The sequence below is a fragment of the Sulfitobacter dubius genome, from assembly GCF_027214245.1.
Classification (GTDB): domain Bacteria; phylum Pseudomonadota; class Alphaproteobacteria; order Rhodobacterales; family Rhodobacteraceae; genus Sulfitobacter; species Sulfitobacter dubius_A.
Window position 1 is genome coordinate 111728 of the sequence record NZ_JAPWHM010000003.1, and the last position, 112814, is coordinate 224541.

Below are 112814 nucleotides of genomic sequence, written 5' to 3' on the forward strand. Positions count from 1 at the left end.
AAGCAGGCTGGCGGCGGTGCCCATCAGTTTCACGGTCTTCATGATATTCTCCCTAGGTCTGTTATGGTCGCTTCTTATAACTGAACGTCCCGTCCACATGTTTCGCGACCATCGGCCCCTGTCAGACATCAGGAAGGGCAAGCCCCGGGCAATGTGAAAAAACCCCTCGTGTTTTCACGATACGGGTGAAATTGAACTTTTCAACAAAATTCTCGCGCCGCAACGCAACATAATTTTCATGTTAAGAAGTCTGCGTAGAATTTAGCCGGGGGCACTTTTGCCCCTCGCAACGATAGGCGAGAGCTACGCGGTATTCCTAAACAGAAATTTAATGGTTTTGGCCGATAGTCAGACTCAACCTAATTGGAGAGGGAGTCCTAACGCGCCGAAATGCCGCCCCCTTTGGGGCCATGGTGATCTTGACCCGCGCGGGGCGGGTCAAGTCTGTTGTGACGCTCTGAGAGCGCGCGTTTACCAAGAGGTGATAACGGTGCCCTGATAGCTTTCATCGATGAAGGCTTTGATTTCATCGGAATGATAGGCCTTGAGCAGTGTCTCAACCCATACGGCTTCTTCGTCGCCTTTGCGCACGGCGATGACGTTCACATATGGGTTCTCGGCGCTTTCCATCGCAATAGAATCTTCTTTGGGGCTCAGACCCGAGGCAATCGCGTAGTTGGTATTGATCAAGGCCGCATCCAGATCGGCCAGCGACCGCGGCAGTTGGGCGGCATCAAGCTCTTTGAAGGACAGGTCCTTGGGGTTCTCGGTGATGTCGAGCACGGTCGGCACCAGACCTGCAGCCTCATCCACCTTGATCAGACCCAGTTCTTGCAGGACCAGCAGCGCGCGGCCACCGTTTGTGGGATCGTTCGGGATGCCGAATGTGGCTCCTTCTTCCAGATCGGCAAGCGCGGTGATCTTGTCCGAATAGACACCCATGGGGGTCGTGATGGTGTTGCCAACGACGCTCAACTCAAAGCCGCGGTCTTTCATCTGCGCTTCAAGATAGGGCACGTGCTGGAACGAGTTGGCCTGAATGTCGCCATCGGCCAGCGCTTGGTTCGGGACCACGTAGTCAGAGAATTCGACCACATCGATGTCCAAGCCCATCGGCTCAGCGATACGGGCGACCTCCTCCATGATCTCGGCGTGTTCGCCGGGGGAAACGCCGACTTTAATTTCCTCGGCGGCAAGACCGGTGGCCATCAGCGCCAGAACAGAGGTAAGTGTCGTAAGACGAAGCATAGTAGTCTCCTTAGATTGAGAGAGCGGGTGTAAGGCGCGGCCTATTGGCCGCCGCTTTTGGTGGCCCGTTTGTCCACGGCGCTGGCGATACGCTCGCCGATGGACTGCACAAGCTGCACCAAGACGATAAGGATGATCACGACGATTGCCATAACGTCAGGCATAAACCGTTGATATCCATATCGAATACCAAGGTCTCCCAGCCCTTCGCCCCCTACGGCCCCGACCATGGCGGAATAGCCGATCAGGCTGACAATCGCCAAGGTCAGGCCCAGCGTGATGCCGGGGAGCGCTTCGGGCAGCAGCACTTTGCGGATGATCTGCAGCGGCGTCGCACCCATCGCGCGGGCGGCCTCGATCAACCCGGAATCGACTTCACGGATAGCGTTTTCCACCAGACGCGCGATGAAGGGGACCGTCGCAATGGTGAGCGGCACGATGGCCGCCGTAGTGCCAATAGAGGTGCCGGCCACCATCCGGGTAAAGGGAATGATCGCCACGACGAGAATGATAAACGGCACAGAGCGCGTGGCGTTTACCACCAGCCCGAGCACCTTGTTTACCCAAGGCGCGGACAACAGTTCCCCGCGTTGCGAGGTGGCTAGAAACAGCCCCAGAGGCAGGCCAAATACCGTGCCAAGGATCGCGGATACCGCCACCATATAGAGCGTTTGCCCCGTCGCTTCGATCAAAAGGTTAATCAGATTAGCCGACATAGCCCAGCACCTCCGTCAGAAGCCCGTGTTGTTCCAAAAAGACGCGCGCTTGGGCGGCCTGCGCCACCGGCAGAGACACCAGCAGGTTGCCGAAGGGCCGTGTTCCGACCTCTTCGACAGCGCCCGCAAGGATATTGACCGGAATGCCCATATCCTGCGTCAACCGTGCCAACATCGGATCGGTGGCATGGGCGCCTGCAAAGGTGACGCGGATCACCTCTTCGCCGCCCGTTGCAGGGGCGGTTTGGGTCAGCCGTTCTTTGACAAAGGCAGGCAGGGTGACGCCGGTCACGCCCGAAAGGAAGGACCGCGTCGTCGCGTGTTGCGGCGCGGTGAAGATGTCATAGGTGGCCCCATGTTCGACGATCCGGCCCGCGTCGATCACCGCCACATGGCTCGCGATGTCGCGCACTACGGCCATCTCATGGGTGATCAGCAGGATCGTCAGCCCCAGATCGCGGTTGATGTCCTTCAAAAGCGATAGAACCGTTTGGGTGGTCTCAGGGTCCAGAGCCGAGGTCGCCTCGTCCGAGAGCAACACTTTCGGCCCGGTGGCCAAGGCGCGCGCGATGCCGATCCGCTGTTTCTGTCCGCCCGAAAGCTCTGCCGGATAGCGCCCCGCCTGCGCGCTTAGCCCGACCCGGTCGATAAGGTCCGCCACACGCGGTTTGATCTGCGCGCTCGGCATCCCAGCCACTTCGAGCGGCAGCGCGATATTGCCCGCCACGGTACGTGAAGAGAGCAGGTTAAAATGTTGAAAAATCATGCCAACGTCACGTCGGATCGCGCGTAGTTTGCCGCCTTTGGCGGTGCTGACATCCTTACCGCCGACCAGCACATTGCCGGTGGTCGGACGCTCCAACCCGTTGACCATGCGCAGCAAGGTCGATTTGCCTGCCCCCGAACGCCCGATAATCCCGGTGATCGAGCCCGGTGCCACGTCGAGGGATATCCCCTCAAGCGCGTTCACGGTCGCCCCGCCTGCTTTGGTAAAGGCCTTGCCGACCTTGTCAAAGGCAATTGAGGCACCTTCTGTTGTGATATCAGTCATTTTCCGTCCGGGTCGGGGTAGGTTTCGAGTGGTGTCCCCTAGATAGAACCCCTGCCCCCGATGCAAGCCACGATCATGCATAGCTGCCTTGTTTTCCAAGCTTATCTCATGCCGGGGCATTCGCCCCTTGTGCCGTCATCGGATGAGGATAATTATATTCACGAATCGGAATAAATGCAGGGGGGGGCATAAGATGAAGGTCAACAGACGGACGGTGCTGGCAGGGATGGGCGCGGCAGCCCTTGCCCATGGCCCGCTGCGTGCCTTTGCCCTGACCTCTGCCCAGATCGGTGGGTATGAGCTTGTCAGTGTGAGCGACGGCAATCTGGTGCTCCCGCGCAGTTTCTTCTTTGAAGGTTTGCCGCAGGAGGAACTGGCGCAGGTTTTGGCCCCCTTTGATCTTCCCAAGGACCAGTTGGCGCCGCCCTGCAACTTGGCGCTTTTGCGCAATGGCGAACGTGTGATCCTTTTCGACGCGGGCGCTGGCCCAGGCTTTATGCCGTCGGCCGGGTCGCTTTCAGAGAGTTTGGACGCGGCGGGCGTCACCCCGGAGGCAGTGACCGACGTTGTTTTCACGCATGGCCACCCGGATCACCTTTGGGGCGTGCTGGACGATTTCGACGATCTGGTCTTTCCCAATGCGCGCTACCACATGGGTCAGGTCGAATGGGACTATTGGCGCGATCCGGCAACCGTGGACACAATCGGCGCAGCCCGCGCCGCCTTTGCCGTCGGAGCCGCGCGGCGGTTGGCGGCGATCGAGGACCGGGTGACCTATTTCTCCGACGGCGATGAAGTGCTGCCCGGCATCATGGCACAGGCGAGTTTCGGGCATACGCCCGGGCATATGTCGTTTCTGCTGGGCGGCGGCAGTGACGCGCTGATGATCGGCGGCGATGCCATCGGCAATCACCATCTTGCCTTTGCCCGGCCCGGTTGGGCCAGCGGATCGGACCAAGACCCCGAGCGCGGCGCCGAAACCCGCCAGCGGTTACTGGACCGGCTGGCAGACGAACAGATGTGGCTGATGGGCTTTCACCTGCCGCAGGGCGGTCTGGGCCGGGTTGAACGCCTTGGCGCGGGCTTTCGTTTCGTCGGGGCCGCGCGATGAAGCGGTTCGTTTGCATCACCGTTCTGCTGCTCGCCTAAAACTCCACGACGGACGAGGTTATCGCGGACAGATACCCCGCCTCGCCGCTCTAGATTAAACCCTTTAAGGTTGTCTTCGGCGCGCGCTCTGTCGTCTGCGCGACCGCCCCTTAGACCTATGAAAATGCGAGCCATAACAACAGTCAGGCTTCATCGCGACCGTTGAAGGGGTTGTTTCGGCATATTCGCTAGACCCAGATTTGACCTTCATGGTTTGATTGTTATTGGCATGGCGCTCGCGAATAGCAGTTCCGAAGCCGGATCACGCCCACGCATAGGGTGGCATCAGAAAAAGGCAGCCGCTTCCAACTCCACAGTGATTACCCCGATGATCGCTCCGTTGGATGGTTCTGTAATGGGCATCGAAACGCGGCTTTGATGCGCTTTGGAGCTTTCATCTATGGCCACTTGATCGATTACAAACACCCCCGAAGGTGGCGTAAAACGATTGCTGTTCTTGGGCTTGCCGCCTTTGAAATAGACCGATGCGGTGCCGCTGGTGACCACGGTCAACCCATAGGCATCGAGCAGCGCCACCTCGGCGATCTGACCTTTGGCGCGGGCAATCTGCGCCGCTAAAAAGGCTGCTGCCACAGGAGCCCTTGCTTGGCTCGTCGGGGTGACCTGCGCAGTCGCTGCGGCAGACGCGGCGGCCAAGACATTCATCTCACGGTGTCGCTGGTTCTGCTGCGCAATCGCGTCAACGATGCGGGCATCATTGACCCAAGACAGCAGATCCCGGTCGATATAATCGTTCAGCGCCCAAGGCACTTCGGACGCGGTAACCTTGAGCCCGGAACACAGGATGAAGATGAGCGATACAAGTGGCAGGTGTCGAAGCATCGGGGAGCCCTCATGAGGTTAGCGGCGCGAAGACCGCGGGAGAGCTACACCCTAGCGTTCGATTGGTTTACGCCTCATGAACGGCGATGACCGCTTAAACCTCTTCGCCCTTAAACCCCGTTGCCACAACGAATTTCTCTGATGAATCCGGTCGGCTTGCGGGCGGTTTGATATTGGCAACCTTGGTGAAACGGCGCTTGAGCAGCTTTTGCAACTCGCCCTCCGCGCCCCCCGCCAACACCTTGGCCACGAATGTGCCGCCCTCTTCCAAAACGTCGAAAGCGAAATAGGCCGCCGCCTCGCAGAGTGAAATGATGCGCAGGTGGTCAGTCTGCTTGTGCCCCGAAGAGGCCGCCGCCATGTCGGACATGACCACATCCGCCTTGCCGCCCAGCCATTCCTTTACCTTGAGGTCAGCGTCGTCTTCCATAAAGTCGAGCTGGTGCAGCTCACACCCCGCGATCGGCTCCATCTCTTGCAGGTCGACGCCCAGAATGGTGCCCTGCGTCTTGCCCTTCTTCTCGCCCAGCACATTGCAGCGTTTGACCGCGACCTGACACCAACCGCCCGGCGCGGCGCCAAGGTCCACCACCCGTGCACCGGGGACAAGGAAACGATATTTATCGTCCAGTTCCATAATCTTATAAGCCGCCCGCCCGCGATAGCCTTCGGCCTGCGCGCGTTTGACATATGGATCGTTTAACTGCCGCTGCAACCAGCGGGTGGAACTGAGCTTGCGCCCGCGTGCGGATTTAACCTTGACCTTGAGGTCACGCTGACCGCGCCCCGAGGTGTTTTTTCCGTCCGGTGTCTTGGCCATCAAAAGACCCCTTCTTCTAATACGCCATCGGCGCTCATCTGTGCATATAGCAGGCCTTCGCGCAGACCGCGATCCGCAACTGAAAGCCTGTCGGTCGGCCAGCAGCGCATCAAGGCCTGTAAGATCGCGGCGCCCGACATGATCAGCGCGGCGCGGTCTTGCCCGATCCGGGGATCCGCGCGTCGTCCGCCCGGACCCATGGCAATATAGGAGTGGATCACCTTGTCGATCTGCGCGCTGGTCATGCTGAGGCCATCGACCTTGGTCCGGTCATAGCGTTTCAGGTTCAAGTGGCTTGCCGCCACAGTGGTAACGGTGCCCGAGGTGCCGACGATCTGAAACCGCTTTTGCGACTGGATCGTCTGATAGGGTGTGAAATCGGTGAGGTTCTCTTCGAAAAACCAGCTCATCAAGGCAAACCGCGCGGCGTCGTCTTCAACATCAGAGAATTGGTCGCGCAGCGTCGCCACGCCTAGCGGCACGCTGATCCAATCCACCACCCGCGCGGCGGGCACATCCGATTTCGCCTGATAGAAGCCGCCCTGAAGCCGCATGATCGACCGGGCGCGATCCGCCCGAGGGACCTTGGAGATGTCGATCCAGACAAGCTCGGTAGAGCCGCCGCCGATGTCGACCACCAGCAGGTTCTCCGTTTTGCGGCTGACCAGAGGCGCGCAAGAGATCACGGCAAGTTGGGCTTCTTCCTCGGGGCGGATGATATCGAGCTTGAGACCCGTCTCGCGCTGGATACGACGCATGAACTCTGCGCCATTCTGTGCGCGGCGACAGGCTTCGGTCGCCACAAGCCGCATGTTTTGCACCTTGTTGCGGCGCAATTTCTGCTGACAGATCCGCAATGCTTGGATGGTGCGCGCCATCGATCCGCGCGACAAACGCCCGGTTTTTTCCAAACCGGCACCCAATTGGACCGATTTTGAGAAACTGTCCACCACATGGAAACCGCTGCCACGAGGCTGGGCGATCAACATGCGGCAGCTATTTGTACCCAGATCTAGGGCCGCATATAGCTCATTAGATCTGGGCGGAACTGGCGCGGGGCTCAGAGCCGGGATGTCTTTGTCGAGCGCACCCGCACCTTTGGGACGCTGTGGCGCCATGGTTACGCGCCTTTCATATCGAGTTGCCCCCAAGGTATTCCCTGCGCCGGGCCGGTGCAAGTGGTCGCGGTGCCTTGGGCCAATTTCCGCGGCGTCCTGCGCCATGCCCCCCTACCTTTCGGCATCTCAGGACCACCTCACAATCATCTTGAGAATAATGGGGGCACAGGGCCCTCGTGATGGCCCGCCCGATGCGCTATCACCAGCGCCAAGTCGCGGATGGGTCGTGTTTCGTCGAAAAACGGCCCTGTCCTGACCGCGACGCTCGTTAGACAGGTTTAAACCGGAGGAATCGTCCCATGCCCGCAGTCACCATCGTTTACTGGCGCGATATCCCCGCTCAGGTGATCGTCGGCAAAGGCCGCCGTGGTTCGAAACGCCCCCTGCCCGAACGCTTTGAGCAGGCGATTGACCGCGCGGCTATGAAGATTGGCGCCGAGGATACCGACGCCTATCTGGCGGAATGGCGCAAGGCGGAACCCTTTGAGGTTGAGGGCGACCCCGATGCCATCGCCGACGCCGAAGCCGCCCGGATCGACGCGGAATACGACCGCGACCGGATTAAGCAACTGATTGACAACGACGGCTGGGCATAGCCTGCCAGCCCTATGATCAAGGACACGCTCATGGCACTTTTGAACTTCCGCAAAAAGGAAACACCGGCCCCGCAGGCGCCGGTGGCCGAAGTCGAGGCGCTGTTGAAAGATTATTCGATCGAGGTGATGCCCCGCACCGCCGAGAAGGTCGAAGATTTTCGCGCTCTGCTGCCAGAGCACACCCGTGTCTATATCGCCCATATCGACGGCACCCCGATTGAAGATATGGTCGCCACCGCCGCGCGGCTAAACGCCGATGGCTTCAAGGTCATGCCGCATTTCCCGGCCCGCATCATCAAGGACCGCGCCACGCTGGCCGACTGGATCGCCCGCTATCAGGGCGAAGCCGATGTGCGCCAAGCGTTGCTGCTCGCGGGCGGTGTCACCACCCCGGCGGGGGATTTCAGCGACTCGATGCAGCTGATGGAAACGGGGCTGTTCGACAAGGCTGGCTTTACCCGTCTGCATGTCGCCGGCCACCCCGAGGGCAACCGCGACATCGACGCCGATGGAGGCCGACTGAACGTCGATGCCGCGCTGAAATGGAAGAACGATTTCCAGACCCGCACCGATGCAGAAATGGCCATCGCCACGCAATTCGCCTTTGAAGCGGAGCCAATCATCGAATGGGCCGACAGCCTCAAGGCCGCAGGCATCACCCTGCCCATTCACATCGGCATCGCTGGCCCTGCCAAACTGCAAACCCTTATTAAATTCGCCATTGCCTGCGGTGTCGGCCCCTCGCTCAAGGTGCTGCAAAAGCGGGCGATGGATGTAACCAAGCTGCTGTTGCCCTATGAGCCTGCAGATGTGATCAGTGAATTGGCCGCCTACAAGGCAGCACACCCGGATTTCAACATCACCCATGTGCATCTTTTCCCGCTGGGCGGGATCAAAACGAGCGCCACATGGGTCCAAGAGAATGGCGGCGCCTCTGGGGTGCCCGCCGACGCAGCCTAAAGGAAGTTACATGACCAGAACCGTCATCGAATCCAAGACCAAGACCGCCGTCATCGGCTTTGACGAGCCGTTTTGCGTGATCGGAGAGCGGATCAACCCCACGGGCCGCAAGATTCTCAGCCAAGAGCTTGAGCAAGGCGATTTTTCGCGGGTCGAGGCCGATGCCATCGCACAGGTCGCCGCCGGTGCCACGGTGCTGGATGTGAACTCGGGGGCGGTTTTTTCCAACAAGATGGCCGAAGACCCGCGCTATGCTGACAACAACTTTGTCGAGCCGATGCTGATGCCGGAACTGATCAAAGTGGTGCAAAATGCCGTCGACGCGCCGATCTGTATCGACAGTTCGGTCCCCGGCGCGCTCGAGGCAGGCTTGCAGGCCTGCGAAGGCCGCCCGCTGTTGAACTCGGTGACCGGCGAAGAAGAGCGGCTGGAACTGGTCCTGCCCTTGGTCAAGAAATACAACGTGCCGGTGGTGGCGATCTCCAACGACGACACCGGCATTTCCGAAGACCCGGATGTGCGTTTCGCCGTGGCGAAAAAGATCGTCGAACGTGCGGCCGATTTCGGCATCCCCGCCCATGACATCGTGGTCGACCCTCTGGTTATGCCGATTGGCGCCATGGCAACGGCGGGCCATCAGGTCTTTACCCTTGTGCGCCGCCTGCGTGAGGAATTGGGCGTGAACACCACCTGCGGTGCGTCGAACATTTCTTTTGGTCTGCCCAACCGCCACGGGATCAACAACGCCTTCCTGCCAATGGCGATGGGTGCTGGCATGACCAGCGCGATCATGAACCCGGTGGCCGTGCCGCTCAACGCCACCAAGATCGCCGAAAAGCGCGCCGAGATGGCCGCCGCGGGGATCATCCTGCCCGAAGGGATGGATGACGAGACCTTCGTGACGCTCTTTAATCTGGGATCAACCAAGCCCCGTCCGGGCAAGGAGATGGAGGCCATCCGCGCCGCCAACTTCCTCTTTGACCGTGACCCCCATGGCAGCGCATGGATCGAGTTCAACAAAGTCGCCCCCAAGGCCGGCCAAGAAGGCCGAGGCCGCGCGGGCCGCACCGGCGGTCGCCGCCGCCGCTGAGCCCGCTCGGAACGATGAAAGGCCCCGCCAGCATCGCTGTGCGGGGCCTTTTGTTGTCGGCATTCATGGAGAGCCGTTATTTCAGATAGGTAAACGGCGGAAATCGGGCGCCATCCCGACGGCGACGGCCCCTTCAAGAGCTAGTCCGCCCGGTTCTGGCTCACGAGCTCTTGGATCGCGGCCATAACCGCAGCGACATGGTCGGCGTCCGCTGCGGCACTATGCGGTTCATTAAAGCCGCCTATATCATTGTCGAAATACTTTCCCGAGGCCTTTGAGAAATCTTCCGAAAGCGCGGCACGGCAAAGGATGTCGGCGCCGATACTCAGGTCATTTCCAGCAACGCCAAAACCTTCCTTCACCATTTTGGAGGCCAACAGCGACCCGGGATTCACCGCGATGAAGAGCGGGCCATCCTGATGCGCCCGGGCCATTTCCTGCGTCCAGATTGTGATCGCCAATTTGCTCTGCGCATAGGCTGCCATATCGTCCAAGGTGCCGTTGCCCCGAAGGGCGGCCACATCCACCGGTGCCTGCGCGGCAGAGGAAAGGTTCACCACCCGGCCCGCTTTGGGCAGTACCGGCAGCAAGAGTTGCACCAGCAGATAGGGCGCTAATGTGTTAACCACAAAGCGCGCGTCTAGCCCCGCTTCGGTGCGCGGATCGGGCAGTTTCAGGACACCTGCGTTGTTGATCACCACGTCGATCTGGCTGTGATCGATGCGCAGCGCCTCTGCCAATGCCGCGACCTCATCCAACTGCGACAGATCTGCGCGGTAGGTCTGGGGGGTGCCGCCCACCTCTGCCGCCGATGCGCTTAATTTTTCGGCGCTGCGCCCGTGCAGCAGCACGGTGTGCCCCTGCCCGCTAAGTTTCTTTGCCGTCAACAGACCGATGCCGTCGGTCGCGCCGGTGATGAGGATGGTCTTTGTCATGGCTTTCTCCTTATCGGGGTCTCTGCGCGTCTCTGCGATGGCGCGGGATGCGTTGGTCGGGCGATCACCAACCGCCCAAAACCTGCTTGCCGATCACCCGCCCGCTTTCTTGCCGCAGATGGGCGGCGCGAAGGTTCTCTACATTTATCACGCCCGCATGTTCGGTCACGGTAGATTGCAACCTGCCCGCGTCGATCATCTGCGCCACCCGATTCAACAGGTCACGCTGCGCGGTCATGTCTTCGGTCTGGAACATCGACCTTGTGAACATAAACTCCCAATGCACGCTCAAAGCTTTGGGTTTCGCTGCTTTCATGTCCAGCGTCTCGGGGTCGTCGATCAATGCGATCTGGCCGCGCGGGGCAATGGCTTCGATGATGGCTGGCCAATGCATGTCCGTGGCCGTCAGCGCGGCAACATAGCTGGGGGTGAGGTTGAGATCGGCAAGCTGCGCTACCAGATCACCCCGGTGATCCACCACATGATCCGCCCCCATCTTGCGCACCCAGTCTTGGGTTTCCGGACGCGACGCGGTGGCGATCACGGTTAATCCAGTCAGCGCCTTGGCCAATTGGATAAGGATCGACCCCACGCCCCCGGCTCCGCCAATCACCAAAAGCGCCTGCCCCTCACCGGCCCCTTCCGTCAGCCGGAAAGCATCGAACAGCATTTCCCATGCGGTGATCGCGGTCAGCGGCAGACTGGCGGCCTCGGCGAAATCAAGCGTTTCCGGCTTTCGCCCCACGATCCGGGCATCAACCGCATGAAAAGCGGCGTTTGTGCCTGCACGGATCACATCCCCGGCATAGAACACCGCATCCCCGATGGCGAAATCCGTAACCTCTGAGCCCAAGTCGACGACCACCCCCGCCGCGTCGAACCCCAAGACCTTTGGGCCGCCATCCGGAGTGGAAAGCGCGCGCAGCTTCACATCCACCGGATTGACAGAGATGCCCCTTACCTCGACCAAAAGATCGCCCGGCCCCGGCGTGGGTCGGTCGATTTCAAACGCCTCCAAAACCTCTGCCGCGCCGGTGGTGTTATAGCCGATGGCTTTCATTTCGATTGTCCTTCTGTCCGAATTTCGTCGTTGAACGAAAGGTATCAGTTCGCCGGACTGTATAAACCGGGGCGAAACCGGATTGAGTTTATCGAAATGCTGGATAATGGGGACCAAAAGCGCCTGCGCGGTGCGCACTCGCAGAGGGTCCCAAAGTCAAAAGCAGTCGACTGCAGGACGGTCAAACCGCATCAACTCATATCGCCGAAAGCCTGACCTTCGCCCCCCTCTGCACGAAAACATGCGTCACCGCAGAACGCTGCACTTATCCAAGCGGATCAAACCTTCCAAGCGACCCTCAGTATCAGAACCTTAGCGACAGGCACGACATGCCGCCGTCCAGTTTGGCGCATTCCGCATTACTGATCTCGACCACTTCAAAGCCTGCCTTCGTCAACATTTCTGCGGTGCGGAGGAAGCCCGCAGGACAGAGCACATATTGGTTAAACCGGATGCTATTGGCGGCGGCCTCTTCGCCCTCGGCGGTGTGCAGCACGCGGTAACCTTCGAAACAGCCCGAAGCGTCAAGCCGTTTGGTGCTGAGGATGGTGTCCCCGTCGAGCAGCGAGCAATCGGTCTTGAAATGCAGCACGCCGGGCGGTGTAAAGACCTCGCGGAGGCTATAGCCCCAGTCCGAGACGATCCGCGTGAGCTCGGCCACGCCTTCGGCATCGGTGCGGTCTGATCTGCCCACCAAGATCTCGCGCCCGGTGACCAGAATGTCGCCTCCTTCGATATGGCCGGGGCCTTCGATTTGGCGCAGATCACTGTAGAGGGTGCTCAGGGTCGGCGCCATTTCGGCCACCTCTCCCATGCGGCTCGGTGCGCCGGGGCGCATCAGAACGGCACCCTTTGGCAAACAAAGCGCGGTATCCTCAACAAAGACGGAATCGGGAAAGGCGTCCAGCGCGGGCAGTTCGATCACCTCAGCGCCGGTTTCTTTCAATGTGGCAACGTAATGCGCATGGGCCTTTTCCATCTGTGCAAGATCGGGGGTGCCGATGTCCTGGGCGCGCAGACCATCGACGATGCTGGCGGCGGGGCGGCGGGTGAAGGCACGGGTGAATTCATAGGTGGGGTCTGTCATGTTGTGCTCTCTTGTTTGCGGGCGCGGGGGGATGGCTGGGCCTGAATTTCAATGAGCGTCGGCCCACCAGTCGCGGTGGCCGCGCGCAGCGCATCTGCAACGGCGCCGGCTTGCGTATCGCAGCGCCAAAAGGGCAAGCCGCAGGATTGAGCGACGGCGGCAAAGTCCGGCGGGGCCGGGTCACATCCGACGACGCTCACCCCCGCGTCCTGCATGGAGGTGGCGATTTCCTGATAGCCGTGGTTGTTCCAGATGATGAAGCAAATCGGCAGGTTTTCTTGCACCGCGCACATCAATTCCGGCAGGCTGAACTGCGCGCCGCCATCGCCTGCGATGCAGATCACCGGCGTGTCGGGTGCGGCCAGCGCCGCCCCGATTGCCGCGGGGATGCCATAGCCAAGCGCGCCAAAGCCGGTGGCGGCGTTGAACCAGCCGCCGGGGCGGTCGTGATCGTAGTAAAGGTTGCCCGCATAGATCGGCTGGGCGGAATCGCCGACGATGATCGCCCCCGGAACCGCCCCGCGCACTTCTGCGAGGGTGTCGTAAGCCGCACGCATCTCCGGGCCGATCTCTTCAAACGCCTTGCGGCGGGCCTTGGCCGCCCGCGCTGCCCCGTCTAGCGCGTTACCGCCGTCGATTGCGGCATTCAGCGCGTCAATTGCGAGAGCCGCATCGCCGTGTATCGACAGTTCGGCGGCATGGCGGGAAAGCTGTTCAGCGCAAATATCGACGCGGATGAGCCTTTGGATCTCGGGCATGGTGCCGGAGGCGTACATATCATAATCGGTCGGGCCCAATTCGGTGCCCAAGGCCAGTACCACGTCCGACTGCGCGATCAGTGCCCGCACGGTTTGCAGGCTGGGGCTGGCCGGAACGCCCAAAGGATGTTCGAACATTACGCCGCGGGCATTCACCGTTTGCACCACCGGCGCGCCTAGCTTTTCGGCGAGGGCCTGCAGCGCAGTCCCGGCTTTTCGCACGCCGCCACCGGCAAGGATCAGGGGCGCCTTGCACTCCGCCAATATCGCGGCTGCTTCTAAGATTTGTTGGGCAGACGGGGGTGTCACAGCGGTGGCAGAAATAGAGGGCGCTTCGGCGGTATAGGGCGCGCCAGCCACGTCCAGCGGTATCTCAAGATGTGTGGGCCCCGGTCGGCCTAACTGGAACGGCTTAAAGACCCGGTCGAGCATGGGGGCAAGTTCATCGGCGGTCTCAACCCGCTCGGAGATCAGCGCGACGGTCCGTGCCATCGCCCGTTGATCCGGCAGCTCGTGCAGATGGCCCCTGCCCTTGCCAAGGCTGGGCAGCGTGTTGACGCCAGAGATCACCAGCATCGGCACGGAATCCGCGCGGGCTTGGCCCATCGCGGTTAGCGTGTTGGTCAGTCCCGGCCCCGTGATGACAAAGGCAACACCGGGTTTGCCGGAGACCCGTGCATAGCCATCCGCCATGAAGCCCGCGCCCTGTTCGTGCCGGGGCGTCACATGGCGGATGCCCGAAGCCGCCAAGCCCCGGTAAAGCTCGATCGTGTGCACGCCGGGGATACCAAAAACACAGTCGACGCCGCGCTGTGAAAGCTGGGCGACCAGCGCTTCGCCGACACTGGTCATGCCGTTTCCAGTTGCAATTGCGCGGCGTGCCGTATGATCCGATCACAGGCCGCATCAAAGGCCGCGTCGCCGGTCGTTAGCGCCACACGCACCCAAGCAGCGAGCGTTTCCCCAAAGGACGCACCGGGCATGACCGCCACGCCAGCCTGCTCAAGCAGGTGCATGGCATAGTCGGTGCCGCTCATTCCGGTGGCCGACACGTCGATCATTGCAAACATGCCCGCATCCGGCTGGTGCACCTTCAACGGGCTCTCTTGCGACAGCCGGCGGTGCAAACGCTCGGCGCGGGCGGCAAAGCGTTGCTTCATTCCATCAGCCACGGGCGACCCCTCGCGCACCGCTTTTTCGGTCATGTCAGCGATAAAGGGCTGGTTGCCGAAAAGCATGGTCTCCGATAGCGGCAAGAGAGCCTTGGTAAAGGCTTCGGGGCCTATGCACCAACCGCTGCGAAAGCCCGGTGCGGCGTGGGATTTTGAGATCGATGAGACGACGATGGTGCGGTCAGCCAGTTGCGGACGCCACAGAGGCGAGCAGAATTCAGAGGTGTCAAAGATCAGTTCTTCGTACACTTCATCAGAGATAATCCACAGGTCATGGGCAATGGCCAGTTCTCCAAGCGCGTCTATCTCTGCCCGGGTCAGGACCGCGCCGGTGGGATTATGCGGCGTGGTCAGCAAGATTGCCGTGGTCTGCGGGGTGATCCTTGCGGCGATGTCATCCGCATGAAGGCGAAAGCCGTTTTCCGGGCGCAGCGGGACGGGCACCATCTCGGCACCGCTGGAGCGGATCACCCCTTCATAAGTGGCATACATCGGATCGCCGACCAGAACCTGCTGCCCCGCCTCGGCCACGCCCAACAGCACGGCATAAAGCGCCGTCTGCGTGCCGGGAAAACACATGGCTTGGTCCGGCGTGATGCGGCGGCCCGCGCGGCGCGAATAACGCTGGGCCAATGCGGCGCGCAGACCTGTCTCACCCCGACCGTCAGAATAGCCAGTGCGGCCCCGGCGCATTGCATCGGCCGCGACCTCCATAAGCGCGTCGGGTGTCGGCACGTCCGGCTCGCCGATGGTCAGCTCGATTATATCACGGCCCTGTCCGGCGAGTTCGCGGGCCTTTAGATGCACTTCCCATTTTGCGCCGCCAAGACCTGCCAGCCGTCGGGTGATATCTGTCGTTCTCATGTCTGTTGCCCTGCTTTGGTGAGGTCTATCCCGAGGAGCGCTCCGACGGAGCGAATTCCGATTTCTGAAAGCTCATCCGGCGCAAAAGCGCTCGGTAGAACACCGCCTTCCATCCACAATCCGTCGATCACGGCGTTGCAGGCGATGGCCAAATGGCGCAGTTCTTGTGCTGTGGTGGGCTGACCCGCGTCCTTCAATACGGCTGCGATCAGCGCCTCAAGGCGGTTCCGGAAATTGTAATAGGTCCGCTTGTGACTTTCGCGCATCTGCGCGTCGTCATGGACCTTGGTCAGAAACCCCGCCCAAAGGCTGACCGACCCCGCGTCAACAACCGGCGGTGTCAGGCTGCCGACGACAAAAGCCGCCAACCGTGCCACCGGCGCGCTACAATCGCCTTCCGCGAAGGCCGATGTCAGGTCAGTGAGCCGGTCCATGTGATGCTCATAGGCCGCGGTAATGAGGTCTTCTTTCGACGAAAAGTGGTGCCTGATCATACCCTGTGACACGTCAGCACGGGCCGCGATTGCTCGGACCGTCGCGGCCTGAACACCCTTTTCGGCGATCAGCGACAGAGTGGCCTTTATCAGGGCCTCCCGGCGGTGCTCCGCCGGCTCACGTTTGAATTTAGGCGTGCTGTCCGACACAAGCGAATTCCGAACTTCCTAATTATACACTTGCATGATTACGAATTACGGGCCTTACTACAAGACAGAAATTTGGGACACATCAAATGAGGGGCGCGGACGCTTTGCAAAGAAAGCCGGTCAGAGCCACACAAGCAGCTGAAAACGCCAATGCCGATAGCGCAGAGGAGAATGAGGCCATAAGAGTTACGGACCTGCACAAATCCTTCGGCGCATTGGAGGTTCTCAAAGGTGTCTCACTGACCGCGAAAAAGGGCGATGTTGTCGCCATCATCGGCGGCAGCGGGTCGGGCAAATCCACCTGCCTGCGCTGCATCAATTTCCTCGAAACCCCAAGTGCGGGTCAGATCATCGTCAACGGTGAAGAGATCAAGATGCGCCAAGACGGCTCCCCCGTTGACCGCCGCCAGATCGAGCGCATCCGAACCCGCCTTGGCATGGTGTTTCAGGCATTCAACCTCTGGACCCACCGCACCCTGCTGGAAAACGTCATCGAGGTGCCGGTCCATGTCCTCAAAGTGCCGCGGGACGAGGCCATCAAACGCGCACGGGCGCTGCTAGAGCGGGTCGGACTGGGCGATAAGGCTGATACCTTCCCTGCGTTTTTGTCGGGCGGTCAGCAGCAACGCGCGGCAATTGCCCGCGCCCTTGCGGTGGAACCCAGCGTGATGCTGTTTGACGAACCCACCAGCGCGCTCGACCCCGAATTGGTGGGTGAGGTGCTCACGGTGATCCGCGATTTGGCTGCCGAAGGGCGCACTATGCTGCTGGTCACCCACGAGATGAAATTCGCGCGCGAGGTGGCGACACATGTCGTCTACCTTTTTGAGGGGCGCATCGAAGAACAAGGCCCGCCGGAAGAGCTTTTCGGCAACCCTCAATCCGCACGGCTGCGGCAGTTTTTGCAGACAGTCAGCTAAACTATCAAGAAAAAAACAGGGAGACTATCAATGACATTTAAGAAACTCATGACGACTGCGATCGCGACAACAGTGCTGAGCGCCGGTGCCGTGGCCGCCGAAGAGGTCAAGATCGGAATCGCAGCCGAACCCTACCCGCCCTTCGCCTCTCTCAATGCCTCCGGCGAATGGGAAGGCTGGGAAGTTGAGATCATCGACGCGGTCTGCAAGGCCGCCGAGTTGGACTGTGTGATCACCCCCGTGGCTTGGGACGGCATCATTCCCTCGCTGACGGGCCAGCAGGTCGATGCGATCATGGCCTCCATGTCGATCACCGAAGAGCGTCAGAAAACGATCGATTTCTCTGATCCCTACTACAACACGCCCGCGGTGATCGTGGCGGATAAGTCAATGGACATCGAACCTACGGCCGAGTCGCTGGCTGGCAAGATCATCGGCATTCAAGCCTCAACCATCCACCAAGCCTATGCCAATGAATATTTCGGCGATGCGGCAGAGATCCGGGTCTATCAGACGCAGGACGAAGCCAATCAGGATCTGGTCTCGGGTCGGATTGATGCCACGCAGGCCGACAGCATCGCCATGGCGGATTTCGTCAACTCCGACATCGGCACCTGCTGCGAGATCAAGGGATCGGTGCAGAACGACGAGGCCATTTTGGGCCAAGGGGTCGGCGCTGGCGTGCGCAAGGGCGATGAAGCGCTGCGGGAAAGCCTGAACAAAGGCATCGCGCAGATCCTAGAAGATGGCACCCACGAAGAGATCACCGGGCGCTATTTCGATACCAGCATCTACGCAGAGTAAGCGCCCATCGTGGAGATGATCTTCGAAACGCTCGGGCTTGCCGAGAGTGCGCAACTACTGTCCCTCAGCCCGCCGGGCTGGGGCGGCAACCTGTTGCGCGGGCTTGCGAACTCTCTGCAGATCGCATTTGGCGCCTTCGGGTTTGGTCTGGTGATCGGGCTCTTTGGGGCCTACGGCAAGCTCTATGGCGGGGTGGTCCTGCGCGACCTCCTCGCCGTTTATACGACTGTGATCCGGGCCGTGCCGGAACTGGTGCTGATCTTGATCCTCTATTACGTCGGCACCGATCTCATTAACAAAGTCTCGGGCGCCATCGGCTATGGCCGGGTTGAGATTAGCGGTGTCGTCGCCGGGATCTGGGTGCTCGGCGTGGTGCAGGGTGCCTATGCCACCGAAGTGCTGCGCGGCGCGATCCAAGCCGTGCCTGCGGGCCAGATTGAGGCCGCGCGCGCTTACGGGATGCCCCCGCTGATGCTGCTGCGCCGCGTGACGATCCCCGCGATGATGTCCTTTGCCACGCCGGGTCTGGCGAACCTGTGGTTGATTGCAACCAAAGACACCGCGCTTCTGGCCATCGTCGGCTTCAGCGAATTGACGCTGGAGACCCGACAGGCCGCCGCCAGCACGCGCGCCTATTTCACCTTCTTCCTCGCCGCGGGCGCGCTCTATTTGATCGTGACGCTATGTTCTGGCGCGGTCTTTGCCCGGATCGAAAAATGGGCGCGGCGCGGTCAGCCGTCGCTAAAAGGAGCGAGCCGATGATCCCCTTTCGCGCTCTGATGCAGCCCCACCGCCTTGTCATGCTGGCGCTTTTGCTGGCTGTGGTCATCTGGTGCGCCGTGGCGCTGCGGTGGGATTGGATACCGGAATATGCCCCGCTGGCGTTGGAAGGGCTCTGGCGCACGATCTGGATACTGGTCGTCACATGCGTGCTGGGCTTTCTTCTGGCGATCCCGCTGGGCCTCGCGCAGGCCATCGGGCCTTGGTACCTGTCTGCCCCCGCCCGGATATTCTGCACCGTCATCCGTGGCACGCCCCTGCTCTTGCAGATCTGGCTGCTCTACTACGGCCTCGGCTCGCTTTTCCCGCAGATCCCTTGGATCCGCGGCAGTGAACTCTGGCCCTACCTGCGCCAAGCTTGGCCCTATGCGGTGCTGGCGCTGACGCTGTCTTATGCGGGCTACGAAGGTGAAGTCATGCGCGGCGCGTTTTCAAGTGTGAACAAAGGGCAGCTTGAGGCTGCAAACGCATTCGGCATGCCGCGTTTCACCATGTTCCGCCGCATCTGGCTGCCGCAGGCGATCCGCAACGTGCTGCCAACGCTTGGTGGCGAAACCATCCTGCAACTCAAGGCCACACCTCTGGTCGCGACAATCACGGTGGTCGAGCTTTATGCCGTGTCCTCGCGTGTGCGCTCGGACACGTTTATCGTCTACGAACCGCTGATCCTGCTGGCTGTGTTTTACATGATCATCGCCGGGGTCATCGCCTTGTTGTTCCGACGGTTCGAGAACCAAGTGCCGGGATAGCGGCGGCAGCAGTTGGATGGGATCCAACTTCTCTGACGAGATCGAGAACGCGATCAGTCCGCCCTTAAATCCATGGGCGTCGTGCCAAACTGGGCCTTGAAGGCGCGTGTCATGGCACTTGCGTTCTCGTAACCGCAGCGCGTCGCAATCTCAGAGATCGACAGGTTGGTGCCTTCGGCCAAGCTTTTCGCAGCGATCAGGCGTCGGTGCCGATAGACTTGGCCCGGCGTCGCATTCAAACTGCGCGCGAACCGTCTTTGCAGGCTTTTAAGCGAACACCCCAAGTGACGCGCAATGGTCGGAATTGACACCGGTGCTTCGATCGTCTCATCCATAAGGACAAGCGCGCGGGACACCAGTTTGGACCGTCCCGACATGTTGTCGGCCTTTCCAAACGGCTGATCGCTTTGATGCAAGAAAAGCGACGCGATATCGAGCCGTGAGATCTCGCCGCAGTGCGCCCCGATCAACGTCAAGACCAGATCAAAGGACGCCATGGCACCGCCGCAGGTGATCCGATTGCCATCAATGACAAACCGCTCTTGCCGGGCATCTACCTGCGGAAATGTCTCTGAAAAGCTTTCGAAAAGATGCCCATGGATGGTCGCGGGCCTGTCGTCCAACAGCCCTGCCGCCGCCAACAACCAGGCCCCCATATCGAGCCCCACCAGACATTTCGCATTTGCGCAAAGCCCCCGCAGCGCGGACAGAACCCGACTGCTGCTCAACGCAAGATGGCCATAGCTGGCGGTCACCATGAGGTAATCACAGGGGGGCTTTGTCGCCATGGCCAATTCGGTCTGTACCAACATCCCGCTAGAAGACCGCACTAGCCCCCCCTCAAGCGAAAGCAGGCGCCAGTCATACCGCGCCTGCCCGGTGATGCTGTTCGCGGCGCGAAACGGCTCCAAAGTGTTGGCCAGACAATGGTTCGAGAACCCATTGAACAGCAGAATGTCGATCTTAACCGTCTCGCCTGATGATTTTGTCTTTTCCTGCATGTTTCTGTCTAGCACTGCACATATCCGCCGATCAATCCGGGTAGTCTGCAGACAAGCCAAAAGGAGACCAAGATGCCCCTGCAGATGACCCGTGAGGTCTTTATCACCTGCGCCGTGACCGGATCCGGCAGCAGCCAAGATCGGTCACCCCATGTTCCCCGCAGCCCTGAACAGATCGCCAATTCAGCCATCGCCGCCGCCAAAGCGGGTGCGGCGATTGTGCATTGCCACGTGCGCGACCCCGAGAGCGGCGTGCCTTCACGCGATCCGAAACTCTACCGCGAAGTGACCGACCGCATCCGCGATGCCGAGGTCGACGTGGTGCTGAACCTCACCGCAGGCATGGGCGGCGACATCGTCTTTGGCCCGCCCTCCGCGCCACTGCCGCTGAACGATGCCACCGATATGGTCAGCGCCGAAGAACGGCTGGCCCATATCGAAGACTGCCTGCCCGAGATATGCACCCTTGATTGCGGCACGATGAATTTTGCCGAAGCCGACTATGTGATGACCAACACGCCCGTCATGCTGACAACGATGGGCGCGCGGATGGAAGCGCTTGGCGTGAAGCCAGAGATCGAAGCCTTTGATACAGGCCACCTTTGGTATGCAAAACAACTGGTTAAAGACGGCGTGTTATCTTCGCCCGCGCTGGTGCAGCTTTGCATGGGCATCCCATGGGGCGCGCCCAATGACCTGAACACCTTTATGGCGATGGTTAACAATGTGCCTGACGACTGGAACTGGTCCGCCTTTTCAATTGGCCGTGACGAGATGCCTTATGTGGCCGCATCTGTTTTGGCAGGGGGCCATGTGCGCGTCGGGCTTGAGGATAATCTGTGGCTCGGCAAAGGCGAGCTTGCCACCAATGAAGCGCTTGTTTCGCGGGCCGTGTCGATCATTGAAAATATGGGGGCAACCCTCATGGGCCCTGATGCCGTGCGCCAAAAGCTGGGCCTGACCAAGCAGGCACCGCGATGACCAAAACAGCAGCTATCATCGGGGGTGGTGTCATTGGCGGCGGCTGGGCCGCGCGCTTTGCCTTGTCGGGATGGAACGTCGCGATTTTTGACCCCGATCCCGAAGCCAAACGCAAAATCAGCGAAGTCATGGCAAACGCGCGCCGGTCCCTGCCCGCCTTGTCCGAGGTGGCACTGCCGCCCGAAGGTCAGGTACAAATCGTCCCGACTTTGGCCGACGCCGTCGCAGAGGCCGACTGGATTCAGGAAAGCGCGCCGGAACGGCTTGAGATGAAGCACAAGATCTTCGCCGAGATCCAGATCCACTGCCGCAAAGACGCGCTGATCGGCTCTTCGACCTCGGGCTTCAAACCGTCCGAACTGCAGCAAGGGGCGCTTCGGCCCAACCAAATTTTTGTCGCGCACCCGTTCAACCCTGTCTATCTGCTGCCGCTTATCGAACTGGTCGGTGACGATGCCACGACCACGCGCGCGCAAGCGGTGCTTACTGAAATCGGCATGAAGCCCCTAAAGCTACGCAAGGAAATCGACGCGCATGTGGCAGATCGCTTTCTCGAAGCGGTCTGGCGCGAAGCGCTTTGGCTGATCAAGGACGGCATCGCCACGACCGAGGAAATCGATGACGCGATCCGGTTTGGCTTTGGTCTGCGTTGGGGGCAGATGGGCCTGTTTGAAACCTACCGTGTGGCGGGCGGCGAGGCCGGGATGGCCCATTTCATCGAACAGTTCGGGCCCTGCCTGCAATGGCCTTGGACCAAGTTGATGGACGTGCCCGAACTGACCGATGATTTGGTACAGAAGGTCGCCAGCCAATCGGACGCGCAATCCGGTGCCCATACGATCCGAGAGCTTGAACGCATTCGCGACGACAATCTGGTGTCCATGATGCGGTCCCTGAAGGGCCGTGATTGGGGTGCAGGGGCGTTGTTGAACGCGCATGACGCCCGCCTTGAGGGCAAAGCCGACCCCGACTTTACTAAACCCATTATCACTGTCGCCCGCGCCATTCCAATCGATTGGACGGATTACAACGGGCACATGAACGAAAGCCGCTATGGGCAGCTGTGGTCTGACGCGGCCGACGCGCTCATGCGCATGATCGGGGCCGATGACGCCTATATCAAATCCGGCTTCAGCTACTTTACCGCCGATACTCACACCAAGTTCCGCAATGAATGCCACGCTGGCGACAACGTCACCGTTGTCACGACCATTCTTGAGGGTGCGGGTAAAAAGCTGCGGCTGTTCCACGAATTGAAGACTGCCGAAGGCGAGGTGATCGCAACCTGCAACCAGTTCCTGCTGCACGTCAGTCTGGAAACCCGCAAATCCTGCGACCCTGCGGCGCATGTCAGCGACAAGCTCGCCTCCATCATCGCGGCCCAAGCCGCCCTGCCCAAGCCGGAGCCTAGCTGATGCATTTTGGATTGACCGAAGAGCAAGAGATGATCGTTTCCACCGTGCGATCCTTTGTCGAAAAGGAAATCTACCCCCACGAGGCCGAGGTAGAGCGCACTGGCGAAGTCCCCCATGACATCGCGCAGGCAATCAAGCAAAAGACGCTGGATCTGGGGTTTTACGCCTGCAACTTCCCCGAAAGCGTTGGCGGGGCTGGCCTCTCGCATCTTGAATTTGCGCTGGTAGAACGCGAATTGGGCCGCGGCTCTATGGCACTGAACCACTTCTTTGGGCGGCCGCAGAATATCCTGATGGCCTGCAGGGACGATCAGGTTGACCGCTACCTCACCCCCGCCGTTCGCGGCGAAAAGATGGATGCGCTGGCAATGACCGAACCCGATGCCGGGTCCGATGTGCGGGGCATGAAATGTACGGCCAAACGCGATGGCGGTGACTGGCTTCTGAACGGAACCAAGCATTTCATCTCTGGCGCGGATCATGCAGATTTCGTGATCGTCTTTGTGGCAACCGGCGAAGACGACACGCCGCGCGGCCCCAAAAAACGCATCACGACCTTTCTGGTCGACCGCGGCACGCCCGGCTTCACCATCCGTGATGGCTACAAATCCGTCTCGCACCGTGGCTACAAAAACATGATCCTCGAATTTGACAACTGCCGCCTGCCCGATGCTCAGGTTCTGGGCGAGGTGGATGGCGGCTTTGCGGTGATGAATGAATGGCTCTACGCCACCCGGATCACGGTCGCGACAATGTCTGTGGGTCGTGCACGACGTTGCTTTGACATGGCGTTGAATTACGCGGCTGAGCGCACACAGTTTGGTCAGCAGATCGGCAAGTATCAGGGCATCAGCTTTCAGCTTGCCGACATGATCACCGAAATCGATGCCGCCGAGTACCTGACATTGGCGGCGGCGTGGCGGTTGGATCAGGGCCTGACTGCGAACCGCGAAATCGCCAGTGCGAAGCTTTACGCCTCCGAAATGCTGGCGCGGGTGACAGATGCCACCCTGCAAATCTTTGGCGGCATGGGCTTGATGGATGACTTCCCCATTGAACGGTTCTGGCGGGACGCGCGGGTCGAACGGATCTGGGATGGCACATCTGAAATCCAGCGCCACATCATCAGCCGCGATCTCTTGCGCCCCCTTGGCGCCTAAGGGTCACGGGTATGGGTGATCTTGAGCGCCTCCTTCGCCCCCGCTCCATCGCCGTTGTCGGCGGCGGGGCGTGGTGCGACTCCGTGATCGAGCAAAACCAGAAGATCGGTTTCAATGGTGATATCTGGCCCGTGCATCCAAAAAAGGACAGTGTTGGCGGCTTGCCGGCCTTTAAGACGCTTGCCGATTTACCAAATGCGCCGGATGCGACGTTCATCGGAGTGAACCGCCGCGCAACCATCGATCTGGTCGGCGAGCTGAACCAGATGGGTGCCGGGGGCGCCGTGTGTTTTGCAAGCGGCTTCAAAGAAACCGCTGACGGCGGGGTTCTGAATGACCAATTGCTGGCCGCAGCAGGGGGAATGCCCATCCTCGGGCCGAATTGCTACGGGGTTCTGAATGCCGTGGATCAGGTGGCGCTTTGGCCGGATCAACATGGGCTGGTGCCCGTCGAAAGCGGCGTGGCGATCTTGGCGCAATCGTCCAACATCGCGATCAACCTCACGATGCAGCAACGTGGGTTGCCCATCGCCTATACCATCACCGCGGGCAATCAAGCGCAGCAAGGGATTGCCAGCATTGCTCAAACTGTCATCCGCGATGACCGCGTGACGGCACTTGGCTTTTACATCGAAAGCTTTGGCGACATCGCGGATTTTGAAGAACTGGCGCGGCTGTCGCAGGCGCTCGGCAAGCCGATTGTGGCGCTGAAGGTGGGCCGTTCGCAGGAATCACAACTGGCGACCATTTCGCATACCGCCTCGCTCGCGGGCAGCAGCGCGGGATCGGATGCGGTATTGGCGCGGCTTGGCATTGCGCGGGTCAGCTCCCCCGCTGCGCTGCTTGAGACGTTAAAGCTGTTTCACTGCCATGGCCGCCTGTCCGGGGGGCGCATTGCGTCGCTAAGCTGCTCGGGCGGCGAGGCGAGCGTCATGGCGGATACCGCCGCGCATTATGGTCTGACCTTCCCGCCCCTGACATCTGCTCAAACAGATACGCTTTCCCAGCACCTCAGTTCGCTGGTCAATCTGACGAACCCTTTGGATTATCACACACAAATCTGGCGCGATAAGGCGGCTATGACAGCCGTGTTTGCCGCCATGACGGGCGAGGATATCGACCTGACGCTTGTGGTGCTTGATTTCCCGCGCCTAGACAGCTGTGCCGCCGATGATTGGATGATTGCAATCGAGGCGATCGAGGAGGCAGCCCGTCAAACGGGCCGTCCCTTTGGCGTGGTTGGGTCCATCGTGGAAAACCTGCCCGAAGCAATTGCAAAACGCCTGCTTGGTGCGGGGATCGTGCCGCTGTGCGACTTTGGCACGGCCTGCGAAGCGATCAGCGCGGCGCGCATGCCATCGCGCCAAAATCACCAACCCCTGCTACCTGCCCCCAGCTTCGCAAAGACGATCACGGTCACCGAAGGCGATGCCAAACGAGCCCTTGCGGCATACGGCTTGGATATCCCCACAAGCCGTGCAGGCATCGCCCCTGCGGATGTGGTCAATTGCGCCGAAAAGATCGGTTTTCCCGTGGTCCTGAAGGGCGAAGGTGTCGCCCATAAAACCGAAACCGGCGCGGTAAAGCTGAACCTCACTGACGCGGAACAAGTCAGCGCGGCGGCGCAGACGATGCAGGCCGAAACCTTCCTAGTCGAAGAAATGATCACCGGCACTGTCGCGGAGCTTTTGCTAGGCATCGTCGCGGACCCCGCCCATGGGTTTGTCCTGACATTGGCCGCGGGCGGCACCCTGACGGAGATTCTGGAGGACGGTCAATCCTTGCTGCTCCCCACCACGGACACAGATATTCGCCACGCCCTGGGCCGATTAAGAATACACCCCCTGTTGAGCGGCTATCGCGGTGGTGAGCCAGCCAACATAGACGCCATTGTTGACGCGGCCCTAAAGCTGCAAAACTTTGTCACCGACCACGCTGACGAAATTGCCGAAATCGAAATCAATCCCCTCATCTGTACAAAAGACCGCGCGATCATCGCCGATACGCTTTTGGTGAAAGGAACATTATGACAAGCCCCGTTAAAACGCGCCGAGAGGGTGCCGTGCTCGAAATCACTCTGGACCGCCCAAAGGCCAATGCCATCGATCTGCAAACCAGCCGTATCTTGGGCGATACCTTTGCCGCCTTTCGTGACGACCCTGATTTGCGGGTTGCGATTATCACAGGTGCCGGGCCGAAATTCTTTTGCCCCGGTTGGGATTTGAAAGCTGCTGCGGATGGCGACGAGGTGGATGGTGATTATGGCGTAGGCGGCTTTGGCGGCCTGCAAGAATTGCGCGACATGAACAAACCGGTGATCGCTGCGGTAAACGGGATTTGCTGTGGCGGCGGGCTTGAACTGGCGCTGTCTGCAGACGTTATCCTAGCAGCAGATCATGCCAGTTTCGCGCTACCCGAAATCACCTCCGGCACGGTGGCTGATGCCGCCTCCATCAAATTGCCAAAGCGCATCCCCTATCACATCGCAATGGAGATGCTGCTCACGGGCCGCTGGCTGGACGCCGAAGAAGCCAACCGCTGGGGGTTTGTGAACCACGTCCATGCGGCAGATGAACTGATGGCGCAGGCTTGGGATATGGCCCGTCTATTGGCCTCGGGCCCGCCGCTGGTCTATGCCGCGATCAAGGAAATCGTGCGGGATGCCGAGGATAGCAACTTTCAGGACAGCATGAACCGGGTCACCAAACGCCAGCTAAAGACTGTCGATGTGCTTTATGGGTCGGAGGATAACGCCGAAGGTGCGCGGGCCTTTGCTGAAAAGCGAGATCCGGTCTGGAAAGGGCGCTAAGAGCGTCGCATCCGGGCTTTCATCGGACCGCGGGGATATTAGTCCCGCGCCACCTCAACGGCCCACTCAATGAACGGTTGAGCCGCGGCTTTTCTGCTCCCGGATCTGGACGACGGGATAAAATAGCCGTTCCCAAACTTTCTAGCGTTTTCCATGAGATTTCACGCTGCTGGCGAGAAAAACATCCCAATCCACGGAGGCGCAGTCGGAATTGTTAGCGCAAACCGTCACCCGTACCAGAAACGCAGATCAGTCGGATCGATCAAGTGATTGATTTAATGGCGGACCCTAGAGGATTCGAACCTCTGGCCTCTGCCTTCGGAGGGCAGCGCTCTATCCAGCTGAGCTAAGGGTCCACTGAGGGGCGGTATAGCCAGAGCGGGCCGCCCCTGCAATGGGAAATCCGGGGGCCAGGGCGGCGAAATTGAGCTTAGGCGAAAAGATCATGCGCCAATTCAAGTGCGTCAACCAATGTGTCGACCTCGGCGCGGGTGTTATACATGCCAAAGGACGCGCGGCAGGTGGCAGAAACCCCCAGATGGGTCATCAAAGGTGCCGCGCAATGGTGCCCGGCCCGCACCGCCACGCCCTTTTTGTCGAGCACGGTTGAAATGTCATGGGCATGGGCCGCGCCATCCAAGGTGAAACTAAAGATAGCCGCCTTATCCGGTGTCGTGCCCTGAAGGTTAAGCCAGTTCAGCCCACTGAGACGGGACACGGCGTAATCGCGCAGATCATCTTCATGGGCGGCGATATTTTCCATCCCCAGGTCCATCATGAAATCCAGCGCCACGCCCAAGCCGATGGTGGCCACGATGCCGGGGGTGCCCGCCTCGAACATCATCGGCGGATCGTTGTAGCTCACCGCGTCTTTGCTGACTTCGCGGATCATGTCGCCGCCCCCGATGAAGGGGCGCATTTCGGCCATCCGCTCGGATTTGATATAGATCGCGCCTGAGCCCGAGGGGCCATAGAGTTTGTGCCCCGTGACGGCGTAGAAATCACAGCCGATGTCTTGGACATCCACCGGCATATGCACCGCCCCCTGCGAGCCATCGACCAGCACCGGAACGCCTTTTTCATGCGCCGCTGCGGTGATGGATTTCACATCGACTTTGGTCCCCAAAACATTGGAAAGATGGGAGATTGCAACCAGCTTTGTCTTTGGCCCGATGGCATCGATCACCGCCTGCGGGTCCAGCGCGCCGGTGACGTCTACGTCGACCCATTTCAGCACTACGCCCTGCCGCTCGCGCAGGAAATGCCAGGGCACGATATTGGCGTGATGCTCCATCACCGACAGGACGATCTCATCACCGGCCTGCATCCGCGGCATGGCCCAGCCATAGGCCACGGTGTTGATCCCCATAGTAGCACCGGTGTTCAGCACGATTTCATCTTCTGATCCGGCATTGAGAAACCGTGCAACAGTCCCGCGCACGCTTTCATATTTGTCGGTCGCTAGATTAGAAAGGTAGTGCAAGCCACGGTGAACATTAGAGTATTCATTCGCGTAAGCTTGGGTGATCGCATCGATCACCACCTGCGGCTTCTGCGCTGATGCACCATTGTCGAGATAGACCAGCGGCTTGCCGTTCACCTCGCGGCCGAGGATCGGAAACTGCGCCCGGACAGCATCAACGTTGAACATGTTTCAAACTCCTTGGGCGGTCAGCCCGATCAAAGACAGCAGGAGGCCAAGACCCAGCAAGACCCCAAGCGCGGCCCCTGCCAGCACAGCGGCGGCATGGAAGAGCCCCGGCAGATGCAGCAGTTCGGCCACGAAATTCAGCAGGATCCAAAGACCCCAAAAAGTAACGACGAAAGAAGCCAGCAGCGCCACCGGCGGCAGGGCCAATGTCAACAGCAGGATCCCCAATTGCGCGCAGAGCCGGAGCGCCTGCAACCAGACCACGGCCGCGAGAAGCGGGGCCGCCGCGCCCTGCCCGCCCAAGGCCCGACCGACCCAAGACAGCGCATGAACATAGAGCACCATCAAACCGGCCAGCAGCGCAAAAAGCACCAGTGGCGATTGGAAATAACTCGGCAATGCCATGGCGGGCGGCGCGATCACGAACATCGCCGAGATCAACAGCGCGTTAAGCGCCGCGACCAAAGCGAGCGATGTCCAAATCACCTCGCGGCCCAAAGGCAGGGCCGCGATCATCCGCGCTGCGGCGCGGGGGCTGCGCAATGTGGTTTGCGCGAGTTGGATTAGGGCGGCGCTGTCCATCTCAGCCCCGCTGTGCCGCAAGCAGGCCTGCGATCCAGAACCAGAAGAACACGGCCAACCAGAGCACGCCGACGATCTGCGCCTGCACGCCCGGCCCGATAAAGCCAAGCGCGAGGCCCAGCAACAACAGGATCGGCGCGGAAGCGAGCAGTGACCAAACCAAGGTCAAGCGTACCGCGTAGCCAGTGAGCCGCTGCCCCGCGACGCGGCTGATCGCCCAGATCATCGCCGCCAGACCATAGAGCAGCATCGGCATCACGAAGATCCAGAAAAACGCGCTCCAATACTGCCGCACGGCCAGCGGTCCTTCGGGGTCAAGATGCGCCGCGCGGGCTTGATAAGGGGACAGGGCCACGAAAATCAGCAGCCCCGCCATGAGCGCGAACATCAGAACGCGCACCTCGTTACGGCCCTGCGCCAACAGCCCCGACATCACTTTGCCGGGGCCGCGATAGGTCGCAACGATATCGCTGGTGACAGCCATCAGGCGCTACGACGCTCCAACCACGCGCTGAGACGCCCGTTGATCTCTTCGCGCAGGTCCTCGGCTTCGATCTCTTCCACCGCTTCGGCAAGAAAGGCCAGTGTCAGAAGGTCGGTCGCCTCGGCATGAGACACGCCCCGGGCGCGGAGGTAGAACAGCGCCTCTTCGTCGATCGCACCAGAGGTCGAGCCATGCGAACAGGCCACGTCATCAGCGTAGATCTCAAGCTCGGGCTTGGCGAGGAACTGGCTGTCGCCGTCCAGCAAAAGCGATTGGCTGATCTGGTAGCCATCGGTCTTCTGCGCGCCTTCCTTGACGAGGATCTTGCCTTGGAACACGCCTGTCGCACCGTTGCGCAGCACCTTCTTAAAGACCTGACGACTTTCGCAATTCACCGCATCATGGGTGATGAAAACCGTGTCGTCATGATGGAAGTCACCATCGCCGACGCAGGCACCGGCCACATAGGCCGAGGCATCATCGCCGGTAAGCTCGATCACGCATTCGTTGCGCGTCAGCGCGCCGTTCACGGTGACGGTGAAGCTCTTGAACAGCGACTCGCTGCCAAGACGGGTGAAGACATGTGTTGCGGCCCGGCGCTCATGATCGCGGCCCTGTGCACGAACATGGTGGAAGCGCGCGTTGTCGGCCACTTCAACCTCCATCACGGTATTGAAGCGCGCAGCGGCAGGGCCGTTCTCCAAAAGCGTCACTTCGGCGTCTTTTTCGAGCTTCACGACGTGGTGCAACATCGCATCCGAAGTCTCTGATTTATGGGTATAAACCAGATTGATCGGCTTGCTCACTTGGCCGGTGACATGGATCAGCACCCCATCACTCGCGAAGGCTGTATTCAGCGCGGCCAGTGGCCGTTGAACCGGCGTCTGGCCGTTCTTTTCCAGCGCACCATAGAGGTCACGCGCCCAATGCAGATCACTGTCCGCCGCCGCGAGCCGCTCGATGCTGACGCCTTCAAGCGACAGATCGTCGGAGGCTTCGGCGTCGAATTCACCGTCGACGAAGACGATACGCAGACGGTTGGTATCGTCGAAAAGCGGCGCCTCGCCGTGATCGAAAATCGCGGCAGGCTGCGCCTCGGGTTGCGTCAACGTGTCGGGGCGGGTGAACTTCCAGTATTCATCCCGGCGTTGCGGCAGGCCCATGGCCCGAAGCCGCGCCAGCGCGTCCTCGCGCGCCGCCTGAGCCCAGCCACCCTGCGGCATGCTGAGCCGTGCGATCATCGCCTCGGTCGGGGTTTCTTGCAGTTTCGCTTCGGCCATTATGCCACCTCAGCGAGAATGTCTGCGTAGCCGTTGTTCTCGACCTCAAGGGCAAGCTCGGGGCCACCGGTCTTGATGATGCGACCGTCGTGCATGATGTGCACAACATCGGGTTTGATGTGGTCCAGAAGACGCTGGTAGTGGGTGATGACAAGGAAACCACGGCCTTCGGTACGCAGGGCGTTCACACCTTCGGCGACCAGTTTCATGGCATCGACGTCAAGCCCCGAGTCGGTCTCGTCAAGGATGCACATCTTTGGCTCAAGCATGGCCATCTGCAGGATTTCGTTACGTTTTTTCTCACCACCCGAGAAGCCCATGTTCACAGGCCGCTTCAGCATGTCAGCGTCAATCTTCAGATCCTTCGCCTTAGCGCGGATTTCCTTGAGGAAGTCTGCCGCCGACATTTCCTCTTCGCCGCGCGCCTTGCGCTGTGCGTTCACCGCGGTGCGCAGGAAGGTCATGTTGCCGACGCCGGGAATTTCAACGGGGTATTGGAAAGCAAGGAAAAGGCCCGCCGCGGCGCGCTCTTCGGGCTCCAAGTCCAGCAGGTCTTCGCCTTCGAGCGTGGCAGAGCCTTCGGTGACCTCGTAGCCATCCTTGCCCGAGAGCACGTAGCTCAACGTCGACTTACCCGAGCCGTTAGGCCCCATGATGGCGTGTACTTTGCCAGCTTCGACTTCCAGATCGACGCCTTTGAGGATCTGCTTGTCCTCTTCTTCCAGTTTCACCTGCAGGTTCTTGATGCTCAGCATTTCGGTCTCCTTCTGGCGCGCTTTGCGCCGCAATTCATGCTATTTCAGTGTTATCTCAGGGGCTTGCCCCTGCGTGTTAAAGTTCATGCCGCCCCCTCATGGGCACAGAGCGCGGCGGGAAAGTGTTCGATCAGCGCCGCGCGGCAGGCAGCAATGCCGTCGTGATAGACCAACGGCGCATCGGGTTTGCGGGCCGCCGAAATATCGGCCAAGGCGATCGGCACGCGCATGTCACGGCCCACCGAGGCGGCGTAGTCGTGGAACTTGAGCCGTCCCTGTCCTTCGGGTGCGACCCAAGTGTTCGCCACGCCGTAGGCATCCGCCGTGATCAGCCCGTGGAGGGATGAGGCAAAGACATGGGCGCAGGATGCGATCGCGGCACAGACATGCTCTACCGGATCGCGCGGATCGATCAGCACATAGGCGCTGTCGGAGGCCACGAGATCCAGCAGTTCGGGAGCATCGGCGAGCGTATGATGCGGCACGATGCCGATCTTGTCGCCGCGCGGTGCATCGCTTGGAAGAACCTCGTTCACTAAAAGCCCGGGGTCGCCGAAAGCGTCAGTCTCTACCCCCAAAAGCGCCGCGGTTACCGGACCGCGCAGCAATGCGATCTCGATGTTTTTCAAGAACGCACGGCCCCCCGCGGGACGCAGCAGACCGCTGCCCCAGATTACCGGCTTGGCCCCGTCGCGCGGCGTGTCGAAATTGCGCCGCACGATTTGCAAAAGCGAGCCAAGACCAAAGACATCCGCCTCGTCCACCGACGCATGGGCCACCCGCCGCCCTGAGACATGGCTCAGGATCAGCGGGCTCAGCGCATCGCCGAAATTCGGCTGCGCCTTCCACCAATGCAGGCGGAGGGGGGTTTGCGCCGCAGCAAGGCTCATCAGCCGACGGAGCCTTCCAGCGAAATAGCCACCAGCGCTTGCGCTTCCATGGCGAACTCCATCGGCAGGGCTTGCAGCACGTCCTTGCAGAACCCGTTCACAACCAGCGCCACGGCCTCTTCCTCGTCCATCCCGCGCGAGCGGCAGTAGAACATTTGATCGTCGTCCACCTTAGAGGTGGTCGCTTCATGCTCGACCCGGCTGCTGTTATTCTTGACCTCGATGTAAGGCACAGTATGCGCCCCGCATTCCGAGCCGATCAGCAAGCTGTCACACTGGGTGTAGTTGCGCGATTCCTTGGCCTTGGGGTGCATCGAAACGAGGCCACGGTAGGTGTTCTGCGCCTTGCCCGCCGAGATGCCCTTGGACACGATGCGCGACTTGGTGCGCTTGCCGAGATGAATCATCTTGGTGCCGGTGTCGGCCTGCTGCATGTTGTTGGCGATGGCGATGGAGTAGAACTCGCCTTGGCTGTCGTCGCCGCGCAGGATGCAGGAGGGGTATTTCCACGTCACGGCAGAGCCGGTCTCGACCTGTGTCCACATCACCTTGGCACGGTCGCCGCGGCAGTCGGCGCGTTTGGTCACGAAGTTGTAGATGCCGCCCTTGCCGTCCTCGTCACCGGGGTACCAGTTTTGAACGGTGGAGTATTTCACCTCGGCATCTTCTTCGATGATGATCTCAACGACTGCCGCGTGAAGCTGCGACTCGTCACGTTGAGGCGCGGTGCAGCCTTCGAGGTAGGACACATAAGACCCCTTGTCGGCGATGATCAGCGTCCGCTCGAACTGGCCGGTGTTTTCCGCGTTGATGCGGAAGTAGGTCGACAGTTCCATCGGGCAGCGCACGCCCGGCGGCACGTAGACAAAGGAACCATCAGAAAAGACAGCAGAGTTCAGCGTGGCGTAGAAGTTGTCCGAGACGGGCACAACCGAGCCGAGGTATTTCTTGACCAATTCGGGATGCTCGCGGATCGCTTCGGAGATCGAACAAAAGATCACGCCAGCCTTTTTCAGCTCCTCTTGGAAAGTGGTCCCGACGGAAACGGAGTCAAAGACCGCGTCGACAGCCACTTTGCGGCCCTCGGCGGGGGCCTCTTCGGCTCCTTCCACACCGGCAAGGATCATCTGCTCTTTCAGCGGGATGCCCAGTTTCTTGTAGGTTTCCAGCAGCTTGGGGTCCACGTCATCAAGCGACTTGGGCTTTTCGGCCATGCTTTTCGGACGGGCGTAGTAATACTGGTCCTGAAAATCGATCTCGGGGTAGTCGACCATCGCCCAGTCGGGCTCTTTCTTGGTCAACCAACGATCATAAGCCGCGAGGCGCCATTCAAGCATCCATTCCGGCTCTTCGTTCTTTTCCGAGATCAGCCGCACGATGTCCGGCGTCAACCCCTTGGGGGCGTATTCCATCTCGATGTCCGTGGACCAGCCGTATTTGTATTTGCCGCCGACTTCGCGCACGGCATCCACGGTTTCCTGGTCGACGCCTTCCTTGACGCCATCATTCTCTTTCAGGGTCATATTTTCCAAGGTTTCAGTTCCTTTCCGTGGCGGCGCTCAGGCGGCCCGCGTTTCGTGCTTTTTCAGTTTGGCGGTCCAGCTTGTGGCGAACCGCAGGATATCTTCCCGGGTGGTGTTCAGGCCCAGCGACACCCGGATCGCGCTGGCGGCCTGTGTTTCATCAAAGCCCATGGCGCGCAACACGGCACTGGCGCGGACCTTGCCGCTGGAACAGGCCGATCCCGCCGAAATGGCAAAACCAGCGAGGTCCATCTGCATCACCTGGGTCTCGCCCTTCCAGCCGGGCGTAATGATGCATGAAGTGTTGGGCAGGCGCGCGGCGCCTTTCCCTACAAAAATAGTCAGACTTGTGGCATCCGCAAGGGTCGCTTCCAACAAATCACGCTGTTCGGCCACCTCTTCCCACCGCCCCGCAGAGACATCTGCCGCCGCCGCTTCTGCCGCTGCGCCAAAACCTGCGATGGCGGGGATATTTTCAGTCCCTGAGCGGCGCCCCATTTCTTGCCCGCCGCCGCGCAAAAGCGCGTGTTCGGCCAGATCGATGCCGCGCTTTACGATCAGCGCGCCGATGCCCTTAGGCCCGCCCAGCTTATGCGCCGAGATGAGGATGAAGTCCGCCCCCGACGTGGCCATTTTGAACCGCGTTTTGCCAAGGGCCTGCACCGCATCGACCAACACATAGGGGCTGCTCTTCACCGCCCAACATTGCTGCGCCAAGGGCATGGTCTGTTGTAGCACGCCGGTTTCGCTGTTGGCGGCCTGAAGGGCGACCACATCAGCGCCCATCGCAACGGTCAGATCACCGTCCCAAACGCCATGCGCATCGACGCCCAAACGATCGGCCTGCCCCCATGAGAGCACCGCGTCATGCTCCACGGCGGATGTCACCATCCGCGCGCCCATTGCCGCCGCAAGCGCCGCCGCCTCTGTTGCACCGGAGGTGAAAATCACATCGACCGGATCGCACCCCACAAGCCCCGCCACCTGCACCCGCGCGCGTTCAACCACAGCCTTGGCCGCACGACCCTCGGCATGGACCGAGGACGGGTTGCCGGGCAGTTCCATCGCCGCGATCATCGCCGCGCGCGCCTCCGCCCGCAGCGGCGTGGTTGCGTTATGGTCGAGGTAGACCCGCATCCTTCATCCTTTTCCAAATACCGCGGGGGTCCGGGGGCAGCGCCCCCGAAATCCCACATCGCCACAAGCGCGGGCTTCAGCGGCCCGAGCGCGCCCGCTACCCAAAACCACCCTCACGTCTCATCCACCACGGCAAAGAGGGTAGGCACCGCCGGACAGGGGGCCAGTCCGTTATCCACCACATCCGACAGGCGGGTCTGGTGTAAGAAGACATAGACATGCGCGCTCAGCCCCTGCCAAAGCCGGTTGGTCAGCGATTGCGCTCGGCTGCCCGAAAGCCCGCCCGAGGCGCCTGCCCCCTTGTGCATCGCGTCCACCGTCTCATCCACCGCGGCAAGCACATCGACCACGCGAATATCCGTAGCCGGACGCGCCAAACGGTAGCCCCCGCCCGGCCCCCGGACAGAGGTTACCAGCTCGGCCCGCCGCAGTTTGACGAACAACTGTTCGAGATAGGGCAAAGACACCGACTGTCGCTCGGCAATGTCACCCAGTGACACCAGCGTCCCCGCAGGCTGCAGGGCAATATCGGCCAAAGCGACCATCGCGTAGCGCCCTTTGGTGGATAGCTTCATCGTCTTACCCTCACTCGCCGTGCCATTTGATTGACGTGGGCGGCTTAAATGCCTAAGTCCAAACTGATCCACGCGACACTGCGCGGAACCAGATTAGAACCGTTCTAAGGTGGCCTAGCGAATTCGTCAACTATTCGCGGCGATCTTTGAACCCCCAGACAGGGACACCCATGCCCGAGGTTATTTTTCCCGGACCCGAAGGCCGCCTTGAAGGCCGCTACCACCCCCAAAAAGAACGTGACGCCCCGATTGCCATCGTGCTGCATCCGCATCCGCAGTTCGGCGGCACGATGAATCACAAGGTCGTCTATAACCTGCACTATGCGTTCTACAACATGGGTTTCACCGTGTTGCGCTTTAACTTCCGCGGCGTGGGCCGCAGCCAGGGTGAATATGACCAAGGCATCGGCGAATTGTCCGACGCGGCCTCGGCGCTTGATTACCTTCAATCAATGAACAACAACTCCAAACATTGCTGGGTTGCGGGTTTCTCGTTTGGTGCGTGGATCGGCATGCAACTGCTGATGCGCCGGCCAGAGATCACCGGCTTTATCTCGGTCTCGCCGCCCGCGAATATGTATGACTTTTCGTTTCTCGCGCCCTGCCCGGCCTCTGGTCTGGTCATCAACGGCACCGCCGACCGCGTGGCGCCGCCGGCTGACACAACCAATCTGGTCAGCAAGCTGCATGAGCAAAAAGGCATCACGATCACCCATCAGGAAGTCGAAGGCGCCGGGCACTTCTTTGAAGAGCCGCATATGGACACGTTGATCACCTCGACCAGTGACTATGTGAAACGCCGTCTGACGGAATCCACGCGCTGATGGCGGATGCGGTCGTTATCGAACTGGCCAACAAGCTTGCCGAGGAATGTCTCGCTGTGCAGGCCGAGACCGGTGAGGAGCGGCTGTTTATGGAAGTTGGCGAGGTGCTTGGCGCCTCGTCGCAAACGCTCGAAGAAGCCTTTTTGACGGCGATCCGAACGCGGATGGCCAACGACAAGGCGCGCGGCTTTCTCGCCCGCAAACTCCGCGAGCATCGTGGCAAGGCAGGGGCATGACCGAACGGCTCGACCAGCAGATCGCCTTTCTCAACGAGGCCGATAAGCTCAAGACCATCCTGCGCGGCACCACCCTGTGCGATGCTAGCCGGGCGGAGAATTCTGCCGAACATTCATGGCATTTGACGCTCTACGCGCTGGTTCTGGCCGATCAGGCAGGTCCAGAGGTGGACATTAATCGCGTCATCAAGATGCTGATTCTGCACGATCTTGTTGAGATCGACGCGGGCGACAATCCGATCTTCGGCGACTATGACGCCGCTGAAATGGAAGCGCAGGAACAAATCGCTGCCGACCGCATCTTTGGCCTGCTGCCCGCCGATCTGCGCGATGACCTGCGCGGGATTTGGGAAGAGTTCGAAGCCGCCGAAAGCCCCTCGGCCCGCTTTGCCAAATCGCTCGATCGATTCCAGCCCCCGATGCAAAACCTCGCCTCGGGCGGGGGCAGCTGGACCGACTACAACGTCTCAGAGGCGCAGATCGAAGAGAAGGTTGGCCGCAAGATCGCCATCGGCGCCCCTGCGCTTTGGTCCTACGCCCGAGCCCGTATCAGCAGCTTTTTCGCCGGGGTCGGCGCCTGACCGCGGGCTTCGGCATACCATGGTATACGATCTTTCTCTTTGGCCCCCGATAGGCTAAAGCACGGATAAACACATCCTCAACCAAAGGAATTCGTCATGTCGAAGATTAAGGTAGAAAACCCCATCGTCGAACTCGACGGCGATGAGATGACCCGGATCATCTGGGATTTCATTAAGAAAAAGCTGATTACCCCCTATCTTGACGTTGACCTAAAGTATTACGACCTCGGCATGGAAGTGCGGGACGAGACCGACGACCAGATCACCGTCGACGCGGCCCATGCGATCCGCGAGCATGGCGTCGGCGTGAAATGCGCCACCATCACCCCCGATGAGGCGCGGGTCGAAGAGTTTGGCCTCAAGCGCATGTACCGCAGCCCCAACGGCACCATCCGCAACATTCTGGGCGGCGTCATCTTTCGCGAGCCGATCATCTGCCGCAACGTGCCGCGCCTTGTGCCGGGCTGGACCCAGCCGATTGTCGTGGGGCGCCATGCCTTTGGCGACCAATACCGCGCCACCGATTTCCGTTTCCCCGGCAAGGGCAAGCTGACGATCAAATTCGTTGGCGACGATGGGGAGACCATTGAGAAGGAAGTCTTCGACGCGCCCTCCGCCGGTGTCACCATGGCGATGTACAACCTTGACGATTCGATCCGAGATTTCGCGCGCGCGTCATTTAACTACGGTCTGAACCGCGGCTGGCCGGTGTATCTGTCGACCAAGAACACGATCCTGAAAGCCTATGACGGACGTTTCAAGGATCTGTTCCAAGAGATCTTTGACGCAGAATTCGCCGAGGATTTTAAACAGAAAAACATCTGGTACGAACACCGTTTGATCGACGACATGGTCGCCTCGGCGATGAAATGGTCGGGCGGCTATGTCTGGGCCTGCAAGAACTACGACGGCGATGTGCAATCCGACACCGTGGCGCAGGGCTTTGGCTCGCTCGGGCTGATGACCTCGCAGTTGATGACCCCGGATGGCAAAATCGTGGAGGCCGAAGCCGCGCATGGCACCGTGACGCGCCACTACCGTCAGCACCAGAAGGGCGAAGAGACTTCGACCAACTCCATCGCCTCGATCTACGCTTGGACGGGCGGGTTGAAGCACCGCGGCAAGCTGGACGATAACACCGCGCTGATCAATTTCGCCGAGACACTTGAGAAGGTTGTCGTCGATACAGTGGAATCGGGTTTCATGACCAAAGACCTCGCGCTGTTGGTGGGGCCGGATCAGGGCTGGCTGACGACTATGGGCTTCTTGGAGAAGGTAGACGAGAACCTGAACAAGGCGTTGGCCGGCTGAGTTAACCGGATTTGCGCTAAATGCGACGGGCCGCAGTGATGCGGCCCTTTTCTATTTTTTCCTTCGCGCTGGCCACCCGGCCCGGAGTCAAGCCGAAGGCGCAGGGCCATCGTCTGCCCGCTCGTCACGCCAGAGGCCTGCCCCTATATATGGGCGCTTTGATGCGACCGAGTAGGCGATTTGGTAAGGCTGGGTGCGACCTCGCAGAAGCACATCACGGCTGAGCCATAAAGTGGCACGAGGCACCATTTGATCGCCGACCCGCGGGCAGACGCTGGCTCTCAGCCCCCTACTGCCCCCGGTTGTGCGTCCGGGCATAAAGCTTCGCGATAATCCCGCTCGCCGTCTTCTCGAACAGGCAGGGGATCAGTGCATGTACCAGCGCCGCCCCCGCCGCCACGGACAGCAGGCCCGAGAACCTCAGCGCGAAGGCCATATGCTCAAAAAACGTCTCCTCCACTTTTGCGGGATGGTCGAGAAAGATCCGTGCGATCATGGGAAACTCCTGTCTTTACCTTTGCAGCACCCTAACCCAACCCTTTTGTGACGTTTTCTCAAATCCCACCCCGCAACCGCTTGCCGCTGAGAGGATTTCCCACCAAACTCCCAAAATGACGACACTTGATGACATTGACCGCCGCATATTGGTCGAACTGCAACGCGACGCCAGCCAATCTCTCGAAGCGCTTGGGTCCGCTGTCCACCTTTCGCGCAACGCCTGCTGGCGCCGCATCCGCACGCTTGAGAAGGCAGGCGTGATCAAAAACCGCGTCACGCTCTTGGACGCCGCGAAACTTGACCTCGGCCTCAGTGTCTTCATTCAGGTGCGCACCAACGCCCATGCGCCCGATTGGTTGGACAAGTTCTCCAAGGCCACACAGGCCATGCCCGAAATTCTCGGCGTCTACCGGATGACCGGTGATCTGGACTATTTGATCCGGGCGCGGGTTCGGGATATGGCGGGATATGATCGCCTTTATCAGGACCTGATCCGCCGGGTGCCGCTGTCGGATGTTTCAGCCAGTTTCGTGATGGAGGAGATCAAAGAAACCACCGAACTCCCCCTTTGAAGAAGGCGCGCCCCCATGCATTATCTGTGGCTCATCATCGCCGTGGTGGCAGAAACCCTTGGCACGACCGCCGTGCAGGCCTCGCATCAATTCACGCGGCTTTGGCCTTCGGTGGCAGTGGTGGTTTTCTACATGATCTCATTCTACTGCATGTCGCTGACGCTGAAGGTCATGCCGGTCGGAATCGTCTATGCCTTTTGGGCGGGCCTCGGAATCGTGCTGATCGCGCTGATCGGCTTCGTGCTATTCGGCCAACGGCTAGACCTGCCTGCTGTCCTAGGCCTTTTGCTGATCATTAGCGGCATTCTGGTCATCCACCTCTTCTCGAACAGCGCCACCCATTAAGGCCGTGGCGGCGGCACAGGTTCGCGCAGTAAGGGGTGCGTCACGGCATTAGGGCTAGCAATTGTAGCCGGAGCGCGGTATGGGCGGCGCAATTATACGCGCGGCTTCAGGTTGGCGCGTCCCTCCCCTATCCAAAGGCTAACTTAATGGACCTGCGCAACATCGCAATCATCGCTCACGTCGACCACGGCAAAACGACGCTGGTGGACGAGCTTCTGAAACAATCCGGCACCTACCGCGAAAACCAGGCGACCACCGAACGCGCCATGGACAGCAACGATCTTGAGCGCGAGCGCGGCATCACCATTTTCGCCAAGCCGACCTCGGTGGTCTGGAACAACACCCGCATCAACATCGTCGACACCCCCGGCCACGCCGACTTTGGTGGCGAAGTTGAGCGTATCCTGTCGATGGTTGATGGTGTGGTCCTGCTGGTGGATGCCGCCGAAGGCCCAATGCCGCAGACCAAATTCGTGACCTCCAAAGCGCTGAAACTGGGCCTGCGTCCGATCGTTGTGCTCAACAAAGTCGACAAGCCAGATGCCGAGCCTGACCGCGCGCTCGACGAATGCTTTGACCTTTTCGCCAGCCTCGACGCCACAGACGAGCAGCTTGAATTCCCGCATATGTATGCCTCGGGCCGTTCCGGTTGGGCGGATGCCGAACTCGACGGGCCGCGCAAAGACCTGAACGCGCTGTTTGATCTGATCCTGACGCACGTCCCTGCCCCCAAGCAGATTGAGAACGCTGACAAGCCCTTCACCATGCTGGCCACCACCCTTGGCGGTGATCCGTTCCTGGGCCGCCTGCTGACCGGCCGTGTTGAGACCGGCACGCTGAAAGCTGGCCAGACAATCAAAGCCATGTCCCGTGACGGCAAGCTGATCGAGAACTTCCGCTGCACCAAAATCCTTGCCTTCCGCGGGCTGGAGCAGACCGCCATCGAACTGGCCGAAGCCGGTGACATCGTCTCCATCGCCGGGATGACCAAGGCGACCGTGGCCGACACGCTGGCCGATGTATCGGTCAATGAAGCGATCCCAGCTCAGCCGATCGATCCGCCGACCATCACAGTGACCTTTGGCATCAACGACAGCCCACTGGCAGGCCGTGACGGCAAAAAAGTGCAGTCCCGCGTGATCCGTGAGCGCCTGATGAAAGAAGCCGAATCCAACGTCGCGATCAAGATCTCCGACACACCGGGCGGCGACGCGTTCGAAGTGGCCGGTCGTGGCGAATTGCAGATGGGCGTTCTGATTGAGAACATGCGCCGCGAGGGTTTTGAGCTTTCGATCTCTCGCCCGCAGGTTCTCTTCCAAGAGATCGACGGCGTGCGTCATGAGCCCATTGAAGAAGCCACCATCGATGTGGATGACGAATACTCCGGCGCGGTCATCGAAAAGATCACCGGCACCCGCAAGGGTGAACTGGTCGAGATGAAACCAGCCGGCGCAGGCAAGACCCGCATCATCGCCCATGTCCCTTCGCGCGGGCTGATCGGCTACCACGGCGAATTCCTGACCGACACGCGCGGCACAGGCGTCATCAACCGGGTTTTCCACTCTTGGGCACCGCACAAGGGCCCGATTCCGGGCCGTCGCGCTGGCGTTCTGATCTCCATGGAAAACGGCACCTCGGTGGCGTTTGCTCTGTGGAATCTCGAAGAGCGTGGCAAGATGATGATCGGCGCGCAGGCTGACGTTTACACCGGCATGATCATCGGTGAGCACAGCCGCGAAAACGATCTTGAAGTGAACCCACTGAAGGGCAAAAAGCTGACCAACGTGCGCGCCTCGGGCACCGACGAAGCGGTGCGCTTGACCACGCCGATGACGCTGAGCCTTGAAGAAGCCATCGCCTATATCGACGACGATGAGCTTGTAGAAGTGACACCGAACGCGGTCCGCCTGCGCAAGCGTTACCTCGACCCGCATGAGCGCAAGCGCATGGCGAAAGCCAGCTAAGCCACGAATTTCGGTAAACAAAAACGGCAGCGTATCCCAAGATGCGCTGCCGTTTTCACATCTGACACCGGAAAAGCCGGAGAATTTATCTATCACTTTCCTCTTTGTCGATATGCCCGCGTTTCGCCAGACTAAGCGCGGCCAACAGGCAAAGGATGGCCCAAGCACCACCCCCAAGCCAGCCGGCCGCCACATCCGTCGGCCAATGCACCCCCATATAGACGCGGCTGACCCCAACGAGCAGCGTGAGCAAGACGGCCACCGCCAGCGTATAGACCTTGAGCGCCCGGCGCGTCTGCGCCCGCGCCACCATCGCCCCTAGCGTGAGGTAAGCGACAGCCGCCATCATCGAATGCCCCGAAGGAAAGCTCGCCGTGTGGACCAATGACCCATGCGGCACAAGGTCCGGGCGGGGCCGGTCGAAGAACTCCTTGGCGATACTGCTCAAGACGATCCCCCCGCCAACAGTCGCAAGGATGTAGAGCGCGGTAGACCACCGTCGTTGCAGCAGGAAAAAGAGCGAGACCACAACGGTCGTTAGCACCAAAACTGCAACACCGCCCAAAGCTGTCAAATCACGGCCGATCTCTTCCACCCACCACGGGCCGATGGGATCCGACAGATCGCCCGGCGTGCGCAGGAGCAACAGGATGTCACGGTCAAGACTGCTGGTGCTGCCTGCCACGACCTCTTCGGTGAGTTCGGCCAAGGTCCAAACGGCGATGACGGAAAGGCCCATGAGGGCCAAAGTCGTCACCTCCACGTGGCGGCGGCACCATTGGGCGAAAGCGGATAGTCGGTTGAGGTTCATATGGGTCAACCGCCGGTCGGAGCGAAGGTTCCCCCATCAAAGCAAGACGCCCCACCTGCTATTCAGGCGGGGCGCTTTCCAATCATTCCTCGGTTTCGACGATCATCAATTCGCGTTCGGACGCACCGCGCGCATAGTTCAACGCAGCCTGATAAGCATCTGAATGGTAACATTTTTCCGCTGTTTCAACATCGGGGAAACGCGCCACAACATTGCGCGGCCGCTCCTTGCCCTCAAGCTGAACGAAACGCCCGCCCCGCGCGATGAACTTGCCGCCATGCGCCGCAATGGCCTCTGTGGCGCCAGCTGCGTATTTCTTATACGCCTCCTCATCGGTGACGGTGACATGTGCAATCCAAAGTGCGCCCATGGGCCTTATCCTTTCAAGATGTTTTCAGCCGCGGCAATCGCCGCCTCTGCATTCTCTGCCGAGGCACCACCGCCCTGAGCCATGTCAGGCCGACCACCGCCGCCCTTACCGCCCAATTCGGCCACCGCCGCTTTGACCATGTCGACTGCCGAAACACGATCTGTCAAATCCTGTGTCACGCCGCCCGCGACTGCAGCCTTGCCGCCGGTGTCGGCGATCAACAACACCGCGCCCGAGCCGAGCTTGGCCTTATGTTCATCCACCAGACCGGGCAGGTCTTTGCCCGTGATACCGCTCAGCACTTGGCCTACGAATTTCACCCCGTTCACCTCTCGCGCTTCGGGCGCAGCCGCGCCGCCGCCCGACATCGCCAATTCGCGCCGCAGCTGCGCCACTTCGTTGGACAGGCTCCGGCGTTCGTCAAGCAGAGCGCGCACCCGTTCGGGCACGTCGCCGGTCGCTGTTTTCAACTCTGCCGCAACCCGGCTCAACGCCGCTTCCTGCTCGCGCAGCCAAGCCAATGCTTCGGTCCCGGTCAGCGCCTCAATCCGGCGCACCCCCGCGCTGCTGGCACTGTCTCCTAAAAGGACGAAGGCGCCGATATCCCCAGTCTGACGCACATGGGTGCCCCCGCAAAGCTCAAGCGAATAGGTAGATTTGTCGCTTCCCTTGCCGGAACCTTCCAATTGACCCATCGAGACGACACGCACCTCATCGCCATATTTCTCACCAAAGAGCGCCTGCGCCCCCATGGCCCGCGCGTCATCCGGCGTCATGATCCGCGTCTCCACCAGCGTGTTTTGGCGGATATAGTCATTCACCTCACGCTCGACTTGGGTCAATTCCTCCTGCGACAGCCCCTTGGCGTGCGAGAAATCAAACCGTAGACGGTCATGCGCGTTAAGCGAACCACGCTGCGACACATGATCCCCAAGCGCGTTGCGCAGCGCCTCATGCAACAGGTGCGTGGCCGAATGGTTGGCCCGGATGGCACTGCGCCGCAGACGATCAACCTCAAGAACAGCCGTCTGACCTGGTTTCACCTCGCCTTCGACCACATGACCGAAATGCACGAAGACACCTGCAGATTTGCGTGTGTCGGTGACATTCACGATACCGGTTTGCGTGCGGATCACGCCGGTGTCGCCAACCTGCCCGCCGCTTTCCGCATAAAACGGCGTCTGGTTCAGCGCGACCTGCACATCACTGCCCACAGCGGCAGCATCCACCCGATCACTGCCTTGCACCAAGGCCACGATCTGCCCTTCGGCGCTTTCGGTGTCATAGCCCAAAAACTCGGTCACGCCGCTTTTGTCGGCCACGTCGAACCAGACGGTGGCATCCGCAGCCTCACCCGACCCAGCCCAAGCCGCGCGGGCTTTTGCTTTTTGCGCCGCCATTGCGGTGTCGAACCCGTCGGTATCGACCGCGCGCCCTTTTTCGCGCAGCGCATCCTGCGTTAGATCAAGCGGGAAACCGTAGGTATCATAAAGCTTGAACGCCGCCTCCCCCGGCAGCGTGGCGCCCTCAGGCAGTCCACTCAATTCATCATCCAGCAGCTTCAAACCGCGATCAAGCGTCTGGCGGAATCGGGTTTCCTCCAGCAACAACGTCTCACGGATGAGCGATTGTGCCTGACCCAATTCAGGGTAAGCCGCGCCCATCTGCTGCACCAACGAAGGTACCAGTTGATGCATTAAAGGGTCCTTAACGCCGAGCAAATGCGCGTGGCGCATCGCGCGCCGCATAATCCGACGCAGCACATAGCCCCGGCCCTCGTTGGAAGGCATCACCCCATCCGCAATCAGGAAAGAGGTCGACCGCAAGTGGTCGGCAATCACCCGGTGATGGGTCTTGCCCGGCCCGTCGGGATCGGTGGAAGACGCATGGGCGCTGGCCTCGATCAGGTTCCGCATCAGATCAGTGGCGTAGTTGTCATTCGTGCCCTGCAACAGCGCCGCCACCCGCTCGATCCCCATGCCAGTATCGATCGACTGGTTGGGCAGCGGCTGGCGCGTACCGTCTTCGAACTGCTCGTACTGCATGAAAACGAGGTTCCAGATCTCAACGAAACGGTCCCCGTCTTCCTCCGGCGATCCCGGAGGGCCGCCCCAAATGTGGTCCCCGTGATCGTAGAAAATCTCGGTACAGGGCCCGCAGGGGCCCGTTGGACCAGCGGACCAGAAGTTATCGTCCGTCGCGATCCGAATGATGCGTTCGTCCGGCAGGCCAGTGTGCGCCTTCCAAATTTTAACCGCTTCTTCATCCGTATGGTACACCGTGACCAAAAGCCGGTTCGGGTCGATGCCGAACTCTTTGGTCAGCAGGTCCCAAGCAAAGGGGATCGCCTCGGCCTTAAAGTAATCGCCAAAGCTGAAGTTGCCTAGCATCTCGAAAAACGTATGGTGCCGCGCGGTATAGCCCACGTTGTCGAGGTCATTGTGCTTGCCGCCCGCTCGCACACATTTCTGTGCCGACGTGGCGCGGCTGTAATCGCGTGTTTCCACCCCGGTAAAAAGGTTCTTGAATTGCACCATACCGGCAGCGGTGAACATCAGTGTCGGGTCGTTGCGCGGCACCAGCGGGCTGGAGGGCACGATCTGATGCCCCTGCGCATCGAAATAATTCAGAAAAGTTGAGCGAATTTCATTCAGCGTCTTCATGGGCGAGGCCTTCCGGGGCAGATTTGATCGATCCCAAATACCCTTCAGCCTCGGCGCTGTCCACCGTTCCTACCCACGAAAAAGGGGCGCAGCCCATGGCCACACCCCTGTTGCAGTGTCTTAATTCCCAAAGCGCATTTACGCTTCGAGAATATCCGCGTCATCGCCGCCGGACCCTTCGAAGTCCAATCCATGGGCTGCGCGGATCTTATCCTCAATCTCCGACGCCATGGCCGTGTTTTGCTTTAGGAAGGTTTTCGCGTTCTCGCGCCCTTGCCCGATCCGCTCATCCCCATAGCTGAACCATGAGCCTGATTTATCGACCACGCCAGCTTTTACGCCAAGATCAAGCAACTCGCCCATCTTGGAGATGCCTTCGCCATACATGATGTCGAACTCGACCTGCTTAAACGGCGGCGCGACTTTGTTTTTGACGATCTTGACCTTTGTCGCGTTGCCGACAACCTCATCACGGTCTTTCAGCGCGCCGATGCGGCGGATGTCGAGCCGGACAGAGGAGTAGAATTTCAGCGCGTTACCGCCCGTTGTCGTCTCGGGTGACCCGAACATGACGCCGATCTTCATCCGAATTTGGTTAATGAAAATGACCATACAGTTCGACCGGCTGATCGAGCCCGTCAGCTTACGCATGGCTTGAGACATCAAACGGGCCTGAACACCGACGCTGCTGTCGCCCATCTCACCTTCAAGCTCGGACTTCGGCGTCAGAGCCGCGACTGAATCGACGATAACCATGTTGACCGCGCCCGAGCGCACAAGAGTGTCGGTGATTTCTAAGGCTTGTTCGCCCGTGTCGGGCTGCGAAATAAGCAGCTCGTCAATGTCCACGCCAAGCTTTTTCGCATACTGCGGATCAAGCGCGTGTTCCGCATCGACAAAGGCGCAGACGCCGCCAGCTTTCTGCTGCTCCGCGACGCAGTGCAGGGTCAAAGTTGTCTTACCCGAGGATTCCGGGCCATAAATTTCAATGATACGCCCCATCGGCAGACCGCCAATGCCAAGCGCAATATCAAGGCCCAGCGAGCCTGTGGAGCTGGCTTTGATGTCCTGGATCGCCCCTTCGGCGCCCAGCTTCATGATCGACCCTTTGCCGAACTGACGTTCGATCTGGGCCAGCGCGCTGTCGAGCGCCTTTTGCTTTTCTGCGGTTTTCTTGCTGTCCATTGTCAAAAGATCTGCCGTTGCCATTAGGTTCATCCCTTAGTGTCACAGTGGCGCACCGGCGGCAATCGCCTGCACGCTGTGTCGCTTATGTTCTTCTAATGTTCCATATGAGGGTAAATGAAGAACATTTCAATGATTTTGTTTGTCCTTTAAGTTTTCTCGGGAATGGTAAAGAAATGGTTTACCCGACATAGATGTGACCATGTGCAGCTTGGGATAAGACGCGAGTGATTGTTTTTTTCAAAGAACGGCTGGCCTTCCTGTCAGTGCCCAAAACCGGAACCACCGCCTATGAAAAGGCGCTCGCGCCCCGCGCAGACATGGTAATCTCCGATCCCCCTATGCTGAAACACGCGCCCGTCTATCGGTATAATCGATTTGTTCGGCCGATGTTCCTTAAGGTCTGCGACGCCGAGCTTGAACTTATGGCCGTCATGCGTGAGCCGATTTCTTGGCTGGGCAGTTGGTACCGCTATCGGCAGCGCCCTTTCATGGAGGGTAAGCCCAACAACACCTTTGGGGTTACTTTTGACGAATTTGTGCTCGCCTATATGAAAGGCGACAAGCCGGGTTTTGCCGATGTTGGAAGCCAGTTGAAGTTTATGGAGACCCAACCGAACGGCACCGGCATCACCCACCACTTCCGCTATGAAGATCAGGCCCGGCTGCGTAGTTTTTTGGAAGAGCGGCTCGACGTGTCTCTGTCCTTGGGGCAAGAAAATGTATCGCCCAAGATGGAATTGGCGCTTTCTCCAAACGTCGAAAAACGCTTTCGCCGGAAATTCGCGGCGGAATTTGAGCTTTACGAGTCGATCCCTTAGCCCTGCCCTCAGCTTAGTGTAACTGGTTATGTACCGTATTGGTCAGATCGGTCAGGGAGAAGGGTTTGGGCAAAAAAACCGAGTTGGGAATTTTCGACTGTTCCTGCCCGAAATTGTCCTCTGCATAGCCAGAAACGAAAACGACCCGCACGTCCGGTCGTTGTTTCAAAGCTTGGCGCACCCAGCTTGGCCCGTCCATGCCGGGCATGACGACATCCGTTACAAAGACGTCGATATCTAGTTCTTGATCTTCGAGCATCTTCAGTGCCGCTTCGGCGGATTCCGCTTCAAGCACCGTGTAGCCGCGCAGGCGTAGGGCACGGGAGGCAAATGCCCGCACCGGCGCTTCATCTTCGACCAACAGGATTACCCCATCGGATCGTTGCACCGGGCCCTGATCGGGCTGCGAGGCGGTCTTCCGAGAAACCGTATGCGGCTGCCCCTCAAGGACCGGAAAGTACAGAGTAAAACAGGTTCCACGCCCCAACTCACTGTCGATAAAGATAAAACCGCCCGTCTGTTTGACGATCCCATAGGCGGTCGAGAGGCCAAGGCCGGTCCCCTCGCCGGTGCGTTTGGTAGTGAAAAACGGCTCGAACACTTTTTGCAGCTTGTCTTTCGGGATGCCGGTGCCATCGTCGTGGACCTGCACTGTGACATAGCGCCCGGCGGGAACGCTGACCCGGTCCCGCTCGAGTGGTTGGTCGAGTGTTGTCACCTCCGTCAGGATGCGAATTTCACCCCCGGCGGGCATCGCATCGCGGGCGTTGACGACGAGGTTCATTAACACCTGTTCCAACTGGCGTTTATCCGCACGGATCGGCGCAAGGACCGGGTCATGGCTTAAGGTTAGCGTTACCTTCTCGCCCACCAGACGGTTCAGCAAATGGGTAAGGTCGGCCAAGGTATCGCGCATGTCCAGCGTTTCGGGCCGGAGGGTTTGTTTGCGGGAGAAGGCGAGGAGCTGCCCCACCAGTGCGGCTGCCCGATTGGCGTTCTGGTTGATTTGAACCAAATCGCTGAAATCCGGATCGCCTTGGTCATGGCGCAGCAAGAGGAGGTCGCAATGGCCGGAAATTGCGGTCAGAAGGTTGTTGAAATCATGCGCCACACCGCCAGCCAGCTGACCAATGGCCTGCATTTTCTGGCTCTGCACGAATTGCGCCTCTAGCGATTTCAGTTCGGTCGCGTCTTGTAGCACCGCGATCAGGGCGGCCTCTCCGCCTTCGGATATCCGGTTCAGCGAGACCTGAACGAAAATCTCCTGATCCGTGCGGGTCAGCCTGAGAAATTCGGATTTCTGTACCAATCGCCCTGCGAGACTGTCATTCAACCAGTCTGAGATAGAACGGCCCAGCCCCTCCATTAGCTGTGAAAGATGCGCGCCGCGTCGCAGGGAGACGCCGAGCAGTTTGGCCGCCATTCGGTTGAACGCCAATACGGTCCCATCTGGCCCCAGCTTGATCATCGGTACGGGGAGGTCTTGAAAAGTTTCCCATCCCAATTCACTGGCTGAGACACCCCCATCGGGCGGGGGCAAGAGGTAGAGTGCACGGCGGTTGGCACCGGCGTCGACTTCGGCCACCAATACCTGACGGTTGCCCTGTGCGGTGGATATTTCTGCCACGGTTCCCGATGTCAGTGGCAGGGCGTTGAACAATCGGTCCAAGGACTTCACGCGGTCCCCGACGAACAAACGCGCCGCCTCGTTCATGAAAAGGATTGTCCCGCCCCGACTCACCATGACCATCGGCAAGGCCATGCTATCTTGGGTGGCACGGGGTCCCGCGCGGGCTGGTGCCGGTTCGATCCGCCAAAGCAAGCGGTCAGCCGACACATGGTGTACGGATATGCGCACCGGGCCGACGCGGGTGATCACTTCTTCCCGTGCGTTGCCGCTTGCCGTGGCACGGGACTGCAGTCGGTAGAGAAGACCCACGGGGTTGGAGAAATGCGTTCGCAGGGCCTGCGCGAGGGTCTCTCCGCTACCGTCGCCAAACTGCTTCTGAGCCGCTTCATTGAGGTAAATAACTTGCCGGTCGATCGACGCGATAAAGCTGGGCGTACCGTCTTTTGCAATGAAATCGGCGACCCCGTCGGTGCTGGCTTGGTTCAGCATCCGCGCCCGCAGGCGGAGGGCCATGTAACCGATTGAAATCAAGCCGAGCGTGACAGCCGCTGCGGTAAGCCCAAGCTTCAACGACGCCTCGGCGCTGCGCTGCGCGAGCGCACCGATGGCCACGGCCATCGCACCAAGCAGCCATAGCCGCGTGAGCCTGGCCTGCCCGCCAATCCCTGAATGCCCGACGCCCTGCTGCACGCAATTCCCCTAACAACCGAATCATAGGACTATTACGTGCGAGAGAGGTTAAGCAGGATTTAACCCTAGAACACTTGCACGCATTGGTTGATTATGGGGGAAATTACTCGCGCGTCAACTGTGCTGAGAAAAAGCCGTCGCCCTCAGAGGTCACGTCATAACGGTCCATCCGGGCGATTTTCCAGCCCGGGTGACGGGCCAAGAATGCCTCAACCCGCGCCTCATTTTCCTCTCGGAAAAGCGAGCATGTGGCATAGGCCAAAACGCCGTTAGGTTGCGTAAGTGCCGCTGCGGTATCAAGAATTTGGTCTTGAATGGCAGTCAGTTCAGCCAGCCGGTCGGGGGTCAGGGTCCACTTCCCCTCTGCCGCGCGGCGCCATGCGCCAGACCCCGAACAGGGCGCGTCGCAGAGAACGAGGTCATAGGGCGCGCCAGCTTCGGCTTTTTCGGTATCGGCCAGGGAAATCTCAACACCCGCGCGCGCGGCGCGGGGGGGAAGATCGCTCATCCGACGCGGGTCGATGTCATGGGCCGTGATCTCGCGCGTGGGGTCCATGGCCAGAGCCAAGGCCTTGCCACCGCCCCCGGCGCAGTAGTCCAGCACCCGCCCCCCCAGCGGCAGGGCGGCCACGACTGCTTGGCTCGCCGCGTCCTGCAATTCCACGTAGCCATCTGCAAAGGCTGAGGAATTTCGGATCCGGCGCTGCCCCTCAATTACGGTTAGCGCGGCATCGGCAAGCGGGTTGGCTCGGGTTTGAACGCCCTCCTCCGCCAGCAGTTCCTGCGCGGCAGGCACCGCGATCCGCGCCGTATTGACCCGCAGACAGATCGGCCCGCGTTCCTGAAGCGCCATGGCTGCGGCATCCGCCTTTTCTCCAAGCGCAGCGTCAAACAAAGGCAGCAGCCAATCGGGCAGGTTCAACCTTGTGGCGCGGTCTTCGGGCGGCTGTGGGAAAGCATGTTCCGCGTCGCTCAACGGCATGGGCGCGTGCCCCTCACCCGTGAACAGCGCCCTAAGATCAGCCCCTTGCCCGTGCAGCACACCGATCATCAGAGCACGGCCCGTATCCCCCCTGCCGTAATGGGCCGCCGTCCGTTTTTGGCGCAGCACGTCAAAGACATGGTCCCTCACGGCGGCCCGGTCTTTGGAGCCTGCAAAACGGCTTTGCCGCGCCCAACGGGTCAGCGCCTGTTCGGCGGCCAGCCCCCCGGCGATCGCATCCAAAACTTCTATCGCAGCCGATACGCGCGCGCCCGGGGTCATGGCATCTTCCTTAGGTACAGAACGGCTTTTAAGCCGTTTCTTTTATGGGTTAACCGATACGGTAGTTCGGGCTTTCGCGGGTGATCTGAACGTCATGCACGTAGATCACCGTTGACTGATGCTTGTTGATTTGAAACACAAATTTCACTCCCCTGCATCAGCTGGCTTCAGTCGATCGCGTTCACTCCGCAGATCTACACTCGTATATGGCTGAATGGAAGGCCACCATTCGCGTTCGAGAACATCCGCAACCTCAAGGACGGGACCAAGCTTACGGCGCTTATAGATGTCTGTCATCGGGCTGCCAGCTTCGAAAAGTTGGCTCCTGGTCCGTTTCGAGATATCAAAGTGGCCCATGACTGCGGAGATGGCGGCGTCGCTAACGCGCTCGTCAAGCCAATCTGCGAATGTCCTCCGGATTGAATACCAGTTCGCTGGCGTGGAGCCGGGCTTGAGATCCTCGTCGATGCCCGCGCGGGTGACCAAACGCTGGATCATCTGTGTCCAATTTCTCGAGCCGAGTGCGAGCGGTGAGTGTCCTGACCGGATCAGATAGTCCTCCCCGTATTCCGCGATTAGTCGAGCGAGTATGCGCCCCATCGGACCGGTGATTGGGACAATGGGCTTTCGCTTGTTGGTCTCGATGCCGCCGCCAAGAAGATCGATCACGCCAAGGTCGGAGAATACATACTCTCCGCGCATGTCGACAACTGCGCCGATTCTTCCGCCACACCCCAGATCAAGAAGGAGCAGATCCAAGATGTGCGGACGGCGGCAGGCTTCAATGAGCTGCCCGATCTCTTCGAAGCTCACGTAGCGCCCCTTGGGATCTCGATCGGTCGGCGCAGTGGTGCCGGCGATATTTGGCTTGCGAGGCGGATTGTGCGAGGTAACGCCATCGTTCTTGGCCAATGCGCAGACCTCAATCGCGCTGGAGATGATATCATTGATGGTGTTGGGGTGAAGGGGCTTGGGCGTATAGGGCACCCCCTTCTTTCCTGAGTATTTACGTGGCGCGGTTGTGCCATCCCGAAGTGCCTTCACGAGACTTCGCAGGGCGGGCCCCATGCGCGACATACGGACCGGCCAGAGATGCGGGCGATAGTAGAGTTCGCGGCGGTTCTCCAGAAGTCGGAAGCGCTGCGCCCCCAGGGTCTCACGCTTCTCTTGTTCAAAGGCGAGCCACACCTCTCCGAAAGTAGGATCGCCGTTGCTATCTGGTCTGATTGTTTCTGAAGGATCTGCGACGACCCGGATGCGCTCCTTTGCGATCCTCCTCGCTTCCTCAAGAGTCCTCCCGCCAAGCTTCTCAGATTCGGTTTTCTTAGCGTGCGGATTCCACCACCGGAGATAGAGTGATTTTCGGTTCTCTGCGATGGTGAACCGGCCGATCTTTTCAATTGTCTTCATGTAGCATCAGCTTTGCGTGAATTTCCTTCACGATAGCCTTTGCTGTTTGCATCAGATGATGTCAAGCAGTGCGTCTTGATGCTCTTGGGCACGGCGACTGAGCGGGAGATACTTCGGTGGCGGCGCCGGAGGGGGTGGAGTTGTCGCTGCCGTCCGCCTGGCATCGAGGTAAGCATCAAGATCTGATCCGAGGTATCGAATGCCGCACTCCCGGATGAAAGCAATTTGACCGTCACGACGCCGACGCTGAAGCGTCTTCGTGCTGATCCGCAGGTATTGTGCGGCTTCGGCTTCGGTCATGACATTATTCATGAACAGGAGTTCGGACCGATGAATTTTCAGGAGTCGCGAATTTCGATCACGAAAGCGTGATATCTTTTCCCGATCTCAAGATCGGTGCCACGCGCGCGGGCGGGTCATCCGACGATGGCCTGAAGGCTTGCGTCCGATTTGCGGCGCTGGCTCATCAGATGATCGCGGTATTCCTGAAGAACCTCTTCCATGCCGACGAACTCGTAGCGGAATTGTCCGCCTCGGATGTTGCGCATGAGGGTCACGCCGCTAACCTCACCCTGCCCCAGACGTTTCGGGTGCTTCGAACACGGCACCATCATGCAGGTTTGGCGCAGTCCGTCGGCTCGGTAGTAGTGTCGCACCATCTCTTCGTGGCCGTGGGCCGAAACTGAACTCATCCCATTCAAAGCGAAGTGTCGATCGATCGGCGCGGCAAGCCGGGTCTTGCCTGGATGGTAGTGACGGAAGCAGACGCCGCCGATGAGGATGGGCTGCAAGAATTCGCCCACCACATAGCTCTTCCGCTCGTAGATCTTCCGGACCGTGCCGACGTTGAGCAGCTTCCGCATTGAATGGTGTTGGCGGCCGAGCCGGGCCAGGAAGTCTGTATGGTTGCCCAAACCCGCAAAGTTCAGTGATGTGTATTGGCGTTCAGGATGGTTGTTTCGGCAGTGTCGCTCGTTGTCGATCTCGACGACCGACCATTCCGCATTCAAACTTTCTTCGCCTGCCCTGATTTCATCGAGTAGATCGTGATCGGGATCAGCTGCGGCAGTGCCCATGATCGAGGCGCCGCGTTTCGTGTTGAGGCCTGGGAGGTCAAAGCGGTCATCGAGATCAATGTTGACGTCCGGCTTTTGCTTCAGTCGGAAAAGCCCAATAGCGGGATCGACTTGCTTGTGTTCTTCTGTTTCTCTGGGATTGGCATGCCGATCAGCTATCACCATCGCCAGGGAGACTTCTTCGATGCCTGTATCCAAGGGTCTCATTCTGCATCCCGCCCTGTTGTTTTAAGGGAATTAGGGATGATCGTGGGAATCGAAAAATCAGCGGCGCACCCACCGAGGCTGTGGGGAAAGCCATCCAACGACACCGAAGAGAACGACGACCCCAGCCATTCCAGCCAGTAGCCACATCGGGATCTGATTGACGACCACAGTCTCGACACGATCAGCTTTCACCTGGCTTTCGCTCGCGTCCTGGGTCGTGTTCTGGTTGAGTTGCCCAACATTCTCTGGCCGGGCAACTGGGCCCGCCATCTCGATCACACGGCTCGAACCCACTGTCTGGCTGTTTGTCTTTCCCACCTGTGCGTTCGCGTTGACGGATGGGCCGCCTCCGACAGCAGCGCCAAGTGCAGCCTTGCCGATGTCAGTTGCCGAGCATCCGCTGAGGCTCCCGATCAAGAAAAGGATGGCCAGGGCGCGGGTCATTTCGCGCTCTTTTCATCATCACTGGAATCCGAGCCAGGAAAAGCCCGATCGAAGATCCGGTCTGCCGCTTCGTCGCCGCGGCTCTCGAACCGGTAAAGGCCACGCAGCAAGAACCGGATGACGAAGCGGGAACCAAATCCGCCTGCCACCATGGCGATCTGCGGGGGCAACTCGGGCCGGATGGCGTGGGATAGCAGCCCGGCGAGATGTGCCACGAGGAACGCTGCCAGGATCGTCAGCCAAAAAGCTTGGCGTTCATGGCGAGTGTCGAAGCCGGTATCGAAACGGGCAGCAATGATACCGCCTGTGATCGCCAGGAGAACTCCGCCGATCCATTCTGCTCCTGAGAAGGTGACGCCGAGCCCGGCCAGCAGAGGGGTGATCCAGTCGCGGGAAAAGTCACCGGCGGTTGTGGCTGCTGCCTTGCCGGCAGCGGCTTGCAGTGTCTCTTTCATCCGATCCAATCTCCGGTGCGAACCCGGAAACCAGGGCATTCCTTTCGTGCGAATTCATTGTGCCCGCTCACGCGCCTGATCGGCGTGAGCGCCGCCAGGTCGCGTAGGTAGGTTTTCAGGGCATTTTCCTGGTCAGCGGTGAAGTAATCGGAGAACTGCCCGATGCCGTTGTGCGTGCGCACGGGCACCAGGCAGATGCCGATGGTGCCGCGGTTCCGGCCCATGACATGCGCGCCGATTTCCCAGAGGCTGCGACCGATGGCGATTTCACCGGACGGGGCAATAACCCGGTGATAGCCAATGTCGCGCCAGCCCCGGCCTTCCACATGCCAGCGCCGGATTTCGTCGCGCATTTCATCGGCGGTCTTTCCGCGATGCCAGGTGCCAGGCGTCGCCGAGGTGTGCAGAACAACCTCGCGCACCGGATAGCCAGCGCGCCCCTGGCGGATCGTTTTCGTTGACATGCGGAGACCTCATCCCTTTCCAGAGATATCGGTCCCCTGCCCTGTTTTCGCGCTGTCAGCGCACCTCTCGGACGGACTTGATCGGCGTCGTCAAGCTGTATCCCACCGACCACTTCCCAGCCGGTGCGTCGGTATAGAAAATGTCTTTCGAATTGGATGACCAGCCGACCGTGCGGCCGATGTCAGTTGCAAGAATCCGGCAAGGCCCCGCGTCCACTGACTGCGGCATGTCAGGGATCGGCTCCCATGTGGCCAAGTCTGCGGATCGCATCATATCACCGGCCGGCGACGTAGCGAGCCAGCGCTGAACGCGCGAAGAGTAGGACATACGAGATCCCGCTGGCAGCTGCCCGATTACAGTCATGCCCTCATCAGTGACCGCCGCAATCTCCCCGTCAGAATAGAGAGCATGCAAGCCGGACGCCGCGAATAGATCAACAATCACCGCCTCCGGGTCACTGAGTCCTGGAAGCGCCAGAATATCGAATGTCTCGCCGTCATCTGTCGAGAGAGCAACCTGCACACCATCGGAGATGAGGATGCCATCGGAGCCAGCTGCTATGAGAGAAACACCAGCAAAAGGAAGCGGCCCGAGGGACTCCTTCTTTTCTTTTGAATAGGTGTGTAGACGCTCCGAAGTGGCAATGAGAAAGCGATCATTCGCACGATCGGATGCGATCGCGGTAACCGTTTCGTCTTTCTCGAGCCGCTGGATCAGGAAGACATTGTCGAAATATGCGTTCCCAGCTCCATCAAGCTGAATCTCAACTTCACCGGGCTCTTCGAGAAAGACGCTGGCGTCGATCTGGTGCCACGATCCGTTAGATGCGGCAATGGCACTGGAGGTATCGCCGATGGTTTCAGTGGTAGATCTCGGTGCGACCGGGATCATTTCTGCGACGCGGCCGCCGCTGGCGCCGGAAAGAGACAGATAGAAATGATCGACATCAGCAAAGCGGACACGGACCTTCCCTGAACTGCTCCTGCCCTCATAGACTTGGGCGATCTCGCCGTATGTGAACTCATTCATTTTCTGAGCCACCATCTCAACATCTTTGATTGGCTCGATCGTAGCATTCCCGACCCAAACTTGATCTGAGTTGGCCGTCCGCTGGATAATAGATGCGATATCGAAAGCGCCGGATACGGAAACGGGCTGGCCATCCTTAGTGAATTTTACTTTCATAATGGCCTCTCGATTATTCGTGGAGGTCCCGGTATCTCGAATATCAAAGCCGCCGTTGGGGTAGTTGCTACCAATGTGAAAATATGGCGTCACATCACCGCCGACGACCTCCCAGGTCACATCGACATCAAAGCCGCCAGCATGGCGGAACTGCTTTGCGTAATGGCGAGAATTCCCAGGTTCAACTTTGGTGAGCGAGCCGGTCATCACGAGCGTATTGAAACGCCCCTCCTGGGTCGGAGCGGCGATTACCTTTTTGATCGTGAGCTTCGCCTCCCCGCCGATCTCGGCCAAAGCATCCGCCGAGACGAAGATCTCGCCAGCTGGCACACTCAGCCTGCGAGACACCGTGAATGGGGTAAGATTTTCAAGATTGGCGTCTCGGCAGAGATAGAAACTGCCGCCGCGCTGAGGAGGCTGCACGGTATCAAGCACGACGGGTGCCATGTCGCTCACGACGTTCCAGTTCGTCAGATCCCCAGCCTCGAAGTCGCCGTTGACGGGCGTGATTTTGACATCGCGCTCAGCTCGCAGCTTGAGCGGTGTCCAATTTACGAGGTCGGTCGAGACATACGCTTTGGTATTGGCTCGTGCGATCGCGCCCAGCTGCCTATTCAGATGGATGTCGGCAGCGTATTGCGGGATGCCACGGACAACCCGCCAAGTCCGTCCGCAGTCATCGGAGACTGACAAGTATGCAGCGTGTAGAGCGACGAGGTTCCCCGCCATTGCCAGCGGCTGCACGGGTTCGAGCACTTCGCCAGTTTCCGGATCGGTGTAGGTGTGATCCGGCGGGTTATCCTCCGGCGGGGGAGCGCCGTCTTCGGGCGCATTCTCATCGGAGGGCGGCTCAGTAGCGTTGGGATCTTCCTCCTGCGGGTCTTCGGACGCGACGGCGGTGTGCGTGGTCGTGATCCACCACTCGCCGGTGCGCTCAACATACTCCAGTTCAAAGCGATCTGCGGTGCCGGCCGGACGCGGGTTCGCAGGCTGGCCATCCCCAGACCATTTCACATCGCCCGGCCAGCTCACGATGCTGTCGGATGCCGAGAAGACGAGCATGGAGACGTGCCAGAAGCGGGTCCTTGGCTTTCTCTCCGTGCCATCGAGATTGGGCGGCGGCACCTGGTCGGCGGGCACCGCCGGCGGCTTGCCCAAGCTGATGTCGAGCTGTCCGTCCGCGCGGAGGACGTAGGCTGAGAACAAGCCAGGGTCGATGTCGCCGCTGGTGCTGTAAAGCGATGTCAGAGAGCGTGTCGAGAGTTCGAGCGACCTGTGGATGGTCTGCCCATGGTCTTCATGCCCGCGCTCGGAAACGGCCAGGGACTGCCCTTCGACAACAAGCTCCCCGCCGCTACCGACGACAGCCGGGTCCGGACGCGCGCCTACCTCTGTTGCGAGACCGGCGCTGGCGATTTTGCGTTCGAATGGCATCAGATTACTGTTCCCTGGGGCACCCCTACTGAACCGGACGTAGAGATGGCGACGGCGTGCTCAAAATCGCCGGTCGGAGCCGGAGTCGTCCGGATCGTGATGCGGGTGGGCGACGGAGTATTGCCCGCGAGGAATGCCTGCGCCTGAGCTTCGCCGTCGTTCTCGACCTCGACTGAGACCCGACCGCGGACGCTGACCGGAGAACCGTCTTCGACCATCATCTCGAGGCTGTCTTCGGCACTGGTGCCGACACATGCCGCAATCGTGCCAGTCATCCAGCGCCGGCCGCCGGACCAGTGTAGACTGTAGGCGACGAGGCGGCCAGCGATCGAGCCGCCGGGGATGAGCGCGTGCGCGATCGAGACCTGGCAATCTTCGGTGACGAGCCACGGGTCCGGCATCGCCGCATCGAAATCGACAGTCACGCACCGAGAGGCGATCTGCGCACGGGCCCGGATACGTTCGACGGCATGATCGAGCGCGGCGGCTCCGCGGCTGGAGCGCAGGAACGAGCTTATGCGACGGCTTGAGACGTAGGATGCCTCGCCGACGAGCGACCAGCGGCCGGGGTCGCGCGCCTCTCCGGAATACTGGTCTTCGCGGGCGGCGTAGACGTTCGACCCGTCGACGACCTCGTCGCCGGCGGCATATTCCGTGTCAGGCTGCCAGGACGATGCCGTGGTGCGCTCGGCGATATCACGCAGGGCGATGGTCTCGATCTCTGCGTCGCCTTCTGCGGCACCCTCTTGCAGCTCGACAGGGAACGAGAACTCGCACGTCTCGGTGCGGTTGACCTGGTATTCGTGCTCGATGGCCAGCTCGAGGTCGAGCGGGGCGACGATCAGGTGTTGCGTCTCGTGTCCGCCGAATGCCGGGTCGAGTTCTGTGCCAGGGGCTTGGCCGACGCGGGAATGCTTGGTCTCGACTTCCTCGAAGAACTCGACCCGGCGAGCAGCGGAAGCGCGCGTTACGGTGAACGCCGACCCGATCTTGCTGCCCTGGCGCGGGAACTTCTCGATGAGATCGCGCCAGTTGGCCGTCGTCACATCGTCGAGCGCGGGATGCCTGCTGAAGGTCTGCTGTCCGATCTGCTGCCAGCGGGCCGTGATGTGGATGCCGAACTCCGGGGCGACGGGCTGACGGTCATAGCGGACGCTGCCTGCGGACGGGAGCGGGCTGAGGGCGAGTGTAGAAGCACCGGACAGGGCATCGACAGAAGCGACGCCGCCTGTTCGGGAATAGGCGAGGACTTCGGTCCGTGCGGCCAGGATCTCAGCCCAGTCGTCTTCGGCGCCTTCGGGAACGAACAGCGGGTCCCAATACGGGGCGACCTTCAGGCTCTCGGCGAGTTCGGCAAGCTGCTGGTCGAGATCCACGGGGCGCGCAATCGCTTCAAGATAGATCGTGCGATCAACGGTGCCGCGTGGAACGTTGGAGAGGCGGCCGTCGAAGAGCAAGCGTCCGGCTTCAGAGATCAGCACGCGATGATCCGGCAGCGACGAGAGCGGGACGCGTGGGTTCCGCACGCGCATACTCACTCGGGGCAGCTCCATGTCTGCTCCGGGGATTTCCAGATCAAGCGCGACGAGGTCGCGGCGCGCATGGACGATCGGATCGAACACTTCGTCGTCTCCGACGAGGGCTATGTAAGGGGCGATATTCATTCGGCAGGCTCCTCAACCCAAGTCTGGGTGTCTTCGTCCCAGGTCCAATTTTCTCCTTCCGGTCGCGGCACTGGAGGCTGCCAATCGCCGACAGCATCAAGGGTCCAGGAGGGATAGGGTTGCGGCTCGTGGAAGAGGTCGAGTTCCCCGCTGTAGACCATGCCCGGCCCAGCAAAACGGGCACGGACGCTTCCCGAGTAAGATGTCTGCAACCATCGGCCGCCGAGACCAAGATCGTCGCGCAAGAACGCTTCTCCGCGAGCCTCTTCCTGGTCGGGAACGCGAAGCACACGCACGACAATGTTCTGTCCGTTAATCTGTGCGAAGTGAGCCATGTCAGGCGATCCTGTATTTGATGAGAATGAGGCCTGAACCGCCGTTGCCGCTTTGTGCACCCCCGCCCCCTCCAGTATTGAGGATGCCGTTTTCGCTGATGGCTCCACCACCACCGTAGCCGCCCAAACCTCCACCGCTATCGATTGCATGTCCACTTCCGCTCCCGCCGCCACCAACGGACACCGGGGCTGAAGCGAATTCGAAATCGAGCCCGTCGCCGCCAGATGCACCCGATCCTGAGCCGCCTACAGTGGACGCACCCCCGCCTCCGCCGCCGCCGGAATTCCCTGCGTTGCCGCCGCGGTGTCCATAGAATTCGTCGCCGCTTCCTGCACGGCCGGAGATACCGGCATAGCTGTGCCAGCCTTGTCCGCCACCTGACCCGCCGTCGACTTGCTGGTTGGACCAGTCATCGGCAAAACCCCATCCGCCGCCCCCGCCCTTGCAAACGATGCCCGCGAAGCTCGATGCAGAGCCTCGTTTACCGTGACGAGGTGATTGATTGCTGCTCGATCCGCTCGATCCGCCAGGGCCCCCTGCCCCCACGATGACCGCAAATGTCCCGATATCGAGCCGAACGCTTGCGCGGAATACGCCTCCTGCGCCTCCACCGGCGGCGGCGCCATGGCCGCCGCCTCCGCCTCCTGCCACCACCAGACACTCGACCTCCCCGGGGGCCAGGATCTGAAGCGAAGCAGAGCTTTCGAACCGGTGCACACGCCACTTCCGCTCGTTTTGATCTTCGAACTCTTCGACCTCGCCTCCCAGAGCATCTACCAGTTCATCCGGCAGCCCCGGACCAGTCGGGACGACCGGCGGCGCAACCGACGCATCGACCTCCTCTGCCGACAGCGACCAGCGCACATCGGCCTTCAGCTCCCGGCTCGAGGTTGAGAAGCCGGTGACCATGACCGACAGGATCGGCCGATACCGGAAATAGGCCGCCCCGGCGACGTTCAGCGTCCGCCCCTCCGGTTCGGCGATCACACGGCCGTCCGCGGCACACGCACGGATCGAGCCCGGCACCGGCTCGCGTGTCAGCGTCACAGCGGGACCCGGCTCGATCAGGTCTTCGGTGCCGTAGATTGTGAGCACCGCGCCCGGCCAGATGCCCGCCAGTGCCGGCGAACTCTGGTCGGAGCAAGAGATCGAAATCCGGTAGAGATCCCACCCGTCGTATCCGAGGTCGACCAGGGTCCCGTCGATCGCGCGTTCGGCCTGGTAGGCCTCCGAAATTGGCTCCATCGACATGTCGATGAACCGCCAGCTGCCCGGAGGCAGCGGGATTTCGACGTTGTTCCGGAACATGCGCAGCTTGGATTTGACGGTCATCGGAATGTCCTGGGCATCGACGTCGGACGGACCGACGCTTTCTGGTTCATGTGGTTCTGGAGGGCTTTGGCGGCGTCAGGGTTGTTGCCGATGTCGCTGTAGGTTTGGCCGTCGATGGTGATGTTTACCGGCGCGGACGCCGCACTCGATACAGCACCCGTCTTCGCCGCCTTCTCGAGCAGCAGGGGGTGATACATGCTGTCCTTCTGTCCGAAGGAATACTGGATCGCGTGAAGTCCGAGCCGGATGTTCTCCAGGTTCTCGGTGAGGAAGTTCGCACCACTCGTCAGGCCGCCACCGGCGAAGTCGAGCCAAAGACCCTGCCACTCGAGACGGAGTTGCGCCGTGGCTTCGCGGAGCTTTTCCGCGTCGTCGAGATCCTTCTGATCGAAGAGGTTGCCGGAGTTCTCCGCGTTCGCCATCAGGCGGTCCAGCTCGTCCGCGCCACCGCGAAGGAGTGGCAGGAGGGCCGTGCTATCCGAGACCATCGCCTCGAGATACGAGGTGTATTCCTTCTGGCTGAGGTTCGCGTCGTCCAGGTATTTGACGTAGAGACGAAGCGCGTCGATGCCCTGCTTGTCGCCGAAGATCTTCTTGACGGCGGCCGCGATACCCTCGGCATCCGACACGGACTCTTTTGTCACCAGGCCGAGTTTTGGTGCGATCTTCTCGATGAAGTCCACGACGCCACCCGCACCCACCTGACCCCCTTCTCCGAGCTTCTCGTTGAAGTCCTTGAGCATGTCGCCGGCACTCTCGATATCGAGCCCGACGCTCTCGAATGCGTAGCCGACCTGTTGAATAGTTTGGATGTCTTCTCCCGAGACGATCGAGGCTCGGCGGATGCGCATCGCGCGATCCATGAACTCACCACCCGCAGTCGTTGCGAGGCCGGCAGCGGCGGCGCCACCACCAGCGGCGGCCGTAGCACCCGCGCCGACACCCCTGCCGATCCCGCGGCCGAGGTCGGCGTAGCCGTCCATGATCTGCTTGGTCGTGGAACGAGCGTCGCGTCCGATGCTGTCGTTGATCCGCGTGATCTTGACCTCGGCGGCCTTCATCCCGCGGACATACTCGTCGGCGCTGATCTTCCGGTCTTTGCGGAGTCGCTTCAGGGCATCCCGGTTCTTTTCGATACCGGCGATCTGCTTATCGGCCGCTTCCTCCGTCTTGACATTGAGGGACCGCATGGCGGCCTTTGCTTCATCGGCGGCGGACTTCGCGCCCTTGCCCATTTGTTCTTGGGCTTCTTCCGCCTTCGCAGCGCTCTCGCCGACGCCGGTGATGCTCTTGGAAAGCTCGCGGGCGCCCCGCACCGCGCCGTCAATCGACGCCTTGAATGCGACTACAAGCGGCTTCCGGCGAGACATTTATTCCTCCTCAAGGTCGTCGAAATCGAAGGTGTCTGGGTCGGACAGGTCGAGCAGCTCCCGGATGTGCTCTTCGAAGCCATCCCCGTCAGCCTTCGTGGCGAAACGGGCGTCTATGGCAGCAATCGCCCGATCCTCTTGCCGGCGCTCCCTGACTGACTCGTTGAAGGTAAGGAGCTGGTGGAGCGTCAGGGCGTAGGGGTCATGTCCGGCGGCGATCATTCGGTCGATGAGCTTTGCGACCGCCCCTACCTTGCGAGCTTGGCGAGGCGGCTGCTCAGTAGCCCCGCCCCGCCGAGGAGCTTTCCCAGCGGTTCCTCCGGCACCCCGTGATCCAGGATAGCCAGCAGGACATCCACGAACTCGTCGATAGTGAACTCCGCCTCCTCGAGCTGATCGTCTGTCGCCCGGAGACCGGCGCGCAGGATGCAGAAACAGGTGCTCAGCCCGATGCGTCCGATTTCCTGGATCAAGCGTTCGATCCGGTCTTCGTCGCTGCCAATCCAGATCGCGACGATCCCGGGGGTCTTGTTCATGACCTCGAATGCGTCGCGCACCGTAAATCGGTAGATGTCGAGCTCCGCCCCGCGGAACGGGACGGAAGCAACCGGGACGTCAGGCGGGGACGCCGCCGAGATCCGGGTCAGGTGCATTACGCGTCGATCTCGATGAACCGACCGAACGGCGCATCGGGCGTCTCAGGGTTCGCCAGAACCTCGCCGGAGAGTGCCAGGGTGATGTGGCCCGTGTCCTCTTTGACGATCGACAGGTCGCCGTCCGGGGTGACGTTGATCAGGCACTTCTCGAGCTTGTAGCGCTTGTTGCCCCGCTTCTGCTTCTGGACGACCAAGAGTTCGCCAGTGATGCCATCAGGCTCGGACATCATCGCCATCATGAGCCGCTCATCGGCCGACACGATGGCCGGAGCGTCGAACGTGACGTCGACCTGCGCCCACGAGCCGTTCTTGAACTCGATCGTGCCTGCGGACGCGTCGACATCGTAGTGGATGCCAGCTTCGAGCGGGTCGGTGCCATCGGTGACGATGACATTCGTCACATTCAGGAGCCCAAGGTTGATCATCGTGCCTTCGGAAACATCAGCCGCGGTCCGGATCTCGGCGGCGACTGCTTCCTGCGTGTAGACCTCTTCCTTCGCGGCATTGGCGAGCGCCCAGTTCCGAGCCGAGCTTTCGCGCAGAACGAACCGGATCGTCGCGTCGGACTCGGTGGTCTCGACGTCGCCCTTCAGGCGGGTTCCACTTCCGGAAACCCAGATGGCTTCGCGGGTCGTATTGATGCTGCGGAACAGGCTTTCGAGGTGGCCAAGGTTGCGGAAATTGGCTTCCCCCGACTTGCGGAAGTAGGCCCACCCGGACATGTTTCGGATGTTCTTGACGTTGGGGGCGGAGCTGCGCATTTCCCGGCTTCCTCAGTGACGATCTCTTACAGGAGATATCGGTCCCGAAGAGCAGTTTCGGGCGGTCAGTCCCGCTCGATTTCCATCGACATCTGAACCGCGAACCCGGCGACACCGGGCTTGCCTTCGATCACGATCGGGAGCTTCCGCAGCTGAGGCTTCGTTCCCTCGCGAATGAAGTTCAGGAGGTCGCTGTCGTCGATCGCCTGGCGTAGTGTCGCCCACTTCGCACTGAGTTCGGCATGCAGCGCCATCGGGTCATTGCGATTCACGATGACTTCGATGCTCGGCGAGAGACGCCAGTATGTCGTCCAGCCGTCGGCCGGCATGTCCTCGTCCTCGAGGACCTCCTCCTGGCCGGTATCGACGAGAACCATCGGCAGCTCGTCGGCATCCGGGTCATACGGGTAGTCCACCTCGACCGGGAGATCGAGGCTCGCGGCGATCGTCAAGATCTCGGCCACTGCCAGTTCAACAGCATCGTTCATGTCAGATGTCCTCGATCAGGTCGTAGATTTTGTCCTGGTATTTCTTCAAGTTGCGCTCGGCGATCGTGGAGAGCTTGTCGCCTTCGTCGATCGGCTTGCGAACCACACGGCGCTTTAGGACCGCGACTGGGCGAGCCTCTTTCTCGTTCGCGCGTCGCGCCATCACGACAAGCCCGCTGCGGCCTTGGACAATGAAGGTTTCGCGGGCGCGGCCCTTTGCCAGATCGCGGCGCTCGTGTTCGCGGAGGTCCGGATCGGTGATGATACGAAGTGACTTCCCCGGCTTCGCGCGGATTGTCGCCCCGTATTCCCTGACACGGGAGTCGTGCCCCCTGTCGATGAATGCGAGGGTGTTGTTCTTGCGGACCTTGAAGGTGATCGCCTGGCGCCGCTTCTTCCCGACGCCGTCGAGGCCGTCCTCGCGGAACTCCTGGACGACATCAGCGCCGGTCAACTTCGCGGCACGCCTGACGGAGTTGTAGAGACCGCGACCAAACTGTTTCGTGAACCCTTCGGCGTCCCATCCTTCCAGAGCCATCCCTACCTCCTCAAACCAGCAGCTTGATCATTGCGAGCCCGTCATCCAGCGCCTGGGCGACGGCCTTTTGCTTTCCCTTGAACCGGATCGCGGTGCCGGCCTTCACCCCGGGCGCTTCGGCGACACGGACGGCGATCATGGCGCGCGAGACGATGATCCGGGTTCCATCCCGACCGACCTCTTCGACCTCCACACTGGGTGTGATCATCGCCGGGACCGTCCGCCACGCCCCGTCGAGCTGAAGCTCGATTTCCTCGTCGAGGGGGAGATCTGCGGAGGCATCGCGAACCGGGACTGCGGCGCCCTCAATGCGCTCGAGCTTGAGGTCGCTGAGGCCGGGCACGGATGACGGCATTACGGCGTCAACACGGTAGGTTGCGGCACCGGCTATGATCGTTCCGCCGCGGCGGATGCGGATGTCCTCAAGGATGACGCCGGACGCGTCTGAGCCGATCAGCTGTTCGCGGGTCGAGGTGCGGAAGGCCTTGTCGGCCTCCATGATCGAGACGCTGAGGTCGAACTCATGCGGCGTGCGCCGGTAGATCCCGTGCACCGTGGGCATCGCATCGAAAAAGTCGCGTCCGTAGTCCAAGTCAGGCTCCTATGAAAAAGGCCCCGCCGGTGCGGGCGGGGCCAAGAGGCGAGGTGAAAGGAGAAAAGCCCTCACCTATTCGTGGTTAGACGGGCTGGATCGACCGGCCGCCGATGAGGCACTCCGGCTGCGTCACGTAGTGGATCGGCAGCGATGCGATCTCGACACCGTAGCCCTTGCCGTAGGGCAGGACCTCGGGGGTCGCGTAGAGCGGCAGGCCGAGGGTGTTCGCAGCTTCCGGGTTGTCGAGCGGCGTGAAGGCCGTGCGGAAAAGGCCGGGAACGCCGACCGGGACCGCCCGGAACTCGTCGTCGTCGATCGAGGCGCCGAAGTAGGGCACATGGACCGCGTCGAAGCACTCGAACGGAGCGCGCTGACCGCCGGCACCGGCACGGTTGACCGCGCCATCCTGATAGCGCTCATAGAGAGCAGCGACCGCGTCGGAGGTGCGGAAGTCGCGCCAGGCCTTCTTGCCATAGACGTAGACCACATCGGTGGCGACATCGGCGTTCACGCCGAGGCCGGTGCGGGAGTAGTCCGACATGTCGGCGAAGGCGTTCTGAAGCGTCTTTCGATCGGCATTCAGGAAGTCGATCTCGACATCATCGGGAGCGACGAGGCCGGCAGCGGTGAAGAAGTTGAAGATCGGCGTCACACCGTCGGAAGCGAGCTGAACGCCCTTGATTGCACCGAAGCGCAGGTTCTCGTGGGTGTAGTCGATCGAGCGGGTGACCGGATCGGTGTGCTGACCCAGAACCGTCTCGAAGGTTTCCATCTCGTCCTCTTCGCCGAAGGCGCGGACATCCTGGATGTCGCTGGCGGCGATGTTGACGACGCGGCCAAGCTTGACCGATGCGATCGAGTGGACGCCGCGGCCGTTGATGCCGCCGAGTGTGGAGGTCGGGGAGACCTGACCGCGTGCGGTCGGGTCGATCAGCTCGAGGCCGCTCGCGCCGCGCTCGATCATCGCGGTCGTGGAGCGCAGGCGCTCGATGATGAATTGACGGGCCAGGAAGGTGTCGATGGGGGTCCGCTTGTTGACCGCCGCCGTCAGCTTGGCCAGCGTGAAGTTGTCCTTGTTGAACATGCTCTCGTGCCTCTGTTCTCAGATTTTGCCGAAGTTGGCGTTCATTGCCGCGATGGATTTCGTCCAGGACGCGGGTGCTTTGCGCTGCGACGCCGCTTCGGAGTCCGGCCGTGCAGTCATCACCGGCTCCTGCGAGCCGGATTTCAGCGACGCGACGAGGGGGTCCTCGGGCGCCTTCATTTCGGGTTCGATTTCGGTGGGCTTGGTGACCAGTTCGCCAGCGTCCTTCAGAGCGGCGGCGGTCTCGGCCGAAACGCTCATAGAGATGGTGCTGCCGTTCACGGACAGCTCGACGGAAACGAGTTCCGGAGGGGTCTCGACGGCGGGTGCGTCTTCAACGGTTTCCTGATCGGGATCGGAGGCTTTGACCTCGTCCTCGGTGTCGCCGGAAGCCGCAATCTCCTCCAGGAGATCGGACGGGGCGTTGTCGAGGGTGCGGAGGTCTTCTTCGTCAGCACAGGCTTCCGCATCCATGTCGAGGATGGAAGCCGCGAACCCGGCATCGACCGCCTCCTGGCCGCGGAACCACCTGGTCTCTGCCATCCAGGTCTTGATCTGGTCTGGCGTCTGACCGGACTGCTCGACGTAGATTTCGACGGCTTGAGTGTTGATGTCGTCCAGCATCGCGGCGACTTCCCGCATGTCGTCTGCGCTACCCCAGCAGCCCGAAGCGGCCTCATGGATCATGTAGCGGGCGTTCTTCCCGATCACGGTCGCATCGCAGGACGAAGCGATGATGGTTGCGCCAGACGCGGCGACACCAAGAACCACGGCACGGAATGTCATCCCGTTCGCGCGGGCGGACCGGATCGCGTCCGCGATCGTCATGCTTTCCCAGACATCTCCGCCCAGGGAGTTGATCTGGACGTCGGCCTCCTTTACGCCATCGGCTTGAAGCTGCTCGAGCTCTTCGACGAAGTTCAGGGCGCTGTCTTCCCATGCATCAATCGGACCGAAGAGCTTGATCTTCGCGGAGGCCTCGCCTTCTTGGCGGACCACTTCATAACCAGCCGCGCGCGCCTTGCGCGGGGCCTTTGTGCGGTAGAGTGCGACTGCGTCGTGGAGGCTCATCGAAGATCCTGTCGTTGCTTACAGGAGATATCGGTCCCCGCTCGGTGTTTCGCGGAGACCGAAAGACAGAAAATCAGGCGGAGGCAGCAGGAGCGTTGAGAGCCCGGTAGGATGCGATCTCGTCGTCCGCCCATCCGAGGTGCTTCTTGATCGTTGCATCGGTCCAGTGCGCTGGCACCGGCGCGAGGCCCGCCTCGATGTCGCGCTTCAGGTCGTCGAGCTTCTCGCGCCGCACGCGCTCCGGATCGTCGCCCTGGCGGCGGATGATGTCCGAGGTGGTGGCGAACTGGCTGTCGACCTCTTCGCGCCAGGAACTCACTTCTTGGGCCCGGTGCAGGTTCGGGAACGGCTGGCCGATCCACGCGGGGTTGAGGAAGTCTTCGACGGTTTTTCCCGTAGGCGGTGTCCATTTACCCTCAGCATATGCGAGCCGGACGAAAGCGTTCCAAATCGGGTTGTTGAACTCTGCGTTCATGTCGCGCCGGATCGTCTTCACGCTCCGTTCGAACTGAAGGCTGACGGCTTTGTAGAGCCGGTCGTTGATACCGGACATGTCGCCCAGAAGGAACTGGAGCGGGACACCGACGGCCGCCGCGATGTGCATTCCAATCTGCCGGACGAATGGGTCGAAGGTGTTGCCGGAGTCTGCCGGCGCGCTCGTTGTGATCTTGCCTCCGCGCGGGACCTTCGCCACCGTGCCGGCCTTCGGAGCATTCAGCGTCTCGGCAGATGGGGGCGGCGGGACCTCAGCGCCCTCGGAATTGTAGTATTTGCCGCTCTCCGGGTCGTAGAAAGTGTCGGCGAGAACCTCCTTCTCGTCTTCGGTGAGGTCCGGCATCTCGAGCCAGTAGGCGATGTTCGCGTTTAGGATCTTCCTGAGAAGGTCGGCGTCCAGGAACTTCTCGAGGTCGTGGATTTTCAGGAGCGCACGCGTCAGCAGCGGCTCTCCCCGTCGCGCGCCAACCTCGTTGCGGATCAGGGTATGGACGACGGTCTCCGCACCCTGACGGAAGGTCTCAGAGCGGGCTGAGGCAAGAAGCTCACCCTTCGATCCTGGGTGGTTCTTAAAAAAATGGTAGGACCGGACATCGCCGTATTTGTCGAGAACCATGCCACGCGTCGACGTCGGCAGGAATGAAGTCTCGGACGGAAGCATTTCCGTCGGGAAGAGCTGGACTTGGAGAGGCACAACAAGATCGTCGCGCCCGGCACGGTAGCGCAGAACTCCGAACGCCTCGCCGCCGGCCGAGCGCTCTTTCAGCGCGAAGGACTGGACCTTGTAGATCGAGCCAACGCCCTCGGCGCCTGCATTCACACCCCAGCGCTCCCAGAGGTCGATGAGGCCATTATCCTCGTCAGGGATCGAGGGTCGGATGCCGGTGCCGACCACGTAATCGTCAAGGACCTGGATTGCCCGGCCGGCAAGGGTTTCCATCCGCGCCGCGTGACGAGACATGCGGACGATGTCGCCACGCTTCCGATCAAGCAAAGACGCGATCGCCTCGCCACTCGACTGCGGAATATCGGTCCGGTCGCCCGTCGCGCGCGCGAAATCGTAGTCCATGCGCGCCTGGAACTCGTGCTTCGCCACCGCAACGCGTGCCTCAGGAGCGGACATGCGGATCATGCCCTTCGTCGAAAACTGCTCAGTCATTGATTGCCTCCGGAGAGCGGGCGGAATGTGGACCAACCGCCGGTGGAGATCGGCTGCCAGCCATTGGCGGCGGCGACCTTGCGGCCGATTTCGCGCTGGATCTCCTCGGCGACGATCAGCATCTGCGACGGGCTGGAATACGTGAAGGATTGGCCGTTATAGGAGAACTGGCTCACGCCCTTGGCGCGCTGCTCCAGGATCTTCCGGCGCAGGCCCTTCAGTTCATCGAGTTCGAAATCGGAATAAAGGCCCTCGGCCATGCGGCAGTCTCCCAGTGTCTATGGGAGATATCGGTCCCGGCACGCCATTTCGGGCTGAAAGACAGACAGGTCCTACTGAACCTCGTCGCGCGTGATGAACCGCGCCCGCTCCAGGAGTTCGTCGAAGGTCACGATGTCTATCGAGGAGGTTTCGCGTCGGAAGAGTTCGAAGGTGTCCCGCATGACCCGAGCCTCCCTGAGATCGGCCGCTTCCTCGAACTCGGCGCGAGAGCCGATCACCAGGATGGTCTTCGCATTCCGAGTCCGGACTTCCAGTTGCCGTGAACCGTCACGGCTGAAATGCTCCCCGGTTCCCGCGAAGGCCGACCACTCCGCCTTCTGTTCGAGGATCTGGGACACGGCGCTCATGAACTCAGGGCTGAACGACCGCGTGCCGGCCCTGGCCCCGCCGCCGTTTCTGAAGATCCGGGTGTCGGGACGCTTGATCTCGACGAGGACTGTGTAGTCGGTGAAGCTCATGAGGAAGTCGACCACTGGCTTGCCACGGTTGTCCGTGCCTCCGCCTGAAACTGTCATCTCCCGGTCGAAGGTTCGCATGACGCGGTAATCCAAGCCGTATCCAAAGACCCAGGGTTCGGCATCAAAGAAGTCCTGCCAGTCCTTTTCAGCCCACTGCCCGTCCTGCATTCGCCGTTCGAAGGCCTCCAACGCCTGTCGTCGGCCGAGCAGGATGTTGACCTCCTCCGCGGATAGTGAGCCTTGCAGTGTTCTTAGAAGCGTTTCGCGCGCCTGACCGTCCATGGCGCGAAACCGCTCCACAATACCTCGATCGGATGCGTCAATGATTGTCTTACGCCCCTTGCCGGTTGAGATGTCCTCTATATCGAACCTGTCCTCGTTCGACAGGTCAATGAACTCCAGCTGGTCGAGAAACGCCATCAGCCGGGACAGTTCATCTCCCCGGAACGTAAAGGAATGCTCGTGGTAGCCCTGATACCATCCGTCCTTGCGTGATTGGAAAGATTGCAAGGTGACCCGCCGGATCGACTTCGCATCCTGCGTCACGACGGCGGTTACCTGCGTCTTGCGCTTATCGCCGGTCAAGCGGAGACAAAGCGCGCCCTCAACCTCGCCGAGATGAAGTTCGTCTGAGTTCTCCATGACCATGCGCACGTTGCGGAGTTTCTCCGTCGTGTGCGCGCCCCACGTGAAAACTCTGGAGATATATGCTTTGCCTGCCTTGCGCAGCTGAAAGAACTTTTCTTCTGACATTCGCGGACTATGCGAACTAAAGATAATTCAGGCAAGGCATTACCAGTTGCGAACGCGAACCATTGGCTTGCCGGATTGAGAGAGCGGCGCGTTGCCGGCCGCAGCACGGGCAAAAGGATTCTTCGGAACCTTGACGGCGACTGCATCCGGCGGCTTGGCTGCGGGTTCCGCCTTGCCCTCGTAGACCTCGCCGGTCTCCGGATCGTATTCCCCTTCAAGGGTCGGGGCCGGAGTAGGCTTGGCGCGGAACCGCTGCTCCCCGGAGAACAGCTTGCGCCACCGCATGCCGCCAGCCATCTGCGTCATGCCGTGCGAGAGGGCCCACGCATACACAAGGGTGTCGAACGGCTCGTTTCCGTCTCGCCCCTTGCCCTTTGGAGACTTCCAAACCGTGCGCCCTGGATTGTTCTCCACGGGATACTGCTTCTCGATAAGCATCCTCTTCAGGAACCGCTCGCGCTGCGCGTCATCGGAGAGATCTACCGAGCCTTCGATCGGCCGCGCGCTGAACTCGATCGCGCCGTTAGCAAGGATCGGGGCGAGGTCGTCCTTGGCCAGGTCCACATCGACTGTGAAAAGGAACTCGTTCCTCTTGGCGTTCGTGGTCGGCCAGATGGTCCTGCCGCGCGCGCCGTTGCCCCTCGACTCCCCACGCACCGCGACCCAATACTTTCGCCCACGCGACGCGGCCTGCCCGGGTGTGCCGCGCACTCTCCTGAGCCAATCGACTACCTTCTGATTGCTGGTCTTCTTTCCGCCGTTGTGGTCAATCGCCAGACCATCAGCCTTCCGGGGCCGCCCATTTTCGTCGATGAAGGTCCGTGTTGCGAGTGCCTCGAGCGCATCCCAAGCCCGGTCGTCGGTTTGCGGATACTCGTCCAAGACCCAGTGTCCCACCAGGAAGAGCCGGCGGCCAGGCCCGAACGCATACAAGCTCGCCTCAAGATATGAACCCGATTCATCATCGTTGCCCTGCTGACGGTCCACGGACCACAGTAGCGAGACCGCCCATCCAGGCACCTCTACACCGTCGCCAAGGTCGGTCACGCAGTTCACCAGCGTGCCGAGGTCGCCAGTCTCCTGCCCCGTGTTCTTCGAGTATGGCAGCCCCAAAACCTCGTTCTTGAAGGACTGGACCTGCGCCGGTCCGGCGGCGAGGGCCTCGTGCCACTCCTTTACCATGTGCTGCCAAGTGCCGTTCGGCGACCGTGAAAACCACTGCCACAGATAGTAGCCGCGGCGGCTATGGCCCTGGTTGTGCGGGACCCAACGGCCGTTCCGGGTCATCTCACGCTTATGGTGCTCGCGGATCGGCGGGCATTTGTCGTCAGGGTCGTCGGTCTCGCGATGGCACTCATACCAGACGTCATCGTGATCGTCCGGCTCCCACTTGATTCCGCCGGTCGTTTCCTTGTCGCCCCAGCGAGGCGTGAACTCTTCCCCGCAATGCGGGCACTGGACGTAGAGGTGGCGCTGGTCGCTGGCCAAGAACAAGCCATGGATACGTCCGCCTTCCTCGGCGGGGGCCTTGGGCGTCGAGATCGCGATGACCTTCCGATCCCAGTATTGCGAGCCACGGCGGCGAGCCATGTCATACTTCGAGCCGCCGCCCTTCACTGGCCCGAAGTTCAGCGCGTCGAACTCATCGAGAATGATCTTCTTTTTCGTGTGGTCGCGGAAGTTATCCTCGGCGGCTGCGCCCAGAACAAGGAGCGATGCGCCGTTCTTGAACTTGCGCTCGGTCGACTTCTTGACGGCTTTCCCGGTCGAGGTCCGGAATGCGATCTTCTTCATCGCGGGCACCATCTCGACGCGCTTGTCGAAACGGTTCGTCAGATAGCCCTCCGCGTCCTCGTCTTTCGGGCGATACATGAGGACGTCGCAAGGCTCGTGATCGAGCCAATACTGAACGGCGTGATTGATGCACTCCGAGATGCCCATGCGCGCCGACTTCATGACCACCACCTCGCCGATGGTCACGTCGATGAACGCGTCCAGGATCTCGCGCTGGAAATCGTAGGTCGTCCACTTCCGCAGCTTGCCGCCCTCGATCAGGTAGCACTGATCGTCGGCATACTCCGTGCCGGTGACGATCGGCTTCGGCGCGAAGAGTCGATCCCGGACTTCGCGGAGCTTATGAGCTGTGATCGTCTTCGAACGAGCCAGCGTCTTCATCGTCTCCGGTGAGATACGGTGGAAGCTGATTGGATTTGGGCTTGCGGCCATCGGGCTGATCCAGTGTGAGTTTCGAAAGCGCCCTCGAAAGGGCTTCATGCAGGACGAGGTGAACCTCGGCGTGCGGTCGAGCGACGTTGGCGAGTTCTTCGGTAATCTCCGGGATGGCACCCTCTACGGCGGCGCGGACGCTGCCTCCCTCCTCAGCGAGGAGTTCGCAGGCATCTTCCATGAGAACCACTTCGCCGCGAAGTAGGGCGAGCTTCACTTCCTCGGAATCGGCCTTCGCCGCCGTCCAACGGAGCTTTTCCATTTCGAGGGCTTCCTTGGTGTCGATGACATCCAGCGACCCGCCGTCCCGCAGCATGTCGACGTAGCCCTTGATCGACGACAGGGCGTCATACTTGCCGCGCCCGATCTTGATCATGATGCCGTCCTTCGCGAGCTGCTGGATGCGGCGCTCGTCAACCTCCAGGAACGAGGCCAGATCCTTCACACCCCAAATGAGGTCGAGAGATCCCGTTTCGGTTTCGGCGTCATCGCTCATCTTGGAAGTGCCTGTTTTCCTTAGTCTTTTTCTTCTGCCAAATGCTGAACCGAAACGAAACGCGTTTGAGAAATTCCCGAAAGTAGTGATCTTTCGGGCCTGTCCCCCCCTGCATACCAAATGAGGGGGTGGGTCAGGGTCCCCGGCACAGCATTTTGTGGGCAACTTTCTTCCGCACCTATATCTCGGGATCACCTGCCTTAGATATCGGTCCTCGCTGCCTGGATCGTGGAATAGAGCGGCATCTGCTCATGGTTCGACATCTACTCGATATGCTCACGAACGCTCGGCACGCCTATTCGAACGACCCCGTTTCATACATCCGGATGCGGGCGGCCTGAGCATCCTCAGGAGGAAGTAAATTCAGCCAGGAGGCCTGTTTCGAGGTGGCGAATATCACCGGTCTCACTGGGAAGATGGCGCCGCTGACTATGCCCTTCGCGTGCGTGTAACGAAGACGCTTCACCATAATCTCCTCAATGCGGTCAAAGCGATCCTCGGCCGGGAGAGACATGAGTTCCATGATCTTGTGATTGGACAACCCAAGCGTCTCCCGAATGTCCGATGGAGACATGGCCTCTACCTTTGACCTGTTCAGATCACAGACCTCAAACCCAAACGCGTATGGGTCGGTCTGCCCAGAGGCGTTGAATTTGACTCCGCCATACTCGAAGTCGAAATGATCCTGGGAACGTGGCGCGCTGCCTGCCTTCAGGCGCTCTTGGAAAGCAGCATGGATATCCTGCATCTGTTCGGATTGGTATGGATGGAGGGTCATGCCGCACCGCTTTCCGCATCCAGATCCTCCCCGAAGCGTTCTTTAACCAAATCTCGAACAAATGTCATCCAAGACGACACGAGCGCGAGACCGACGCAGAATTGGAGAAGCAACCCATCAATCTGGGGGATAGCCTTCACGCCAACCCAGATGTCAAAGCACGTCATTCCTACAAGCATTACCCAGAACCAGATGGCGCCCAATTTCCTCAACATTTCAATCTCCCTTGATGCCGTTTCAAGGGAATTAGGCGCGCCGAGGGGTCGGCCAAAATCAAATCAGGCCATCGTCCTGGTCGGAGGCTCGGCGCCGCAACTCCTCGAAAGTCTCCGCAGTGATCGGCTCGACTGGCTCGCTGTCTCGTCCGGCGTCGAGTTTCTCTCGTAGTGCCGCGATGTCATTGATCTCTTCCTGGTCGAGCCGAGCGAGATCCAGTAGGGCCAGCCCCCGCATTGCCCGCTCCCAGATCGCGTCGAGCTCCGCTTCCGTCGCGCCGTCGATCGAAAGGCCGATCAGGTCAGGATTGCCGATGCCGACGGTGCCGGTATCGGCGCCTGCCTCGAATAGGGCGTCCAGGAGCGCGTCGAGCTCGATGGCAGGGCGAGGATATGTGCGGTCAGTCATGTGTCTTACCCCAATGTCGCGCTGTGCCCGAATCTTGTGACATCAGATGTCGCGCCATGCCCGTATTCGGTGACATCCTGCGCTGAATTCGATGTCGCGCTGTGCCCGTATTGTGTGACATCGCCGAATGTAACGCTGTGCCCGTGTTGTGTGACATCACCGCGCCCGACCCCAGGAAATCCGCTTTTCAGCCTCGGCATCGTGCCACGCATCCTGCGTGATCGCCGGCCGGTTCGCGTCCCACTCGACCTGCGCCCGAATGCGGGCCGCCATGCGGCGCACGTTTTCCGGGTCAGGCTCAGAGCGATGCCAGCGACGTGCTCGGATTATCAGACGCGCGGTGAGCCTCACGGCATCGAGGGCGAGGTGGCCGGCCGTGTAGGCACAGAGGCCGAACAGGGTGGCAATGGTAAGGGCTGTTGTGGGGTCAGTTATCACGGGCTGCCAGCCAAACCAGGAAGGCTGCGAAGGCGAGAAATCCGAGCATACCGCCCGTCTCGATCAATAGCTTCACATTTTCCGGGGTCATCTCTCTCTCCCTGTCTGTCTTTCCAGGGAAATAGAGACAGCCAAAGGCAGCCCAAAATCAGCCTTCGAGATCGACATCCGGCGGAACGGCTCCACGCGCTTTCCTGAACGCCTGACTGAACTTCCGTGCTTCACGCTCTCGCCGTGGCGACCAATCCGGCGCCACGCGCCACACCAGGCGAATGACCATGCGCTGCCACCATGGCCGTGCCCGAAAAACAGACAGGTCAGGACGAGACTCTCTGAACCGCTCCTGGAACGGATTGCGCGGCTCCGACTTCTCGCGAGGCGGCAGCCCATTCGGCAACAGGCCACGATATTTGGTCCAATCGCTCATGCACTGAATATAGCACACTACTCCTCTTGTGTCAGCGGGAAGGGATGATCAGCGGCTACTGAGAGCGCTTCACTCGTGGCTACGATTCGACATCCAGTGTATCCAATTCAGTCCTTTGTAGAAAATTCCCATGCTGTTACTCATCCTCAGGGAGGTGCGGGATGACTGACGACAACGAAGACGAGAAACCCACGAAGATCAAGCGGCGCCGGGGGAATATCCTCGAGCGGTGGGAAGTTGCCCTCGTAAAGGCAATGATCAACCGCGGCGATTATAGCGATCAGGACATCCTGGCCTATTTCACCCGGCCCACCCGCTCGTTGAATGGCCGGACAATCCACGAAATTCACATCGGCAAAAAGCACAAGGCTACCAAAGCAGCCGATCCCGAAGAACTCGATGCTTTCCTCTCGACTTGGCCGGACGTCGACCACGAAACCGGGTTGAGCGCCCGGGGCGACGAGCTCCTGATCAAGGCCAGAGAAGCGATGATCGCAGCCGTCCATATCTTTAATTCGGCGGGGCTCATGTTCCGCGCTGAGCTGTTCATCACGACCGCCGTCATTGCGTGGACCTACCTGCTGCACGCCTACTACAAGCGCGAAGGCATCCCCTACGTCTACAAGGACAAGAAGACCGCGCACGGCGCCGAACGACACTGGGACCTCACCAAGTGCCTCGACACAGGGAAATGCCCGATCCCAGTTGGCGCGAAAAACAACCTGAAGTTCCTGATCGAACTCCGGCATGAGATTGAGCATCAGTCCACGAGCCGCATCGACGACGCGATCGGTGCGGAACTCCAGTCTTGTGCGCTCAATTTCAACGATGCGCTCAAGGAACTGTTCGGGAAGCAGTTCGGCCTCGAGAAGCGACTACCGATTGCTCTCCAGTTTGTCTCGCTCGGCCCTGAGCAGCGTAGCGCCATGAAGAAGGCGTCTTCGCTGCCGACGCACGTGTCTTCCTTCATCAAAGCGTTCGAGAACGGCCTGAGCGACGAGCAAGTGAAGGACCCAGCGTTCCGATTGAAGGTGGCGTTCGTCCCGGTCGCTGCGAAGAAAGCCGCCGGTGCCGACGTAGCGGTTGTCACGGTGAAGCCCGGCAGCGACGAGGCCGACAAGGTAGGGGACGTGATCTTCAAGGAGGTCAACCGGACAAGGTATATCCGCAAGGACGTCCTCGCTGCGGTGAAGAAGGCCGGCTACCCAAAGTTCGGCCAGGGCGACCACACGAAACTGATGCAGGAACTTGATGCGAAGAACCCTGACAAAGGTTACGGCTGCCAAGGCGACTACAAGGGCACCTGGGTCTGGTATGACCGCTGGATCGAGCGGGTGATCGAGCACTGCAAGCAGGAAGGTGATCGATACCGCTGATCACGGCATGGCCGCGGTAATCTGACCATAGATGAACGCCAGGATGCCGGCGGTGAGGATGAGCGGGATGAGGATGCGGGTCATATGTGGGAGGTGGGGTTTTCCTGGTCGAGGGGAAGTCGAGACCCACCCCGCGCAGCTTTTCACAGGAACCGCACCGGGGATATCGAGGCAGTTGGCGCCAGACGCCTTCTGGATACACACAATTTCAACGACTTACCGGTTTTTCACATAAACCGCACTTGCGCGTGTGAGGCTGGACGAGAATGAGGCCATGGAAATCGTGGGTATAGGGAGGTGGAGGAGGCCCTTACTTACTTAACGTCTCGCCCGCGCAAGTGCGATTTCTGCGAAAAATGGCCAATGCCTTGTTATATAAAGGTTTTTCTGGTCGGTGGATGGTGCTGCGTCGGGGCCGATCCCCTGAGAAACATGCGCCGAGCGAACTTTCTTTCTGTTTCATTTCAATGGGATATACGATTTTCACATAAATCACAGACCGTCTTCTGCGATTTCTGCGGTTTTCCGTTTTTGGATGGCTTCACCCTTTCCCTACCTCCGGACTGCGAGGCTGAAAACAGCCCGCATGTCAATAAGAAAAAGACCTGAGGTAGGTTATGAACAAGATGAACGATATCCTCGCTGGCTTCGATATCGACGGCGCCGTCGAGGCCAACGAGAAACTTGCCGCCGCTGCCGAGGTGCGCGACGACGAAGAAGTGCAGTCGGACGATGTATTGATCGAGGATCAGCCGACCCCTGCCAAGGCGATCGTCGAGCCTATCGACCTTTTCGGCGACAGTTCCCTCACCGGCCGTCAAGAGATAACCGAGGACATGATGCCGCCGGCGATCTGGGCCTACGCGAAGGATACTGCCGAGCGCATGGGCATCAACGTGGGCCCGATCGCAGCAGGATGCCTCGCTACTGTCGCCACTGCGATCCGGGGTAACTGGCGCGTCCAGCCTAAGTTCGAGGACGACACCTGGACCGAGAAGCCGGTCATCTGGCTCGGCATCACGGGCAGCTCCGGCGTCAAGAAGACCAGCGCCCTGAACTCATCCGCTCTTCCGCTGTTCATGCTCGAGAAGAAGTGGGCCGAAGACGCAGACGAACTCCGGAAGGAATATGCTCGCGAGCGAGCTGCTTGGAACGAGGAGAAGAAGGCTTGGCGCAAGAAGTGCCAGGAGATCCTCAAGCACGGCGGCGAGCGTGCCGACATGCCCCCGTTCCCAGATGAGCCGGAGAGGCCGTTCTTTCCGCGTCTCGTGACTACGGACACCACCACCGAGGCGGTGATGAAGCTCTGCGCCGATAACCCCGCTGGCATTGCTCAGATCGCGGACGAACTTACCGGCTGGATAGGGTCGTTCGATGTCTACTCCGGTGGTAATGGCGGCAAGGACCGCGCCTTCTGGCTCTCTGCCTACAACTCGCAGTCGGCGATCAAGGACCGCGCCGGCGATGATGAAGGTCCGCTCCGCGTCGACACACTTGCCGTCACAATCATGGGCGGCATTCAGGACGACGTGATCGCGAAGGACTTCTCGAAGACCAAGGCTGACGGCTTCCTCGCCCGCTTCCTGTTCGTGAAGGGCGAGAAGCGGAAGGTCATCGATCGGAAGCCTGACCGGGACGCCATTAAGGCCTATGTCAGCCTGGTCGGCACGCTGGCCGCGATGGAGGTCGCCGAGGAGAAGGGTGGAACTGGCCTTGTCCTGATGGGCGCTCGCGCGGCGAAGATCCGCGAGGAGATCGAGGACATGACGAATGCCCTCGGCGAGCACCCCTCGGTCTGCAAGGGCCTCTCCGACCACCTGAACAAGTGGCCCGGCATCTTCTCGCGCCTCTGCTTGATCTTCCACCTGATTGAGTGTGCGACCGAGGGCAAGGACCCCGAGAAGATGCACATCACCGAAGAGACGGCTCGGCACGTCTATCGTCTACTGACGGAGTATTTCCTGCCGGAGGCGTCGCGCATCTACAACGAGGTCATGACCGGCGACGAGAACGCCGCGCACGCCAAGTGGATCGCAGGCCACATCCTGGCGCACAAGAAAGAGCGGATCTCCTGCCACGAGATCGGCCGGGCCTTCTCCCCGATCAAGGACGACTACCTCGCCATCGGCAAGGCTGCGCAGGTGCTCGAACTCATGGGATGGATCACGCCAGATAAGCGCGCAGACGGACGTCCATACCAGCGCTCTGAGTTCAGCCTGATGAAGTGGCGGATCAACCCTCGTGTCCATGGAGTCTTCGCCGATCGAGCTCGGATCGAGGCCGAGCAGCGCAAGGCCACAGTTGAGCGCATCCAGGCCGGCGCGAAGGTGATCCGGAAGCTCCGTTCGAAGGTTCGGGCGGACGACTGATGTGACACCCCGGCGCCGAGGGTCACATCGGGCACTACCTCAAGGCCGCCCCGAGCCTTCAATCGGAACCTTGCCCCCGGTCCGCGGATCGGGGGCTTTTTCATACCCACTCGCCACGATAGACAGCCGACCTGATTCAACCCAAAGAGGCAGGACATGGCAGAATTCGGAGCAGAAGACTGGGCTTGGGAATATGTCGCGAATGACATTCGCGATCGGATTGGGAATCGAGGTGAAAGCCTCCGGACGATCTCGCACGTGGTGTTCGACCACGAAATCGGTGCGCCCGATGGTAAGCGCCTCTACCTGACAGACCCCGATGATCAACGTCCGGCACTCTATATCGAGCGGGTATCTGATGACGAATATGACCTGGTGATCGTATGGGATGGCGCCGAAAAGTATCGAAATCAGATGGAGACGCAGCTCGAAGGCGAGATTCAGCGGTTCCTGTAGCGGGGCGGATAGCAGTCGGCCTCGGCGCCTCGCCCTTGGGCGGGGCTTCAACCGCCAGCACCGACATGATGTGAAGGAAGATCGCCGAAACCACATCAACGGCTATTTCGTATCGCCTTTGTTCTCCTGATGTGGCAGAAGAAACCCATGAATGAATCGACCCCCATCAAACGCACCCCCACCTCGACGGTAGGGCGCGGCCGATCCGTCAAGCGCGACGGAGTTCCCGACAACCCGCAGTGGACGGATGGCATGACGTCGATCCAGTTCGGCGACAGCTTGGCGGCCTACCCTGGGTGGGAAGCCCCGGACTGCATCGTGTCTGATGGGGCGTATGGCGTCCTGGGCTTCGAGGGCGACACCTCGGACCACATCGGGATGCCGGAATGGTATGAGCCGCATATCGCTGCCTGGTCGGCCGCTGCGAAGGGGTCGACGTCGCTCTGGTTCTGGAACAGTGAGATAGGCTGGGCGACAGTTCATCCCGTGCTCGAGAGGCATGGCTGGCGATACGTCAACGCCAACATCTGGGACAAGGGCGTGGGTCACATCGCGGGCAACGTGAACACGAAGAAGATCCGCCGCTTCCCGGTCGTGTCAGAGGTCTGCGTGCAATATGTGCGCGAGCCGGTCATGAACGGCCGGCACATCAAATTCTGGCTTCTCGACGAGTGGAAGCGCACCGGCCTTCCAGTTCGGGAGTCAAACAAGGCATGCGGCGTCGCGGATGCCGCAACCCGCAAGTATCTCGACCAGGGCCATCTCTGGTATTGGATGCCGGCCGAAAAATTCCAGATGCTGGTGGACTATGCCAATGAACATGGCCGCCCCGAAGGTCGTCCATACTTCTCGGCCGATGGGCAGCGCCCGATGACCGCAGAAGACTGGCTCGAGACCCGCTCGCACTTCGAATGCCCGCACGGCATGACGAACGTGTGGAGCCGGCCGGCTCTGCGAGGCGCAGAGAGGATCAAGATCAATGGAACTTCCGGTCGTGCGGTGCATCTCAATCAGAAGCCGCTCGACCTGATGACCAGGACAATCGAGGCGACGACTCGCCCGGGCGAGGTGATCTGGGAGCCCTTCGGCGGCCTCTTCTCCGCGTCAGTAGCCGCGCGCCGGTTGGGCCGGAGGTCGTTCTCGTCAGAGATCGACCCCACCTACTACCACTACGGCCTCGAGCGCATCACTCAAGAAGCTGTTCAGCATCCTCTTCTTTGATGTCGAGGCGCTCCTTGAGGACTTGGATCACGCGGGCATCGGCCTTCTCTACCGCTTTCTTCGCGGCCTTGATCTCCAGCTCAGCTCTCTGAGCGGCGCGCTCGTCATTCTTTTCTTGCGCCGTCTCCAAGGCGCTGACGGCCTTCCGGAGTTTGGCTTCGGCCTTTGAGCTCAGGCGGAACAGTTGATCCCACTGCTTTGCGGTCATGCCCTCGAAGGTCGACGCCAGGACCCGCTCCTTGAACGCCTCAAGGCCGGGATGAACGATGCGATCCATCTTCGCGTAATTCGTATCCAGTCGATAGTTGCAGATATTCATAAGCTCACGCAGCTTGGCCTGGTATTCACCGGTAGGCTTGTAGGTGTGCCCATCATCCCCCCATGACGCGATCAACTCTTCGGCCGCGCGAAGTTGCTCCGGCGTCGGGTCTTGGATGCGATAGCCATTAGTATTGGTCTGCTGGAGATTGCTCGTTCTGCTGGAAGTGTTTTCCGGCTCGAGAACAAGGTAATGGGGCGGATTATGGTAGTGGTTGTCGCGGGCTTCGGCCACCGATCTTCCGGAAACAATCACCACATCGACAATCCGCGGCTTCCCATAGAGGATTTTCTCCGGGAGCCAGGCCAACATGCAGACGTTGGTATTGTCTTCGGTGAAATGGTTCTGGCTGTCCTTGAATCGCGCGGTGATCTCCGTTGAAAGGGGAAACCAGGCCTTAATCTCGAAACCGGGTTGGGGCGTCACCCCATCGAAAATCGCGTCCGGGAAGCCAGGGTCTTGCCGCTTCCATGTCCCAAGCCCCTTGAACTCCTCCTGATCGTCAAGGAACTCGACGACGTTGAACTCAATCAGGTTTCCCAGGATCGGGGAGAGCTTTGAGATAATCTTGGAGAGGTTGACAGCAGCCTCGGGCGACACTGGTGGTTCGACGGTCAGAACGTCGAACTCATGTCCGCTCATCTCTTCCAGGTGTTCGCCCGCGATCCGCAGGATCTCTTTCGTATCCAAAGTCATTCGTTTTGCTGCCCGATTCCGCAATTTTCGAACAGAGTAACGACTGCATGTAACCGGGTCGAGTCCTTGCAATTTTCGCCGAGTTCCCCCGGGGCCTACCTCCTTGAAAAGGAGGCCAGGCAGTGGCGAAAACCGATCGAAAGCAGTTCCAGGCGGCATGGGCGACGGCGTGGCTCGAGGAGGAAGACGAGAACGCGCGTGTGCTTCTGGTTGAGAGCTGTATGGGGCTTGTGCGCAAAGCGGCCATGGCACTCCGATGGACCGATCTGGATTGGTGCGACCTCGAATCAGAGGGGGTCGCGGCTCTCTATGAAGCGACCAATATTTACCGACCCGAAGACGGGCCATTCTCAGCATGCGCATTCGTGACCGTCCGGCGGCGCATGTTCGAACTCGCACTATCGTCGGGCTCGGCGGTCACATCGCCGAAGAGCCGAGTAGAGCGAAAGCTGCGGTATCACCTCCGGAAGAAGATGGCCGTGCACGAGGCAGCCGGGTTGTCGCCGGGGCAGGCCTTGGAGGCCGCGGCGGAGGACCTGAGCGTGCCCATAGAGGCGGCCGCGGCTCATCTCGCAGCTCGGTCACCAATGAGCTTGTCGGTGCCGCTTTCGGGTGAGGATGATGAGCGCGGCGTCCAGATTGCTGCGGCGGATCGCCCGTCGGAAGCTGCGATCGACAAGGACCAAGGGCGGACACAGCGTATCCTGGTCGAAGCATTCGCCGGTCTCGATGATCGTGAACGCGACATCCTGACCCGGCGCCTGACCCCTGCCCGACCGCCATCGCTCGACACTCTCGCCGCCGAATACGGCATCAGTCGGGAACGGGTCGGACAGATCCAACGAGAAGCCATGCGTCATGTGCGGCTCGAACTTGAGCGGCGTGGATTGGAGTTATCGGATCTGCTCTGACCGCCGATTTCTGGATCGCCGACCTCGGACCTAATTCCCTTCCAGCTCAACAAATGGAGGCAGGAATGGGCAAGACGATTACGCTGAAGCAGGAGGACCTGAAAGGGATCATCCGGATGGCAATCAAGATGGGGTCGATGAATCTCGGGGCGAAGCAGGATCGCCTGGTAATGGCAGTGTTCGAGGAGGCTGAAGAGAAGGCCGAGGATGTGAACATCCGAATGCCGATCAGGTTCGACATGAGCGCCGAGGGGCTCAAGCTAAACGCGCCGAAGGCTGGGTGCGTCGTTCCGGAGAGCAAAACCAACATCGTCGGCGGCCACGATCCCCACAAGTTGGTCAACGTCGAGATCACGGCGGACGTTTGTGAGAGCAAGTTCGACATGATGAAGAGTCGCACCAATCGCTTCGACGAGAACGACAGCCCGCGCGTGCTGGGTCGGAAACCCTTCTGCGATCTCGACGAGGCCCGTCGCCGCCAGGCCGTCGCCCGCGCGACCATGCTGGAACTCGAACTCGCCGAACGCCAGAGCAAGCTGGTCTCGGTCGAGGAGGCGGATCGGCGCGTTGCGGAGGCGCGGGAGAAGGCGCCCTGCCTCAGCGTCGACATGAACGAAGTCGGCACCTACACCATCGCAGTCTTCGCCAACGATGGTGTCGCGTTCATCCGAACGCCCGATACCGACGGCGCCCAGAGGCTGAAATCCCTCCTCGCCAAGGGTTGAACCACCTGACGCAGCCCAAACCCCGGCCTCACGGCCGGGGTTTTTCTATGCCTGATAGCGCCTTGAAAGAAAAATAGACGGAAACGCATCTTTCTTCTGTTTTCTGCTTTGGCTGCCAGAATTCGTCTCTACCTTCTTGTTGTAGCTGGGAACGAAAGAGAAACACCCCGAGCCGCTACCGGGGCGACAGGAAGACAGACAGATGAACCAAAGCCAGATCGACATCTTGCTCGAACAGCGCCCCGTTCTCGAACGCATGAAGTCAGAACACGAGCGCGGATCACACGAACACTACGCCCTGCATTCCGCAATTAGCCTGATCGATCGCGTCGTGCGCGATGCTGAATCGCGGGACTGATCGCCCACCACTCGCCTCATATACGGAAGACAGACAGATGAAGACCGCCGAATACGAAACCGAGAACTCCTACTCTATCTGCCCGATCCTCGAAGATGCGGATCTGGACGCCATGACCGACGAAGAACTCCGCGAGGAGCGTAGCCGGTGGTGCATGCCCTACGCTGACGATGATGATCCGATGGCGTGGGAGGCCGACTGCAACTACCGCCTCTGCGAACGGCACCTCGAAATGCGCGCCATGACCGACGAGGAGCTGGTCAATGAGCTCGAGCAGGCAAAGTGGGCGATCGAATATTGGTCGGAGAAGCGGGACGACCGCCTCGCCGACCGTTTCCTACGTGACTCGACCGCCGACGCCAAGGACTACGCCCGCGAGACGCGTCGGCGTGGGATTGGGGAGGCCGCGTGATGCTGACCCATGGCGACGCCCTCCTGATCCTCGACCACGTTGTTGAGGTCGAGTTCTCCGTGCGTGAGATCGACGACCAGGACGCGACCGAGTGGGACCAGACGGTCGATGCCGAGATCTACGCTCGTGTTATAATCTGCGGTAAGTCATTCACGGTCGACTGCCGCATCGAGATTGCCAACAATCGGTGCCCTTTCGCAGAGATCTACGGCGACGAGGATCTCGCTCTCGATCGGGAGATCGTCCGCGTCTCGCGCGACTTGGCAGGGGCGATCTCCGATGACGCCAACTCATCGAACCACCGAGCTATGGAATACATGCCGCTTCTGAACGTGGCCCGCGATCGTGCCGCCCGTCTCAATGAGATCCCGGCGCACCTGACCGAGAAGGACTTGGCCGCATGATCCGCCTCCCGAAATATGGCCGCAACATCCGCCGCTATGCCGACGCCGCGTTCGATGCGGCATGGCGGGAGGTCGTCACGATCGGCGTTCCGGGTGTCCGCGAGTATCTCAGCACCTCGAACCCCAAGTGCGCGGTGCCGTTCAACGTGCACCTGAAGTTCGGCAGCAGCGGTCTGATCGGCGCGACCGTAACGCGCATCCCGCCGAATGGTGAGTTCGAACTCATCGCAGACCATATCTGCCCCCTTTGGGAGATCGAGTTTCAGCGCCGAGAATGGCATTCGCAGATCTATCGAACTGTGGTGCATCGATATGCTATTGAGCGCTATGGCCCGAACTCCGGCAAGCGACCCCTCTACCAGATGCCAGACGATGATGTGACGGCGATGGCAGTCAGTAGCACCGACGTCGCCGATGATGTCGTTCAGCGCGTCGGCGAGCAGTGCCGCTCGATGATCGCACGCTGGGAAGTCGAACACCGTGCCGGCGAAAGCAACCATGCCCGCATCGCACGCATGGGCGCGAGGATCGAGGCCGCTCAATGACACCACTCTCCGCCCACCGCCGGATGCAGCTCATCGCCCTCGTCAACCGCGGCACGCAACGTGTCCGGCAACTCGACGGCGCGATCTTCCTCTTTTACGACGGGATTACGGTCAATATCTCGCGGTGGCAGATGCGCGTCATCTGTCCGTTCGACCCGGCCGAGGCCGCGTTCCTGGAGAGCCTGGGCGTGCTCGAACGCGCAAAGGAGGTCATCGAAAATGGCGAGGGCATCGTTGATCCCATGGTGAGGGTCCTGGAGCGCCGGAAAAGGTTCGAGGCGCAGGTGATTGATTTTAGGCAGCGTCTCGCAAGAGCATCTCAATCTGAGTGATCGCGTCGTCGGGGCTGCGTGCGATGATGTAGATACCACCACGTGCCTCGATCGCCTTTTGGAACTTGGCTTGATCAGGACGTTGCCGACCCGTAGCGGTCTTGACCTCGATCCCGATCCATCTGCCGTCGAGGCAGCCTGAGATGTCCGGTTCGCCGACGAGGCCGATCGACAGCCGCCGAAGCTTCCGGAGCGTCTCGATCGGTGAAGCGCCACCCATGATTGCCTTGATGGCCTTGGCGATTTCAGCCACCGAAATGAACTGACCGACATCACGTGTCCAGAACAGTCCGCGCTTGTGGTATTCCTGCGAGAGCCTGGCGAGGATCTTCTTCTGGATGTCGCGCTCTTTCACTGGGTCGCCTCATTGATGAGATCCAACATGTCGTCAGTTTCGGTTCTCTGGACGGGAATGCCGGCCGCGCGCAGTTCACCGCGGGCAAATCTCTCCGCTACGCCATCGCCCTCCCGGATCGCTCGATTGAGACGGTTTCGCATCTGGTCAACGGCCGTTTTGAACGGGTTAGGAACGCCTTTCGTGCGCAAGAAAGCGGCGCGCTGGCGAAGGCCCATGCCGAGGTGCTTTCTTTGCTCGGCGCGGCGGGCCTTCTCTTCTTCCTCTTCTTTCTTCTTGCGCGCGAGGTCGGCCATCGCGGCGAGGTTGGCGGCTTGGCGTTCAGCCTCGATCCTCTCGATTGACTCCTCGCGGATCTCGATCGCCCGCTTCTTGCTGATGCGGAGATCGGCTCCGTTGTCGTGTCCGCACTCAGGGCACTCGCAGCCGCCGGTGTCCCAAACGTAGAAGCACTCCTCACACCGCCGGACCGACAGTCTCTCGCCGTCTTCTGTCTGTCTCTCGTCCGAGACTTGGTCGTCGTTGCGCCAGTCGCGGATCTCTGTGAGCGTCCCACACCGTCGGAAGTTACCGACATGGTCGAAGACCAGGCCATAGAGCTTGCCGTCCGAGGCACGTGCGGCGCGGCCGAGTTGCTGAACCCAGAGCTGAGCGGATTTCGTTGGACGGAGCGAGATGATCGCGTGGAGGCCGGGAAGGTCGAACCCAGCAGACACTTTGTCGACCGCGATCAGGAGGCCGCCGGCCTTGATCCAGGCGAGCTTCTCTTCGACGTCCTTATCCCCACCCAGGAGAACTCTCGACTCAATACCGGCCGCGGCGAACTCGTCCGCGACAGCGTTGGCGTGCCGCTTGTTGATCGCGAACAGGAGGGTCGGTCGGCCGGCGCAATGATCTCGATACGACTTGATCGCGTCGCCGCAGATGTCCTTGGCCTCGACCTCCGCGATGATGTCCTCTTCCACGAAGTCGCCGTTGCGTGTCCTGGCCTTTCGAAGATCCGTCCTGTCAGGGCAGAACGGGCGCAGTGGTGCCAAGAACCCATTGTCGGTCAGCCAGCGCGCGCCGTGGCCTTCGACATGCGCCGGTAGGATCTTGAACAGTGCGGGTGTGGGGGTGCCTGTGAAGCCGATGACAAGAGCTTCGGGGGACGCATCCATGACGCGTCCGTATTGAGCGCCGGCTCCACCCATGTGGGCCTCATCGACCATGATGACATCGAACTCACCAAGGACCCCGCGCTTCCGCCTGGCGTCAGCAGTCTGCACCGTCATGACTGAGATGTTCGTCTCGCCGGCTGCGCGATCCCGGAGCTGATTCACCACCGCGGTGCGGTTTGCGAGCACTAAAACGTGCTTCCCAGCGCGGGCGTAGGAGATCGCAATGACTTGGATGACTACGCTTTTGCCGTATCCGCACGATGCTTCGAACAGAATACGTTTCGCTCCGTCGTGCATGACGGAGCGTAAGATCGACATGTCTTTGGATTGGTGATCTCTCGGTGTGACCATACCCGAGATATCGGTCCCGAGGCCGACACTCGCGGCGCTCAATAGCCCTGTAGGTCATCTATCCAGTCGGCGATTCCTGAAGTATCTATATCCCGAAACGGGAGGCACGAATGAAACGATCAGCAAAAGCTTTTCTCGACGGAATGAAACGCGCCCAGGAGCGCCCTCTAACGGAGGCCAGAGACTACCCTCCGCGCGTGCGCGGAGCATGGTCCGTATACGCCGAACAGGGCCTCCGAGATTTTGCCGCAATGCCAGACACCACGCCTGAGAAAAAAGCCGAACTTGAAGCCGCGGCGGAGAAAATCGCCGCGCGCTATCGGCGGAAGTCCTGACCCTTAGTCGTCGATTTCGAAGCCTCGGGGCTTCTGCATCCGTTCGACTTCGGCGATGTCTTTCAGCCCAGCTTCGACGACAGGGTCGCGTAGGAGACCAACCCGCCGGGCGGCTTTGGTGATGCCGGCAGCGTAACCCATAAGCTTGTCGCGGAAGACCCCGATCTCGCGTGCCAACTTTTTCAACGCAGTCTCTTTTTCGTTGAGTTCGGAGGCGCGGTCGTCGAGTTCCGCAGAGCGCGCTTCGAGCTTCTTGCGATCAGCTTCCCGGATCTGTTCTTCGGCTCTGATCTCCGACAGAACACGCTCGTTCTCAATCCGCTCAGCCTCGAGTTTCTGGCGGGCCTCATCTGACTTCTTCTTCTCGGCAGTCTCCGCCTCCGCAGCCTTTTTCGCGTCGGCCTCTGCGTCGCGTGCGGCGCGCTCTCGGCCCTTTGACCTCGCGATGTCAGCCCGCGCCTTCTCTGACGCCGAAAGGAACTCGGCGCGCTGCTGGCGACGATAGAGCCATGGCGGCGTGTGGCGTTTCTTCGCCGGTGGAACCTCGCCTGCGGCCTTTGCTTCCCGGCGCTTCTTCGCGATCTCGTCGCCGCGCTCGAGGCCCATTGGTGCGAACCACTCAGCGACGCTCGTCTGCGCTTTCTCCGCATTCCTGAAATGGATCATATCGGTCGGCTGGAGCATCCGCTGGAGACCCTTGCCCTTGGTCTCCTTGACGTTCCATGCAGCGTAGTAGGCGTGCAGATGGGGAGTTTTCTCGTCTGTCTCGAAGACCATGTAGAGGCAGTGTTCGCGCGGCACTTCGGAGTCCATGTAGGAGATCGCGCGCTGCTTAAACTCCTCGACCACAGCAGGATCTCGGAAGTCTGCGCCCTCAAAATCTTCCCACCCTTGCTGCTTGAAGAACTCGTAGTCGGCGGTGAGCACGACCGAGCGGACTGGACCGAGCGTTCCGGACTTCTTCCAAGGCTTTTGTGGGCCTGCGGCGCGGACCTTCTTGGCCTCACCAGGGCGGCCCGCCTTAGCCTGAGAGACAGCAGCGTGACGCATGTTCATCTGAGACGCGAACTCGACCTCGGTGATGAATTCCTCCGCCCACGTATCGCTGCCATGGATAACTTCGTTCTCGAATTTCTTCTCGGCATCGCAATGCTCGAGATCTCCGCCGGAACGGTTGTGGTGGATCTGAAAGGCAAGGAGCTGTTCGGGCTCCCATCCTTCCATGTGATACGCGACTTTGAAGCCCATTCGTGGTGCCCTCCCTTTGATCGGGAAATGGCGCCTCACGGCTGATTTCGCTCCTTCCCTGCGGGGCGAGCTACGATCTCACTAAACAACTCTGCAAATCCGGGCTGCGCCCGGACCGCCTTCGGCTTTTGCAAAGTTGCTCGTTCGGGCCTTCAGCCTGACCGCGCCGCGGGGCAATGAGAGGGGGCTATCGCGCCGCCCTCTCCTCGACCTCTCCCACTCCTGGGTCATCGTTCCGCACTCCCCCAGACCCCCTGCTCCCGGGAGAAACACGCTCGCCGTTGTTTCCCCCAAAACCCCCTTCCCGGCGTCTCCGACGGGGCTGTCTGCCGACCGGCGGAGGGCGTTCCACTCTCTCCCCGGGGCCCCTCCTGTTCTCAGAGGATGGGCGCACGCGCTGCCCCTCCTCCGAACCTCCACCCAGGCGCCCTGCCGGGGGCTTCCTGATCAAGCGGCCAAGCCAGGAAACCTCGTTGTTCCGACCGGAACAGCGAGGTTTTCCATCCCCTATCCTGGGCCAAAGTTCCGGCCGGAACACCAACCCGCATTTTTCTCGCGCCCGCGTTTTGGGCGCGAGATCCTGGCGCCTAACTCTTCTGCATGAGAGAGCAACGCACCCATAACGACCCCGGCCTGACGCCCCTTCGCGAGGCGCTTCTCCTGGCCGCCGAGGCTCCGGAGAACGCCGACTACGTCGCTCTCCTCGACGTGTGCATCGCGCTCGCACAAGAGCGGTCTGAATGCGAACTGCGCGCTCTCGAACTTGCAGACGCTATCGCCCGCCTGAGGGCGCAGATGGATCGGCTCACAGCCGCGGAAGCGGCGCAACGCATCACGGAAATCAGAACGGGTTTGGGGCAATGAAGCACAACGAAGTAGACATGGAAAATGCCGAGCCTGTTGAGGCGAAGGTCGGCGTTTTCCCCGGCATCTCGAACGCCGACTACCATGGCGGGCCCGGGATCTCGAAGTCGGGCCTGGACAAGTTCAAATCTTCGGCGGCACATTTCAAGCAGTCGATGGAAGACGGATACACCGCTCCAACTCCGAGTCAGCGCCTCGGGACCTTGGCGCACTCCTTCATCCTCGAGCACGACACGTTCTGGGACTACTACGCGTTGCCGTTCCAGGCGCCGGAAGGAGCGCTTTCGACCAACGACGATCTGAAGGCGCGTTTGTCCGAACTGGGTGAGAAGGCCACCGGAACCAAGCCCGTTCTGATCGAGCGCCTGCGTGCCGTTGATCCGTCGGCGGTAATCTTCGACGACGCCAAAGCAGCCTATGCGGCCGAGGTCGGTGATCGGGAAATCATTACGCATGACGAGCTCGAGAAGCTCGAAGGAATGCGCGCGTCCATTCTCGCCCACCCGAAGGCAAGTAAGCTCCTCGCACCTGGCTCCGGCGTCGCTGAGTTAAGCTGCTACTGGATCGACCCGGAGACCGGCGTTCAGTGCCGCTGCCGGCCCGACTGGTGGCGCTTCGACGGCACGATCGTTGATCTGAAAACCTGCCGCGATGCCAGTCCCGCAGGCTTCGAAAAAAGCGTCTGGGATTGGGGCTATTACAAGCAGGACCCGTTCTACCAAGACGGCTCCAACGTAGCGGTTGAGCAAGGCGAGAACCCGCTCAACATGCCAGCGCCGAAGGCTTTCGTATTCGTTGCGATCGAGACAGTGAAGCCTCACGCATGCACGGTCTTTCTTCTCAGGCCTGAGAGCCGGGAACTCGGCCGTCGCGACTGTCGCACCGCCATGAATACCTACGCTGAATGCCTGCGCACCGACGAGTGGCCAGCATACAGCGAGGAGATCGAACTCGTCGGAGTCCCAGAGTGGGTGCTCCGTCGCGAGGCATTCGAGCACGCAGAAGAAGGAGTTTACGTGGCATGAAGACCATCGACATCACCAAGGCGATCTCGCCGAAATCGGACCAGCTCAACGCCGACGATCTTCTCGTCGGGCCGCGCACGATCCGCATCCGCGACGTGCAGGTCTCGAACGGAGAGCAGCCGGTCTCGATCTTCTTCGACGGCGACGACAACAAGCCGTGGAAGCCGGCGAAGTCAGCGCTGCGCGTCCTCGCCGCCGTCTGGGGCGGCAACGCCGCGAAGTGGATCGGCATGCACTGCACCCTCTTCAATGACGAGAGCGTGACCTGGGCCGGCGTTGCGGTTGGCGGCATTCGCGTCTCGCACATGGAGGGGCTGTCGAAGCCCCGGACGCTGAACTTGACGAAGACCCGCGGAAAGAAAGCGGCGGTCACGATCCAGCCGCTGATCATCGAGCGGGAGAGCAAGGCGGACAAGTTCCGGGCGCGCCTCTTCGAGGTCGCGGAGGACGCCGAGAAGTCCGTCGCCGACGCTTGGGCGAAGGTGCCCGAGGACGTCAAGACGGAGCTCGGCGCCGACCTCATCGACCAGCTCCTCGAGATCGAGAAGGCCGCCCAGGATCATCGCGAGAACGATCCGAACGCGGCGGTCGATGCGCTAAATGAGAGCCTGGGGTGAAGCGATGCGAGCTGGTTCGAAGTTCTCACGTCGCGTTCTGGAGTTGATCGCTCCGAACGCTGATCCGCAATACATCGCCTCAGCCATCGGCTGGGCGGTCGGCCAGGACCGAACCGACCTTGTCCAGTATCTCGGTCGGAAGCGCCTCAAAAACGGGGTGAGGCGGCGGTGGAGATTTCGATACCCGGACGGACGAACCTTCGTGGCCGTGGTTGATCCCAACCGCAACGTTATCACTAACCTCCTGACCGAGCAGGAATTGGAGTCTGCCTGAAGAAAAATCCCCGCTCCGTTTTGGGCGGGGATCTTTCGTCTCTACCTCCTGATCAGAGGCAATCGAGCAAAGGAAAAGAAATGCCCAGAGACAACGTATCGGAGTTTCAACCGCGCGCGAACGTAGCGCGGCAGGCGAACCTTTTTGACGCCTTGGACGAAGTCCTCGGTCGCAAAGAGTTCGCCAGTGGTCAGCTCACGAACATGGAAATACTCGGTGCTCTCGAGCTGCTGAAGATCAAGATCATTTCAGAAGGACAGGAATAATGGCAACGGTTACATTCAGCGGCTACGTCTCCAAGGAACCAGAACTCCGGAAAGCGGGTCTGCATGATGTGCTGTCTTTCCGCGTCCCTGTCGAGACTGGCTACGGCGATCGTAAGATCACGACTTGGTATGCCGTCAGTCACTTCCGCGGCGCCGCGAAGCTCGCCGAGATCATTCGCAAGGGCACCTACGTTACCGTTTCCGGTGAACTCTCGGCCCGGGAATACGAGCACAATGGAGCGAGGCGGACCTCGCTTGAGGTGAACTCGGATCGCGTGAACCTCGGCCCGAAGACCGGCACCGCCGGTGGCAACACCACGCCCCCACCGGCCGCCGCCGCAGAAACCGACGACGAGATCCCGTTCTAAGCCCATTCATGAGGCGGACTATCCTCCCGGCCGGGCTACTCTCCTGGCCGTAAACCAGCCCGAGGCTCCATGGGGCCGAGAGATACCGTCGCGTCCGCCGCCCTGAGCTGGGTCATTGTAGCGACAAATCCGGGAATGAGCGAATAGCGCACGAGACGCGCTGAGGCCCTGGCTTTCGCCAGGGCCTTTTTGCTTCCAGCGAAAAAAATTCTTTCGCCCGTCTTTCCTGCCGTTTTTCCCGGGATCGCGAGATCTCAGCGCAATCGGCTTTGTGAGTCCATCAGGCAATTTCTAATTCCTCGACAGAGAGGAGCACGGTGCTCTCTTTCGATGAACTGGAGAAACCAATGAAGAAGATTTTGACAAACCCGCCGTTCAGCGCAGGCATGCAGGCGATCACCGAGCGCATGAAGGCCGCGGCCGGGTTGCCTACCCAGATGGAGAAGGAAGGACGCGCTATTATGGCCCGCTCCGAGGCGGCGAAGAAAGCCGCGAAGTCAAAGCCGATCCCGGGCACACTCAACGATCCGGACTGGCGCCGCGACAACGATAAACTCTCAGATGTCGAATACCGCGCCCACGCCCTCGCGTCCGAAGGTATCGGCGCCGAGGAGGGCGGAACCTTTAAGGAAGCGGTCGGGAGAGTTCTTCCTTGGTATATGGGTGGGCCGATGTTCAACCCAGAGTCCTGGTGCCCCGGATACAGCAAAGTCGACCCCCTCGCACGCCAGATCGTCTCGTATCAGCGCATGGCGCAGACCGCCGCCGAAGAGGCGGTCATGGAGCGCGAAGGAACTCCGGAGGGGGCCGAGTTGGGCTGGGAGGCAATCGAGGAGGAGATCCGAGAGTTCGGGGCATGCTACACCCTCATTACCGGCAAGCATTATGACAACGGACTTCCAGACGGGCTCAGCAACCACGCCCGACTCGAAGCACAGCGCGACCACCCCCGCCCCGACCTCCTCTCAACTGCCAAGCTCTACCGCAAGACTGGCCGCTGCCAGCTCACCGACGAGCTTGAGCAGGAGGCGCGCGGATTCTGCTCCGCATTTAACAAGCGCGCTCTTGCCTTCATGCCTGAGGCGGAGCGTCAGACGAGCCCCCTCCGCGTCAAGCGGAAGGACAAGCAGGCGGTGCGCTAAGCGCCGCCGCCTACCCGCCAACCCTCAAGCTCAACCCGACGGCCAAACCTCATCAAGGAGAAACAAGATGAAGACCCTTTTGAAGGCACTGGCGGTAATCGCCACCCTCACCCTCACTGGAACTGCGGCACTGGCTGCACAGAGCGCAAGCCAGATCGCCGCGAGTTGGTGCTCCGATCCTGGCCGTGTTGGTCGTGATGGCCTCACATGCGCGCAGGCCGCGGCTGTCAAAGCCCAGGAGATGGTCTGGTATGAAGCATACGAGGACTGGCTCATCGTTCGAGGCCGGCTCCCGGAGACCGACAACGAGTTCAAGAAATGGAACCGGGACAAGATCTCTCTGGCTCTCGGTTGCGCATATAGCGTCAAGGATAGCGGCGTCCGATTTCGCACTCCGGCGCAGCTTCAGAGAGCGGCCCTCACGACCTACAACCGCATCATGGCCCGGCGCTTCGAGAGCCGGCAGCGGGTAGGTCTGAGCCACTGCGGCTGGTAATCCTCACCCCTGTCCTGCATCGAGCCCTCGCCGTCGGCGGGGGCTTTGCTTTGTGCAAGCCCCCTTTCGCCGACGAGGAGACGATATGACAGATCACCCGCACCCCGGAGCCCCAATGCAAGTCATTGCGCCCGACTGGCAAAATCTTCCGCGCTATGACCCTGACATCGATGGACCGGCGCCGAGGTGGGTGCACAATGTGATCAGGGCATGGGCGCGCGGCAGCGTTGAGATCATCCCCGACGCTTACCGCTTCATCGACCACCGGCCATATTCGCCGGCGTTTGTGCTCGATGGCGTCGAATGGGATTGGCGGCACGATGGGGAAGATGTCTGGACCCTCATCCACATCCTGCCGGATTCGGAATGGACCGACGTGGACGATGACATCCCGCTCAAGAATTCTGATCATTGAATCTTGATGTCGATGGTGCTGTTGTTCAACGACATGCGCTGCAACGCCGAGGGCGGCCCGTGATGGACCGCCCTGGTTAACTCCCCATGCTCTTCGGCCTGTTATTGACCCTTCATATCCACCCTTCCGGTTGGACCCCTATCCTCGGGGCGGCCCGCAGCTATCTCAGGGGATCGGTCAGCGGTGTTGTGGGGGATTGACCCAGGCTCCCCGCTGGCCTGTCCGGCATTGACCGTCCGGCTCGGGATTGGACGGGCGAGAGGCATCCGGAGATCCTCTGCCCTACGCGCAGCTGCCAAGTAGCGAGCTTGGAATCTTACCGCCGAACGCCCATCCGCGACCTATTGTCTCCACGAGCCCGTCGCGTCTGGCTCGCAAGGGGGATATAGGTCCCCGGTGCAGATTTCGTGCATCTACTTTTCTGCCCGCGCAAGTTCGATCACCGATCGATTCCCATTCGCTACAGCTACCAGCGGCGCATAGCCCAGGTCGTCGTGCGAGGTGAAGATCCACTTCAGTCGCATGGGGACATCCCAATCGCGAGGAAGCGCCGACGTGGCCTCTTCAAGAAGATGCCCCTGCTCCTCGTTCAGACTCTTCAGAGCTTCGGCACCTGCTTCGGCCGCTTTCTCGATCCGATCATCATGCATCAGTTCTCACCTATCCCTATCTCAATTTGCATCAGTTCATCTACTGATGCAGTGTCCAGTTCTGGGTATGTTCAGTCCTGTTCCCCGGCTGTTCCAAGTCAATTTAGAAGCTGGAGAACAGGCCCATGGCCCATGAAACAAGGCCTCTACCCGATGCGGTAGTTCGGCGATTCCCGCGTGATCTGCACGTCGTGCACATGGCTTTCCTTCAGCCCCGCGCCGGTGATCTTCACAAAGCTACAATTGCGGCGCATCTCATCGACCGTAGCGCATCCGGTATAGCCCATCGCCGCGCGCAAACCGCCTACAAGCTGGTGAAGCACATTGCCTGCGCTGCCTTTGTAGGGCACCTGACCTTCGATGCCCTCGGGCACCAGTTTGTCAGAGGCGGCATCTTTTTGGAAGTACCGGTCCGCCGAGCCGCGCGCCATGGCGCCCATGCTGCCCATCCCACGGTAGCTTTTGAAGCTACGGCCTTGATACAGAACGACTTCACCGGGGCTTTCGTCGGTGCCCGCGATCATGCTGCCAACCATGGCGCAAGAGGCACCAGCGGCAATCGCCTTGGCGAAATCGCCGGAGAATTTGATGCCACCGTCGGCGATTATCGGCACGTCACCGGCGGCGGCCACGCAATCCATAATGGCGGTTAATTGCGGCACGCCCACGCCCGCGACCATCCGCGTGGTGCAGATGGAGCCGGGGCCGATGCCTACTTTCACAGCATCCGCGCCCGCGTCGATCAATGCGCGGGTGGCGGCACCGGTGGCGACGTTGCCCGCGACGACCTGCACATCGCCGAAGTGCTTTTTGGCACGGGTCACCGCATGGGCCACGCCTTCGGAATGGCCATGTGCCGTGTCGATCACGATCATATCGACGCCCGCATCGACCAGCGCCTCAGAACGCTCGAAACCCGCGTCGCCCACGGTGGTCGCCGCAGCCACGCGCAGCCGACCCAGATCGTCTTTGCAGGCGGTCGGGTTCAGCACGGCCTGTTCGGTGTCGCGCAGGGTCAAAAGCCCGGTCAGCTTGCCCTTGGCATCGGTGACCAGCAGTTTTTCGATCCGGCGGGATTTCATCAGGCTTATCGCCTCGTCCCGGTCGGCAGGCTCTTGCAAGATCGCCAGCCGGTCAGAGGTCATCATCACCGACACCGGCGTGCGATCGTCAGAGGCGAAACGCATGTCACGGTTGGTCACGATGCCCAGCACGCGGCCATTTTCATCCACCACCGGGAAACCCGTCACGCGGTAACGCTCTTGCAGCGCCTTGGCATCCGCCAGCGTCTGGTCGGGGCGCAGGGTGATCGGGTTGTAGACGATGCCGGATTCAAAGCGTTTGACCCGGCGCACTTCGCGGGCCTGCTCTTCGATCGTGAGGTTGCGGTGCACCACCCCCATGCCCCCGGCCTGTGCCAGCGCAATCGCCATGCGGCTTTCGGTCACCGTATCCATGGCCGAGCTGAGCAGCGGGATATTGAGCGCGATGCTCTGCGTGACGCGGGTTCTTGTATCTGCAGTAGATGGCAACACAGAGGACGCCGCGGGAACCAGCAGTACGTCATCAAAGGTCAGGGCCTCACGAATCTCCATTTAACACCTCGGGTCTGGATGGGTTCATTTGGCGGTTTCCTATTTCACGGATGGCTGGGATTGGAAAGACCTATTCCCCCGCGTAAGGAGTGAACATGGAATGACGTAAGCGCGGCACGAATTGCCGCCCCGCATCTTTCCCCCGCCGCGCGGAACGCTATGGTGGCGCAAAGAAACAAAGGACGGCCCCGATGAGCAGTGATCCCCTCGTGATTTTCACACCCTCCGGCAAGAGAGGGCGCTTTCCCAAAGGCACACCGGTGCTGACCGCCGCACGGCAGTTGGGCGTTGATCTGGACTCAGTCTGTGGTGGGCGCGGCATCTGTTCGAAATGTCAGGTCTCGCCGGGCTATGGGCAGTTTTCCAAACATGGCGTCACCGTCGCGCCTGATGCGCTGAGCGATTGGAACGCGGTCGAGGAACGCTATGACGAAAAGCGCGGGCTGAAAGAGGGCCGCCGTCTGGGCTGCCAGGCCACGGTGCAGGGTGACGTGGTGATTGACGTGCCGCCAGAGAGCCAAGTGCACAAACAGGTCGTGCGCAAACGCGCCGAGGCGCGGGAGATCGTGCTGAACCCGTCGGTCAAACTGTTCTACGTCGAGGTGACAGAGCCCGACATGCATGAACCCTCTGGGGATCTGGAACGGCTGCGCACCGCGCTGGCCGAGCAATGGGAGTTGGAAAAGGTCACCGCCGATCTGCACATCCTCCAGATGATGCAGCCGGTCCTGCGCAAGGGCGCGTGGAAGGTGACCGTCGCCGTGCATCTGGGCGATCAAGAGAACGCGGCCCGGATCATGAACATCTGGCCGGGATACTACGAAGGAACGGTCTACGGGCTGGCGGTCGATCTTGGCTCTACCACCATCGCGGCGCATCTGTGCGACCTGCAAACTGGGGAGGTCGTGGCTTCCTCTGGCGTGATGAACCCCCAGATCCGGTTTGGCGAAGACCTGATGAGCCGTGTTAGCTATTCGATGATGAACCCCGAGGGCGCCCAAGAGATGACCCGCGCGGTGCGCGACGGGATGAACGCGCTCTTCGCCCAGATCGCCGAAGAAGGCGCTATAGAGCCAAATCTGATCGTCGATGCGGTCTTTGTCTGCAACCCGGTAATGCACCATCTGCTGCTAGGCATTGATCCGTTTGAGCTGGGCCAAGCGCCGTTCGCGCTCGCAACCTCGGGTGCCCTGCGTTTACGGGCCGAGGATCTGGACCTCAATATCCACCCCTCTGCGCGGGTCTATCTGCTGCCTTGTATTGCGGGCCATGTGGGCGCAGACGCCGCCGCCGTTGCCCTGTCAGAGGCACCGGAGAAATCGGATGATCTGATGCTGGTGGTCGATGTGGGCACCAATGCGGAAATCCTGTTGGGCAACAAGGAAAAGGTGCTGGCCTGTTCCTCTCCCACCGGGCCCGCTTTCGAGGGTGCGCAGATCAGCTCGGGCCAACGCGCGGCACCGGGGGCGATTGAGCGGGTCGAGATCGACCCCGAGACCAAAGTGGCGCGGTTCAAGGTGATCGGCTGCGACCTCTGGTCCGATGAGGAAGGCTTTGAAGAGGCCGTCGCGAGCACTGGGATCACCGGCATCTGCGGCTCGGGCATCATCGAGATGGTCGCAGAGATGCGTATTCATGGCATCGTCGACGCGCCGGGGCTGATCGGCAGCGCAGAGCAGACCGGCTCGGCGTCGGTTTTCGCCGATGGGCGCACCAACAGCTATCTGGTCTACGACGGCACCGAAAAAGGCGGACCAAAGATCACGGTGACCAACCGCGACATCCGCGAAATCCAAATGGCCAAGGCCGCGCTCTACTCCGGGGCACGTCTGTTGATGGACAAATTTGGCGTCGACAAGGTCGACCGAGTGGTGCTGGCCGGGGCCTTTGGCGCCCATATCAGCCCCAAACACGCGATGGTGCTGGGCATGATCCCCGACGCCCCACTCGAAAAAGTCACCAGCGCGGGCAATGCTGCAGGCACTGGCGCGCGGATTGCCCTGCTCAACACCGACGCGCGGGCCGAGATTGAGGCGACCGTGCGCGCCATCCACAAGATCGAGACCGCCGTCGAACCACGCTTTCAAGAGCATTTCGTCAATGCCTCTGCCATTCCAAACGCAGTGGAACCCTTCCCCATTCTCAACAGCCTCGTTGCTCTGCCGGACGTGACCTTTAATACCGGCGGCGGCGGCACAGGCGGCGCCGGGGGCGAGCGCGGCGGACGCCGTCGCAGAAGAAAGGCCACTTGATGAACACGCCCGACAACAGCGATCAAGTCGAATTCTGGAGCGCGGCGGCGGGCCGGAAATGGGCCGCGCGGCAGGCGGAGCTGGATATCCTCATGCAGCCGGTGCTTGACGGCGTGCTGGCCCGCGCCGAGCTGACGCCGAAGCTGCGCGTGCTGGATATCGGCTGTGGGGCGGGTGCCGGCTGTCTTGCGGCGGCCAATGCGGTGGGCGACGAAGGCGCGGTGCTGGGCGTCGATGTCTCTGCCCCGCTTCTGGACCTCGCGCGGCAGCGTGCCGCCGCCCTGCCCCAAGTGGCCTTTCACCATGGCGATGCAACCGAGCTTGAACTTGAGCCCGCCTACGACCGGCTGATCTCGCGCTTTGGGGTGATGTTCTTTGCGGATCCGGTGCTGAGTTTTACGCGGATGGCCGCGCAACTCAGCCCCGGTGCAAGGCTCAGCTTTGCCGCTTGGGGGCAGATCCCCGAAAATCCTTTCTTTACCCTGCCCGCCCGCGCAGCCCGTGCCACCATCGGTGCCATGCCCAAAAGCGACCCTGACGCGCCCGGCCCTTTTGCCTTCCGTGACCCCGAACGTGTTGTCTCAATCCTCGCGGCAGCGGGCTTTACCGATATCGCATGCAAGGTGACCCAGCTTAACCTAACCCCCGCAGGCACGGTCGATGACCTTGCCCGGCAGATGTGTGACATTGGCCCGGCCAGCGGCGCGATCACCCATTTTGACGCCAACCCCGACCAAGTCGCCGAGTTGCGGCAGACCATTGCCGATGCCCTGCGGCCCTACGCGCAAAATGGCCCCCTGCGCCTGCCCGCCGAAATCAATTTCGTCACCGCGACGAAACCCTGACTTGACCTTCCCCGGCGCGCCGACTATCCCAACCTCAGCGCGCGGGTATGGTGAAAAGGTATCACGGCAGCTTCCCAAGCTTTAGTTACGAGTTCGATTCTCGTTACCCGCTCCACGCTAACCTCCCCTCCCAAGCCGACCATGGATGATCGCGGCCAAGGCGCGCGAACTTACCTAGGGTCACCTACGAAAAGCCCATTCTGGTCCGAATTTCGCCATGATTGCCCGCAAAAGTAGCAATCAGCAGGGAAGTAACTTACGCGCAAATGGCCCAACGAAGTCAGATGCGCTGGCAGGCAAAGGAAAAAAGCGTGGCAAACGCGTTTAGGGACTACGCAACATCCAAGGCGTATATCATCGTCAATTTCATCGTGCTGTGCTGCGTCGCTGGCATCAGCTATTCGATCGTCAAATTGGATTACGAACAACATATCGCCAGCATCCGTCAGGATGCGCGGCAGACGCTCCACGAAGTCAGCAACCAGGTGCAGCACCAGTTCCAAGAAACCATTCTGGTGACAAAGAACATCGAGAATATTCTGCTGTCCGGCGAAGCCTTCAAAGACAAAAAGATCGAACTTCTGGTCAAGGAGCTTCGGGACCGGAACCCCGGCATTCAGGCCTTCGCCCTCGCCCCTGACCTCAAGATCACCCATAGCTATCCCAAAACCCCGAACGCCGGGGTTATCGGGCTGGAATATAAGAACATTCCGACGCAGCTTTCCGGTGTCGCCAACGCCTACCGCCGCCAAAGCCCCACCATCGAAGGGCCGCTGAACCTCGTTCAAGGGGGCAAGGGCTATATCATGCACTACCCGGTGTTCGAGCGCCCCATCGGCCTCGGCGCGCCGCGTTTTTGGGGGGTGATGTCCATCGTGTTCCAGCCCGACCGGCTGTTTGAACCGCATCAAAACCCACATCAAGCCGCTGACTATATCTATAACCTCCGCGCCTTCCCGACAGGTGTCATGCCGGATGAGATCGAGCTCGCGACCATCGACCCCGCAGCGCCTGTCCGCACCCGGTTCGAGCTATTGGGCAAGACATGGGAGGCCACAGCAAGCCTTGCCAACGGTCTGCCTCCTTATGCTCCGCAAAGCCCCTACCTCGTGGCCTTCGCTTTGATCGCGACCATCGCACTGATGGCGGGGCTCTGGGCCTTCCGCCGGGTCACGCTGAAAAAGCAAGAGGCACATGCGCTTTTGGCCGAGGGCATCGGTTCGATCCAAGAGGGGTTCATCGCCTTTGACGAGAAAGAGCGCCTTGTCACCGTCAACAGTAAGTTTCTTGAGTATCACCCTGAAATCGCTGACCTTCTGATCCCCGGAAAAACCATCGAAGAGCTACTGCGCCATTGGGTCGCGCGGCATCAGCACCCCGAAAATGTCGAAGAGCGTGAGGCATGGATCGCCAAACGTCTCGCCCGGTTCCGCAATCCGACTGGCGCCTTTATCCTTGAGGTGTCCGACAACTTCTGGCTCAAAGTCACGGAATCGCGCACGCCGCATGGCTATACCGTGGGCATCTGGACCGACGTGACGGCTGAGAAACGCGCATTGGACGCAGCCAAGGCGGCGGACCGTGAAAAGACCGAATTCCTCAACAACGTCAGCCATGAGTTGCGCACCCCGCTGACCGTGATCTCGGGCCGGGCGACCTTCTTGCAACATGCCGAGAAACTGCCTCAGGCCCGTCGCTTGCAGACCGCATTGAACAACAGCGCTAACGCCACGCCCGATATCCGCCACAGCGTGGATGAATTTCAGAACTTCGTCTCGGACCAAGCGGGCGGGATCGCGGGATCGTCCAAACATATGCTGCGTCTCGTCGAAGACCTGCTGGATTGGACCAAAGTCGCGCGCGGCAAGATGGAGCTTGATCTGCAAGAGATCGAGACCAGCGAGATCGCCCGCTCCGTCGCCGATGACCTGCGCCCGGATGCCGAGGCCAAGGGGCTGACGCTCACCTACGAAGACAATGGCACGGCCCTTGCGAATGCCGACCCGGTCCGCCTGCGGCAGATCCTTTACAACCTGATATCAAACGCAATCAAATTCACCCGCAGCGGCAATATCCATCTTAAGATGCATCAGGACGCCGAAGAGATCACCTTTTCCGTGACCGACACGGGCTGTGGCATCTCTGAGGAAAACCTTGAGCGGGTTTTCCTACGGTTTCAGCAGGTTGACGGCTCCATGTCACGGGAAAATGGCGGCTTGGGACTGGGGCTGGCGATTGCCGAGCAATTGGCGACCCTGCACGGTGGCGGGCTGTCGTTGGAAAGCAAGATCGACGTGGGCAGCACCTTCCGGCTGACCCTGCCCCGGCCCTTGGCCGACAGCGAGATGCGTCGCTCGGCTTGACGTATAAAACAGGTAAACGCCCCGGCGCAGATCGGACCGGGGCGACTTACATCAGCTTCCGCCCCGCATCAGCACATCGCCATACTGGTCACGTAGGTCGCGCTTAAGCACTTTGCCCGTCGCGTTGCGCGGCAGTTCCTCGGCAAAAACCACCCGGTCCGGCACCTGCCATTTTGCAATCTGGTCCTCGAAGACTTTGAGGATATCCGCCTCTGAGGGATCGGCCCCATCGGCCTTCACGGCAATCAGGATCGGGCGCTCGTCCCATTTGGGATGGGTCGCACCAATTACCGCGGCGTCGGCCAGTTCGGGATGGGCGATGGCGATATTCTCCAACTCGACCGAACTGATCCATTCCCCGCCCGATTTGATGATGTCTTTGGCACGGTCACGGATAGTGATGTAGCCGTCGGCGTCCATTGTCGCGATATCGCCGGTGTCGAACCAGCCATCGCGCAGGGTGCTGTCGCTGTCGGACTGGTAGTATGCATCCAAAATCCAATGCCCGCGCGTGACCAGCGCCCCTTGGGTTTCGCCGTCATGCGGCAGCGGCTTGCCTTCGTCGTCCCAAATCTCAAGCTCAACACCAAAGACCGGGCGGCCTTGGTTCTCGCGCAGTTTATGTTGCTGGGCCTCGGGCAATTCGCCGTGTTTCGCCAAGGGTTTATTGACGCTGCCCACGGGCGACATCTCGGTCATGCCCCACGCGTGGATCGTCTCGACGCCATAGTCCTCGCGGAAGGTCTTGATCATCGACGGAGGACAGGCCGAGCCGCCGACCACGGTGCGCTCAAGGCTGGTGAGTTCACTGCCCGACTTCTTGGCCGCCGCCAAGAGCCCCTGCCAGATCGTCGGCACGCCGAGCGCCAGAGAGACGCGGTAGCTGTCGATCAGCCCCACCAAAGACGCCCCATCAAGGTTCGGCCCCGGCAGCACCATCCGCGCGCCGGTCATGGCGCTGGCATAGGGGCTGCCCCAAGCGTTGACATGGAACATCGGCACCACGGCCATAACGATATCGCGCGCGGAGATCGCGATGCTGTCGGCCATGTTGATGCCGAAAGAATGCAGCACGGTCGAGCGGTGAGAATAGAGCACGCCCTTGGGGTTGCCCGTGGTGCCAGAGGTGTAGCACAGGCTCGACGCCGTGTTCTCATCCAGATCGGGCCAGTCGAAACCAGCATCGCCCGAGGCTACCAACTCGTCGTAAAACATCAGCCCCGGCAGCGCTTCGGCGGCTTCGGCATCAGGGCCGGACATCAGTACGAGATGCCTGAGATGCTCCAGCTTGTCGCGGATCGCGGCGATCAGCGGCACGAAGGTCTTGTCGATGAACAGCACCTCATCCGCCGCGTGATTAAGGATATAGACCAGTTGATCGGCAAAGAGCCGGGGGTTGATCGTATGACAGACAAAGCCCGCGCCGGAGGTGCCGAAGTAAATCTCCAGATGCCGACGGTTGTTCCACGCGATGGTCCCGCAGCGGGCCTGAGGCGACAGCCCCAAATCGGTCAAGGCCGAACCCAAGCGCCGCGCGTTCTCGGCCACCTTGCCCCAGTTGGTTTGCTCGACCCCGCCTGTGGTTAAAACCGAGATAATCTCGCCTTCGGGGTGATAGCGTTCGGCATGGGAAATCAGACTTGAGATCAGCAGCGGCTGCGTCATCATCTGGCCAAGCATAATGGGGATCCTCCAATCATTTGCGTTGAGACTGTCCAAAGGTCAGGGCAGTTGCAAGCCTTCCCCTCCGGCAAGTCAAAATCGGCAACGATAGGCAGCAGAATGGCCCGCGCAGGCGGGGTTCGCCTGCGCGCGTCGGTCCATCAATTTTGGATGTAGTCCCTAGCCGCGATGCTGGTGGATATAGCCGATCAACCCGGCGGTGGAGCCATCCTTGCCTTCGGCAGAAACCTCTCCTTCGACCAGCGGCTGAAGGGACTTGGCCAGCTCTTTGCCCAGTTCCACACCCCATTGATCGAACGAGTTGATGCCAAGGATCACCCCTTCGACGAAAACGCGATGCTCATAAAGCGCGATGATCTGGCCCAGCGTGAAGGGATCAAGCGTTTCATAAGCCAGCGTCGTCGAGGGCCGGTTGCCGGGGAAAATGCGGTGCCGCGCTTGGCGTTCGAGCTCATCGCCCGACAGCCCGGCATCGCGCATGATCGCCCGCGCTTCGTCCAATGACCGCCCGCGCATCAGCGCTTCGGATTGGGCGAGGCAATTGGCGATCAGCAGGTCGTGGTGATGCTGCAAGTCAGGTTCATGTCCCTTGGCCGCGACCAGAAACTCACAAGGAATCACGCGAGTGCCTTGATGGATCAACTGATAGAAAGCATGCTGCCCATTGGTGCCCGCCGCCCCCCAGACCACCGGACCGGTGTGACGCGGGCTGTCAGAGCCGTCCATCTGCACGCCCTTGCCATTCGATTCCATCTCAAGCTGTTGCAGGTAGTCGGGCAGCATCTCAAGCCGTTGATCATAGGGCAGCACCGCACGGGTGGCATTGCCGCAGATTTGGTTGTGCCAGATGCCCACCAGCGCCAGAAGAATCGGCATATTCTCAGCCGGATCGGCGGCGCAGAAATGGCGGTCCATCTCCTGCGCGCCGCGCAAGAAGCTGTCAAAGGCCTTGGGGCCAATGGCGATCATCAGCGAAAGGCCAATGGGCCCCCAGACGGAATAGCGCCCGCCGACCCAATCCTCGAACCCGAAGACCTGCGCGGGGTCGATGCCAAACTCAGCGGTCTTGTCATCAGCGGTGCTGAGGGCTGCGAATTGCGCAGCCGGGTCACCGCCATGGTCCTGCATCCACGCCCGCGCGGTGCGCGCGTTGGTCATGGTCTCGATGGTGGTAAAGGTCTTGGAAGCGACGATCACCAAGGTCGTCTTGGCATCCAGCCCCCGCAGCGTATCCGCGATATGCGCGCCATCGACGTTGGAGACGAAGTGGCAGCGCGGCCCATCGTGATAGGGCGTCAGTGCGCGGGTTGCCATGGCGGGGCCAAGGTCCGAGCCGCCGATGCCGATATTGACCACATCCGTGATGTCGCCGCCGCGCACCTGATCGGCAAAGCTGCGCATCCGCGCCAGCGTGTCGCGGACCTGCGGCATGGCATCTTCGCCCGCCACCTCGACCGGCCCGCCATCAAGGTTGCGCAGAGCCGTGTGCAAGACTGCGCGGCCTTCGGTTTCATTGATCGGCGCGCCCGCGAACATCGCATCGCGACGCTCAGTGACCTTGGCGTTTTCTACCAGCTGCAACAGCGCCGCGCGGGCACCAGCGTCAATATTGGTCTTTGCGTAGTCAAACAGCATGTGCTGCGTGCGGAGCGAGAAATCCTCGGCGCGGTTCGGGTCATCGAACAGCGCGGTTATCTTGCGGTCCGCCACGGCGTGTTGCCGCTCTTGAAGGTCTTGCCAAATGTTCATCATGCCGCCCAGTAAACTTCGGTTTCATCCAGCACCGCTGCGATCGGCGCCTCGTCGGGGGAAAGCCCTTGCGCGCGCTCAAGGGCGGCGCGTTTCTCTTCCCCGAAAATCACGAGATGTTTGTTCAGCGCCCCGTCCAAGACATGCGCAGGAAGCGTGACCCGCGCGGTGGGCTGCCCCTCGGGGTAGACCGGGCACAGCAGTGGCGCATCAGCGGCCAAGGCGTCAGGCAGGCCGGGGTCGCCGGGGAAAAGCGATGCAGTATGCATGTCATCGCCCATGCCAAGCAGCAGGACAGAGATCGGCATATGGCTGGCCAGACTGGGGGCCACGGCCTCTGCCCCTTCGCCCGGCGACAGACCAGCACGGAAAAAGGGGATGAACCGTGCCGCGGCGGCGCGGTCGTTCAACAGATGCTCGCGGACCAGACGCGCGTTCGACAGCGGATCATGCTCATCGACCCAGCGTTCATCGGTCAGCATCACATCGACCCGGTCCCAATCCAGATCGGTGGCACTGAGCATTTCAAAGATCGGCCCGGGGGTAGAGCCGCCCGGCACCGCGAAAGACACGCGGTCATTGCCCGAAAGCGCCGATTTCAGCTTGCCCGCCAGTTTGTTGGCGACATTCATCACCAGCATTTCGCGGTCCGCATATTCGATGATGTTCATGGGGATACCTTTCGCCATTCACGGCCATCGCGCCGCATCATTTCTGTCGCATCCGTCGGCCCGGCAGAGCCGCTGTCATAGGGCTTTGGCACATCATTGCGCGCCTCCCAGCCTTGGATAATCGGATCGGTCCAGGCCCAGGCGGCCTCGACCTCATCGTCGCGCATGAACAATGTCTGGTTGCCCCGGATCACGTCCATGATAAGCCGCTCATAGGCATCGACCTGATCGCCCCCATCGGGGCCGAGCGCCTCGGCGAATGTCATGTCGAGCGGCACATCGACAAGACGCATGCCCCCCGGCCCCGGTTCCTTGATCGTCACGCCAAGGGTGATGCCTTCGTTCGGTTGCAGGCGGATCGACAACACGTTGCGGTGGCGGCCTGCGTCTTCGGCAAAGATCGAATGCGGCGTGTCCTTGAAAACCACGGTGATTTCGCTGGATCGCGCCACCATGCGTTTGCCGGTGCGCAGATAAAACGGCGTGCCATGCCAGCGCCAATTGCTGATATGGGCCTTGAGCGCCACAAAGCTTTCGGTGCGCGAACGCGGGTTGTCGACGGCGTCGCGGTAGCTGGGGGCTTCTTCCTCATTGCCCTCTTCGGCCTCATACTGACCGCGAACCAGATGATGCGGCAACACAGGATCGATCGCGCGGATCACTTTCAGCTTTTCGTCGCGCACCGCATCCGGATCAAACCGCGCGGGCGGCTCCATCGCGATCAGGCACAAAAGCTGCATCAGGTGGTTTTGCACCATGTCCCGCATCGCACCGGATTTGTCGTAGTATTCCCCACGCCCGCCGACGCCCACCGTCTCGGCCACGGTGATTTGAATGTGGTCGACATATTGGCGGTTCCACAAAGGCTCGAACAACATATTGCCGAAACGCACGGCCATGAGGTTTTGCACCGTCTCTTTGCCGAGATAGTGATCGATCCGGTAGATCTGCTGTTCTTTGAAAAAGGTCGCTAGCGTCGCGTTCAGCGCGCGCGCACTTTCCAAATCGCGGCCAAAGGGTTTCTCCACGACAATGCGACATTCCTCGCCCGCCATGCCCCATTGCTGCAACCGTTCCGCCAGATCGCCGAAAAGCCCCGGCGCGACGGAGAAGTAATAGACCTCGATCCGGTCCTTGCCGGACATCAGGTCTTGCAGCTCGGCCCAGCCGGTCTCTCCGCGTGCGTCAATGGCGACATAGTCGAGCTTGGCCAGAAAGGCATCGAGGTTGTCGCAGGCGTCCTTGCCGCCGAACTCTTCGATCGCTTCGGCCACCATCTCGCGGTAGCCTGCGGCGTCCATCTCGGTCCGCGCGGCGCCGATGATCCGCGCTTCCTCGGGCATTTGGCCCGCGCAATAACGGCGGTATAAACCGGGCAAAATCTTGCGCCGGGCCAGATCACCGGTGCCGCCAAAGATGACCAGATCGAAAGGGTCGACAGGGATAACACGCGAAACCATTGATCAATCCTTGTCTGTGCGAGATAGCAGAGTTAGCGCAAACATACTTATTTTCACCCAGTTCACAAGACTGTGCGCCCCGCAACTTGGACTTTTGGGCAGGGTCGCAATAGCTTACCACAACTGGATAGGAACACACGGGATCACGCAAGGACCAATCATGAAAGATATCGCGCAAGCAAACGAGGGCAAGTTCCAGAACCCGGCGGTGACCGCCAAGGGGGAACCACGCGCCACCGTAGCCCTGCGCGGCGCGGAGACGCTGTGGTTCAACACTGGCACCCTGTGCAATATCGAATGCGTGAACTGCTACATCGCCTCCAGCCCCAAGAATGACGCGCTGGTCTATATCACCGCCGAAGAGGTGCGCGACTATCTCGACCAGATTGTCGAGCGCGACTGGCCGGTGCGCGAAATCGCCTTCACCGGCGGCGAGCCCTTCATGAACCCGCAGATGATCGAGATCACCGAAGCCTCACTGGCGCGCGGCTATGAGGTGTTGATCCTTACGAACGCCATGCGCCCGATGATGCGCAAATCGGTGCAAGACGGTCTGTTGCGGCTGCGCGATGCCTATCCCGGCAAGATGACCTTTCGTATCTCCGTCGATCACTACCGCCGCGATCTGCATGACGCGGAGCGCGGTGAAGGCGCTTTTGACAAGACGCTGCTCGGCATGGAATGGCTGCGCGACAATGGGTTCCGCATGGCCGTGGCGGGGCGCTCGATCTTTGCCGATAGCGATGCCGACAGCCGCGCGGGCTATGCTGCCTTTTACGCCGAGCACGGCTTTGACATCGACGCCCAAGACCCCGGCATGACCGTGCTTTTCCCTGAGATGGACGAGGCCGTTGAAGTCCCCGAGATCACAACCGCCTGCTGGGGCATCTTGGATATTTCGCCAAATGCGGTGATGTGCTCTTCCTCTCGTATGGTGGTCAAACGCAAAGGCGCTGAGAAGCCTGCCGTGCTGGCCTGCACCCTGCTGCCCTATGACCCGGAGTTCGAGCTTGGCACGACCTTGGCCGAGGCGGAGCGTGATGTGGCATTGAACCACCCGCACTGTGCAAAGTTCTGTGTCTTGGGCGGGGCGAGCTGTTCGGCGTGACGCCCCTGCCCTTTGGATGGCTGCCTTTTGGCTTAATGTAACGTGAACTCGCCCACTTGGTTCTGCCACTCACCGGGACCGATCAGCTTGCGATGGGTGAAACGGACCGAATGCAGCGGCCCATCCAGTTCCGCGCGCCAAAATTCGACGAATTCGAACAGACGCGGATGGTCTGGCGCGATATCGTAGTCCTGCCAGATATAGCTGTTCAGCACATGGCTATAGTCGGGCATATGATAAAAGAACTCTGCCGTGGTCAGCCCGTAACCTTTCAGCATCATCTCGGTTTCACTGCGGGGCATGTTGCGCCTCCTTTGCTGCCTCTGTATGACAAGTTTGCGCGGTGAGAATTACTTTTCAATGAAAACAGCATGTTGGCACTTGAGCCAGAGTGCTGCCAGTGCGTTTCGGCCACAGCCATTGCACCTGATATGCCCCGTCTGCTATAGAAAACCCCAAGATATAGAACCATAAAAATGGTGGGCAAAATACGTGACCGATACGCCGGATACCCCTGAAAACGCAGACGAAAAGCCCATCTTTCACGGGCCGTCGGTGACAATCGAACACGAGATGCGCACGTCCTATCTGGACTACGCGATGAGCGTGATCGTCAGCCGCGCGATTCCCGATCTGCGCGACGGTCTGAAACCGGTGCACCGCCGCATCCTTTATGCGATGCATGAGACCGGCAACACGCATGAGAAAGCCTACCGCAAATCTGCCCGCCCGGTGGGCGATGTCATGGGCCAGTACCACCCGCATGGCGATAGTGCGATCTACGACGCGCTGGTGCGGATGGCGCAGGATTTTTCCATGTCGCTGCCGCTCTTGGACGGTCAGGGCAACTTCGGCTCGATGGACGGGGATAACCCGGCGGCGATGCGTTACACCGAGGTGCGCATGGACAAGCCGGCCGCCTATCTATTGGCGGACATCGACAAGGAAACCGTTGATTTCCAAGACAACTATGATGGCAAGCAGCAGGAACCGACTGTCCTGCCCGCGCGCTTTCCCAACATGCTGGTCAATGGCGCGGGCGGTATCGCCGTCGGCATGGCAACCAACATCCCGCCGCACAACCTTGGTGAGGTGATCGACGCTTGCCTCGCGCTGATTGACGACCCGGACCTCACCTCTGAGCAGTTGATCGACTACGTCCCCGGCCCCGATTTCCCGACAGGCGGCATTATGCTGGGGCGTTCCGGCGCGCGCAAAGCCTACCTTGAGGGGCGTGGCAGCGTGGTGATCCGCGCCAAAACGCGGGTCGAAGAAATCCGCAAAGACCGCTGGGCCATCGTCATCGACGAGATCCCCTATCAGGTCAACAAGGCCTCGATGATCGAAAAGATCGCCGAGCAGGTCCGTGACAAGAAAATCGAGGGCATTTCCCACGTTCAGGACGAAAGCGACCGCAACGGCGTGCGCGTGGTGGTCGAATTGAAACGCGACGCGACTGCCGAAGTGGTAATGAACCAGCTTTACCGTTTCACGCCGATGCAGACCTATTTCGGCTGCAACATGCTGGCCCTGAACGGGGGCCGCCCCGAGCAACTGACGCTTCGCAAGTTCCTCAGCTACTTCATTGACTTCCGCGAAGAAGTTGTCGCCCGCCGCACCGCCTATCTGCTGCGCAAGGCGCGCGAACGCAGCCACATCCTTTGTGGTCTGGCCGTGGCCGTCACCAACATCGACGAGGTTGTCGCCACCATCCGTGCCTCTGCCGACGCGGCCGAGGCACGCGAAAAGCTGATGACCCGCCGCTGGCCCGCCGAAGATATCCTGCCCTATATCGCGTTGATCGACGATCCGACCCATACCGCGAATGACGATGGCACCTATAACCTCTCTGAGGCGCAGGCCCGCGCGATCCTTGAACTGCGTTTGCAGCGCCTGACCCAGATCGGCGTCAAGGAAGTCACCGACGAGCTGGAAGAGTTGGCCGGTAAGATTAAAGAATATCTCGAAATTCTCGGCTCCCGTGAGCGCATCCTCGGCATCATCTCGGACGAGCTGCGCGAGGTGCGCGAGCAATTCGCCGTGCCGCGCCGGACAGAGATCGTCGACTGGTCGGGCGACATGGACGACGAAGACCTCATTGCGCGCGAGGACATGGTCGTGACCGTGACTTCCGGCGGCTACATCAAACGCACGCCGCTGGCCGACTTCCGCGCGCAGCGCCGGGGCGGCAAGGGTGTTTCGGGCATGCAGACCAAGGAAGAGGATGTTGTCACCAACCTCTTCGTTGCCAATACCCATACGCAGCTTTTGTTCTTCACCACCGATGGCATGGTCTACAAGCTGAAGACATGGCGCCTTCCACAGGGGGCCCGCACCGCCAAGGGCAAGGCCATCGTGAACATTCTGCCCATACCCACCGGGGTCTCCATCGCCGCGATTATGCCCGTGGACCGGGATGAGAAGGATTGGGACGACCTACAGGTGATCTTTGCGACCTCCGCCGGGACCGTGCGGCGCAACAAGCTGTCGGATTTCACCAATGTGAAGTCCAACGGCAAGATCGCGATGAAGTTCGAAGGCGAACACGAGGGCACCACGCTGATTAACGCGCGCATCGCCTCGAACGATGATGACGTGATGCTGGTCACCGACGCGGGGCGCGCGATCCGCTTCCCGGCGACCGACGTGCGGGTCTTCAACTCGCGCAACTCCGTCGGCGTGCGCGGCATCCGTTTGGGCGAAGGAGATAACCTCGTTTCCATGTCCGTGATCCGGCACTTCGAGGCAAGCTCGGAAGAACGTGTCGCCTATCTTAAACAGCGCCGCTTGATGGCCGGGCTGACCGATGACGACAGCAGCGACGACGAGGAAGAGCAGGTTCAAGCCGGGCAACTCAGCACCGAACGCTATGCGGAAATGTCGGCAGCCGAAGATCTGATCCTGACGATCACCGCTAAGGGCGCGGGCAAGGTTTCCTCGGCCCATGATTACCCGGTCCGAGGCCGCGGCGGCATGGGTGTGACCGCTTGGACCAAGGCAATGGCCCATGGCCCTATCGTCGCCTGTTTCCCGGTGGAAATGTCCGATCAGGTGATGCTTGCGACCTCCAAAGGCCAGTCGATCCGCGTCCCGGTTGAGGGGATTTCCTTCCGCTCGCGCAGCGCAGGCGGCGTGAAGGTGTTCAGCACCGGCAAGAACGAAGAAGTCGTCAGCGTCGCTTGGATCGCCGATCAGGGCAACGAAGAGGAAGAAGGCGAAGCCGCCGAAGGAAGCAGCGCCGCCGAATAATCGGCAGCCGCTCCGCCCCCTGCGCAAAACGCGGGGGGCGTTTTTTTTTCGACAGACTATCCAGCAATAA

At 60.6% G+C, this 112814-nt stretch carries 115 protein-coding genes and 2 tRNA genes (1 of these 117 cut by a window edge); 48 read left to right on the plus strand and 69 right to left on the minus strand.

The genetic code is table 11. The features are described 5' to 3' along the window. From O4H31_RS07575 to O4H31_RS07590, 4 genes are all read right to left on the minus strand, one after another. Positions 1–42, minus strand: partial view of an ABC transporter substrate-binding protein gene (locus O4H31_RS07575; RefSeq protein WP_067629393.1) — the start only. Its footprint begins 951 nt before the window's first position; 42 of the gene's 993 nt are visible here — the first part of the coding sequence; it begins with the start codon at positions 40–42; the stop codon falls past the left edge of the window. 429 nt (positions 43–471) lie between these two features. Then, positions 472–1248: a MetQ/NlpA family ABC transporter substrate-binding protein gene (locus O4H31_RS07580; protein WP_269344414.1), complete on the minus strand. Its 777-nt coding sequence runs from the start codon at positions 1246–1248 to the stop codon at positions 472–474. Between the two features lie 41 nt (positions 1249–1289). Then, entirely contained in the window at positions 1290–1964 is a 675-nt protein-coding gene (locus O4H31_RS07585) for a methionine ABC transporter permease (RefSeq protein ID WP_067629388.1), read from the minus strand. Continuing rightward, on the minus strand, positions 1954–3015 hold the full coding sequence (locus O4H31_RS07590; protein ID WP_269344417.1) for a methionine ABC transporter ATP-binding protein: 1062 nt from the start codon (positions 3013–3015) through the stop codon (positions 1954–1956). Before O4H31_RS07590 ends, O4H31_RS07585 begins: the two co-directional genes overlap by 11 nt. A gap of 193 nt (positions 3016–3208) precedes the next feature. Here O4H31_RS07590 and O4H31_RS07595 point away from each other — a divergent pair, with 193 nt between their 5' ends. Beyond that, complete coding sequence (locus O4H31_RS07595) at positions 3209–4126, plus strand: MBL fold metallo-hydrolase (protein ID WP_269344419.1); 918 nt, start codon at positions 3209–3211, stop codon at positions 4124–4126. Between the two features lie 323 nt (positions 4127–4449). Here O4H31_RS07595 and O4H31_RS07600 read toward each other — a convergent pair whose 3' ends face one another. The 3 genes from O4H31_RS07600 to O4H31_RS07610 all read right to left on the minus strand — a co-directional run bounded on the left by O4H31_RS07600 (position 4450) and on the right by O4H31_RS07610 (position 6945). Next, a complete protein-coding gene (locus tag O4H31_RS07600; RefSeq protein WP_269344421.1) occupies positions 4450–5007 on the minus strand; it encodes a hypothetical protein in 558 nt (185 codons plus the stop codon). A gap of 94 nt (positions 5008–5101) precedes the next feature. Next, positions 5102–5827 carry an RlmE family RNA methyltransferase gene (locus O4H31_RS07605; protein ID WP_067627424.1) on the minus strand — a complete coding sequence of 242 codons (726 nt, stop codon included), beginning with the start codon at positions 5825–5827 and terminating at the stop codon, positions 5102–5104. Then, entirely contained in the window at positions 5827–6945 is a 1119-nt protein-coding gene (locus O4H31_RS07610) for a Ppx/GppA phosphatase family protein (protein ID WP_067266266.1), read from the minus strand. Before O4H31_RS07610 ends, O4H31_RS07605 begins: the two co-directional genes overlap by 1 nt. 299 nt (positions 6946–7244) lie before the next feature. Between O4H31_RS07610 and O4H31_RS07615 the strand changes: the two genes are divergently transcribed. From O4H31_RS07615 to O4H31_RS07625, 3 genes are read left to right on the plus strand one after another with little or no spacing between them, the layout of a single operon-like run. After that, positions 7245–7541 carry a virulence factor gene (locus O4H31_RS07615; protein WP_093926290.1) on the plus strand — a complete coding sequence of 99 codons (297 nt, stop codon included), beginning with the start codon at positions 7245–7247 and terminating at the stop codon, positions 7539–7541. A 30-nt stretch (positions 7542–7571) separates the two neighbouring features. Then, entirely contained in the window at positions 7572–8501 is a 930-nt protein-coding gene (locus tag O4H31_RS07620; RefSeq protein ID WP_269344426.1) for a methylenetetrahydrofolate reductase, read from the plus strand. A gap of 10 nt (positions 8502–8511) precedes the next feature. After that, positions 8512–9591 carry a methyltetrahydrofolate cobalamin methyltransferase gene (locus tag O4H31_RS07625; RefSeq protein ID WP_269344428.1) on the plus strand — a complete coding sequence of 360 codons (1080 nt, stop codon included), beginning with the start codon at positions 8512–8514 and terminating at the stop codon, positions 9589–9591. A gap of 140 nt (positions 9592–9731) precedes the next feature. On the opposite strand, the gene O4H31_RS07630 is transcribed toward O4H31_RS07625, so the two are convergent. The 6 genes from O4H31_RS07630 to O4H31_RS07655 all read right to left on the minus strand — a co-directional run bounded on the left by O4H31_RS07630 (position 9732) and on the right by O4H31_RS07655 (position 16111). After that, on the minus strand, positions 9732–10526 hold the full coding sequence (locus O4H31_RS07630; protein WP_269344430.1) for an SDR family NAD(P)-dependent oxidoreductase: 795 nt from the start codon (positions 10524–10526) through the stop codon (positions 9732–9734). Between the two features lie 64 nt (positions 10527–10590). Then, positions 10591–11586 carry a zinc-binding alcohol dehydrogenase family protein gene (locus tag O4H31_RS07635; protein WP_269344432.1) on the minus strand — a complete coding sequence of 332 codons (996 nt, stop codon included), beginning with the start codon at positions 11584–11586 and terminating at the stop codon, positions 10591–10593. A gap of 304 nt (positions 11587–11890) precedes the next feature. After that, positions 11891–12673, minus strand: a complete 783-nt coding sequence (locus O4H31_RS07640; RefSeq protein ID WP_269344434.1) for a dimethylarginine dimethylaminohydrolase family protein — start codon at positions 12671–12673, stop codon at positions 11891–11893. Continuing rightward, positions 12670–14283: a 5-guanidino-2-oxopentanoate decarboxylase gene (locus tag O4H31_RS07645; protein WP_269344436.1), complete on the minus strand. Its 1614-nt coding sequence runs from the start codon at positions 14281–14283 to the stop codon at positions 12670–12672. The genes O4H31_RS07640 and O4H31_RS07645 overlap by 4 nt, the downstream gene beginning before the upstream one ends. Next, complete coding sequence (locus O4H31_RS07650; RefSeq protein ID WP_269344437.1) at positions 14280–15467, minus strand: pyridoxal phosphate-dependent aminotransferase; 1188 nt, start codon at positions 15465–15467, stop codon at positions 14280–14282. Before O4H31_RS07650 ends, O4H31_RS07645 begins: the two co-directional genes overlap by 4 nt. Further along, positions 15464–16111, minus strand: a complete 648-nt coding sequence (locus O4H31_RS07655) for a TetR/AcrR family transcriptional regulator (RefSeq protein WP_269344438.1) — start codon at positions 16109–16111, stop codon at positions 15464–15466. The genes O4H31_RS07650 and O4H31_RS07655 overlap by 4 nt, the downstream gene beginning before the upstream one ends. An 86-nt stretch (positions 16112–16197) precedes the next feature. Here O4H31_RS07655 and O4H31_RS07660 point away from each other — a divergent pair, with 86 nt between their 5' ends. Genes O4H31_RS07660 through O4H31_RS07675 form a run of 4 tightly spaced genes read left to right on the plus strand, consistent with a single transcriptional unit; the run spans position 16198 to position 19364 of the window. After that, positions 16198–17031: an ABC transporter ATP-binding protein gene (locus O4H31_RS07660; protein WP_269344440.1), complete on the plus strand. Its 834-nt coding sequence runs from the start codon at positions 16198–16200 to the stop codon at positions 17029–17031. 30 nt (positions 17032–17061) lie between these two features. Continuing rightward, complete coding sequence (locus O4H31_RS07665; protein WP_269344442.1) at positions 17062–17835, plus strand: transporter substrate-binding domain-containing protein; 774 nt, start codon at positions 17062–17064, stop codon at positions 17833–17835. A 15-nt stretch (positions 17836–17850) separates the two neighbouring features. Next, complete coding sequence (locus O4H31_RS07670; RefSeq protein ID WP_419723593.1) at positions 17851–18597, plus strand: ABC transporter permease; 747 nt, start codon at positions 17851–17853, stop codon at positions 18595–18597. After that, the gene (locus O4H31_RS07675) at positions 18594–19364 is read left to right on the plus strand and encodes an ABC transporter permease (RefSeq protein WP_269344446.1); all 771 of its coding nucleotides are present in this window, start codon (positions 18594–18596) and stop codon (positions 19362–19364) included. Before O4H31_RS07670 ends, O4H31_RS07675 begins: the two co-directional genes overlap by 4 nt. A 53-nt stretch (positions 19365–19417) precedes the next feature. Here O4H31_RS07675 and O4H31_RS07680 read toward each other — a convergent pair whose 3' ends face one another. Further along, entirely contained in the window at positions 19418–20365 is a 948-nt protein-coding gene (locus O4H31_RS07680) for a GlxA family transcriptional regulator (protein WP_269344448.1), read from the minus strand. 72 nt (positions 20366–20437) lie between these two features. Between O4H31_RS07680 and O4H31_RS07685 the strand changes: the two genes are divergently transcribed. From O4H31_RS07685 to O4H31_RS07705, 5 genes are read left to right on the plus strand one after another with little or no spacing between them, the layout of a single operon-like run. Further along, positions 20438–21346, plus strand: a complete 909-nt coding sequence (locus O4H31_RS07685; RefSeq protein WP_269344450.1) for a 3-keto-5-aminohexanoate cleavage protein — start codon at positions 20438–20440, stop codon at positions 21344–21346. Beyond that, positions 21343–22761, plus strand: coding sequence for a carnitine 3-dehydrogenase (locus O4H31_RS07690; RefSeq protein WP_269344452.1), 1419 nt, complete (start codon positions 21343–21345; stop codon positions 22759–22761). Before O4H31_RS07685 ends, O4H31_RS07690 begins: the two co-directional genes overlap by 4 nt. Further along, positions 22761–23921 (plus strand): acyl-CoA dehydrogenase family protein, encoded by a 1161-nt coding sequence (locus O4H31_RS07695; RefSeq protein ID WP_269344453.1) that lies wholly within the window; start codon positions 22761–22763, stop codon positions 23919–23921. Before O4H31_RS07690 ends, O4H31_RS07695 begins: the two co-directional genes overlap by 1 nt. A gap of 11 nt (positions 23922–23932) precedes the next feature. Further along, positions 23933–25951: an acetate--CoA ligase family protein gene (locus O4H31_RS07700; RefSeq protein ID WP_269344454.1), complete on the plus strand. Its 2019-nt coding sequence runs from the start codon at positions 23933–23935 to the stop codon at positions 25949–25951. After that, positions 25948–26730 carry a carnitinyl-CoA dehydratase gene (locus O4H31_RS07705; RefSeq protein ID WP_269344455.1) on the plus strand — a complete coding sequence of 261 codons (783 nt, stop codon included), beginning with the start codon at positions 25948–25950 and terminating at the stop codon, positions 26728–26730. The genes O4H31_RS07700 and O4H31_RS07705 overlap by 4 nt, the downstream gene beginning before the upstream one ends. A 279-nt stretch (positions 26731–27009) precedes the next feature. On the opposite strand, the gene O4H31_RS07710 is transcribed toward O4H31_RS07705, so the two are convergent. The 10 genes from O4H31_RS07710 to O4H31_RS07755 form a co-directional block, all read right to left on the minus strand. Then, a tRNA-Arg gene (locus O4H31_RS07710) sits at positions 27010–27086 on the minus strand. Positions 27087–27160: 74 nt separating this feature from the next. Beyond that, entirely contained in the window at positions 27161–28381 is a 1221-nt protein-coding gene (locus O4H31_RS07715; protein WP_269344457.1) for a cysteine desulfurase, read from the minus strand. A 3-nt stretch (positions 28382–28384) separates the two neighbouring features. Next, complete coding sequence (locus O4H31_RS07720) at positions 28385–28963, minus strand: YIP1 family protein (protein WP_269344459.1); 579 nt, start codon at positions 28961–28963, stop codon at positions 28385–28387. A gap of 1 nt (position 28964) precedes the next feature. Then, entirely contained in the window at positions 28965–29447 is a 483-nt protein-coding gene (locus tag O4H31_RS07725) for a YIP1 family protein (RefSeq protein WP_269344461.1), read from the minus strand. Beyond that, complete coding sequence (sufD, locus tag O4H31_RS07730) at positions 29447–30727, minus strand: Fe-S cluster assembly protein SufD (RefSeq protein WP_269344464.1); 1281 nt, start codon at positions 30725–30727, stop codon at positions 29447–29449. Before sufD ends, O4H31_RS07725 begins: the two co-directional genes overlap by 1 nt. After that, entirely contained in the window at positions 30727–31482 is a 756-nt protein-coding gene (gene sufC, locus O4H31_RS07735) for a Fe-S cluster assembly ATPase SufC (RefSeq protein WP_067625310.1), read from the minus strand. Before sufC ends, sufD begins: the two co-directional genes overlap by 1 nt. A gap of 83 nt (positions 31483–31565) precedes the next feature. Next, complete coding sequence (locus O4H31_RS07740) at positions 31566–32372, minus strand: polysaccharide pyruvyl transferase family protein (RefSeq protein WP_269344466.1); 807 nt, start codon at positions 32370–32372, stop codon at positions 31566–31568. Continuing rightward, positions 32372–33895 (minus strand): Fe-S cluster assembly protein SufB, encoded by a 1524-nt coding sequence (gene sufB, locus O4H31_RS07745; protein WP_269345349.1) that lies wholly within the window; start codon positions 33893–33895, stop codon positions 32372–32374. The genes O4H31_RS07740 and sufB overlap by 1 nt, the downstream gene beginning before the upstream one ends. Positions 33896–33931: 36 nt before the next feature. Next, on the minus strand, positions 33932–35032 hold the full coding sequence (locus tag O4H31_RS07750) for a cysteine desulfurase family protein (protein WP_269344468.1): 1101 nt from the start codon (positions 35030–35032) through the stop codon (positions 33932–33934). A 113-nt stretch (positions 35033–35145) separates the two neighbouring features. Beyond that, positions 35146–35607 carry an Rrf2 family transcriptional regulator gene (locus tag O4H31_RS07755; protein WP_269344469.1) on the minus strand — a complete coding sequence of 154 codons (462 nt, stop codon included), beginning with the start codon at positions 35605–35607 and terminating at the stop codon, positions 35146–35148. Positions 35608–35777: 170 nt separating this feature from the next. Here O4H31_RS07755 and O4H31_RS07760 point away from each other — a divergent pair, with 170 nt between their 5' ends. The 4 genes from O4H31_RS07760 to O4H31_RS07775 all read left to right on the plus strand — a co-directional run bounded on the left by O4H31_RS07760 (position 35778) and on the right by O4H31_RS07775 (position 38559). Beyond that, positions 35778–36431: an alpha/beta hydrolase gene (locus O4H31_RS07760; protein WP_093926309.1), complete on the plus strand. Its 654-nt coding sequence runs from the start codon at positions 35778–35780 to the stop codon at positions 36429–36431. Beyond that, entirely contained in the window at positions 36431–36667 is a 237-nt protein-coding gene (locus O4H31_RS07765; RefSeq protein ID WP_093926310.1) for a hypothetical protein, read from the plus strand. Before O4H31_RS07760 ends, O4H31_RS07765 begins: the two co-directional genes overlap by 1 nt. Beyond that, entirely contained in the window at positions 36664–37248 is a 585-nt protein-coding gene (locus tag O4H31_RS07770; protein WP_269344472.1) for an HD domain-containing protein, read from the plus strand. The genes O4H31_RS07765 and O4H31_RS07770 overlap by 4 nt, the downstream gene beginning before the upstream one ends. 96 nt (positions 37249–37344) lie before the next feature. Continuing rightward, entirely contained in the window at positions 37345–38559 is a 1215-nt protein-coding gene (locus tag O4H31_RS07775) for an NADP-dependent isocitrate dehydrogenase (RefSeq protein WP_269344474.1), read from the plus strand. 289 nt (positions 38560–38848) lie between these two features. Here the strand turns inward: O4H31_RS07775 and O4H31_RS07780 are convergent, their stop codons facing one another. Then, complete coding sequence (locus tag O4H31_RS07780; RefSeq protein WP_269344476.1) at positions 38849–39055, minus strand: DUF6356 family protein; 207 nt, start codon at positions 39053–39055, stop codon at positions 38849–38851. A 115-nt stretch (positions 39056–39170) separates the two neighbouring features. On the opposite strand from O4H31_RS07780, the gene O4H31_RS07785 reads away from it, so the two are divergent. From O4H31_RS07785 to typA, 3 genes are all read left to right on the plus strand, one after another. Next, positions 39171–39629, plus strand: coding sequence for an Lrp/AsnC family transcriptional regulator (locus O4H31_RS07785; RefSeq protein ID WP_132443344.1), 459 nt, complete (start codon positions 39171–39173; stop codon positions 39627–39629). A 15-nt stretch (positions 39630–39644) separates the two neighbouring features. Further along, positions 39645–39974: a DMT family transporter gene (locus O4H31_RS07790; protein ID WP_269344480.1), complete on the plus strand. Its 330-nt coding sequence runs from the start codon at positions 39645–39647 to the stop codon at positions 39972–39974. 146 nt (positions 39975–40120) lie between these two features. Next, positions 40121–41938 (plus strand): translational GTPase TypA, encoded by a 1818-nt coding sequence (gene typA, locus O4H31_RS07795; RefSeq protein ID WP_269344482.1) that lies wholly within the window; start codon positions 40121–40123, stop codon positions 41936–41938. Between the two features lie 85 nt (positions 41939–42023). On the opposite strand, the gene O4H31_RS07800 is transcribed toward typA, so the two are convergent. The 4 genes from O4H31_RS07800 to recA form a co-directional block, all read right to left on the minus strand. Next, positions 42024–42749 (minus strand): phosphatase PAP2 family protein, encoded by a 726-nt coding sequence (locus tag O4H31_RS07800; RefSeq protein ID WP_269344484.1) that lies wholly within the window; start codon positions 42747–42749, stop codon positions 42024–42026. A gap of 82 nt (positions 42750–42831) precedes the next feature. Then, on the minus strand, positions 42832–43119 hold the full coding sequence (locus tag O4H31_RS07805) for a DUF1330 domain-containing protein (RefSeq protein ID WP_269344486.1): 288 nt from the start codon (positions 43117–43119) through the stop codon (positions 42832–42834). Positions 43120–43124: 5 nt separating this feature from the next. Then, positions 43125–45782, minus strand: coding sequence for an alanine--tRNA ligase (gene alaS / locus O4H31_RS07810; RefSeq protein ID WP_269344488.1), 2658 nt, complete (start codon positions 45780–45782; stop codon positions 43125–43127). A gap of 138 nt (positions 45783–45920) precedes the next feature. Next, positions 45921–46991 (minus strand): recombinase RecA, encoded by a 1071-nt coding sequence (gene recA / locus O4H31_RS07815; RefSeq protein WP_067627237.1) that lies wholly within the window; start codon positions 46989–46991, stop codon positions 45921–45923. Positions 46992–47194: 203 nt separating this feature from the next. On the opposite strand from recA, the gene O4H31_RS07820 reads away from it, so the two are divergent. Further along, positions 47195–47788, plus strand: a complete 594-nt coding sequence (locus O4H31_RS07820; protein WP_269344492.1) for a gamma-glutamyl kinase — start codon at positions 47195–47197, stop codon at positions 47786–47788. 13 nt (positions 47789–47801) lie between these two features. Here the strand turns inward: O4H31_RS07820 and O4H31_RS07825 are convergent, their stop codons facing one another. From O4H31_RS07825 to O4H31_RS19680, 4 genes are all read right to left on the minus strand, one after another. Beyond that, positions 47802–50036 carry an ATP-binding protein gene (locus O4H31_RS07825; protein ID WP_419723594.1) on the minus strand — a complete coding sequence of 745 codons (2235 nt, stop codon included), beginning with the start codon at positions 50034–50036 and terminating at the stop codon, positions 47802–47804. Between the two features lie 175 nt (positions 50037–50211). Continuing rightward, positions 50212–51372: an RsmB/NOP family class I SAM-dependent RNA methyltransferase gene (locus O4H31_RS07830; protein ID WP_269344495.1), complete on the minus strand. Its 1161-nt coding sequence runs from the start codon at positions 51370–51372 to the stop codon at positions 50212–50214. Between the two features lie 144 nt (positions 51373–51516). Beyond that, positions 51517–52782: a tyrosine-type recombinase/integrase gene (locus tag O4H31_RS07835; protein ID WP_269344496.1), complete on the minus strand. Its 1266-nt coding sequence runs from the start codon at positions 52780–52782 to the stop codon at positions 51517–51519. A 51-nt stretch (positions 52783–52833) separates the two neighbouring features. Beyond that, entirely contained in the window at positions 52834–53055 is a 222-nt protein-coding gene (locus O4H31_RS19680; protein ID WP_419723595.1) for a hypothetical protein, read from the minus strand. On the opposite strand from O4H31_RS19680, the gene O4H31_RS07840 reads away from it, so the two are divergent. Then, positions 53008–53154, plus strand: coding sequence for a hypothetical protein (locus tag O4H31_RS07840; RefSeq protein WP_269344498.1), 147 nt, complete (start codon positions 53008–53010; stop codon positions 53152–53154). The two genes, O4H31_RS19680 and O4H31_RS07840, sit on opposite strands and share 48 nt — an antisense overlap. Before the next feature lie 44 nt (positions 53155–53198). On the opposite strand, the gene O4H31_RS07845 is transcribed toward O4H31_RS07840, so the two are convergent. The 25 genes from O4H31_RS07845 to O4H31_RS07965 form a co-directional block, all read right to left on the minus strand. Further along, positions 53199–54056, minus strand: a complete 858-nt coding sequence (locus O4H31_RS07845) for a hypothetical protein (RefSeq protein WP_269344500.1) — start codon at positions 54054–54056, stop codon at positions 53199–53201. Between the two features lie 66 nt (positions 54057–54122). Then, positions 54123–54509, minus strand: a complete 387-nt coding sequence (locus tag O4H31_RS07850) for a hypothetical protein (protein ID WP_269344503.1) — start codon at positions 54507–54509, stop codon at positions 54123–54125. Beyond that, the gene (locus tag O4H31_RS07855) at positions 54506–54964 is read right to left on the minus strand and encodes a hypothetical protein (RefSeq protein WP_269344505.1); all 459 of its coding nucleotides are present in this window, start codon (positions 54962–54964) and stop codon (positions 54506–54508) included. Before O4H31_RS07855 ends, O4H31_RS07850 begins: the two co-directional genes overlap by 4 nt. Further along, positions 54961–55428 (minus strand): N-acetylmuramoyl-L-alanine amidase, encoded by a 468-nt coding sequence (locus O4H31_RS07860; RefSeq protein ID WP_269344507.1) that lies wholly within the window; start codon positions 55426–55428, stop codon positions 54961–54963. Before O4H31_RS07860 ends, O4H31_RS07855 begins: the two co-directional genes overlap by 4 nt. Positions 55429–55483: 55 nt before the next feature. Further along, entirely contained in the window at positions 55484–58048 is a 2565-nt protein-coding gene (locus O4H31_RS07865) for a hypothetical protein (RefSeq protein ID WP_269344509.1), read from the minus strand. Further along, positions 58048–59712, minus strand: coding sequence for a hypothetical protein (locus tag O4H31_RS07870; RefSeq protein WP_269344511.1), 1665 nt, complete (start codon positions 59710–59712; stop codon positions 58048–58050). Before O4H31_RS07870 ends, O4H31_RS07865 begins: the two co-directional genes overlap by 1 nt. Next, positions 59709–60047, minus strand: a complete 339-nt coding sequence (locus tag O4H31_RS07875; protein ID WP_269344513.1) for a hypothetical protein — start codon at positions 60045–60047, stop codon at positions 59709–59711. Before O4H31_RS07875 ends, O4H31_RS07870 begins: the two co-directional genes overlap by 4 nt. A 1-nt stretch (position 60048) precedes the next feature. Continuing rightward, positions 60049–61380, minus strand: coding sequence for a glycine-rich domain-containing protein (locus O4H31_RS07880; RefSeq protein WP_269344515.1), 1332 nt, complete (start codon positions 61378–61380; stop codon positions 60049–60051). Beyond that, positions 61377–62750, minus strand: a complete 1374-nt coding sequence (locus tag O4H31_RS07885) for a hypothetical protein (protein ID WP_269344517.1) — start codon at positions 62748–62750, stop codon at positions 61377–61379. The genes O4H31_RS07880 and O4H31_RS07885 overlap by 4 nt, the downstream gene beginning before the upstream one ends. Next, positions 62751–62972, minus strand: coding sequence for a hypothetical protein (locus O4H31_RS07890; protein ID WP_269344519.1), 222 nt, complete (start codon positions 62970–62972; stop codon positions 62751–62753). Between the two features lie 26 nt (positions 62973–62998). Continuing rightward, positions 62999–63403 (minus strand): hypothetical protein, encoded by a 405-nt coding sequence (locus tag O4H31_RS07895; RefSeq protein WP_269344521.1) that lies wholly within the window; start codon positions 63401–63403, stop codon positions 62999–63001. Further along, positions 63403–64167 (minus strand): hypothetical protein, encoded by a 765-nt coding sequence (locus tag O4H31_RS07900; protein ID WP_269344522.1) that lies wholly within the window; start codon positions 64165–64167, stop codon positions 63403–63405. The genes O4H31_RS07895 and O4H31_RS07900 overlap by 1 nt, the downstream gene beginning before the upstream one ends. Positions 64168–64232: 65 nt before the next feature. Further along, complete coding sequence (locus O4H31_RS07905; protein WP_269344525.1) at positions 64233–64655, minus strand: hypothetical protein; 423 nt, start codon at positions 64653–64655, stop codon at positions 64233–64235. 1 nt (position 64656) lies between these two features. Beyond that, positions 64657–65193, minus strand: a complete 537-nt coding sequence (locus O4H31_RS07910) for a hypothetical protein (RefSeq protein WP_269344527.1) — start codon at positions 65191–65193, stop codon at positions 64657–64659. A 10-nt stretch (positions 65194–65203) separates the two neighbouring features. Next, entirely contained in the window at positions 65204–65785 is a 582-nt protein-coding gene (locus O4H31_RS07915; protein ID WP_269344528.1) for a head-tail joining protein, read from the minus strand. Between the two features lie 85 nt (positions 65786–65870). Further along, positions 65871–66872 carry a major capsid protein gene (locus tag O4H31_RS07920; protein ID WP_269344531.1) on the minus strand — a complete coding sequence of 334 codons (1002 nt, stop codon included), beginning with the start codon at positions 66870–66872 and terminating at the stop codon, positions 65871–65873. A gap of 18 nt (positions 66873–66890) precedes the next feature. Continuing rightward, positions 66891–67943, minus strand: a complete 1053-nt coding sequence (locus O4H31_RS07925; RefSeq protein ID WP_269344533.1) for a head maturation protease, ClpP-related — start codon at positions 67941–67943, stop codon at positions 66891–66893. A 73-nt stretch (positions 67944–68016) separates the two neighbouring features. Continuing rightward, on the minus strand, positions 68017–69597 hold the full coding sequence (locus O4H31_RS07930) for a phage portal protein (protein ID WP_269344535.1): 1581 nt from the start codon (positions 69595–69597) through the stop codon (positions 68017–68019). Continuing rightward, a complete protein-coding gene (locus O4H31_RS07935; protein WP_269344537.1) occupies positions 69594–69857 on the minus strand; it encodes a hypothetical protein in 264 nt (87 codons plus the stop codon). Before O4H31_RS07935 ends, O4H31_RS07930 begins: the two co-directional genes overlap by 4 nt. A 72-nt stretch (positions 69858–69929) precedes the next feature. After that, positions 69930–71090, minus strand: coding sequence for a Shedu immune nuclease family protein (locus tag O4H31_RS07940; RefSeq protein WP_269344539.1), 1161 nt, complete (start codon positions 71088–71090; stop codon positions 69930–69932). Between the two features lie 39 nt (positions 71091–71129). Further along, positions 71130–73265, minus strand: a complete 2136-nt coding sequence (locus tag O4H31_RS07945; RefSeq protein WP_269344541.1) for a terminase gpA endonuclease subunit — start codon at positions 73263–73265, stop codon at positions 71130–71132. After that, positions 73225–73812, minus strand: coding sequence for a hypothetical protein (locus O4H31_RS07950; RefSeq protein WP_269344544.1), 588 nt, complete (start codon positions 73810–73812; stop codon positions 73225–73227). The genes O4H31_RS07945 and O4H31_RS07950 overlap by 41 nt, the downstream gene beginning before the upstream one ends. Positions 73813–74107: 295 nt before the next feature. Continuing rightward, positions 74108–74590 (minus strand): hypothetical protein, encoded by a 483-nt coding sequence (locus tag O4H31_RS07955; RefSeq protein WP_269344546.1) that lies wholly within the window; start codon positions 74588–74590, stop codon positions 74108–74110. After that, positions 74587–74805, minus strand: a complete 219-nt coding sequence (locus tag O4H31_RS07960) for a hypothetical protein (protein WP_269344548.1) — start codon at positions 74803–74805, stop codon at positions 74587–74589. Before O4H31_RS07960 ends, O4H31_RS07955 begins: the two co-directional genes overlap by 4 nt. Before the next feature lie 58 nt (positions 74806–74863). Beyond that, positions 74864–75214 (minus strand): hypothetical protein, encoded by a 351-nt coding sequence (locus O4H31_RS07965; protein WP_269344550.1) that lies wholly within the window; start codon positions 75212–75214, stop codon positions 74864–74866. A gap of 1026 nt (positions 75215–76240) precedes the next feature. Here O4H31_RS07965 and O4H31_RS07970 point away from each other — a divergent pair. The 4 genes from O4H31_RS07970 (at position 76241) to O4H31_RS07985 (ending at position 81501) form a co-directional block, all read left to right on the plus strand. Beyond that, on the plus strand, positions 76241–77455 hold the full coding sequence (locus tag O4H31_RS07970; RefSeq protein WP_269344552.1) for a DUF3644 domain-containing protein: 1215 nt from the start codon (positions 76241–76243) through the stop codon (positions 77453–77455). Positions 77456–78072: 617 nt separating this feature from the next. Further along, complete coding sequence (locus O4H31_RS07975) at positions 78073–79824, plus strand: DUF3987 domain-containing protein (protein WP_269344554.1); 1752 nt, start codon at positions 78073–78075, stop codon at positions 79822–79824. A gap of 156 nt (positions 79825–79980) precedes the next feature. After that, a complete protein-coding gene (locus O4H31_RS07980; protein WP_269344556.1) occupies positions 79981–80280 on the plus strand; it encodes a hypothetical protein in 300 nt (99 codons plus the stop codon). Positions 80281–80427: 147 nt separating this feature from the next. Further along, complete coding sequence (locus O4H31_RS07985) at positions 80428–81501, plus strand: DNA methyltransferase (RefSeq protein WP_269344558.1); 1074 nt, start codon at positions 80428–80430, stop codon at positions 81499–81501. Here O4H31_RS07985 and O4H31_RS07990 read toward each other — a convergent pair. Further along, complete coding sequence (locus O4H31_RS07990; protein WP_269344560.1) at positions 81467–82516, minus strand: hypothetical protein; 1050 nt, start codon at positions 82514–82516, stop codon at positions 81467–81469. The genes O4H31_RS07985 and O4H31_RS07990 overlap by 35 nt on opposite strands. Before the next feature lie 122 nt (positions 82517–82638). On the opposite strand from O4H31_RS07990, the gene O4H31_RS07995 reads away from it, so the two are divergent. The 7 genes from O4H31_RS07995 (at position 82639) to O4H31_RS08025 (ending at position 86203) form a co-directional block, all read left to right on the plus strand. Then, positions 82639–83427: a sigma-70 family RNA polymerase sigma factor gene (locus tag O4H31_RS07995; protein ID WP_269344563.1), complete on the plus strand. Its 789-nt coding sequence runs from the start codon at positions 82639–82641 to the stop codon at positions 83425–83427. 65 nt (positions 83428–83492) lie between these two features. Continuing rightward, on the plus strand, positions 83493–84152 hold the full coding sequence (locus O4H31_RS08000; protein ID WP_269344565.1) for a hypothetical protein: 660 nt from the start codon (positions 83493–83495) through the stop codon (positions 84150–84152). 202 nt (positions 84153–84354) lie between these two features. Continuing rightward, positions 84355–84510: a hypothetical protein gene (locus O4H31_RS08005; protein WP_269344567.1), complete on the plus strand. Its 156-nt coding sequence runs from the start codon at positions 84355–84357 to the stop codon at positions 84508–84510. A gap of 37 nt (positions 84511–84547) precedes the next feature. After that, the gene (locus tag O4H31_RS08010) at positions 84548–84922 is read left to right on the plus strand and encodes a hypothetical protein (protein WP_269344569.1); all 375 of its coding nucleotides are present in this window, start codon (positions 84548–84550) and stop codon (positions 84920–84922) included. Continuing rightward, positions 84919–85326, plus strand: a complete 408-nt coding sequence (locus O4H31_RS08015) for a hypothetical protein (protein WP_269344571.1) — start codon at positions 84919–84921, stop codon at positions 85324–85326. The genes O4H31_RS08010 and O4H31_RS08015 overlap by 4 nt, the downstream gene beginning before the upstream one ends. Continuing rightward, a complete protein-coding gene (locus tag O4H31_RS08020) occupies positions 85323–85871 on the plus strand; it encodes a hypothetical protein (RefSeq protein WP_269344573.1) in 549 nt (182 codons plus the stop codon). The genes O4H31_RS08015 and O4H31_RS08020 overlap by 4 nt, the downstream gene beginning before the upstream one ends. Then, positions 85868–86203, plus strand: a complete 336-nt coding sequence (locus tag O4H31_RS08025; RefSeq protein ID WP_269344575.1) for a hypothetical protein — start codon at positions 85868–85870, stop codon at positions 86201–86203. The genes O4H31_RS08020 and O4H31_RS08025 overlap by 4 nt, the downstream gene beginning before the upstream one ends. Here the strand turns inward: O4H31_RS08025 and O4H31_RS08030 are convergent. Both O4H31_RS08030 and O4H31_RS08035 read right to left on the minus strand, forming a co-directional pair. Next, on the minus strand, positions 86166–86558 hold the full coding sequence (locus O4H31_RS08030) for a hypothetical protein (protein ID WP_269344577.1): 393 nt from the start codon (positions 86556–86558) through the stop codon (positions 86166–86168). The two genes, O4H31_RS08025 and O4H31_RS08030, sit on opposite strands and share 38 nt — an antisense overlap. Further along, a complete protein-coding gene (locus O4H31_RS08035; RefSeq protein WP_269345353.1) occupies positions 86555–88069 on the minus strand; it encodes a DEAD/DEAH box helicase in 1515 nt (504 codons plus the stop codon). Before O4H31_RS08035 ends, O4H31_RS08030 begins: the two co-directional genes overlap by 4 nt. A 110-nt stretch (positions 88070–88179) precedes the next feature. Here O4H31_RS08035 and O4H31_RS08040 point away from each other — a divergent pair, with 110 nt between their 5' ends. Next, on the plus strand, positions 88180–88404 hold the full coding sequence (locus O4H31_RS08040) for a hypothetical protein (RefSeq protein ID WP_269344579.1): 225 nt from the start codon (positions 88180–88182) through the stop codon (positions 88402–88404). Positions 88405–88407: 3 nt separating this feature from the next. Here the strand turns inward: O4H31_RS08040 and O4H31_RS08045 are convergent, their stop codons facing one another. Continuing rightward, positions 88408–89652 carry a hypothetical protein gene (locus O4H31_RS08045; RefSeq protein ID WP_269344581.1) on the minus strand — a complete coding sequence of 415 codons (1245 nt, stop codon included), beginning with the start codon at positions 89650–89652 and terminating at the stop codon, positions 88408–88410. A gap of 600 nt (positions 89653–90252) precedes the next feature. Here O4H31_RS08045 and O4H31_RS08050 point away from each other — a divergent pair. The 8 genes from O4H31_RS08050 to O4H31_RS08085 all read left to right on the plus strand — a co-directional run bounded on the left by O4H31_RS08050 (position 90253) and on the right by O4H31_RS08085 (position 95119). Beyond that, a complete protein-coding gene (locus O4H31_RS08050; RefSeq protein WP_269344583.1) occupies positions 90253–90516 on the plus strand; it encodes a hypothetical protein in 264 nt (87 codons plus the stop codon). Next, positions 90513–91541 carry a PD-(D/E)XK nuclease-like domain-containing protein gene (locus O4H31_RS08055; protein ID WP_269344586.1) on the plus strand — a complete coding sequence of 343 codons (1029 nt, stop codon included), beginning with the start codon at positions 90513–90515 and terminating at the stop codon, positions 91539–91541. The genes O4H31_RS08050 and O4H31_RS08055 overlap by 4 nt, the downstream gene beginning before the upstream one ends. Next, positions 91538–92158, plus strand: a complete 621-nt coding sequence (locus tag O4H31_RS08060) for a hypothetical protein (protein ID WP_269344588.1) — start codon at positions 91538–91540, stop codon at positions 92156–92158. The genes O4H31_RS08055 and O4H31_RS08060 overlap by 4 nt, the downstream gene beginning before the upstream one ends. A gap of 354 nt (positions 92159–92512) precedes the next feature. Next, positions 92513–92698, plus strand: a complete 186-nt coding sequence (locus tag O4H31_RS08065; protein ID WP_269344590.1) for a hypothetical protein — start codon at positions 92513–92515, stop codon at positions 92696–92698. Next, on the plus strand, positions 92698–93066 hold the full coding sequence (locus O4H31_RS08070) for a single-stranded DNA-binding protein (protein ID WP_269344591.1): 369 nt from the start codon (positions 92698–92700) through the stop codon (positions 93064–93066). The genes O4H31_RS08065 and O4H31_RS08070 overlap by 1 nt, the downstream gene beginning before the upstream one ends. Positions 93067–93383: 317 nt before the next feature. Continuing rightward, on the plus strand, positions 93384–94208 hold the full coding sequence (locus O4H31_RS08075; protein ID WP_269344592.1) for a hypothetical protein: 825 nt from the start codon (positions 93384–93386) through the stop codon (positions 94206–94208). 67 nt (positions 94209–94275) lie between these two features. Next, positions 94276–94704 (plus strand): hypothetical protein, encoded by a 429-nt coding sequence (locus O4H31_RS08080; protein ID WP_269344593.1) that lies wholly within the window; start codon positions 94276–94278, stop codon positions 94702–94704. An 85-nt stretch (positions 94705–94789) separates the two neighbouring features. After that, positions 94790–95119, plus strand: coding sequence for a hypothetical protein (locus tag O4H31_RS08085; protein WP_269344594.1), 330 nt, complete (start codon positions 94790–94792; stop codon positions 95117–95119). A 413-nt stretch (positions 95120–95532) separates the two neighbouring features. Here the strand turns inward: O4H31_RS08085 and O4H31_RS08090 are convergent, their stop codons facing one another. Both O4H31_RS08090 and guaB read right to left on the minus strand, forming a co-directional pair. Next, the gene (locus O4H31_RS08090) at positions 95533–95769 is read right to left on the minus strand and encodes a hypothetical protein (protein WP_269344595.1); all 237 of its coding nucleotides are present in this window, start codon (positions 95767–95769) and stop codon (positions 95533–95535) included. Positions 95770–95915: 146 nt separating this feature from the next. Next, the gene (guaB, locus tag O4H31_RS08095; RefSeq protein ID WP_269344597.1) at positions 95916–97364 is read right to left on the minus strand and encodes an IMP dehydrogenase; all 1449 of its coding nucleotides are present in this window, start codon (positions 97362–97364) and stop codon (positions 95916–95918) included. Between the two features lie 191 nt (positions 97365–97555). On the opposite strand from guaB, the gene O4H31_RS08100 reads away from it, so the two are divergent. The 4 genes from O4H31_RS08100 to O4H31_RS08115 all read left to right on the plus strand — a co-directional run bounded on the left by O4H31_RS08100 (position 97556) and on the right by O4H31_RS08115 (position 102824). After that, complete coding sequence (locus O4H31_RS08100; RefSeq protein WP_269344599.1) at positions 97556–99616, plus strand: ASKHA domain-containing protein; 2061 nt, start codon at positions 97556–97558, stop codon at positions 99614–99616. Beyond that, entirely contained in the window at positions 99616–100461 is an 846-nt protein-coding gene (locus O4H31_RS08105; protein ID WP_269344602.1) for a class I SAM-dependent methyltransferase, read from the plus strand. The genes O4H31_RS08100 and O4H31_RS08105 overlap by 1 nt, the downstream gene beginning before the upstream one ends. Before the next feature lie 41 nt (positions 100462–100502). After that, positions 100503–100576: transfer RNA gene (locus O4H31_RS08110), tRNA-Gly, on the plus strand. A 196-nt stretch (positions 100577–100772) separates the two neighbouring features. Beyond that, positions 100773–102824, plus strand: coding sequence for an ATP-binding protein (locus O4H31_RS08115; RefSeq protein ID WP_269344604.1), 2052 nt, complete (start codon positions 100773–100775; stop codon positions 102822–102824). Between the two features lie 51 nt (positions 102825–102875). Here the strand turns inward: O4H31_RS08115 and O4H31_RS08120 are convergent, their stop codons facing one another. The 4 genes from O4H31_RS08120 to zwf form a co-directional block, all read right to left on the minus strand. Next, positions 102876–104504: a long-chain fatty acid--CoA ligase gene (locus tag O4H31_RS08120; protein ID WP_269344606.1), complete on the minus strand. Its 1629-nt coding sequence runs from the start codon at positions 104502–104504 to the stop codon at positions 102876–102878. Between the two features lie 162 nt (positions 104505–104666). Next, entirely contained in the window at positions 104667–106259 is a 1593-nt protein-coding gene (gene pgi, locus O4H31_RS08125; RefSeq protein ID WP_269344608.1) for a glucose-6-phosphate isomerase, read from the minus strand. Continuing rightward, the gene (pgl, locus tag O4H31_RS08130; RefSeq protein WP_067623829.1) at positions 106256–106927 is read right to left on the minus strand and encodes a 6-phosphogluconolactonase; all 672 of its coding nucleotides are present in this window, start codon (positions 106925–106927) and stop codon (positions 106256–106258) included. Before pgl ends, pgi begins: the two co-directional genes overlap by 4 nt. Beyond that, the gene (zwf, locus tag O4H31_RS08135) at positions 106924–108387 is read right to left on the minus strand and encodes a glucose-6-phosphate dehydrogenase (protein WP_269344611.1); all 1464 of its coding nucleotides are present in this window, start codon (positions 108385–108387) and stop codon (positions 106924–106926) included. The genes pgl and zwf overlap by 4 nt, the downstream gene beginning before the upstream one ends. A gap of 160 nt (positions 108388–108547) precedes the next feature. On the opposite strand from zwf, the gene O4H31_RS08140 reads away from it, so the two are divergent. Further along, a complete protein-coding gene (locus tag O4H31_RS08140) occupies positions 108548–109495 on the plus strand; it encodes a radical SAM protein (RefSeq protein ID WP_269344613.1) in 948 nt (315 codons plus the stop codon). A gap of 32 nt (positions 109496–109527) precedes the next feature. On the opposite strand, the gene O4H31_RS08145 is transcribed toward O4H31_RS08140, so the two are convergent. Further along, positions 109528–109797 (minus strand): usg protein, encoded by a 270-nt coding sequence (locus O4H31_RS08145; protein WP_067623819.1) that lies wholly within the window; start codon positions 109795–109797, stop codon positions 109528–109530. Positions 109798–109987: 190 nt separating this feature from the next. Between O4H31_RS08145 and gyrA the strand changes: the two genes are divergently transcribed. After that, the gene (gene gyrA / locus O4H31_RS08150) at positions 109988–112744 is read left to right on the plus strand and encodes a DNA gyrase subunit A (RefSeq protein ID WP_269344616.1); all 2757 of its coding nucleotides are present in this window, start codon (positions 109988–109990) and stop codon (positions 112742–112744) included. The last annotated feature ends 70 nt before the right edge of the window (positions 112745–112814 follow it).

Excerpts from the sequence above, each read along its gene's own strand:
- O4H31_RS07605 (WP_067627424.1), bottom strand. The coding sequence starts at position 5,827 with ATGGCCAAGACACCGGACGGAAAAAACACCTCGGGGCGCGGTCAGCGT.
- O4H31_RS07930 (WP_269344535.1), bottom strand. The coding sequence starts at position 69,597 with ATGACTGAGCAGTTTTCGACGAAGGGCATGATCCGCATGTCCGCTCCT.
- sufB (WP_269345349.1), bottom strand. The coding sequence starts at position 33,895 with ATGACCCTGAAAGAGAATGATGGCGTCAAGGAAGGCGTCGACCAGGAA.
- O4H31_RS07690 (WP_269344452.1), top strand. The coding sequence starts at position 21,343 with ATGACCAAAACAGCAGCTATCATCGGGGGTGGTGTCATTGGCGGCGGC.
- O4H31_RS07890 (WP_269344519.1), bottom strand. The coding sequence starts at position 62,972 with ATGATCGCCGCCGGACATGACCCCTACGCCCTGACGCTCCACCAGCTC.
- O4H31_RS07940 (WP_269344539.1), bottom strand. The coding sequence starts at position 71,090 with ATGTCAGAAGAAAAGTTCTTTCAGCTGCGCAAGGCAGGCAAAGCATAT.
- O4H31_RS07945 (WP_269344541.1), bottom strand. The coding sequence starts at position 73,265 with ATGAAGACGCTGGCTCGTTCGAAGACGATCACAGCTCATAAGCTCCGC.
- pgl (WP_067623829.1), bottom strand. The coding sequence starts at position 106,927 with ATGAACATCATCGAATATGCGGACCGCGAAATGCTGGTGATGAATGTC.
- O4H31_RS08055 (WP_269344586.1), top strand. The coding sequence starts at position 90,513 with ATGAAGCACAACGAAGTAGACATGGAAAATGCCGAGCCTGTTGAGGCG.
- O4H31_RS08045 (WP_269344581.1), bottom strand. The coding sequence starts at position 89,652 with ATGGGCTTCAAAGTCGCGTATCACATGGAAGGATGGGAGCCCGAACAG.
- O4H31_RS08145 (WP_067623819.1), bottom strand. The coding sequence starts at position 109,797 with ATGCCCCGCAGTGAAACCGAGATGATGCTGAAAGGTTACGGGCTGACC.
- O4H31_RS07785 (WP_132443344.1), top strand. The coding sequence starts at position 39,171 with ATGACGACACTTGATGACATTGACCGCCGCATATTGGTCGAACTGCAA.
- O4H31_RS07870 (WP_269344511.1), bottom strand. The coding sequence starts at position 59,712 with ATGAATATCGCCCCTTACATAGCCCTCGTCGGAGACGACGAAGTGTTC.
- O4H31_RS08070 (WP_269344591.1), top strand. The coding sequence starts at position 92,698 with ATGGCAACGGTTACATTCAGCGGCTACGTCTCCAAGGAACCAGAACTC.
- O4H31_RS07955 (WP_269344546.1), bottom strand. The coding sequence starts at position 74,590 with ATGACCCTCCATCCATACCAATCCGAACAGATGCAGGATATCCATGCT.
- O4H31_RS07910 (WP_269344527.1), bottom strand. The coding sequence starts at position 65,193 with ATGGCTCTGGAAGGATGGGACGCCGAAGGGTTCACGAAACAGTTTGGT.
- recA (WP_067627237.1), bottom strand. The coding sequence starts at position 46,991 with ATGGCAACGGCAGATCTTTTGACAATGGACAGCAAGAAAACCGCAGAA.
- O4H31_RS07760 (WP_093926309.1), top strand. The coding sequence starts at position 35,778 with ATGCCCGAGGTTATTTTTCCCGGACCCGAAGGCCGCCTTGAAGGCCGC.
- O4H31_RS07770 (WP_269344472.1), top strand. The coding sequence starts at position 36,664 with ATGACCGAACGGCTCGACCAGCAGATCGCCTTTCTCAACGAGGCCGAT.
- O4H31_RS07975 (WP_269344554.1), top strand. The coding sequence starts at position 78,073 with ATGAACAAGATGAACGATATCCTCGCTGGCTTCGATATCGACGGCGCC.
- O4H31_RS07780 (WP_269344476.1), bottom strand. The coding sequence starts at position 39,055 with ATGATCGCACGGATCTTTCTCGACCATCCCGCAAAAGTGGAGGAGACG.
- O4H31_RS08025 (WP_269344575.1), top strand. The coding sequence starts at position 85,868 with ATGACACCACTCTCCGCCCACCGCCGGATGCAGCTCATCGCCCTCGTC.
- O4H31_RS07875 (WP_269344513.1), bottom strand. The coding sequence starts at position 60,047 with ATGGCTCACTTCGCACAGATTAACGGACAGAACATTGTCGTGCGTGTG.
- alaS (WP_269344488.1), bottom strand. The coding sequence starts at position 45,782 with ATGAAGACGCTGAATGAAATTCGCTCAACTTTTCTGAATTATTTCGAT.
- O4H31_RS07765 (WP_093926310.1), top strand. The coding sequence starts at position 36,431 with ATGGCGGATGCGGTCGTTATCGAACTGGCCAACAAGCTTGCCGAGGAA.
- O4H31_RS07660 (WP_269344440.1), top strand. The coding sequence starts at position 16,198 with ATGAGGGGCGCGGACGCTTTGCAAAGAAAGCCGGTCAGAGCCACACAA.
- O4H31_RS07865 (WP_269344509.1), bottom strand. The coding sequence starts at position 58,048 with ATGCCATTCGAACGCAAAATCGCCAGCGCCGGTCTCGCAACAGAGGTA.
- O4H31_RS07725 (WP_269344461.1), bottom strand. The coding sequence starts at position 29,447 with ATGGCTGTCACCAGCGATATCGTTGCGACCTATCGCGGCCCCGGCAAA.
- O4H31_RS07985 (WP_269344558.1), top strand. The coding sequence starts at position 80,428 with ATGAATGAATCGACCCCCATCAAACGCACCCCCACCTCGACGGTAGGG.
- O4H31_RS07855 (WP_269344505.1), bottom strand. The coding sequence starts at position 54,964 with ATGAAAGAGACACTGCAAGCCGCTGCCGGCAAGGCAGCAGCCACAACC.
- O4H31_RS08080 (WP_269344593.1), top strand. The coding sequence starts at position 94,276 with ATGAAGACCCTTTTGAAGGCACTGGCGGTAATCGCCACCCTCACCCTC.
- O4H31_RS07880 (WP_269344515.1), bottom strand. The coding sequence starts at position 61,380 with ATGACCGTCAAATCCAAGCTGCGCATGTTCCGGAACAACGTCGAAATC.
- O4H31_RS07720 (WP_269344459.1), bottom strand. The coding sequence starts at position 28,963 with ATGGACAGCGCCGCCCTAATCCAACTCGCGCAAACCACATTGCGCAGC.
- O4H31_RS07805 (WP_269344486.1), bottom strand. The coding sequence starts at position 43,119 with ATGGGCGCACTTTGGATTGCACATGTCACCGTCACCGATGAGGAGGCG.
- O4H31_RS07635 (WP_269344432.1), bottom strand. The coding sequence starts at position 11,586 with ATGAAAGCCATCGGCTATAACACCACCGGCGCGGCAGAGGTTTTGGAG.
- sufC (WP_067625310.1), bottom strand. The coding sequence starts at position 31,482 with ATGCTGAGCATCAAGAACCTGCAGGTGAAACTGGAAGAAGAGGACAAG.
- O4H31_RS07825 (WP_419723594.1), bottom strand. The coding sequence starts at position 50,036 with ATGGCCGTGGCCATCGGTGCGCTCGCGCAGCGCAGCGCCGAGGCGTCG.
- O4H31_RS07585 (WP_067629388.1), bottom strand. The coding sequence starts at position 1,964 with ATGTCGGCTAATCTGATTAACCTTTTGATCGAAGCGACGGGGCAAACG.
- O4H31_RS07800 (WP_269344484.1), bottom strand. The coding sequence starts at position 42,749 with ATGAACCTCAACCGACTATCCGCTTTCGCCCAATGGTGCCGCCGCCAC.
- O4H31_RS07830 (WP_269344495.1), bottom strand. The coding sequence starts at position 51,372 with ATGACCCCGGGCGCGCGCGTATCGGCTGCGATAGAAGTTTTGGATGCG.
- O4H31_RS07965 (WP_269344550.1), bottom strand. The coding sequence starts at position 75,214 with ATGACTGACCGCACATATCCTCGCCCTGCCATCGAGCTCGACGCGCTC.
- O4H31_RS07790 (WP_269344480.1), top strand. The coding sequence starts at position 39,645 with ATGCATTATCTGTGGCTCATCATCGCCGTGGTGGCAGAAACCCTTGGC.
- O4H31_RS08020 (WP_269344573.1), top strand. The coding sequence starts at position 85,323 with ATGATCCGCCTCCCGAAATATGGCCGCAACATCCGCCGCTATGCCGAC.
- O4H31_RS07990 (WP_269344560.1), bottom strand. The coding sequence starts at position 82,516 with ATGACTTTGGATACGAAAGAGATCCTGCGGATCGCGGGCGAACACCTG.
- O4H31_RS07850 (WP_269344503.1), bottom strand. The coding sequence starts at position 54,509 with ATGACCCGCGCCCTGGCCATCCTTTTCTTGATCGGGAGCCTCAGCGGA.
- pgi (WP_269344608.1), bottom strand. The coding sequence starts at position 106,259 with ATGATGAACATTTGGCAAGACCTTCAAGAGCGGCAACACGCCGTGGCG.
- guaB (WP_269344597.1), bottom strand. The coding sequence starts at position 97,364 with ATGGAGATTCGTGAGGCCCTGACCTTTGATGACGTACTGCTGGTTCCC.
- sufD (WP_269344464.1), bottom strand. The coding sequence starts at position 30,727 with ATGGCCGAAGCGAAACTGCAAGAAACCCCGACCGAGGCGATGATCGCA.
- typA (WP_269344482.1), top strand. The coding sequence starts at position 40,121 with ATGGACCTGCGCAACATCGCAATCATCGCTCACGTCGACCACGGCAAA.
- O4H31_RS07645 (WP_269344436.1), bottom strand. The coding sequence starts at position 14,283 with ATGACCAGTGTCGGCGAAGCGCTGGTCGCCCAGCTTTCACAGCGCGGC.
- O4H31_RS07670 (WP_419723593.1), top strand. The coding sequence starts at position 17,851 with ATGATCTTCGAAACGCTCGGGCTTGCCGAGAGTGCGCAACTACTGTCC.
- O4H31_RS08065 (WP_269344590.1), top strand. The coding sequence starts at position 92,513 with ATGCCCAGAGACAACGTATCGGAGTTTCAACCGCGCGCGAACGTAGCG.
- O4H31_RS07610 (WP_067266266.1), bottom strand. The coding sequence starts at position 6,945 with ATGGCGCCACAGCGTCCCAAAGGTGCGGGTGCGCTCGACAAAGACATC.
- O4H31_RS07705 (WP_269344455.1), top strand. The coding sequence starts at position 25,948 with ATGACAAGCCCCGTTAAAACGCGCCGAGAGGGTGCCGTGCTCGAAATC.
- O4H31_RS08010 (WP_269344569.1), top strand. The coding sequence starts at position 84,548 with ATGAAGACCGCCGAATACGAAACCGAGAACTCCTACTCTATCTGCCCG.
- O4H31_RS07615 (WP_093926290.1), top strand. The coding sequence starts at position 7,245 with ATGCCCGCAGTCACCATCGTTTACTGGCGCGATATCCCCGCTCAGGTG.
- O4H31_RS07630 (WP_269344430.1), bottom strand. The coding sequence starts at position 10,526 with ATGACAAAGACCATCCTCATCACCGGCGCGACCGACGGCATCGGTCTG.
- O4H31_RS07895 (WP_269344521.1), bottom strand. The coding sequence starts at position 63,403 with ATGCACCTGACCCGGATCTCGGCGGCGTCCCCGCCTGACGTCCCGGTT.
- O4H31_RS08105 (WP_269344602.1), top strand. The coding sequence starts at position 99,616 with ATGAACACGCCCGACAACAGCGATCAAGTCGAATTCTGGAGCGCGGCG.
- O4H31_RS07960 (WP_269344548.1), bottom strand. The coding sequence starts at position 74,805 with ATGTTGAGGAAATTGGGCGCCATCTGGTTCTGGGTAATGCTTGTAGGA.
- O4H31_RS07600 (WP_269344421.1), bottom strand. The coding sequence starts at position 5,007 with ATGCTTCGACACCTGCCACTTGTATCGCTCATCTTCATCCTGTGTTCC.
- O4H31_RS07900 (WP_269344522.1), bottom strand. The coding sequence starts at position 64,167 with ATGCGCAGCTCCGCCCCCAACGTCAAGAACATCCGAAACATGTCCGGG.
- O4H31_RS07980 (WP_269344556.1), top strand. The coding sequence starts at position 79,981 with ATGGCAGAATTCGGAGCAGAAGACTGGGCTTGGGAATATGTCGCGAAT.
- O4H31_RS07620 (WP_269344426.1), top strand. The coding sequence starts at position 7,572 with ATGGCACTTTTGAACTTCCGCAAAAAGGAAACACCGGCCCCGCAGGCG.
- O4H31_RS07935 (WP_269344537.1), bottom strand. The coding sequence starts at position 69,857 with ATGGCCGAGGGCCTTTATTCCGATTTCGAACTCGATGAACTGAAGGGC.
- O4H31_RS07640 (WP_269344434.1), bottom strand. The coding sequence starts at position 12,673 with ATGACAGACCCCACCTATGAATTCACCCGTGCCTTCACCCGCCGCCCC.
- O4H31_RS07905 (WP_269344525.1), bottom strand. The coding sequence starts at position 64,655 with ATGAACGATGCTGTTGAACTGGCAGTGGCCGAGATCTTGACGATCGCC.
- O4H31_RS07625 (WP_269344428.1), top strand. The coding sequence starts at position 8,512 with ATGACCAGAACCGTCATCGAATCCAAGACCAAGACCGCCGTCATCGGC.
- O4H31_RS07595 (WP_269344419.1), top strand. The coding sequence starts at position 3,209 with ATGAAGGTCAACAGACGGACGGTGCTGGCAGGGATGGGCGCGGCAGCC.
- O4H31_RS08035 (WP_269345353.1), bottom strand. The coding sequence starts at position 88,069 with ATGGTCACACCGAGAGATCACCAATCCAAAGACATGTCGATCTTACGC.
- O4H31_RS07750 (WP_269344468.1), bottom strand. The coding sequence starts at position 35,032 with ATGCGGGTCTACCTCGACCATAACGCAACCACGCCGCTGCGGGCGGAG.
- O4H31_RS08100 (WP_269344599.1), top strand. The coding sequence starts at position 97,556 with ATGAGCAGTGATCCCCTCGTGATTTTCACACCCTCCGGCAAGAGAGGG.
- O4H31_RS07675 (WP_269344446.1), top strand. The coding sequence starts at position 18,594 with ATGATCCCCTTTCGCGCTCTGATGCAGCCCCACCGCCTTGTCATGCTG.
- O4H31_RS07755 (WP_269344469.1), bottom strand. The coding sequence starts at position 35,607 with ATGAAGCTATCCACCAAAGGGCGCTACGCGATGGTCGCTTTGGCCGAT.
- O4H31_RS07580 (WP_269344414.1), bottom strand. The coding sequence starts at position 1,248 with ATGCTTCGTCTTACGACACTTACCTCTGTTCTGGCGCTGATGGCCACC.
- O4H31_RS08060 (WP_269344588.1), top strand. The coding sequence starts at position 91,538 with ATGAAGACCATCGACATCACCAAGGCGATCTCGCCGAAATCGGACCAG.
- O4H31_RS07700 (WP_269344454.1), top strand. The coding sequence starts at position 23,933 with ATGGGTGATCTTGAGCGCCTCCTTCGCCCCCGCTCCATCGCCGTTGTC.
- O4H31_RS07885 (WP_269344517.1), bottom strand. The coding sequence starts at position 62,750 with ATGTCTCGCCGGAAGCCGCTTGTAGTCGCATTCAAGGCGTCGATTGAC.
- O4H31_RS07680 (WP_269344448.1), bottom strand. The coding sequence starts at position 20,365 with ATGCAGGAAAAGACAAAATCATCAGGCGAGACGGTTAAGATCGACATT.
- O4H31_RS08005 (WP_269344567.1), top strand. The coding sequence starts at position 84,355 with ATGAACCAAAGCCAGATCGACATCTTGCTCGAACAGCGCCCCGTTCTC.
- O4H31_RS08120 (WP_269344606.1), bottom strand. The coding sequence starts at position 104,504 with ATGCTTGGCCAGATGATGACGCAGCCGCTGCTGATCTCAAGTCTGATT.
- O4H31_RS07685 (WP_269344450.1), top strand. The coding sequence starts at position 20,438 with ATGCCCCTGCAGATGACCCGTGAGGTCTTTATCACCTGCGCCGTGACC.
- O4H31_RS08050 (WP_269344583.1), top strand. The coding sequence starts at position 90,253 with ATGAGAGAGCAACGCACCCATAACGACCCCGGCCTGACGCCCCTTCGC.
- O4H31_RS08085 (WP_269344594.1), top strand. The coding sequence starts at position 94,790 with ATGACAGATCACCCGCACCCCGGAGCCCCAATGCAAGTCATTGCGCCC.
- O4H31_RS08140 (WP_269344613.1), top strand. The coding sequence starts at position 108,548 with ATGAAAGATATCGCGCAAGCAAACGAGGGCAAGTTCCAGAACCCGGCG.
- O4H31_RS07665 (WP_269344442.1), top strand. The coding sequence starts at position 17,062 with ATGACATTTAAGAAACTCATGACGACTGCGATCGCGACAACAGTGCTG.
- O4H31_RS07920 (WP_269344531.1), bottom strand. The coding sequence starts at position 66,872 with ATGTTCAACAAGGACAACTTCACGCTGGCCAAGCTGACGGCGGCGGTC.
- O4H31_RS07970 (WP_269344552.1), top strand. The coding sequence starts at position 76,241 with ATGACTGACGACAACGAAGACGAGAAACCCACGAAGATCAAGCGGCGC.
- O4H31_RS08090 (WP_269344595.1), bottom strand. The coding sequence starts at position 95,769 with ATGCATGATGATCGGATCGAGAAAGCGGCCGAAGCAGGTGCCGAAGCT.
- O4H31_RS07715 (WP_269344457.1), bottom strand. The coding sequence starts at position 28,381 with ATGTTCAACGTTGATGCTGTCCGGGCGCAGTTTCCGATCCTCGGCCGC.
- O4H31_RS08040 (WP_269344579.1), top strand. The coding sequence starts at position 88,180 with ATGAAACGATCAGCAAAAGCTTTTCTCGACGGAATGAAACGCGCCCAG.
- O4H31_RS07860 (WP_269344507.1), bottom strand. The coding sequence starts at position 55,428 with ATGTCAACGAAAACGATCCGCCAGGGGCGCGCTGGCTATCCGGTGCGC.
- O4H31_RS07590 (WP_269344417.1), bottom strand. The coding sequence starts at position 3,015 with ATGACTGATATCACAACAGAAGGTGCCTCAATTGCCTTTGACAAGGTC.
- zwf (WP_269344611.1), bottom strand. The coding sequence starts at position 108,387 with ATGGTTTCGCGTGTTATCCCTGTCGACCCTTTCGATCTGGTCATCTTT.
- O4H31_RS07775 (WP_269344474.1), top strand. The coding sequence starts at position 37,345 with ATGTCGAAGATTAAGGTAGAAAACCCCATCGTCGAACTCGACGGCGAT.
- O4H31_RS07740 (WP_269344466.1), bottom strand. The coding sequence starts at position 32,372 with ATGAGCCTTGCTGCGGCGCAAACCCCCCTCCGCCTGCATTGGTGGAAG.
- O4H31_RS07835 (WP_269344496.1), bottom strand. The coding sequence starts at position 52,782 with ATGAAGACAATTGAAAAGATCGGCCGGTTCACCATCGCAGAGAACCGA.
- O4H31_RS07925 (WP_269344533.1), bottom strand. The coding sequence starts at position 67,943 with ATGAGCCTCCACGACGCAGTCGCACTCTACCGCACAAAGGCCCCGCGC.
- O4H31_RS08000 (WP_269344565.1), top strand. The coding sequence starts at position 83,493 with ATGGGCAAGACGATTACGCTGAAGCAGGAGGACCTGAAAGGGATCATC.
- O4H31_RS07950 (WP_269344544.1), bottom strand. The coding sequence starts at position 73,812 with ATGAGCGATGACGCCGAAACCGAAACGGGATCTCTCGACCTCATTTGG.
- O4H31_RS07695 (WP_269344453.1), top strand. The coding sequence starts at position 22,761 with ATGCATTTTGGATTGACCGAAGAGCAAGAGATGATCGTTTCCACCGTG.
- O4H31_RS07650 (WP_269344437.1), bottom strand. The coding sequence starts at position 15,467 with ATGAGAACGACAGATATCACCCGACGGCTGGCAGGTCTTGGCGGCGCA.